The organism is Klugiella xanthotipulae, assembly GCF_006716695.1.
Lineage (GTDB): Bacteria > Actinomycetota > Actinomycetes > Actinomycetales > Microbacteriaceae > Klugiella > Klugiella xanthotipulae.
This window is the reverse complement of sequence record NZ_VFPN01000002.1, coordinates 634,087-749,429: the sequence shown is the minus strand read 5'-3', so window position 1 is coordinate 749,429 and position 115,343 is coordinate 634,087. Positions and strand designations below refer to the sequence as shown.

Annotated in this window: 101 protein-coding genes, 2 tRNA genes, 1 other RNA gene, 3 pseudogenes and 1 other annotated feature (2 of these 108 only partly in view); of the genes and pseudogenes, 68 read left to right on the top strand and 39 right to left on the bottom strand. The window is 65.1% G+C overall.

The genetic code is table 11. From position 1 onward, the window contains the following. Together rplJ and rplL are read left to right on the top strand one after the other, a co-directional pair. Nucleotides 1–199 carry the end of a 50S ribosomal protein L10 gene (rplJ, locus tag FB466_RS09365; RefSeq protein WP_141917837.1) on the top strand. Its footprint begins 317 nt before the window's first position, so the window shows 199 of its 516 coding nt (coding positions 318–516); the start codon falls outside the window, past its left edge; its stop codon occupies nucleotides 197–199. Nucleotides 200–286: 87 nt separating this feature from the next. Continuing rightward, complete coding sequence (gene rplL, locus FB466_RS09360) at nucleotides 287–667, top strand: 50S ribosomal protein L7/L12 (protein WP_141917836.1); 381 nt, start codon at nucleotides 287–289, stop codon at nucleotides 665–667. Nucleotides 668–692: 25 nt separating this feature from the next. On the opposite strand, the gene FB466_RS09355 is transcribed toward rplL, so the two are convergent. Continuing rightward, nucleotides 693–1,772 carry a LacI family DNA-binding transcriptional regulator gene (locus tag FB466_RS09355; protein WP_141917834.1) on the bottom strand — a complete coding sequence of 360 codons (1,080 nt, stop codon included), beginning with the start codon at nucleotides 1,770–1,772 and terminating at the stop codon, nucleotides 693–695. Nucleotides 1,773–2,053: 281 nt separating this feature from the next. On the opposite strand from FB466_RS09355, the gene FB466_RS09350 reads away from it, so the two are divergent. From FB466_RS09350 to FB466_RS09340, 3 genes are all read left to right on the top strand, one after another. Beyond that, nucleotides 2,054–3,445, top strand: coding sequence for an ABC transporter substrate-binding protein (locus tag FB466_RS09350; RefSeq protein WP_141917833.1), 1,392 nt, complete (start codon nucleotides 2,054–2,056; stop codon nucleotides 3,443–3,445). Between the two features lie 204 nt (nucleotides 3,446–3,649). Next, the gene (locus tag FB466_RS09345; protein ID WP_141917993.1) at nucleotides 3,650–4,585 is read left to right on the top strand and encodes a carbohydrate ABC transporter permease; all 936 of its coding nucleotides are present in this window, start codon (nucleotides 3,650–3,652) and stop codon (nucleotides 4,583–4,585) included. Beyond that, nucleotides 4,582–5,586: a carbohydrate ABC transporter permease gene (locus FB466_RS09340; protein WP_141917831.1), complete on the top strand. Its 1,005-nt coding sequence runs from the start codon at nucleotides 4,582–4,584 to the stop codon at nucleotides 5,584–5,586. The genes FB466_RS09345 and FB466_RS09340 overlap by 4 nt, the downstream gene beginning before the upstream one ends. 151 nt (nucleotides 5,587–5,737) lie before the next feature. On the opposite strand, the gene aspS is transcribed toward FB466_RS09340, so the two are convergent. Beyond that, nucleotides 5,738–7,078 carry an aspartate--tRNA(Asn) ligase gene (aspS, locus tag FB466_RS09335; protein ID WP_141917830.1) on the bottom strand — a complete coding sequence of 447 codons (1,341 nt, stop codon included), beginning with the start codon at nucleotides 7,076–7,078 and terminating at the stop codon, nucleotides 5,738–5,740. An 82-nt stretch (nucleotides 7,079–7,160) separates the two neighbouring features. Between aspS and FB466_RS09330 the strand changes: the two genes are divergently transcribed. From FB466_RS09330 to ccsB, 5 genes are all read left to right on the top strand, one after another. Next, complete coding sequence (locus FB466_RS09330; RefSeq protein WP_141917828.1) at nucleotides 7,161–7,802, top strand: histidine phosphatase family protein; 642 nt, start codon at nucleotides 7,161–7,163, stop codon at nucleotides 7,800–7,802. After that, nucleotides 7,799–8,413 carry a TlpA family protein disulfide reductase gene (locus FB466_RS09325; RefSeq protein WP_141917827.1) on the top strand — a complete coding sequence of 205 codons (615 nt, stop codon included), beginning with the start codon at nucleotides 7,799–7,801 and terminating at the stop codon, nucleotides 8,411–8,413. The genes FB466_RS09330 and FB466_RS09325 overlap by 4 nt, the downstream gene beginning before the upstream one ends. 7 nt (nucleotides 8,414–8,420) lie before the next feature. Then, on the top strand, nucleotides 8,421–9,182 hold the full coding sequence (locus FB466_RS09320) for a cytochrome c biogenesis CcdA family protein (protein WP_246054602.1): 762 nt from the start codon (nucleotides 8,421–8,423) through the stop codon (nucleotides 9,180–9,182). Next, nucleotides 9,166–10,794 (top strand): cytochrome c biogenesis protein ResB, encoded by a 1,629-nt coding sequence (gene resB, locus FB466_RS09315; RefSeq protein ID WP_141917825.1) that lies wholly within the window; start codon nucleotides 9,166–9,168, stop codon nucleotides 10,792–10,794. Before FB466_RS09320 ends, resB begins: the two co-directional genes overlap by 17 nt. 93 nt (nucleotides 10,795–10,887) lie before the next feature. Beyond that, on the top strand, nucleotides 10,888–11,892 hold the full coding sequence (ccsB, locus tag FB466_RS09310) for a c-type cytochrome biogenesis protein CcsB (RefSeq protein ID WP_141917987.1): 1,005 nt from the start codon (nucleotides 10,888–10,890) through the stop codon (nucleotides 11,890–11,892). A gap of 165 nt (nucleotides 11,893–12,057) precedes the next feature. Here ccsB and FB466_RS09305 read toward each other — a convergent pair whose 3' ends face one another. After that, nucleotides 12,058–13,050 (bottom strand): o-succinylbenzoate synthase, encoded by a 993-nt coding sequence (locus FB466_RS09305; RefSeq protein ID WP_141917824.1) that lies wholly within the window; start codon nucleotides 13,048–13,050, stop codon nucleotides 12,058–12,060. A gap of 164 nt (nucleotides 13,051–13,214) precedes the next feature. Here FB466_RS09305 and FB466_RS09300 point away from each other — a divergent pair, with 164 nt between their 5' ends. From FB466_RS09300 to FB466_RS09275, 6 genes are all read left to right on the top strand, one after another. After that, entirely contained in the window at nucleotides 13,215–14,315 is a 1,101-nt protein-coding gene (locus FB466_RS09300; RefSeq protein ID WP_141917822.1) for a MerC domain-containing protein, read from the top strand. A 68-nt stretch (nucleotides 14,316–14,383) separates the two neighbouring features. Next, nucleotides 14,384–15,292 carry a 1,4-dihydroxy-2-naphthoyl-CoA synthase gene (locus tag FB466_RS09295; protein ID WP_141917820.1) on the top strand — a complete coding sequence of 303 codons (909 nt, stop codon included), beginning with the start codon at nucleotides 14,384–14,386 and terminating at the stop codon, nucleotides 15,290–15,292. Nucleotides 15,293–15,366: 74 nt separating this feature from the next. Beyond that, nucleotides 15,367–15,693, top strand: a complete 327-nt coding sequence (locus FB466_RS09290; RefSeq protein WP_141917819.1) for a hypothetical protein — start codon at nucleotides 15,367–15,369, stop codon at nucleotides 15,691–15,693. Between the two features lie 365 nt (nucleotides 15,694–16,058). After that, a complete protein-coding gene (locus FB466_RS09285; RefSeq protein ID WP_141917817.1) occupies nucleotides 16,059–16,550 on the top strand; it encodes a hypothetical protein in 492 nt (163 codons plus the stop codon). A 48-nt stretch (nucleotides 16,551–16,598) separates the two neighbouring features. After that, nucleotides 16,599–17,822, top strand: coding sequence for an AMP-binding protein (locus tag FB466_RS09280; protein WP_246054601.1), 1,224 nt, complete (start codon nucleotides 16,599–16,601; stop codon nucleotides 17,820–17,822). 204 nt (nucleotides 17,823–18,026) lie between these two features. Further along, nucleotides 18,027–18,371 (top strand): hypothetical protein, encoded by a 345-nt coding sequence (locus tag FB466_RS09275; RefSeq protein WP_141917816.1) that lies wholly within the window; start codon nucleotides 18,027–18,029, stop codon nucleotides 18,369–18,371. On the opposite strand, the pseudogene FB466_RS13960 reads toward FB466_RS09275, so the two are convergent. Continuing rightward, a pseudogene (locus FB466_RS13960) lies at nucleotides 18,308–18,490 on the bottom strand (IS30 family transposase); the annotation flags it as partial. The gene FB466_RS09275 and the pseudogene FB466_RS13960 sit on opposite strands and share 64 nt — an antisense overlap. A 46-nt stretch (nucleotides 18,491–18,536) precedes the next feature. Here FB466_RS13960 and FB466_RS09265 point away from each other — a divergent pair. Beyond that, nucleotides 18,537–19,801, top strand: a pseudogene (locus FB466_RS09265) (IS3 family transposase). Then, nucleotides 18,822–18,949 (top strand) — a sequence feature (AL1L pseudoknot). (Overlaps the previous pseudogene by 128 nt.) Before the next feature lie 15 nt (nucleotides 19,802–19,816). On the opposite strand, the pseudogene FB466_RS09260 reads toward FB466_RS09265, so the two are convergent. Further along, a pseudogene (locus FB466_RS09260) lies at nucleotides 19,817–20,684 on the bottom strand (IS30 family transposase); the annotation flags it as partial. 296 nt (nucleotides 20,685–20,980) lie between these two features. Between FB466_RS09260 and FB466_RS09250 the strand changes: the two are divergent. The 3 genes from FB466_RS09250 (at nucleotide 20,981) to FB466_RS09240 (ending at nucleotide 24,084) form a co-directional block, all read left to right on the top strand. Then, a complete protein-coding gene (locus FB466_RS09250) occupies nucleotides 20,981–22,066 on the top strand; it encodes a hypothetical protein (protein WP_141917812.1) in 1,086 nt (361 codons plus the stop codon). A gap of 128 nt (nucleotides 22,067–22,194) precedes the next feature. Further along, on the top strand, nucleotides 22,195–23,253 hold the full coding sequence (locus FB466_RS09245) for a 1,4-dihydroxy-2-naphthoate polyprenyltransferase (RefSeq protein WP_246054600.1): 1,059 nt from the start codon (nucleotides 22,195–22,197) through the stop codon (nucleotides 23,251–23,253). 60 nt (nucleotides 23,254–23,313) lie between these two features. After that, nucleotides 23,314–24,084: a TetR/AcrR family transcriptional regulator C-terminal domain-containing protein gene (locus FB466_RS09240; protein WP_141917810.1), complete on the top strand. Its 771-nt coding sequence runs from the start codon at nucleotides 23,314–23,316 to the stop codon at nucleotides 24,082–24,084. A 39-nt stretch (nucleotides 24,085–24,123) separates the two neighbouring features. Here FB466_RS09240 and FB466_RS09235 read toward each other — a convergent pair whose 3' ends face one another. Continuing rightward, nucleotides 24,124–24,483, bottom strand: coding sequence for a DUF4229 domain-containing protein (locus FB466_RS09235; protein ID WP_141917808.1), 360 nt, complete (start codon nucleotides 24,481–24,483; stop codon nucleotides 24,124–24,126). 52 nt (nucleotides 24,484–24,535) lie between these two features. On the opposite strand from FB466_RS09235, the gene FB466_RS09230 reads away from it, so the two are divergent. From FB466_RS09230 to FB466_RS09215, 4 genes are all read left to right on the top strand, one after another. Further along, nucleotides 24,536–25,000, top strand: a complete 465-nt coding sequence (locus FB466_RS09230) for a PLDc N-terminal domain-containing protein (RefSeq protein WP_141917806.1) — start codon at nucleotides 24,536–24,538, stop codon at nucleotides 24,998–25,000. Then, nucleotides 24,993–26,726 carry a 2-succinyl-5-enolpyruvyl-6-hydroxy-3-cyclohexene-1-carboxylic-acid synthase gene (gene menD / locus FB466_RS09225; protein WP_141917804.1) on the top strand — a complete coding sequence of 578 codons (1,734 nt, stop codon included), beginning with the start codon at nucleotides 24,993–24,995 and terminating at the stop codon, nucleotides 26,724–26,726. The genes FB466_RS09230 and menD overlap by 8 nt, the downstream gene beginning before the upstream one ends. A 386-nt stretch (nucleotides 26,727–27,112) precedes the next feature. After that, nucleotides 27,113–29,284 (top strand): leucine-rich repeat domain-containing protein, encoded by a 2,172-nt coding sequence (locus FB466_RS09220; protein ID WP_141917802.1) that lies wholly within the window; start codon nucleotides 27,113–27,115, stop codon nucleotides 29,282–29,284. A gap of 335 nt (nucleotides 29,285–29,619) precedes the next feature. Then, nucleotides 29,620–31,812 (top strand): leucine-rich repeat domain-containing protein, encoded by a 2,193-nt coding sequence (locus FB466_RS09215; protein WP_141917800.1) that lies wholly within the window; start codon nucleotides 29,620–29,622, stop codon nucleotides 31,810–31,812. A 126-nt stretch (nucleotides 31,813–31,938) separates the two neighbouring features. Here the strand turns inward: FB466_RS09215 and FB466_RS09210 are convergent, their stop codons facing one another. Continuing rightward, nucleotides 31,939–33,186 (bottom strand): isochorismate synthase, encoded by a 1,248-nt coding sequence (locus FB466_RS09210; RefSeq protein WP_246054599.1) that lies wholly within the window; start codon nucleotides 33,184–33,186, stop codon nucleotides 31,939–31,941. A gap of 154 nt (nucleotides 33,187–33,340) precedes the next feature. Here FB466_RS09210 and FB466_RS09205 point away from each other — a divergent pair, with 154 nt between their 5' ends. The 3 genes from FB466_RS09205 (at nucleotide 33,341) to FB466_RS09195 (ending at nucleotide 36,579) form a co-directional block, all read left to right on the top strand. Continuing rightward, on the top strand, nucleotides 33,341–34,084 hold the full coding sequence (locus FB466_RS09205; RefSeq protein WP_246054598.1) for a class I SAM-dependent methyltransferase: 744 nt from the start codon (nucleotides 33,341–33,343) through the stop codon (nucleotides 34,082–34,084). Beyond that, nucleotides 34,077–35,138, top strand: coding sequence for a polyprenyl synthetase family protein (locus tag FB466_RS09200; protein WP_141917797.1), 1,062 nt, complete (start codon nucleotides 34,077–34,079; stop codon nucleotides 35,136–35,138). Before FB466_RS09205 ends, FB466_RS09200 begins: the two co-directional genes overlap by 8 nt. A 73-nt stretch (nucleotides 35,139–35,211) precedes the next feature. Beyond that, nucleotides 35,212–36,579, top strand: a complete 1,368-nt coding sequence (locus FB466_RS09195) for an FAD-dependent oxidoreductase (RefSeq protein WP_141917795.1) — start codon at nucleotides 35,212–35,214, stop codon at nucleotides 36,577–36,579. A gap of 7 nt (nucleotides 36,580–36,586) precedes the next feature. Here FB466_RS09195 and FB466_RS09190 read toward each other — a convergent pair whose 3' ends face one another. The 6 genes from FB466_RS09190 to FB466_RS09165 all read right to left on the bottom strand — a co-directional run bounded on the left by FB466_RS09190 (nucleotide 36,587) and on the right by FB466_RS09165 (nucleotide 42,942). Then, nucleotides 36,587–37,777, bottom strand: coding sequence for an acyltransferase family protein (locus FB466_RS09190; RefSeq protein WP_170206094.1), 1,191 nt, complete (start codon nucleotides 37,775–37,777; stop codon nucleotides 36,587–36,589). 153 nt (nucleotides 37,778–37,930) lie between these two features. Further along, entirely contained in the window at nucleotides 37,931–38,956 is a 1,026-nt protein-coding gene (locus FB466_RS09185) for an iron-siderophore ABC transporter substrate-binding protein (RefSeq protein WP_141917791.1), read from the bottom strand. A 77-nt stretch (nucleotides 38,957–39,033) separates the two neighbouring features. Further along, nucleotides 39,034–39,876, bottom strand: a complete 843-nt coding sequence (locus FB466_RS09180) for an ABC transporter ATP-binding protein (RefSeq protein WP_141917790.1) — start codon at nucleotides 39,874–39,876, stop codon at nucleotides 39,034–39,036. Next, nucleotides 39,873–40,901, bottom strand: a complete 1,029-nt coding sequence (locus FB466_RS09175; protein WP_141917788.1) for a FecCD family ABC transporter permease — start codon at nucleotides 40,899–40,901, stop codon at nucleotides 39,873–39,875. The genes FB466_RS09180 and FB466_RS09175 overlap by 4 nt, the downstream gene beginning before the upstream one ends. Beyond that, nucleotides 40,898–41,941: a FecCD family ABC transporter permease gene (locus FB466_RS09170; RefSeq protein ID WP_141917786.1), complete on the bottom strand. Its 1,044-nt coding sequence runs from the start codon at nucleotides 41,939–41,941 to the stop codon at nucleotides 40,898–40,900. Before FB466_RS09170 ends, FB466_RS09175 begins: the two co-directional genes overlap by 4 nt. Continuing rightward, on the bottom strand, nucleotides 41,938–42,942 hold the full coding sequence (locus FB466_RS09165) for a siderophore-interacting protein (RefSeq protein ID WP_141917785.1): 1,005 nt from the start codon (nucleotides 42,940–42,942) through the stop codon (nucleotides 41,938–41,940). Before FB466_RS09165 ends, FB466_RS09170 begins: the two co-directional genes overlap by 4 nt. 598 nt (nucleotides 42,943–43,540) lie before the next feature. Between FB466_RS09165 and nrdH the strand changes: the two genes are divergently transcribed. The 7 genes from nrdH to msuE all read left to right on the top strand — a co-directional run bounded on the left by nrdH (nucleotide 43,541) and on the right by msuE (nucleotide 50,265). After that, nucleotides 43,541–43,774 (top strand): glutaredoxin-like protein NrdH, encoded by a 234-nt coding sequence (gene nrdH, locus FB466_RS09160; protein WP_141917784.1) that lies wholly within the window; start codon nucleotides 43,541–43,543, stop codon nucleotides 43,772–43,774. A 17-nt stretch (nucleotides 43,775–43,791) separates the two neighbouring features. Next, nucleotides 43,792–44,193: a class Ib ribonucleoside-diphosphate reductase assembly flavoprotein NrdI gene (nrdI, locus tag FB466_RS09155; protein WP_141917782.1), complete on the top strand. Its 402-nt coding sequence runs from the start codon at nucleotides 43,792–43,794 to the stop codon at nucleotides 44,191–44,193. 23 nt (nucleotides 44,194–44,216) lie between these two features. Then, nucleotides 44,217–46,322 carry a class 1b ribonucleoside-diphosphate reductase subunit alpha gene (gene nrdE / locus FB466_RS09150; RefSeq protein ID WP_141917976.1) on the top strand — a complete coding sequence of 702 codons (2,106 nt, stop codon included), beginning with the start codon at nucleotides 44,217–44,219 and terminating at the stop codon, nucleotides 46,320–46,322. 68 nt (nucleotides 46,323–46,390) lie between these two features. Next, nucleotides 46,391–47,365, top strand: coding sequence for a class 1b ribonucleoside-diphosphate reductase subunit beta (gene nrdF, locus FB466_RS09145; RefSeq protein WP_141917781.1), 975 nt, complete (start codon nucleotides 46,391–46,393; stop codon nucleotides 47,363–47,365). A gap of 348 nt (nucleotides 47,366–47,713) precedes the next feature. Next, the gene (locus FB466_RS09140) at nucleotides 47,714–48,556 is read left to right on the top strand and encodes a type IV toxin-antitoxin system AbiEi family antitoxin domain-containing protein (protein WP_170206093.1); all 843 of its coding nucleotides are present in this window, start codon (nucleotides 47,714–47,716) and stop codon (nucleotides 48,554–48,556) included. Further along, nucleotides 48,556–49,467 carry a nucleotidyl transferase AbiEii/AbiGii toxin family protein gene (locus tag FB466_RS09135; protein ID WP_141917778.1) on the top strand — a complete coding sequence of 304 codons (912 nt, stop codon included), beginning with the start codon at nucleotides 48,556–48,558 and terminating at the stop codon, nucleotides 49,465–49,467. Before FB466_RS09140 ends, FB466_RS09135 begins: the two co-directional genes overlap by 1 nt. 138 nt (nucleotides 49,468–49,605) lie before the next feature. After that, the gene (msuE, locus tag FB466_RS09130; RefSeq protein ID WP_246054597.1) at nucleotides 49,606–50,265 is read left to right on the top strand and encodes an FMN reductase; all 660 of its coding nucleotides are present in this window, start codon (nucleotides 49,606–49,608) and stop codon (nucleotides 50,263–50,265) included. A gap of 42 nt (nucleotides 50,266–50,307) precedes the next feature. On the opposite strand, the gene FB466_RS09125 is transcribed toward msuE, so the two are convergent. The 6 genes from FB466_RS09125 to FB466_RS09100 all read right to left on the bottom strand — a co-directional run bounded on the left by FB466_RS09125 (nucleotide 50,308) and on the right by FB466_RS09100 (nucleotide 56,118). Further along, nucleotides 50,308–51,645: an aminotransferase class V-fold PLP-dependent enzyme gene (locus tag FB466_RS09125; protein ID WP_141917774.1), complete on the bottom strand. Its 1,338-nt coding sequence runs from the start codon at nucleotides 51,643–51,645 to the stop codon at nucleotides 50,308–50,310. 122 nt (nucleotides 51,646–51,767) lie between these two features. Then, the gene (locus FB466_RS09120) at nucleotides 51,768–52,694 is read right to left on the bottom strand and encodes an ABC transporter permease (RefSeq protein WP_141917773.1); all 927 of its coding nucleotides are present in this window, start codon (nucleotides 52,692–52,694) and stop codon (nucleotides 51,768–51,770) included. Beyond that, nucleotides 52,691–53,251 (bottom strand): ABC transporter ATP-binding protein, encoded by a 561-nt coding sequence (locus FB466_RS09115; protein ID WP_425460904.1) that lies wholly within the window; start codon nucleotides 53,249–53,251, stop codon nucleotides 52,691–52,693. The genes FB466_RS09120 and FB466_RS09115 overlap by 4 nt, the downstream gene beginning before the upstream one ends. Before the next feature lie 139 nt (nucleotides 53,252–53,390). Beyond that, nucleotides 53,391–55,067, bottom strand: a complete 1,677-nt coding sequence (locus FB466_RS09110) for an efflux RND transporter periplasmic adaptor subunit (protein WP_211344794.1) — start codon at nucleotides 55,065–55,067, stop codon at nucleotides 53,391–53,393. Between the two features lie 66 nt (nucleotides 55,068–55,133). Next, nucleotides 55,134–55,430, bottom strand: a complete 297-nt coding sequence (locus FB466_RS09105; RefSeq protein WP_141917771.1) for a hypothetical protein — start codon at nucleotides 55,428–55,430, stop codon at nucleotides 55,134–55,136. Next, nucleotides 55,423–56,118: a hypothetical protein gene (locus FB466_RS09100; protein ID WP_141917770.1), complete on the bottom strand. Its 696-nt coding sequence runs from the start codon at nucleotides 56,116–56,118 to the stop codon at nucleotides 55,423–55,425. The genes FB466_RS09105 and FB466_RS09100 overlap by 8 nt, the downstream gene beginning before the upstream one ends. Before the next feature lie 282 nt (nucleotides 56,119–56,400). Here FB466_RS09100 and FB466_RS09095 point away from each other — a divergent pair, with 282 nt between their 5' ends. From FB466_RS09095 to FB466_RS09065, 7 genes are all read left to right on the top strand, one after another. Next, nucleotides 56,401–57,303 (top strand): DUF1684 domain-containing protein, encoded by a 903-nt coding sequence (locus FB466_RS09095; protein ID WP_141917768.1) that lies wholly within the window; start codon nucleotides 56,401–56,403, stop codon nucleotides 57,301–57,303. After that, on the top strand, nucleotides 57,300–58,499 hold the full coding sequence (locus FB466_RS09090) for an LLM class flavin-dependent oxidoreductase (RefSeq protein ID WP_141917767.1): 1,200 nt from the start codon (nucleotides 57,300–57,302) through the stop codon (nucleotides 58,497–58,499). The genes FB466_RS09095 and FB466_RS09090 overlap by 4 nt, the downstream gene beginning before the upstream one ends. After that, complete coding sequence (locus FB466_RS09085; RefSeq protein ID WP_141917765.1) at nucleotides 58,496–59,896, top strand: NtaA/DmoA family FMN-dependent monooxygenase; 1,401 nt, start codon at nucleotides 58,496–58,498, stop codon at nucleotides 59,894–59,896. The genes FB466_RS09090 and FB466_RS09085 overlap by 4 nt, the downstream gene beginning before the upstream one ends. Before the next feature lie 102 nt (nucleotides 59,897–59,998). Beyond that, entirely contained in the window at nucleotides 59,999–61,249 is a 1,251-nt protein-coding gene (locus tag FB466_RS09080; protein WP_281285168.1) for an FAD-dependent oxidoreductase, read from the top strand. Then, nucleotides 61,246–62,319 carry a GNAT family N-acetyltransferase gene (locus FB466_RS09075; RefSeq protein ID WP_141917764.1) on the top strand — a complete coding sequence of 358 codons (1,074 nt, stop codon included), beginning with the start codon at nucleotides 61,246–61,248 and terminating at the stop codon, nucleotides 62,317–62,319. Before FB466_RS09080 ends, FB466_RS09075 begins: the two co-directional genes overlap by 4 nt. Before the next feature lie 58 nt (nucleotides 62,320–62,377). Then, a complete protein-coding gene (locus FB466_RS09070) occupies nucleotides 62,378–63,697 on the top strand; it encodes a M20/M25/M40 family metallo-hydrolase (protein WP_246054596.1) in 1,320 nt (439 codons plus the stop codon). 9 nt (nucleotides 63,698–63,706) lie between these two features. After that, on the top strand, nucleotides 63,707–64,156 hold the full coding sequence (locus tag FB466_RS09065) for a YdeI/OmpD-associated family protein (RefSeq protein WP_342777454.1): 450 nt from the start codon (nucleotides 63,707–63,709) through the stop codon (nucleotides 64,154–64,156). Between the two features lie 25 nt (nucleotides 64,157–64,181). Here the strand turns inward: FB466_RS09065 and FB466_RS09060 are convergent, their stop codons facing one another. The 4 genes from FB466_RS09060 to FB466_RS09045 all read right to left on the bottom strand — a co-directional run bounded on the left by FB466_RS09060 (nucleotide 64,182) and on the right by FB466_RS09045 (nucleotide 68,306). After that, complete coding sequence (locus FB466_RS09060) at nucleotides 64,182–65,174, bottom strand: ABC transporter substrate-binding protein (RefSeq protein ID WP_246054595.1); 993 nt, start codon at nucleotides 65,172–65,174, stop codon at nucleotides 64,182–64,184. A gap of 56 nt (nucleotides 65,175–65,230) precedes the next feature. After that, entirely contained in the window at nucleotides 65,231–66,250 is a 1,020-nt protein-coding gene (locus tag FB466_RS09055) for an ABC transporter substrate-binding protein (protein WP_141917761.1), read from the bottom strand. A gap of 107 nt (nucleotides 66,251–66,357) precedes the next feature. Beyond that, nucleotides 66,358–67,185, bottom strand: coding sequence for an amino acid ABC transporter ATP-binding protein (locus FB466_RS09050; RefSeq protein ID WP_141917759.1), 828 nt, complete (start codon nucleotides 67,183–67,185; stop codon nucleotides 66,358–66,360). Further along, nucleotides 67,182–68,306 carry an amino acid ABC transporter permease gene (locus tag FB466_RS09045; RefSeq protein WP_141917757.1) on the bottom strand — a complete coding sequence of 375 codons (1,125 nt, stop codon included), beginning with the start codon at nucleotides 68,304–68,306 and terminating at the stop codon, nucleotides 67,182–67,184. The genes FB466_RS09050 and FB466_RS09045 overlap by 4 nt, the downstream gene beginning before the upstream one ends. 184 nt (nucleotides 68,307–68,490) lie before the next feature. Between FB466_RS09045 and FB466_RS09040 the strand changes: the two genes are divergently transcribed. Beyond that, nucleotides 68,491–70,605 carry an FAD/NAD(P)-binding protein gene (locus FB466_RS09040; protein ID WP_141917756.1) on the top strand — a complete coding sequence of 705 codons (2,115 nt, stop codon included), beginning with the start codon at nucleotides 68,491–68,493 and terminating at the stop codon, nucleotides 70,603–70,605. A gap of 46 nt (nucleotides 70,606–70,651) precedes the next feature. Here the strand turns inward: FB466_RS09040 and FB466_RS09035 are convergent, their stop codons facing one another. Then, nucleotides 70,652–71,275 carry a DapH/DapD/GlmU-related protein gene (locus FB466_RS09035; RefSeq protein WP_141917962.1) on the bottom strand — a complete coding sequence of 208 codons (624 nt, stop codon included), beginning with the start codon at nucleotides 71,273–71,275 and terminating at the stop codon, nucleotides 70,652–70,654. A gap of 369 nt (nucleotides 71,276–71,644) precedes the next feature. Between FB466_RS09035 and FB466_RS09030 the strand changes: the two genes are divergently transcribed. Then, nucleotides 71,645–72,889, top strand: a complete 1,245-nt coding sequence (locus tag FB466_RS09030; RefSeq protein WP_246054610.1) for a multidrug effflux MFS transporter — start codon at nucleotides 71,645–71,647, stop codon at nucleotides 72,887–72,889. Nucleotides 72,890–72,903: 14 nt separating this feature from the next. Here the strand turns inward: FB466_RS09030 and FB466_RS09025 are convergent, their stop codons facing one another. Then, nucleotides 72,904–74,022, bottom strand: a complete 1,119-nt coding sequence (locus FB466_RS09025) for a hypothetical protein (RefSeq protein WP_141917752.1) — start codon at nucleotides 74,020–74,022, stop codon at nucleotides 72,904–72,906. Between the two features lie 146 nt (nucleotides 74,023–74,168). Between FB466_RS09025 and FB466_RS09020 the strand changes: the two genes are divergently transcribed. Beyond that, a complete protein-coding gene (locus FB466_RS09020) occupies nucleotides 74,169–74,963 on the top strand; it encodes a hypothetical protein (RefSeq protein ID WP_141917750.1) in 795 nt (264 codons plus the stop codon). Between the two features lie 20 nt (nucleotides 74,964–74,983). Here FB466_RS09020 and FB466_RS09015 read toward each other — a convergent pair whose 3' ends face one another. The 3 genes from FB466_RS09015 to FB466_RS09005 all read right to left on the bottom strand — a co-directional run bounded on the left by FB466_RS09015 (nucleotide 74,984) and on the right by FB466_RS09005 (nucleotide 76,875). Continuing rightward, entirely contained in the window at nucleotides 74,984–75,496 is a 513-nt protein-coding gene (locus tag FB466_RS09015; RefSeq protein ID WP_141917749.1) for a GNAT family N-acetyltransferase, read from the bottom strand. A 174-nt stretch (nucleotides 75,497–75,670) separates the two neighbouring features. Then, nucleotides 75,671–76,309: a lipase gene (locus tag FB466_RS09010; protein ID WP_246054594.1), complete on the bottom strand. Its 639-nt coding sequence runs from the start codon at nucleotides 76,307–76,309 to the stop codon at nucleotides 75,671–75,673. 478 nt (nucleotides 76,310–76,787) lie between these two features. After that, nucleotides 76,788–76,875: transfer RNA gene (locus FB466_RS09005), tRNA-Ser, on the bottom strand. Between the two features lie 179 nt (nucleotides 76,876–77,054). Here FB466_RS09005 and ffs point away from each other — a divergent pair. The 7 genes from ffs to FB466_RS08970 all read left to right on the top strand — a co-directional run bounded on the left by ffs (nucleotide 77,055) and on the right by FB466_RS08970 (nucleotide 86,059). Continuing rightward, nucleotides 77,055–77,151: signal recognition particle sRNA small type (ffs, locus tag FB466_RS09000), an RNA gene on the top strand. An 87-nt stretch (nucleotides 77,152–77,238) separates the two neighbouring features. Continuing rightward, nucleotides 77,239–79,356: a phosphate acetyltransferase gene (gene pta / locus FB466_RS08995; RefSeq protein WP_141917745.1), complete on the top strand. Its 2,118-nt coding sequence runs from the start codon at nucleotides 77,239–77,241 to the stop codon at nucleotides 79,354–79,356. Nucleotides 79,357–79,362: 6 nt separating this feature from the next. Further along, the gene (locus FB466_RS08990; RefSeq protein ID WP_141917744.1) at nucleotides 79,363–80,562 is read left to right on the top strand and encodes an acetate/propionate family kinase; all 1,200 of its coding nucleotides are present in this window, start codon (nucleotides 79,363–79,365) and stop codon (nucleotides 80,560–80,562) included. A gap of 57 nt (nucleotides 80,563–80,619) precedes the next feature. Further along, a complete protein-coding gene (locus FB466_RS08985) occupies nucleotides 80,620–82,899 on the top strand; it encodes a DNA polymerase III subunit gamma and tau (protein ID WP_141917742.1) in 2,280 nt (759 codons plus the stop codon). A 2-nt stretch (nucleotides 82,900–82,901) separates the two neighbouring features. Beyond that, the gene (gene recR / locus FB466_RS08980) at nucleotides 82,902–83,498 is read left to right on the top strand and encodes a recombination mediator RecR (protein ID WP_141917740.1); all 597 of its coding nucleotides are present in this window, start codon (nucleotides 82,902–82,904) and stop codon (nucleotides 83,496–83,498) included. Between the two features lie 136 nt (nucleotides 83,499–83,634). Next, nucleotides 83,635–84,912 (top strand): aspartate kinase, encoded by a 1,278-nt coding sequence (locus tag FB466_RS08975; RefSeq protein ID WP_141917739.1) that lies wholly within the window; start codon nucleotides 83,635–83,637, stop codon nucleotides 84,910–84,912. A gap of 85 nt (nucleotides 84,913–84,997) precedes the next feature. After that, on the top strand, nucleotides 84,998–86,059 hold the full coding sequence (locus FB466_RS08970) for an aspartate-semialdehyde dehydrogenase (RefSeq protein WP_141917737.1): 1,062 nt from the start codon (nucleotides 84,998–85,000) through the stop codon (nucleotides 86,057–86,059). Here FB466_RS08970 and FB466_RS08965 read toward each other — a convergent pair. The 3 genes from FB466_RS08965 to FB466_RS08955 form a co-directional block, all read right to left on the bottom strand. Further along, nucleotides 86,056–86,676 carry a hypothetical protein gene (locus FB466_RS08965; protein WP_141917736.1) on the bottom strand — a complete coding sequence of 207 codons (621 nt, stop codon included), beginning with the start codon at nucleotides 86,674–86,676 and terminating at the stop codon, nucleotides 86,056–86,058. The two genes, FB466_RS08970 and FB466_RS08965, sit on opposite strands and share 4 nt — an antisense overlap. Before the next feature lie 188 nt (nucleotides 86,677–86,864). After that, a complete protein-coding gene (locus tag FB466_RS08960; RefSeq protein ID WP_425460903.1) occupies nucleotides 86,865–87,827 on the bottom strand; it encodes a metallophosphoesterase in 963 nt (320 codons plus the stop codon). Beyond that, nucleotides 87,818–90,400, bottom strand: a complete 2,583-nt coding sequence (locus FB466_RS08955) for a transglycosylase domain-containing protein (RefSeq protein ID WP_141917734.1) — start codon at nucleotides 90,398–90,400, stop codon at nucleotides 87,818–87,820. The genes FB466_RS08960 and FB466_RS08955 overlap by 10 nt, the downstream gene beginning before the upstream one ends. Before the next feature lie 84 nt (nucleotides 90,401–90,484). Between FB466_RS08955 and sp36 the strand changes: the two genes are divergently transcribed. Next, a complete protein-coding gene (gene sp36 / locus FB466_RS08950; protein WP_141917732.1) occupies nucleotides 90,485–90,676 on the top strand; it encodes a Sp36 family protein in 192 nt (63 codons plus the stop codon). Then, entirely contained in the window at nucleotides 90,673–91,158 is a 486-nt protein-coding gene (locus FB466_RS08945; RefSeq protein ID WP_141917731.1) for a RidA family protein, read from the top strand. Before sp36 ends, FB466_RS08945 begins: the two co-directional genes overlap by 4 nt. Nucleotides 91,159–91,223: 65 nt before the next feature. Here the strand turns inward: FB466_RS08945 and acs are convergent, their stop codons facing one another. Next, complete coding sequence (acs, locus tag FB466_RS08940) at nucleotides 91,224–93,200, bottom strand: acetate--CoA ligase (protein ID WP_141917729.1); 1,977 nt, start codon at nucleotides 93,198–93,200, stop codon at nucleotides 91,224–91,226. A 370-nt stretch (nucleotides 93,201–93,570) separates the two neighbouring features. Between acs and FB466_RS08935 the strand changes: the two genes are divergently transcribed. The 10 genes from FB466_RS08935 (at nucleotide 93,571) to FB466_RS08890 (ending at nucleotide 103,624) form a co-directional block, all read left to right on the top strand. Continuing rightward, nucleotides 93,571–94,536, top strand: coding sequence for a TadA family conjugal transfer-associated ATPase (locus FB466_RS08935; RefSeq protein ID WP_141917727.1), 966 nt, complete (start codon nucleotides 93,571–93,573; stop codon nucleotides 94,534–94,536). A gap of 17 nt (nucleotides 94,537–94,553) precedes the next feature. Beyond that, complete coding sequence (locus FB466_RS08930; RefSeq protein WP_170206092.1) at nucleotides 94,554–95,528, top strand: type II secretion system F family protein; 975 nt, start codon at nucleotides 94,554–94,556, stop codon at nucleotides 95,526–95,528. 290 nt (nucleotides 95,529–95,818) lie between these two features. Beyond that, on the top strand, nucleotides 95,819–96,022 hold the full coding sequence (locus FB466_RS08925) for a DUF4244 domain-containing protein (protein ID WP_246054593.1): 204 nt from the start codon (nucleotides 95,819–95,821) through the stop codon (nucleotides 96,020–96,022). Continuing rightward, nucleotides 96,015–96,389, top strand: coding sequence for a TadE family type IV pilus minor pilin (locus tag FB466_RS08920; protein WP_170206091.1), 375 nt, complete (start codon nucleotides 96,015–96,017; stop codon nucleotides 96,387–96,389). The genes FB466_RS08925 and FB466_RS08920 overlap by 8 nt, the downstream gene beginning before the upstream one ends. Nucleotides 96,390–96,483: 94 nt before the next feature. Continuing rightward, a complete protein-coding gene (locus FB466_RS08915; protein WP_246054592.1) occupies nucleotides 96,484–96,879 on the top strand; it encodes an Rv3654c family TadE-like protein in 396 nt (131 codons plus the stop codon). A 144-nt stretch (nucleotides 96,880–97,023) separates the two neighbouring features. After that, nucleotides 97,024–99,954, top strand: a complete 2,931-nt coding sequence (gene topA / locus FB466_RS08910) for a type I DNA topoisomerase (protein WP_141917721.1) — start codon at nucleotides 97,024–97,026, stop codon at nucleotides 99,952–99,954. Continuing rightward, nucleotides 99,951–100,568 (top strand): dTMP kinase, encoded by a 618-nt coding sequence (gene tmk / locus FB466_RS08905; RefSeq protein WP_141917719.1) that lies wholly within the window; start codon nucleotides 99,951–99,953, stop codon nucleotides 100,566–100,568. The genes topA and tmk overlap by 4 nt, the downstream gene beginning before the upstream one ends. Before the next feature lie 128 nt (nucleotides 100,569–100,696). Further along, a complete protein-coding gene (locus FB466_RS08900) occupies nucleotides 100,697–101,854 on the top strand; it encodes a DNA polymerase III subunit delta' (RefSeq protein ID WP_141917718.1) in 1,158 nt (385 codons plus the stop codon). A gap of 9 nt (nucleotides 101,855–101,863) precedes the next feature. Then, the gene (locus FB466_RS08895; protein WP_141917716.1) at nucleotides 101,864–103,396 is read left to right on the top strand and encodes an alpha/beta hydrolase; all 1,533 of its coding nucleotides are present in this window, start codon (nucleotides 101,864–101,866) and stop codon (nucleotides 103,394–103,396) included. A 155-nt stretch (nucleotides 103,397–103,551) separates the two neighbouring features. Next, nucleotides 103,552–103,624: transfer RNA gene (locus FB466_RS08890), tRNA-Thr, on the top strand. A gap of 103 nt (nucleotides 103,625–103,727) precedes the next feature. On the opposite strand, the gene FB466_RS08885 is transcribed toward FB466_RS08890, so the two are convergent. Both FB466_RS08885 and FB466_RS08880 read right to left on the bottom strand, forming a co-directional pair. Next, on the bottom strand, nucleotides 103,728–104,426 hold the full coding sequence (locus FB466_RS08885) for a TetR/AcrR family transcriptional regulator (RefSeq protein ID WP_170206090.1): 699 nt from the start codon (nucleotides 104,424–104,426) through the stop codon (nucleotides 103,728–103,730). 13 nt (nucleotides 104,427–104,439) lie between these two features. Beyond that, entirely contained in the window at nucleotides 104,440–106,092 is a 1,653-nt protein-coding gene (locus FB466_RS08880; RefSeq protein ID WP_141917713.1) for a long-chain-fatty-acid--CoA ligase, read from the bottom strand. Between the two features lie 259 nt (nucleotides 106,093–106,351). Between FB466_RS08880 and FB466_RS08875 the strand changes: the two genes are divergently transcribed. Then, complete coding sequence (locus FB466_RS08875) at nucleotides 106,352–107,611, top strand: acyl-CoA dehydrogenase family protein (protein WP_141917711.1); 1,260 nt, start codon at nucleotides 106,352–106,354, stop codon at nucleotides 107,609–107,611. A gap of 96 nt (nucleotides 107,612–107,707) precedes the next feature. Beyond that, nucleotides 107,708–108,292 carry a DinB family protein gene (locus FB466_RS08870; RefSeq protein WP_141917710.1) on the top strand — a complete coding sequence of 195 codons (585 nt, stop codon included), beginning with the start codon at nucleotides 107,708–107,710 and terminating at the stop codon, nucleotides 108,290–108,292. 162 nt (nucleotides 108,293–108,454) lie between these two features. On the opposite strand, the gene FB466_RS08865 is transcribed toward FB466_RS08870, so the two are convergent. Further along, nucleotides 108,455–108,898, bottom strand: coding sequence for a MarR family winged helix-turn-helix transcriptional regulator (locus FB466_RS08865; protein ID WP_141917708.1), 444 nt, complete (start codon nucleotides 108,896–108,898; stop codon nucleotides 108,455–108,457). After that, complete coding sequence (locus FB466_RS08860) at nucleotides 108,895–109,632, bottom strand: NADPH-dependent F420 reductase (protein WP_141917707.1); 738 nt, start codon at nucleotides 109,630–109,632, stop codon at nucleotides 108,895–108,897. The genes FB466_RS08865 and FB466_RS08860 overlap by 4 nt, the downstream gene beginning before the upstream one ends. A 283-nt stretch (nucleotides 109,633–109,915) precedes the next feature. Between FB466_RS08860 and FB466_RS08855 the strand changes: the two genes are divergently transcribed. Further along, the gene (locus FB466_RS08855; protein WP_141917705.1) at nucleotides 109,916–110,374 is read left to right on the top strand and encodes a WapI family immunity protein; all 459 of its coding nucleotides are present in this window, start codon (nucleotides 109,916–109,918) and stop codon (nucleotides 110,372–110,374) included. On the opposite strand, the gene FB466_RS08850 is transcribed toward FB466_RS08855, so the two are convergent. Then, nucleotides 110,362–110,871 carry a hypothetical protein gene (locus FB466_RS08850; RefSeq protein ID WP_141917703.1) on the bottom strand — a complete coding sequence of 170 codons (510 nt, stop codon included), beginning with the start codon at nucleotides 110,869–110,871 and terminating at the stop codon, nucleotides 110,362–110,364. The genes FB466_RS08855 and FB466_RS08850 overlap by 13 nt on opposite strands. Before the next feature lie 39 nt (nucleotides 110,872–110,910). Beyond that, nucleotides 110,911–112,548 (bottom strand): murein biosynthesis integral membrane protein MurJ, encoded by a 1,638-nt coding sequence (gene murJ / locus FB466_RS08845; protein ID WP_170206089.1) that lies wholly within the window; start codon nucleotides 112,546–112,548, stop codon nucleotides 110,911–110,913. Nucleotides 112,549–112,727: 179 nt separating this feature from the next. Between murJ and FB466_RS08840 the strand changes: the two genes are divergently transcribed. Further along, on the top strand, nucleotides 112,728–113,132 hold the full coding sequence (locus FB466_RS08840; RefSeq protein WP_141917699.1) for a hypothetical protein: 405 nt from the start codon (nucleotides 112,728–112,730) through the stop codon (nucleotides 113,130–113,132). A gap of 278 nt (nucleotides 113,133–113,410) precedes the next feature. After that, nucleotides 113,411–114,091, top strand: coding sequence for a lipase (locus tag FB466_RS08835; RefSeq protein WP_141917697.1), 681 nt, complete (start codon nucleotides 113,411–113,413; stop codon nucleotides 114,089–114,091). A gap of 64 nt (nucleotides 114,092–114,155) precedes the next feature. Here the strand turns inward: FB466_RS08835 and FB466_RS08830 are convergent, their stop codons facing one another. Next, nucleotides 114,156–115,343 carry the 3' portion of an MMPL family transporter gene (locus FB466_RS08830; RefSeq protein ID WP_141917696.1) on the bottom strand. The gene runs 870 nt beyond the window's last position, so the window shows 1,188 of its 2,058 coding nt (coding positions 871–2,058); its start codon lies off the right edge, out of view; it ends in the stop codon at nucleotides 114,156–114,158.

Here is a 115,343-nt window from a genome sequence, read left to right as displayed (position 1 = left end):
CTACTTTGACGGTAAGCCCCTGACCGCCGCTGAGGTAGGCAAGCTCGCCGACCTCGAGAGCCGCGAAGTTCTGCTCGGCAAGCTTGCCGGTGCCTTCAAGGCCTCGCTGTTCGGAGCCGCATATCTGTTCAACGCACCGCTCGCGGGGGCCGCTCGGGCCATCGACGCGCTGCGCGACAAGCAGGAGTCTGCTAACTAGTTTCACCCCGGTGAAAGTGAGTTCGCAGGTCATAACCCAGCTCGTCTCGCATCCGCGGACCGGGCACAAACCACAAGGAGAAAAATCATGGCAAAGCTGTCAACTGAAGAGCTGCTTGAGCAGTTCAAGGGCCTGACCCTCATCGAGCTCTCCGAGTTCGTCAAGGCATTCGAGGAGACCTTCGAGGTTTCCGCCGCTGCCCCCGTCGCCGTCGCCGCTGCCCCCGCTGCTGCCGCAGCCGAGGCCGTCGAAGAGAAGGACTCGTTCGACGTCGTTCTCGAGTCGGCTGGCGACAAGAAGATCCAGGTCATCAAGGCTGTTCGCGAGCTGACCAGCCTGGGCCTGGGCGAGGCTAAGGCACTCGTTGAGGCTGCTCCCACCCCCGTTATCGAGGGTGCCGCCAAGGATGCCGCCGAGGCTGCCAAGGCAAAGCTCGAAGAGGCTGGCGCAACCGTCAAGCTTGCGTAAGTTTTCTGAGCCGTCACGGGCGGTGTCACCTTCGGGTGGCACCGCCCGTGTCCGTTAATCGGGCCTGCCGCGGCACACTATCTTCGCGGCGCGGCGCGGCGGTTGAGGAGCGCACCACGAACTCTGCGGATACCGGGGTGGGGGCCAACGGCTGCCCCTCTCCGGCGATCCTGGCGAGCACATCGCGCACCGCCATCGCCCCCAGTTGCTGCGGGTTCTGCTGCATGGTCGTGAGTCCAAAGGCTTCGCCGTGGTCGTGGCCGTCGATGCCGATGACCGAAACATCCCGGGGCACGTCGAGCCCCAGTTCGCGCGCCGCGAGCAGCACGCCACAGGCAACCTCGTCGCTCTCGGCCATAACCGCGGTGAGCGGATGCTCGGGATGCGCCAGCCGCCGCCGCCCCGCCGCCAGCCCGCTCGCAATCGTCAGCTGAGCGGGCACGTACGACAGAACCTCATCGAGTCCCGCAGCGATCATCGCGTCCCGGTACCCGGCGAAGCGTTCACCGTGCACGAGCGACGATTCCGGGTCGGTATCGTGTGTGTGCCCCGCAGGCCCGCCGAAGAACGAGATTCGCCGGTGCCCCAGCGTCACAAGGTGCTCCGTCGCGGAGCGCGCGGTGCGGTAGTCGTCAAGAACGTAGCTGTCGATGCCGGGGAGGGGGGCGCCGATGCACGCGAGGGGCACCCCCAGCCGACGTACGGCATCCAACTCGCTGCGCCGGGTATCAACGCCCACGAGGAGTACGGCGTCAAACGAGCGCCGCAGCAGGAAATAGTCGAACACCCGCTCGCGGTTGGCGCTGTTGTGGCTCACGTTGTAGACGGTCATATCGTAGCTAGCGGCAAGGAGGGCGCTCTCGACGCTCTGCAACACCTCGGCGAAGAACCAGCGGTTGATGATGGGGATGAGTACGGCGATGCTCTGCGAGCGCCCCGTTGCCAGGCCCGAAGCGTTCGCCGAGGCGATGTAGCCCAGTTCTTCGGCGGCCCGCTGCACCGCCGTCCGGGTGGCCTGGGCCACGTAGCCCTGGCCGCTCAGAGCGCGGGATGTCGTGGCCTTTGACACCCCGGCGCGCTGGGCGACATCCGCGATCGTGACCATGCTCTCCCCCTGTGTGTGGTGCGCGCCTACCCGGGTAGGGCTTCGGTCAGGATATCCGTCGTCGGTTGATGTGTGGAAGCGGTCTCACATTATTGCGGTCGTCTCTCCGAGGTTGCGCGTCCTGAGATCATACAGATGAAAGCCGGAAAAGCAACAAATTTTTCACAGCAGGGCATTGTGTTCAAAGCGTGATAAAAGGACCCTTGCGCCCAGGCTGGGATGTCGCTTAGCGTTTGTGGAACCGGTTCCTGAGGGGGGACTTGTTGCATCATGGGTTTCGAATGTATCGAAGCTCATCGCTCGACGAGGAGAGAACATTGAGTACAACATTCAAGAAGCGAGTGTGGCTGACGCCACTGGCGCTGGTGAGCGTGGCGGGTCTGCTGTTGACGGGCTGTTCTAACAGCTCCAACGATGCGGGTGGGGGAGGCTCGAAGACCGACTGTACGGACTACGAGCAGTACGGCACCTTTGAGGGCGACGAGGTCGAGGTATACGCCACCATCGTTGAGGTGGAGGCCGACCAGCTCGAAGAGAGCTGGGCTGACTTCGAGGAGTGCACCGGAATTACCGTCAACTATGTTGGTGATCAAGGCTTTGAGACGCAGATCAACGTGCGGGTTGAGGGTGGCGACGCCCCCGATCTGGCCGTGTTCCCGCAGCCAGGACTCCTCCAGCGCATCGTGGAGACCGGCAAGGTTGTGCCGGCCCCGAAGAGCGTTGAGGACAACGTTGATGAGGGGTGGTCCGAGAGCTGGAAGACCTACGGCACCGTTGACGGCACCTTCTACGCCTCGCCCCTGATGGCGAGCGTTAAGGGCTGGGTGTGGTACTCGCCCAGTGACTTCACGGATCGCGGCGTTGAGGTGCCCACCACCCTCGCCGAGCTTAACGACCTGACGAAGACCCTGGCCGCCGAGAAGACCGACACCTACCGCCCCTGGTGCGTGGGATTCGGCTCCGATGCCGCCACCGGCTGGCCCGGTACCGACTGGATCGAAGACTACGTTCTGCGCCAGTCTGGCCCCGATGTCTACGACCAGTGGGTTGCGGGTGATGTCAAGTTCAACTCACCCGAGATTAAGAAGGCTTTCGACTCGGTGGGTGACATCATCCTCAACCCCGACAACGTCAACGGCGGTTTTGGCGACGTGAGCACCATCAATACGACCACGTTCCAGGAGGCTGGCCAGCCCATCCTCGATGGTAACTGCTCGCTACACCACCAGGCCTCCTTCTATGAGGCACAGTGGCCCGAGGGCACCACGGTGGCCAAGGATGGCGATGTGTGGGCGTTCCTGCTACCCAGCGAGGAAGCGGATGCCGGCAAGTCGGTCACGGGCGGCGGCGAGTTTGTCGCGGCGTTCAACGACAACAAGGCTACCGCGGCCCTGCAGACCTACATGTCTAGCGCCCTGTGGGCCAACAACCGGGTGAGCCTGGGCGGCGTGATTAGCGCCAACAAGGGTCTCGACCCGGACAACGCCCAGAGCGAGATTGGCAAGGAAGCGGTGCGTATCCTCCAGGACCCCGACACGGTGTTCCGGTTTGACGCCTCCGATCTGATGCCCGCGGCGGTGGGTTCGGCCTCCTTCTGGAAGGGAATGGTCAACTGGGTGAACGGGGAGAGCACGGATAGCGTGCTGACCTCGATTGACAAGACCTGGCCGTAAGTCGGCGCAGGTGAGGGCTTCGGGTCCGGTGGCTGAGCCGCCGGGCCCGAAGCCCTCCTACCTCACTCCCTTCTGAAAGGCCTGGCTCCCATGCTTAGTACGCTGCTGTATTCCGTCGCCGCACCTCTTGCGGCCCATCCTGGCCTGCTGAACACCGCCCGTAAAACCAGTTTCTGGAACGACCTGTGGCAGAAGTTTGGCACCATGTTTGTTGGTATCGCGGCGTTCCTCGCCGTGGTGGGACTCATCCTCTTTCTCGCTGACCGGGCACCCAAAAGGTCTCGGGATGTCTGGCAGCTGATCGCGTTTGTCGCCCCGGGTCTGATCCTGCTCGGCATCGGCCTGATCTACCCCGCCCTTCGCACGGGTTACCAGGCTTTCACGGATGGCAAGGACAACTTTGTCGGTGTGGATAACTTTGTCTGGATTTTCACCTCCGGCGAGATGCTCGTTAGCCTGCTGAACACGCTGATTTGGGTGCTGTGTGTGCCGTTCTTCGCAACCGCGATTGGCCTGACCTACGCCGTCTTCATTGATAAATCGCGCGGTGAGAAGGCGCTCAAGTCGCTCGTGTTCATGCCCATGGCTATCTCCTTTGTGGGGGCTGGCATCATCTGGAGCTTCATGTACGCCTACCGGTCGAAGGGTTTTGCTCAGACCGGGCTCCTCAACCAGATTCTCGTCTGGATTGGGCTGGAGCCCGTGCAGTTCTTGAATACCCCGCCCTGGAACACGTTTTTCTTGATCGTGGTTCTGATTTGGATACAGACCGGGTTTGCGATGGTGGTGCTCTCGGCCTCCATCAAGGCCATTCCCACCGAGCAGGTGGAGGCCGCGCGTCTGGACGGGGCGAGCGGATGGCAGGTGTTCCGAAACGTGACGATCCCGGGGATCCGCGGGTCGCTTGTGGTGGTGATCACCACGATCTCCATCGCGACGCTCAAGGTGTTTGACATTGTCAAGACCATGACGAGCGGTAACAACAAGACGAGCGTGATCGCGCTCGACATGTACGACCAGGCGTTCCGATTTGGCGAGGTGGGCCACGGTGCGGCCCTCGCCCTCATCCTGTTCATCATGGTGTTGCCCGTCGTGATTTACAACGTGCGTGTGATGCGGAAGCAGAGGGAAATCCGATGAGTAATCCAGCAATCGACGTGCTCCCCGACCCCACCGAGGGGCCGGGCCGCCACGGTACCGGAACCCACACCGAGGCAATCCTCACCGGCAGGGGCGGCGGTCGCGGTCGGCGTGGTGGCGTGGGCTCATCCGGTGGCGGCAAGGCCGACCGGGTGAAGCAGAGGCTGACCTCGCCGTGGGCGACCGTTGCGGCCATCATTATTGCGTTCCTGTGGACCGTGCCCACGTTTGGTCTGTTTGTGGCCTCGCTGCGGCCGGCCGCGGATAAGCGTGATGGCTGGTGGACGATTTTCACCCAGTGGCAGCCGACACTCGATAATTACAGCACCGTGCTGGTGGGGTCGAGCACGGCGAACAACAACCTGGCGTCGTACTTCATTAACTCGTTTGTGATCACGATCCCGGGCACACTGTTTCCGCTGCTGCTGGCTCTGATGGCGGCCTACGCGTTTGCGTGGATCCCGTTCCGCGGACGGGGAACGCTTTTTGTGCTGGTTTTTGCGCTACAGATTGTGCCGTTGCAGATGGCACTCATCCCGCTGCTGCAGTTCTTTAACGGCATCGGTATCGGCGGCACGTTCCCCGCGGTGTGGATTGCGCACACGATCTTTGGGCTGCCGCTCGGGATCTTCCTGCTGCACAATTTTGTGGCCCAGATCCCGCCGGAGTTGATCGAGGCTGCCCGGGTGGATGGCGCGAGCCAGACGCAGATTTTCTTCCGCATTATCATCCCGCTGTCGTTGCCTGCGATTGCGAGCATCGCGATTTTCCAGTTCCTCTGGGTGTGGAACGACCTGCTCGTGGCGTTGGTGTTCTCTGGCGGAACCGCGGAGGTCGCACCGTTGACGGCCAAGCTCGCGAATATGGCCGGTAATTTTGGTCGCAATGAGCATCTGCTCCCGGCGGGTGCGTTTGTGTCGATCATTGTGCCGCTGATCGTGTTCTTTGCGCTGCAACGCTACTTTGTCCGCGGCCTACTTGCCGGGTCAACGAAGGGGTAGGGTCCCGATACACAGACCGGAGGCCCGGTGTCGGCGAGTGGGAGCTTCGCCTGCACCGGGCCTCCCCGTGTCGTACGCCTCGGGTGAGTTTTCAGCAGAAAACGAGGTTTAAAACGTCGATCTGTGAGGAAAAGTCACCCTGGGTGGTGGTCTAGGGCAGCAGGCGGGTTGGGCCGCGGAAGAGGTAGGTCACCTCGCGGATCGACTGCTGCTGGAGCATCAGCATCAGCACGCGGGCCAGGCCCATACCGAAGCCGCCGTGTGGGGGGACGCCGTAGCGGAAGAAGTCGAGGTAAAACTCCAGTTCTTCGGGCTCCATACCCTTGTCGCGGGCCTGCTCGATCAGCACGTCGATCCGGTGCTCGCGCTGTGCTCCCGTGGAGATCTCGGTGCCGTTGTAGATCAGGTCGTAGCTGTTGGTGAGCGAGGGATCACCCTCGTGGCGCCTGTGGTAGAACGGGCGAATGCTCGATGCGTAGTCGGTCAGGAAGACAAAGTCGTGTCCGTACTTTTCCTTCACGTAGGCCGAGATCTGGCGCTCGCCTTCCGGGTCCATATCGTCGTCGGCACGCGGGATCACGTAGCCACGGTCGGCCACGATCTGCTTGGCCTCGGCCAGCGGGATGCGCGGGAAGGGCACCGTGGGCACCTCAAGGTCAATGCCGAAGAGCTCAGCGATAGCGGCCCCGTGCTTCTCTTTTACCGCGGTGAACCCGGCGACGAGCAACTCCTCGTGCAGCTTCATGACGTCTTCGTGACTGTCTACCCAGCTGATTTCGGCATCCACCGAGGTGAACTCGGTGGAGTGGCGCGAGGTGAAGGACGGGTCGGCGCGGAAGGCCGGGGCGATCTCGAAGATCTTGCCGAAGCCGGCCGATTGAGCCATCTGCTTAAAGAACTGCGGGCTCTGCGCCAGGTAGGCCTTGGTCTCAAAGTAGTCGAGCTCAAAGAGTTCGGCGCGCGACTCGCTCGCCGAAGCCATGAGCTTGGGGGTGTGCACCTCAATAAAGTCGTTCTCCACCCAGTACGTGCGCAGTGCGTGCTCAAACGTGGTCTGGATGCGGAAGATGAGGTTCTGCTCCGGTCGGCGCAGGTCAAGGAAACGCCAATCCATGCGCTTGTCGAGGCTGGACTCGCTCGTAATGGGAGTCTCGGGGATGGCCTCGGCCGCGACCTCCAGCGATCCGATCTTCACCTCAAGGCCGCCGAGTTTTACCCGCTCATCGTGCTTGAGTTCGCCGGTAATCGAGAGGAACGTGCCGTGGGCCAGACCCGAGATAGTCTCGGTGACGGCGAGTGTGTGAGCGGAACCAGCATTCTCATCGGTGAGTTCACGCACGGCCGGGTTGACCAACTGCACGGCACCGGTCTCATCGCGCAGCACGATGAACTGGACCTTCTTCTGGTCGCGGACGGTTTCCACCCACCCGGCCACCGTAACGGGGCCGTCTTCGCGGGCGGACAGGTTCTTAATCAGGATGCGTTCGGTCACCCGGTAATCCTATCCTCTCCCGCGGAATCACGGCGCGGAGGCGGGGAGAGAATGTTCACGAAAAGGTACCTAGAATGGACGGGTGCCAGAAAAACAGCTTCATCTCGTGCGCCACGGGGAGGTCCACAACCCCGACGGTGTGCTGTACGGTCGCATTCCCGGCTTTCATCTCTCAGACCTCGGCCACCGGATGGCCGCCGCCGCCGCAGAGGATCTCGCCGCACGCGGTCGCACCGTGAGCCAGTTGCTGGCCTCGCCACTGCAACGGGCCCAGGAATCCGCCGCGCCGATTGCCGCGGCACTCAAGGTGCCCATCATCACCGAACCGCGTGTGATCGAGCCCACCAACTCCTTCGAGGGCCTGCCGAACAACGGTAAAGATGCCGCGTTCCGTAAGCCCCGCTACTGGCACCGATTTTGGAACCCGTTCCGGCCCAGTTGGGGGGAGCCGTACCGTTCCGTCGCCCGGCGGATGCGCGCGGCGATGGACGACGCGTATGCCCGCTCCGAGGGAGACACCGTGATCGTTAGCCACCAGTCGCCCATCTGGATGGCGCACCTCGACATTGCCGGTAAGGCCCTGTTTCACGACCCGCGTAGCCGTCGCTGTGAGCTCAGTAGTATCACCTCGTTTGTGAAGCGTGGCGATGAGTGGGTGGAGGTGGGCTACACCACGCCGGCCGCGCCGCTGATGGCCGACGCCGTGGATGTGGGGGCGGTATGAACCGCACCAGCCGCGGCCTGCGCAGCGCCGCCGTTATTGCCGTTATGACCGCGGTCAGCCTCAGCCTCGCCGGTTGTGGTGCGGGGGATTCCCTCGCCCAGCAGTGGAATTCCGGGGGTGACACGGGCTACATCGGTGGTGACGGCACCATCACCGAGATTCCCGAGGCCCAGCGCGGTGAGCCCGTGGTCTTTGCCGGTACCGACGAGAAGGGTGCGGCGGTCTCCTCCGAAGATTTCGCGGGGAGCGTCACGGTGGTGAACTTCTGGTACGCGGGCTGCGCCCCGTGCCGCGTGGAGGCCCCGGATCTGGAGACGGTGCACACCACGTTCGCCGACCAGGGCGTCATTTTTCTGGGCGTCAACACCCGCGATCAGAGTGACCAGGCGGTCCAGTTTGCGGATGAGTTTGGCGTCACCTACCCGTCGATCATGGATACGGCCGATAACCGATCGGTGCAGCGGGCCTTTGCTGGCAGCATCCCGCTCAACGCCGTGCCCACAACCCTCGTGTTGGACACCGAGGGTCGCGTGGCCGTGCGCATCCTGGGCCAGTTGCAGGATGCCTCAATCTTGACGACGCTCGTCTCCGACACCCTGGCCGAGAAGTAATCGCTCGGTGGATATCCAGGAGCTCGTATACAGCGGACAGTTGTGGGCCGTTGCGCCCATCGCGATGCTCGCGGGTCTGCTCTCGTTCGCCTCACCCTGCGTGCTGCCACTCGTGCCCGGATATCTCGCCTACGTGGGTGGCTTCGGCACGGTCGCCGAGGGTGACGAGGATCCGCGTGCCGCCCGCCGTGCCCGCGGCCGTCTGCTACTCGGGGTAGCTTTTTTCGTCCTCGGCTTCACCGTGGTCTTCGTGATGATCATGGTGCTGGCCGGGACGGTGGGCTCGTTCTTGGTGGAGTGGGAGAACCTGATTACGCGGGTCATGGGCGTGATCGTTATCATCATGGGTCTCGTTTTTGTCGGCCAGTTCTCCTGGATGCAGCGCACCATGAAATCCACCTGGCAGCCCCGCACGGGCCTGATCGGTGCGCCCCTGCTCGGGGCCGTCTTCGCCATCGGCTGGACGCCGTGTATGGGCCCAACCCTCACGGTAATTATGGGCCTGAGTGTGCAATCGGGTTCGGCCGCACGCGCCGGGATTCTGGGTATTTTTTACTGCCTCGGCCTCGGTATTCCGTTTCTTCTGGTCGCCCTCGGATTTGGCTGGGTCTCGACATCCACCACATTCCTGCGGCGGCATATTCGCGCGATCAACATCGTTGGTGGCGCATTTCTGGTGGTTATCGGCCTGCTGATGGTCACCGGAATTTGGTCACAGATTATGTTCGCCCTCGCGGCGGTGATGGGAAGTTATGACGCGCCCCTCTGATCACATTGACAGCACCCCCGGTAGCAACGCGTCGCCGGTGGGTCTGGGTTTTGGCGGTTACCTGCGCTGGTTCTGGCGCCAGCTGACGAGTATGCGGGTGGCGATCCTGTTGCTGCTGTTGCTGGCCGTCGCGGCCATCCCGGGCTCGATTCTGCCGCAGCGCGGGGCCGACCCCAACGGTGTGACGCAGTACCAATCGCAGAACCCCGACCTCTTTAAGGTCTTGGACGCCTTCCCCATTCAGGCGTTTGACGTCTACAGTTCCGTCTGGTTTTCCGCGATCTACCTGCTGCTCTTCGTCTCGCTGATCGGCTGCGTGCTGCCGCGCACCAAGCACCACTGGCAGGCGATGCGCTCGCGCCCGCCGCGCACCCCTTCCCGTTTGGGCCGGATGGCCGGTTTCACGGAGACGGAACTGCGCAACGACGAGGCCACGGCGGCGGAGGCCGCGCAGGTTGCCGAGCAGGCGGTGGAGCAGGCCCGCGGCCTCCTGAAACGTCAGCGATACCGCACCGAGGTGTACCGGCAGGGGCAGAGCGTGTCGGTCTCGGCCGAGCGGGGCTATCTGCGCGAAACCGGAAACCTGGTGTTTCACGGCGCGCTTGTTGGCGTCCTGATTACGGTGGGCCTGGGCGGCGGTTTTGGTTACCAGGGTCAACGGACGCTCGTGGAGGGCGAGACCAATGTCAACGCGCTGATCGACTACGACTCCTTCACCCCCGGTCGGTTTTTTGACGATAGCTCCCTTCCGCCGTTCAGCGTTCGTCTCGATACGTTTGACGTCACCTACGTGACCCCGGATGATGGCAAGCCGGCCGCCCTCGGCCAGGCCACCGATTTCACCGCCCACGTCACGGTGTTTGATACCGACGGTACCGAGCGAAAAGAGACCGTTAAGGTTAACCAACCGCTACGCATTAACGGCACCAATATTTACCTGCTGGGCAACGGCTACGCCCCCACCATCACGGTGCGCAACGCGGAGGGGGTGTCGGTGTTCCACGAGTCGGTGCCGTTTTTGCCGCAGGGAGCCGACCTCACCTCGCTCGGTGTGCTAAAAATCCCTTACGGGCTCGGGGAGGAGCAGGTGGGGATGATGGGCTTCTTCTACCCCACCCAGGTGGAGCTCGAATCGGGGGCCTACTCCTCGAACTATCCGGATCTCATCAACCCGCTACTCACCCTCGACGTGTTCACCGGTGATCTTGGCATCAACGACGGCGTGCCCCAGTCGGTGTACTCGCTCAACCAGGACAAGCTCACCAAGTTGACGGGTCGTGGTACCGAGAAGAAGTCGCTGGAGTTGCGCATCGGCGATACCGTTGATCTGCCCAACGGATTGGGTACCGTGACGCTCGACGCGGTTCCTCGTTTTGTCTCGTTTGACCTGCATCAGAACCCGGCTCAGGGTTGGGTGCTGTTCTTCGCGTTGCTGGCCACCACCGGCCTGCTGACCTCGCTGTTTATCCCGCGCCGTCGGGTGTGGGTGAAGGCGACCCCCGTCGAGGGTGGTGTGCGCATCGAGTATGCGGCGCTTGCCCGCGGCGACGACCCGACGCTTGAGGGTGCCGTCGCCGACCTGGTGGCCAAACACCGTGAGTCGCTCGGGTAGGCGGTGGGGGTAACCCTCCCGTTGCCCCGCGTCGCCGCAGAATTCGCGGTAGACTCAACGACTGTGTTGGAGACTTTTGAGCAGTACTCGCAGATGTCGTTATTCTCGGCTCTGCTCGTGTACGCCTTGGCATTCATCTTCTTTGCGGTAGACCTTGCCAATCGGGCCGGTAGCGACGCCGAGCCCGTTGTCGGTGACGGTGGAGTTCGGGTGCGTTCCCGGGCCGAGCGTATCGGCTTCTCGCTGACCGTTCTTGGTTGGCTCTTCCACCTCGCGGCAACCGTGGTGCGCGGTATTGATGCTGGCCGGGTGCCGTGGGCGAATATGTACGAGTTTGCCCTCACCGCCACCCTGGCGATTGTTGCCGTGTTCATCATCATCCAGTTTTTCTACGATATGCGTTTTTTGGGGACGCTCGTCACGGGGCTCACGCTCGTCTTCCTCGGTGTCGCCCGGGTCAACTTTTTTCGGGCCTCCATGCCCCTGCCGCCGGCCCTTGACTCGTATTGGCTCGTGATCCACATCATGGTGGCCGTGGTGGCTGTGGGGTTCCTGACCCTCAGCCTGGGCCTGTCGATCGCGCAGCTGATGCAGGCGCGGCGTGAGCGGATTCTCGGGGCGCAGGGGTTGGCGACGACGGCCGCGGCCTCCGATCTCGGCTCGGGATGGTCGGCCTCCGAGTCAGGCGCTGCTGCTGGCGGCTCCACCGCCACTCTTACTCGGGCCCCGGCTGATGGTTCCGGCACGCCGCCCCGGGCACCGTTTGCTTTCCTGCGGAGCTTCCCCAACGCCGACTCGCTCGAAAATCTGAGCTACCGCATGGTCATCATCGGTTTTGTGTTTTGGACGTTCACGCTCATCGCCGGATCCATCTGGGCTGAGCACGCGTGGGGTCGATACTGGGGCTGGGATACCAAGGAGGTCTGGACCTTCATCATTTGGGTGCTCTATGCCGGGTACATTCACGCCCGTGCGACCCGCGGTTGGCGCGGTTCGCGTTCCGCGTGGCTCTGCATCATCGCCTACTCGACCGTAATTTTTAACTTCACGATTGTGAACCTCTTCTTTAAGGGGTTGCACGCCTACTCTGGCCTGTAGCCGGAGAATGAGTGACGGCCCGCTCTGGACCTCACCGCCGGTGAGGAAGGCTGTTGGGGCGTGTATAATCGAAGTCTTGTCCGTGCTGGCATTAAAAGGGGTAGGGCACATAGACCGCGGCGTGCGGGATGATCCGGGGGGAACATCCCACACGCCGCTTCCCCGTTAACCGGCGGGTCGTTCGGCCAGGACTGTGTAGCAGCGCACGATGCGCTCACGCCACCACAGGGACCGCTCGGGCGTCGCAGCGAAGCGGTCGAGCATCCGCTCGCTGGGGGTCACCCGCGACACGGGGATCTCGCCGCCCACGGGCAGCAGGGGATGCTCGGTCACGTCCCCCGCGAGCAGCGCCGCTGTGCCCAGCCCGGCCGCAAAGTCTTGTGTCGGGAGGCTGGCCGCGAGCAGAGCCCCCATCGACAGTCCCACCGAGGTGTCGAGGGCACTCGACACCACGATAGGCAGCCCCGCTTGCTCGGCGATGCGGAGGGCCGCGCGGATGCCTCCCAGCGGTTGCGCCTTCACCACGAGGATGTCGGCGGCCCTGCGCCGGGCCACGTCGAGTGGGTCGCTCGCCTTGCGCACGCTCTCGTCAGCCGCGATCAGCAGGCCGCTGCCCGCGAGCCGGGCGCGCAACGCCTCCAACCCGGCCACGGTGGCCACGGGCTGTTCGGCGTATTCGAGCCGCAGCGGGGCGAGCCGGGTGAGCGCCGCCTCGGCCTCGGCCACCGACCAGCCACCGTTGGCGTCCACGCGCACATTGCCGTCCTCGCCGAGCGCCCTGCGCACGGCGAGGACGCGCGCGTAGTCGTCATCACGGGTGTGCCCGGCCTCGGCCACCTTCACCTTCACGGTGTGGCAGCCGGGGAAACGCGCCAGCAGCTCGGCAACCCGGTCGGCCGCAATCGCCGGAACGGTTGCGTTCACCGCCACGGTGTCGCGCAGGGGGGCGGGTTGTGGGTGCCAGCCAAAGTTGATCGCGGCGGCCAGCCAGGTGGCGGCCTCGGCATCCGAATACTCGGGGAAGGGCGAGAACTCGCTCCACCCCTCGGGGCCCCGCACGAGGGCCGCCTCGCGGGTGGTGATTCCGCGGAAACGGGTGCGGGTGGGGATGCTCACCACGCGCAGTGCGCGCAGGATGTCGCTCAGCGGGATGTCCATACCTGCCATTCTCCCTCAGGGCGGTTTCTGTGCGGTGCCGGTGACCCCACGCGTCTTCCTGGAGCCGAGTCTCAGTAATGCGTGGCACAATTGAGAGGTTGCTGGCGCGACCAGCCCCCTGAGTTCGTGTATCCGCGCGAGATTTTTGTGAGGAGGACACTTTCGTGTCTTTACCCGATGGTGCCCCGCCCGTCCCCCCGCCCGGCGGTTACCGCGGTGCCACCCGTACCATGTCCTCCTGGCGCAGCGCCGACGAGGCCGCGGCTCGGGAGGCCCGGGACGTCGAGGGCGTCACCGTCACGCCCCGCAAGCGGGAGCGGGTGCGCCCCAACTGGTTGAGCATTGCCGCCCTCTCGGTCTCCGCGCTTTTTGCGGTTGTGCTCGTGTTACTGGCCTTCTTTGGTCAGGGCAGCAGTCAGTTTTACGGCATCAATATGCTGGCCATCCAGATGGTAGTGCTGGGTCTCGCGATTGCGGCGTTTGCTACCAAGCGCGGCCGGGCTCTCGGTGCCGGTGCGCTTGTCCTCGCGCTCCTGGTGAACTCCTTTACGGTGGGCGGTTTCTCGGCGGTCAACGCCGCGGCGACCGGCAACTATGACGAGAAGAAGTCTGCCGACCAGAAATTCTGGGAAGCCTATCCCGGTATTAAGGATGTGGACCCCCAGGTCATCCTGGATCAGCCCAGCCTGGAGGACACCCGGGACAACGTTGACGCCATGATGGCGGAGATCCGTACGGCGCTCACGGATGAGTTTGGTTTTAAGTGGGCCACCCCCGTGCCCGAGTCGCTCACCCCGGCCCGCAACGGCTACGGTGGTGAGGCGATGCTCGTGGATTACAACGCGGAGGAGTGGTACACCACCTCAACCGTCACGAGCATGACCGACAAGAAGCGCGTGATGAGTATCGTTTCGGGTGTTCTGGTGAAGAACGGGATGTGGACACCGAGCGCCATCAATGAGCCGAGCGCGGGTATCGAGGACGACTACCTGACCAAGTTCTTTGGCAGCGCCGACCCGGCAACCCAGGTGGAGTGGTCCTGGTACAGCGCATATCTGGACGGTGAGCCTGGTGATTTCTGGGCTGGTATCATCGACCTCTCGAAAGACACGACGGGAGATTTTGCCGCCAAGCAGGATGCCCTGGTCGCCCAATACGGTACACCACGGGAGGGTATTACGCTTACGTTCAGGGGCAAGGGCCTACTGAGCGATCAGATTCGCGGCTCCTTCATTCAGGCAATGGCCCCGTACGGGGGGGCGTAGATCACCGCGGAGGTTCCCCCGGTGGGGGCCTGCTGCCGGCGGGCTGCACTGGCCGTAGGCTAGGCGTCATGTCTGTCGTATCTGAAATCTTTGACCCCGCACAGTGGGCGGATGCCCCCGGTAGCCAGAATCTTACCGACATCACCTACCACCACGACACGACCGGGCGCATTGCGCGGGTGGCATTCAACCGGCCCGAGGTGCGCAACGCGTTCCGCCCGCACACCGTTGACGAGCTGTACACCGCTCTGGAAGATGCCCGCACCAACCCGCGCATCGGCGTGGTGCTGCTCACCGGTAACGGGCCGAGCCCGAAGGATGGCGGCTGGGCCTTTTGCAGCGGTGGTGACCAACGCATCCGCGGCCGCGACGGTTATAAGTACTCCGATGACCTCACGGCCACGGGTATTGACACGGCCCGCGGCGGTCGCCTGCACATCCTGGAGGTGCAGCGGTTGATCCGGTTTATGCCCAAGGTGGTCATCGCGCTTGTGCCGGGCTGGGCGGCCGGAGGCGGCCACTCGCTCAACGTGGTGTGCGACCTGAGTATCGCGAGCGCGGAGCACGCCAAGTTTAAGCAGACGGATGCCGATGTCGGCTCCTTTGACGCCGGTTACGGCAGTGCCTACTTCGCCCGCCAGATCGGGCAGAAGAATGCCCGCGAGATTTTCTTCCTCGCGCGTGAGTACAGCGCCCAGCGCGCCTACGAGATGGGTGCCGTGAACGCGGTGGTGCCGCACGCCGAACTGGAGAGCACGGGCCTGGAGTGGGCGCGTGAGATCCTGGGCAAATCCCCGACGGCCATCCGGATGTTGAAGTACGCCTTTAACGCGGTGGATGACGGGCTTGTTGGCCAGCAGATTTTTGCGGGGGAGGCCACCCGACTGGCCTACGGCACGGACGAGGCCGTCGAGGGGCGGGACTCGTTCCTGGAGAAGCGAGACCCGGATTGGAGCGCGTTTCCGTACCACTACTAGAGGGGGTGAGGAGCCGGGGAGTCCCGGGTGTTTATCTCCGCTCCGGCTTTACAGTATGGTGATAACGTTTATTTATGTGCGGAGGTCCCCTGTCTCAGGAAATTTCAAGTGAGCCCGACGTTGTCCAGGTTCGCATCCGCAATCTGCGTGAAAACGGCGCGGATCTCGCTGCCCGTCAGAGTTCATTTGGGTGTGTGACGTGTGTGGGCGAAGGCTCAACGTTACCCTTCGACCGGGCATTGAAATCCTTTGCTTCAGTCGCGGAAGAAGTCTTTCGGGTCGCTTCCGAGCGGGGTGTCATCGCCGCCCAAAACGTGGCAGATACGATAAATGATCTGAGTGTGATTGACGAGGAGAACGCCTCAGAGTTGCGTGGTCTCGACCCCGATTTCGCGCTCTAGGTTTCGCCCCAATCTTGCTGTCCCCCTGTTGTGCTGCACTCCCACTGAAAGGAAACCCCTATGGGTCGGTTCGAAGATGAGCTAGCACAGATAGCCATTGCCCCTCGATACGATCTGGGGGAGGCGTGCCGGGTGTCCTCCCGGACACGTGATGCATCGAATCGTGTCTGGGCGAAGGTCGCAGGTGAACCGGGCTGGGCGGGGGTTTCCGCCAACGCTGCTATCGGCCAGTTTCAGTATTTTGCTGGGGTTGATGGGGCTCGCGGAACATCCAGATGCAAGCCGGGAGGAACTCGCGGCAGAGATTCGGGCTGCTGTGAAGAGTGGCGAGCTCCTCGTGATCGGCCCAGACAGGAGCGTTTCTCGTGAACCCGCAGCCTTCACCGTCGAGACGATGGTTCGCGGGACTTCTCCGGATGGTGGGGGCGGCAGGCGCTGTCGTCATCCTGATCAGCGGATGTTCGGTGGCCACCGCAACACCTGCCCCAGAGGACGTGACTCGGGTCACCACTCTCCTGCGGGAATCGGCTGACTCCGCAGCACCTGCCGGTACCCTCTCGCAGGCTACTGACTGGGCCTGGGACGAGGTGTCCTATTTTCCGCCGTACTCGACCGCGGAACGTGTTCGGGCCGAAACCGGATACTCCCACCCGCAGGTCACCGACTCTTTCTTCCTCACGAGGGGGCTTCTCGTTTTTCAACAAGGTGGCGAGACGGTGCGGGCGGTGACCCTCTCTGCCGAGGAATTGTCCGGAGATACCCGCGGCCCTGACACCGTGCCGTATCCAGGGGCGCTCGAGGTGAATGAGCGCGGATGGGTGCAGCTTGCCGATGTCGCACCTCAGGATGGTCGATAGTCGGCAAAGACGGTGATTCCGGGGCAGCCCCGGCGTAGGCTGTTTCCCGTGAGTACCCCGTCGCCCCGCACTCCGCCCGCAGCGTCGGGTATCCCCCTCCACCGCGTCTCCACGGCTGACCCGGCCGTGTTATTCGCCGAACTCCGCGGTGCGCTCGCAGGCATCCACGCTGTCCTGCCATACGCTTCTGGCACGGTCCTGCCGCCGAGCCTGCCCCGAACGGTGCCCGCGGGCACGGCGGTTGTCGTCCACACCTCCGGCTCTACCGGAATCCCCAAGTCTGTCGCGATCAGCGCGGCGGCCCTGCGCGCGAGCGCCACCGCCACCGCGGATGCCCTCGGCGGCCCTGCCCGCTGGGTCACGGCCCTGCCCACCCACCTGATCTCCGGTATCCACACGCTGGTGCGCTCACAGCTCGCCGGTGCCGAGCCGCTGATTCTCCCGCCCGGACCGTTCGACCCAGCCGCGGTCGCCGCTCTGATCCGCACGGCCCCCGATGCTCGGCTCAACGTTTCTCTCGTTCCGGCCCAGTTGCGCGTCATCCTGGACCACGCGGATGCCGTTCCCGCGGACCTTCCCGCCCTCCAGTCGTTCGGTGCCATCCTGGTGGGGGGTCAGGGCGTGCCGCATGTCTGGCGCGAGCGCGCCCACGTGCTGGGCCTGCCGCTGCGTCGCAGCTACGGTTCCACCGAGACGTCCGGTGGTTGTGTTTACGACGGCGTCGGGATTGGCGATACCCGTGTGCGCATCCGTGGCGGCGAGGTGCAGGTTTCTGGCCCCACCCTCGCCGAGGGTTACCTGGGCGACCCGGAGCAGACCGCCCGCCACTTCATCCGCGACGGCGACACCCGCTGGTACCGCACGGGAGATGCCGGTGAATTGATGGGCGGGGTCCTGTCGATTCTGGGTCGTCTCGACAATGTGATCGTGAGTGGTGGGGTCAACGTCTCCCTTGATCGGGTTGAGCAGGTCATCCGTGGGGTGCCCGGGTGCGCGTCGGCGGTTGTCTTGTCGCGACCGAGTGAGCGCTGGGGTACCGTACCCGTGCTCGTTCTTCCTGCTGGGGGGGTGGTGGTTCCCGGCCTCGTTCCCGCGGATGCCGGACGGGCCATGCTCGAAACCGTTCGTGTTGCCGTGGTTGCTGAGCTGGGGCGTGCGGCTGTCCCCGCTGAACTCTGGCGCGTCGATGAGGTTCCTCTTCTTCCGGGCGGTAAACCTGACCGTCAGGCTCTCCGTCGGCTGCTCGGTCTCGGTTCTTCTCATGGGCTTTAGATGAACTCTTTCTTGTGCGGGTGCTCGGTGTCGTTGTGTCGGTTTGCGTTGGGGGTGGGTCTCCTTTAGCGTAAAACATATTGTTGGTCTCGTTAGGGATGATTCGGAGGCCAGCGGATGTGGGGGCATTGTCACGCTGTGACGGCGCCTCGTTCTGTTTCACCGTTGTTTGTTCCCCCTGCACGCAGCGAAAGGGTTCCCTTCATGACAGACACGATCAGTCTTGACCCGGAAGAGGTCGAGGCCACTCTTAACAAGCTTCATATGGCCGCTGATGATCTGAGCGGCACGGGTCTCTCGGTGGCTCGCCCGCCCGAGTTCGGCGAGGTCACCTCGGAAGCCCTTGCGCCGTTTGTATCGAAGCTGAGCTGGGTGGCTGATCTTTTGGCGCATTTTACTCAGTGTGCCCCTGAGTTCATCGCGGTGCGGGCGATAGATGTTCGAGAGACGATGCGTGATTTAGAGGCTCTTGAGGCTGGGTGGTGTCAATTCGTGGTAGCAACAACTGGTTTGGTGAGTAGCTGTTGGAAGATTTCTTTGGGTGTGTAGAACCCGAGCGTTTGTCGGGGTCGGTTGTTTAGCTCGTCAGCGATCGCGTCTAGGTAGGGTTGGTGCGAGGTGATCTCGGTGCCTTTGGGGAGATATTCTCTGATGAGTCCGTTTGAATCGCCCCGGGTTTCGTGGAGGGTCTGAAATTCCGAGAGGATGAGATCTATGCCAGCTTTGAGGAAGTATCCGCAGGAGTTGCGGGAGCGAGCTACGCGGCTCGTGCAGGAGGCGCGAAAGGAAGACCCCGAGCTGTCTGTGAACCAGGCAGTGATCCGGATCGGGCAGCGCGTCGGGGTGAATCCAGACACGTTGCGTGGTTGGGTCAAACAGGCTCAGATCGACGCGGGCGAACGCCTGGGCACGACGACAGACGATGGACAGCGGATCAAGCAGCTCGAGGCGGAAGTGCGTGAGCTGAAGCGGGCGAACGAGATCTTGCTCGCTGCGTCGAGTTTCTTCGCGCGGGAGCTCGACCCGCGACTGCCGTGGTAGTTCAGTTCATCGATGACCATCGTGACCAGCACGGGGCCGAGCCGATCTGCCGCGTGCTCTCCGAGCACGGGGTGAAGATCGCTCCGTCCGGTTACTACGCTTTCAAGAAGCGGCCAGCCTCGGCCAGAGCGGTCTCCGATGCCGAGTTGGTGGTCCAGATCGAGCGGGTGTTCTGGGACGGCAAATTCGGTCGCGGGATCAGCGGCGCGCGCAAAGTTTGGCGGCTGCTACGCCGTGAGGGCATCACTGTCGCCCGTTGCACGGTCGAGTGCCTCATGCGTCAGCAGGGGCTGCGCGGCATTCGCAGGGGCCGGTAGTTCATCATTACCCGTCCCGATGACTCTTCGCCGCGGGCAGAGGATCACGTCAAGCGCGAGTTTCACGCTGATCGGCCGAACGAACTCTGGGTGGTCGACTTTACATATGTGCCGACGTGGTCGGGGATGGCGTTCACCGCGTTCGTCACCGACGTGTTCTCCCGTCGCATCGTCGGCTGGCGGACAATGTCGAAGATGTCGACCGATCTGCCGCTGGACGCGCTCGAGATGGCGCTGTGGGTTCGGGACCAGGCTGGCGAGGACGTCACGGGAGTCATTCAACACTCGGACGCTGGCTCTCAATACACGGCTCTGCGCTACACCGAGCGGCTCGCTGAAGTTGGTGCGATCGCGTCGATCGGAACCGTCGGCGACAGCTACGACAATGCCCTCGCCGAGAGCGTCGTCGGCCTCTACAAGACCGAGTGCGTGAAAATCGACGGCCCGTTCCGCAGCGCCGACGACCTCGAACTCGCTACCTTGTCCTGGGTGCACTGGTTCAACGAGAACCGGCTGCATTCCTCGATCGGATACCTCACACCCATCGAGAAAGAGAACGCGTACTACCGTGAGATGAACTCCCAGCGCCAGCCGGCGCCGGGAGAACTCGCCCTCCACTAAACCCGGGGCGATTCAGTTCGTGTTCTCGTTACTCGGGCGTTCCCAGGGTGACCGGGGATGCGCGAAGTACACGGGGAGTTCGGTCGCGAGTGTGAGTTGCGCGTGGCGGGCCATCTCGGTTCCTTGGTCCCAGGTCAGCGAGCCCCGTAAATGCTTCGGGAGATCACTCACCCGGTCGATGAGGACGTCAGCGACTCCGTCAGCGTTCTTTCCCTCGGGAAGCCCGAGGATGATGACGTATCGGGAGTGACGCTCCACTAACGTGACGGCTGCGGTTGAACCGTGTGCTCCGATAATGAGGTCTCCTTCCCACGCGCCGGGCACCCGCCGGTCAGAAGCCGCCTCGGGCCGGTCATCTATGGATACCATCCCGATAATGCGCCCTCCGGTGCGTTCACCGGGCGGAACCCGCCGCTTCCGCCTCGTCTGTTTCGATCGCAGGAGGATGCCCTCTCTGGCGAGCTCGCCTTTCGGATGAGCATAAATCCAGCGGTAGATCGCTTCGTGAGACACCGTTAGTCCCTCAGCGGTGGGTGAGTTTTCCATGAGTCCCACACAACCGTTCCTGACCTCCACACGCAACCTCCCCGCGATCTGACGCGGCGTCCTGGACGCCCAAAGATCAGCCCGCACCCGGGCCCGTAATGCTGGTACCGCGTCAATACGATGCTGTTGCGGACGGGAACGCCGACGCTGCGCCCGCACATCCGCGCTCACGGGGGCGATACCGGCCGCTTTCCAACGAGTTCCGGGAACGCTCACGCCAAACCACGGACCGGTCACGACCGATCAACTCACCAATCTCACGATCACTCAACCCACGCTTGAGCCCAACCGCGTTCTCTGCCCTGTCCTGAAACGTTAACTGCCGTCGCGGAAACATCAGCAACACCCCTCCCTGTTGCTACCACGCTATGACACCACCGAGAGGTAAGCGCTGTGGGCGTTTTTGAAGATGAATTACGACGAGTCGGGTACGGTCCTCGCTGTGAACTAGCTGAGTTTCGCAGACTGAAGGTTGTAGTTGAATCATCTGGTGAGACCATACGAAAACTTGCTTTTCGACCCGGGTGGGATGGTAAATCGGCCGATTCTGCCGCAGAGGCTTTTTATCAGGACTCTAAGAATTTCCTGAAGAACAACGACGTTATTGGGTCTGTTATGAAGGCGATGATGAGTATGAACAGAGCCATGGATGATGCTGCAAACGCTTACGAGGCGCTTCCTGATGCGGAGATTAGTTCGGCAGCACAGGCAGCTATTATTGCCGGCGGTTCAGCTGTTTTGCCGTTTTTTGGCACAATCGCAAGTGTGGCTGGTCTGGAACTTGCACAGAGGGCAATGTCCCAGGCGCGTGAAGATGCTGCCGAAAAAGCCTTGAAAACGCTTCGATATGCCGCCAGAGGCTACTCAAAAGACCTGGAGGCGAGGGGCGGCGATATCTGGATTCCTCCCGTTGGGGCGAGTTCGCTACCAGATCCGGTGAAGGATGAGCGAGACGATGACACCTGGACGGATGGTTTCGTGACGGATGGTGGTGATTGGGCAGATCAGGTTGTGCCGGGTGATGACGGTGGTGTTGTTGTGCCGGGTGACGGTCGCGGTGGTGTTGAGCCGGTCGTTCCGGTTGAGCCGTATCCGGGTGGGCCGATTTTTCCGGCTCCTCCACGTGGGCCGATTTTTCGGCATCTTCCGGTTGAGCCGGGTGAGCCGTATCCGGTTGTTCCGGCTGTTCCGGTTCCTATTGGTGAAGTTGAGGTACCGATTGGGGTGGGTCATGTTCCGGGTGTGGGTCCGGTTGCGGATGATGGGGGGAGTGGCGTGACCGCTGGTGCTGGTGGTGTTGTGGGTGCTGGGTTGGCGGCGGGTGCTGCGCGGGTCGGTGCTGGAGGTGTGGGTTCTGCGGTGGCCGGTGGTGCGGGTGTGTCGGGTGCAGCCGGTGGTGCTGCCGGTGCTGGTGGTGCCGGTGCTGGTGGTTCTGGCTCGGGTGCGGCGGGTGCGCGTGGTGGTATGGGTGTAATGGGTGGCGGTGGCGGTGGTGCTGGTGCGGGTGCTGGCGGTTCTGAGCGGAAGAAGACGACGCGTGGTTTGATTGCGCCGAGGGTGCCGGAGGAGGAGGGGCCGGTGGCGCGTTCTGCGTTGTTGGGTGTGGGGTCGCGGGATCCGGAGAGTCCGTTGTTTGCGCAGTGGCAGGAGGCGATGCGGAAGGGTCGGGAGGAGGCTGAGGTGGAGGCGCGGAAGAAGCCCCGCGGCCTCTGGGGCTAACACGCACAATGCCCCGTCCCGCCCGTTACGTTTCTGCGTCGGCAGCCTAGAATGAACTCAGCGATTTTGCGCGCGAACGGGTGGAGGTTACCGCCCGCCTCACATCACAACATTTTGGGAGAAACACCGTGGCAGCCAAGGCACAGCGTCTCGACCCGGCACGAGCCATCGAGAAACGGCAGAGAGACGAGCGGGCGGCGAAGCGCGCAGCGGGCGGGGCGGGTAAAAGCCCGGCCGCATCGGGTACCCCCGCGAAGAGATCCTCCGGTGCCGGACGATCCGGTAACCCCGCCAAAAAAGACCGGGTTCGGGTCACTCCGGCCACCTTCGGTGACTGGATGTCTGGCCTGCGTGTCCGCACCCTCCCGCTCGCGATTGCCCCCGTTATCCTGGGTGCTGGGATCGCCCAGATGCTGCGTGAGTTTGACCTCACGCTCAGCATCCTTGCCCTCATCGTTGCCCTCGCGCTACAGGTCGGCGTCAACTTTGCGAACGACTACTCAGACGGCATCCGTGGTACCGACGAGTTTCGCGTCGGCCCGCAACGCCTGACCGCCTCGGGGAAGGCCCGCCCCCGCACGGTGCTGATTGTGGCGCTGTCCTGGTTTGGGGTCGCCGCGGTTGCGGGCCTCGTCATCGTTATTCTCAGCGAGCGCTGGTGGCTGCTCGCCGTTGGCGTGGTTGCCCTGCTGGCCGCCTGGTTCTACACGGGTGGTAAGAAGCCGTACGGATACGCGGGCCTGGGCGAGCTCATGGTCTTTATTTTCTTTGGCCTGGTCGCCACCGTCGGCACGGTTTACATTCAGTCGGATGTCATCCCTCAGGAGGCCTGGCTCGCCGGTGCCGCCATCGGCTTCCTCGCCGTCGCGACCCTGCTTGCCAACAATATCCGGGATATCCCCACCGATCGTTTGGCCGGTAAACACACCCTGTCGGTGCGCATTGGTGACCTGGCCTCGCGCGTTCTGTACTGCATCTTTATGCTGCTGCCGTTTGTGTGTGCGATTGTCTTTGCGCTCTTCTACCCGATTACGGTGTTTGTTTTCTTCGTGTTGCTTGCGGCTCTGCCCGCCTGTGCCATCATGCTGTTGGCGAAGACACCGCAGGAGCTTATCTTGGTGCTCAAGCTCACCACGCTGACGGCGCTGCTCTACGCGATCGCGCAGGGCGCAGCGATCGCCTTCTAACCGGCCGGGACGAAACGGGGTGAAATAAAGTACGGCGTACGAACTAGCTAAGCTAGCCGTATGGCTCGTGAAACTTCGGCAGTCGATCACACCGACCGCACCCTCGTCCTCCTGTGGCGTCATGTTCTCGGCGACCCGCAGGGAACCAGAGGGCCCAAGCAGAAGACCACCGTGGATGCCGTGGTAACCGCGGCGATTGAGCTGGCGGATGCCGACGGCATCGACACCTTCTCCATGCGTCGCGTCGCCGACCGTCTCGGCTTGGGGGCTATGTCCGTCTACACCTACGTGCCCGGTCGCGCCGAGCTGATTGGCCTCATGGTTGATCAGGTTGCCGGTGAGTCGCCCCTCCCGCCACACGAGGGTGACCTGCGTGCCCGCATCACGGCCGTCGCGATGCAGCTCTGGGAGGAATACCGACGCCACCCCTGGCTCCTCCGCGTGGACACGACCCGCTCCTGGCTCGGCCCCCACATCTCCGACCGCTACGAGTGGCAGCTGGCCTCTGTGGATGGCGTTGGCCTGAACGATGTCGAGATGGACCGGGTTGTCACCATGATCACGGGTTTCGTGGCTGGCGCTGCGCGCAGTACCGAGGACGCTGAAACGGTCGATGAGGAGTCTGGGATGGATGACGCGGGGTGGTGGGAGATCAACACCCCCGTGCTTCAGCGCGTGATGGACGGTTCACGCTACCCGATTTCTGGGCGTGTGGGTGCGGCCGCCGGAGACGCCTACGACGAGGAGAGCGACCCGCCCGCCTCGTTTGCGTTTGGCCTGGCGCGCCTCATCGACGGTATTGAGGTCTTCATTCGGGCGCAGGCGGCCTAGGCCTTCTGCCGCGAACGGTAGAGCGGATATGTCGGGCGCTTAGCGCTCGTCTGCCGGGTCCGTCGAAGAGTCGCGCGCGGCGGCCGAACGCAGGGCCGCGGAGCCGACTTCTTCATCGTCAGAGATCGTGATGCGTTCAACGCCCGTGGCGTCCAGGATGTCGTCCTCGGCGATATCGTCTTCGGTGCGATCCCGGTTGCGCCACTCGTAAATGCTTGCCGAGGCATCCTCGCGCACCCGGCGCAGGAAAATAACGGAGAGTGCCGTCGCAATAATCGTGGCCACGATAGCCGCGACCCAGAGCTGGAAGCCCACAACATAGTTGAGTACGAGCAGCGGCACAACAAAAAACGCTAAACGGGCAAACGTGTACAGGACCCAGGTTTTTCGCGAATTCACCGTCCCAGTGTAACTCGCCCCCGCTCACATCCGGGCCGGGTAGCATAGTGGGATGATCCGGCTGTTATTCGTGGGTGCTGTGGTGGGCGTTATTTTTACGCTCTACGCGCTGGTTGATGCCGCAATGTCCGATCCCAAACGTGCCCGGGGTGTGAATAAATCCATCTGGGTGGTGGTGATTGCCGTGCTCCCCGTCGTGGGCGGTATCCTCTGGTTTACGATGGGCCGGGGGCAGATCCACAGCGCTCGTCCGCTGGCCCCGGATGACGACCCCGCTTTTACGCGTACGACCGTCCGGGATGCAGAACTTGACAAGCGCATCCAGGATATCGAGCGAGAGCTCGCCGAGCTTGACTCGGAGGTGTACCCGGGTGATCGTCCGCACGGCGACGCCCCCACCGTCGGCGATGCGCAGGGCACCCCCGACGAGACCGACCGCGGCGATCTTCCCCAGAGTGAGACGGGAACCGACCCCGAGCCGGGTCGCCCCGGGGGGCCGCGCACGTCGAATGACTGAGGCTCCTTCCACCGCAGCCGCTGCCGCGCTCTGCGTCTCCCTGATCGTTGAGGGGGTACAGGATGTTGTCCTGTGCCCCGGATCCCGCTCCCAGGCGCTCGCCCTCGTGGTCGCCGAGATGGAGAGGCGTGGCCTGCTGCGCCTGCACGTGCGAGTGGATGAACGCTCCGCCGGGTTCTGTGCCCTCGGCCTCGCCCGTGAGTCGGATCGCCCCGTTGTTGTCATCACCACGAGTGGCACCGCCGTGGCTAATCTGCACCCGGCCGTGCTGGAGGCGCACCACTCGCTGGTGCCCCTCATCCTGTTGACGGCCGATCGACCGCCAGAGCTGCGCGGCATCCGCAGTAACCAGACCACCGAGCAGGCCCACCTTTTTGGTGCGGCCACGCGTCTGAGCGTTGACGTTCCGGCCCCCACGGGGCTCCCCGGTGAGTGCCTCCGCGCCCAGGAGCTTGCGGCCAGGGCTGTGGCGGTCGCCGCGGGAACGGTCACCCGTAATGCCGGACCGGTCCAGTTGAATCTCGCCTTTACCGAGCCCCTCTCGGGCGATCTGCCCGATCTGGACCCGCTGCTGGCCAGCTTCCGGGAGGACCGCCACCACGCGGCCACGGATCCCGCGCCCGCGGGCGACCCCGCCGATCCGCGCACCGATTCCTGGACTCTCGACTTGCGCGAGGGTGCGGTGGTGGTCGCGGGCACGGGGGCTGGCCCGGACGCCGAGCGATTTGCCCACGCGGCTGGCTTGCCGTTGTTGGCCGAGGTGGCCAGTGGTGCCCACTTCGGCCGCGAACTCATCGTGAACTACCGCGAGTTGCTGACCGACCCCGGGTGCGGCGGGCGGGTGCGGCGAGTAATTGTTTTTGGGCATCCAACCCTGAGCCGCGAGATTCCGGCGCTGATCGTGGGGGCCGACGTGGAGACCACGGTGGTCGCCCCCGTGGGTGCCGAACTCTACAACCCCGGCCACCGGGTGACCCGCTTTACTCGGGCTATTCGGGTTGACGCCCCGGAGCCGGGGGGGGTGCTCGACCGCTCGTGGCTGGGTGGGTGGGTGGTGCGTGACCGGGAGTTGCTCGCCGAGCACACAACCGCCCACGTGTCCGATCTGGCGGCCGCGCGCGAGACCGGTTACCGGGAACGCTCCGACTATGCCAAGGCCGAGGTCGCCGCCCTGCGCGAGCCTGTTACCCGCGGCATGGTGGGCGAGTCGGTGTGGCGCGCCACCTGGCCGCACGATCGCCTGGTGCTGGGGGCTTCCCGCCTGATCCGCGCGCTGGACGGGTTGGCGCCCGGCCGTAACATCCGCGTCTACGCCAACCGGGGCCTGGCCGGTATTGACGGCACTCTCGCCACCGCGATGGGTATTGCCCAGGCCAGCCAGGCGGATGACCAACCCGGCGTTACCCGGGTTCTCCTGGGCGACCTGGCCTTTCTACACGATGTGGGTTCGCTGCTGCTCACGCCCGGTGAGACGCGCCCGCGCATCCAAATCTTCGTGGGTAATGACGGCGGCGGCACGATCTTTGACGACCTGGAGGTGGCCGGTTCGGCGGAGGCGCGACTCTTCGACCGCGTCATGTTCACCCCCCACTCCGCCGCTATCGAGTCTCTCGCGGCGGCCTACGGCTGGGCCTATAGCCGCGCGGCGACCCGTGGTGAACTCGACCGGCTCCTCACGGTTCCGGTGACGGGGCCCAGCATTGTCGAGGTTCCGCTCGCCCGGTAGCGGGGGCAATCACGCCGGGTACACGCTTCCTCCCGCCGCGTTAGCGAAACGTTATCAGGTGGAGAATAAACACGGATTTGTGGGTTTCTTATGTCCCATCTGCATTTTTGATGCTGCCAGCTGCGGAGAATCGGTGCTGGCGTCGTTATTGAGGGTGGGCTGGGTGGTACCCAAAAGACTTAAGCCATACGCTGAGCGGGTGCCATCCGTTTAGCGTGGCCGTCGATATCGTACCGGTTGGGGGTGCGGTGGCTGTCGGTCCTAAAAGTTTCCGCTAAACGGCTCTATCTGGGGAAATAGACCTGTCGCACCCGGCATCTCCGTGTGGAATACGCACGCTCTTATCGAAAAATCAACCGAAAGTTGCGCGTGAAAAACTACTTGCTGTGAGCGTTGCCGCTGCACTGGCGGCTGGCGGACTGGTGACATCCAGCCCGCAGTCGGCCTCGGCCGCCACCGACGACAATGTCGCCGTCTTTACCGATAAGTATCTGGAAACGTGCGTGCGGGATGCCCTGGGCGTTCCGTGGGAGCAGACCGTCAACATCACCGGTCTGGCCCGGATGAAAACTCTCAACTGTGACGGGTTGGCGATTCAGAGCACCGCGGATTTCCACTACTTCACCAACCTGACCTCGCTCAGCCTGAACAAGACGTATGTGACCGATCTGACGGGTCTGGCCGACCTACAGAAGCTCACCACGCTGAGCCTCAATGACACCTACCTGAGCGACCTCACCGGGCTGGAAGAGCTCTCCAACCTCGCCGACCTGAGCATCAACAACGCGAAGGTTTCCGACCTGACCCCACTGTCTGGGCTGCGTAAGCTGGCCGACCTCTCGCTGCGTCACAACCAGATTTCGGATCTGACGCCGCTGGCGACCCCCGGCATTCTGTATCACGTTGACCTCGCCGAGAACCAGATTTCGGATCTGACGCCACTGAAGGATCTGGTGGGAATCTCCTGGCTGTACCTGTGGCGTAACCAGATTTCGGATGTCTCCCCGCTGGCCAACTACATCCAGTTGGAGCGCCTGTGGATGGAGGGGCAGACGGTCACCCTTGACAACGTTGCGGTGGGTGCCGTGCAATCGAGCCCCATCGTCAACTGGGCCGGTACCACGCTGCTGCCCGTCGCGAACGACACGGTTACCCTCGACCCGGCAACCTCGTCGTGGTCCTACACCGCACCCGGGAAAAACTCGCTCTCGTGGCGTGGCCCGATGGGCACCGAGACCCCCGTGGAGACCTACTTCTCGGGCACTGTCTCGCAATCTTCTGGCCGCACCAACCTCATGCTGGGTAACCCCGTGTTGCGGGGGTGCGTAGCTGATCGCCTGGGTCTTGCTGAGGACGCGCCCCTCGTGGAGGCGGATGTCCTGCGGATCACCGTCCTGGACTGCTCCTCGAGGGGTCTTGATTCCCTGGAGGGGATCGACACGCTTGCCAATGTGCGGGTCTTCTACGCCAATAGCAACAACATCAGCGAGGTGACGCCCCTACAGGGGCTTACTCAACTGGTTGATCTCCGCCTTGCGGGCAATAAAATCGCAGACTTGTCGCCGCTGGCCGGTGTCCTTCCGTCCGGTTCGTTCTGGGCTGAGGGCCAGACAATTCGGATGCCGGCAACCAGTGTCGGTGTCGAGCAGAGCCTCGCCCTGGCGAACGCAGACGGGTCCGCTCCGGCGCTCGCCTCGAATACCGCCGTTGTGGCCGAGTCGGGTACTTCCTGGACCCTGGGAACAGTTGGCGAGCACACGCTGACCTGGCGGGCACCGCTCGGTGGCACCCTAACCGGTCAGTTCTTCTCGGGAACGGTCAGTCAGTATGCGGATGAGACGGATTCGGTTCAGGTCTCCATCGCGGATGCTCGCCTTCGTGCGGCGGCCAACTCCGTACTGGGCCAGGCGGCTGATTCGGCGATCTCCGAGAGCCAGGCCCGACTGGTGACCAAGTTGCACCTCGCCAACTTAGGTATTGCCGATCTGCGCGGCGTGGAGGCGTTCACGAATCTCACCACGCTCAACCTGTCCGGTAACTCACTCAGTGATATCTCGCCGCTCTCGGAGCTGACACATCTCCGGGTGCTGCAACTCCAGCAGAACGCTCTGAGCGATATCTCGCCGCTGGCCGGGCTCACCCAGCTGGAGTGGTTGTACCTGTATTCGAACCGGATTGCAGATATCTCGCCGCTCTCGGGGCTGACCTCGATCACCCGTTTGTGGGCGGAGGGACAGGCGGTGACCCTGCCGCGCATCGTGGCCGGGGAGACGCAGACCGGTCCGCTCGTGAACGCCGACGGCAGCGCGATTGCCGTGACCTCTGCCACGGCCGAGGTTGGTGCGACCGGGAGCGAGTGGATTCTGCCCGTGGTCGGTGTGCACACCCTCAGCTGGCGTGTGCTGATTGCCTCGGGCACCCTCCCGGTGGAGCAGTACTTCTCCGGCACCATTGTGCAGGATGCAAGTGCAGCCCGTGAGGTGCCCGTGGTCACCCCTCCGGTGACCGAGCCGACACCCGAGGCAACTGAGCCGACGGACTCCGACACCATTGGGTAGCCTTTCGGTTTCACACCGGGATGAGGGTGGGCTGGTACGCCACTCCACCCTCATCCCGCGGTGCGCCTCTGGTCGCTCCGATCAGTTTAGAGAAACCTTGATGTCGGAAGGTTTCTCCCATACACTTATAAATACCGTTTTATTCGTTTTTAATTGACGCACGGTTCATCTTCCCCATCCCCATCCCACACCCGGTAGGTATCTCACGGTATCCCGGCGCAATCCCCTCGCCTGGGCCGTCGGAGTTCCCTCATGCGCTCCCGATAGCCCTCCACGATTCACCGGTGTTCACCCACCGGGAGACAACCCACCCCAACTATTTAAGAAAGGTAACTGTGAAAAAACTACTCACACTACTGACCGTCTCGGCACTTGCTGCCGGGTCGGTTCTGCTGGCCCAGCCGGCATCGGCGGTAATCGTAACCCCGGTTGCATTTGCCGACGCCAAGCTGGCGTCCTGCGTGACATCGAGCCTCGGCCTGGCTCCAGACGCCATCGTCACGGTGGCGGAGGCGGCGACGATCACGTCGCTGAACTGTGACTCCCAGGGCATCGTGAGCCTGGGCGGAATCGAGAGCCTTACGGGCATCGTCAATCTCTCCCTGGCCAGCAACGCAATTGTTGATGTCACCCCGCTCGCCGGGTTGACGACGCTATCCACGCTGCAGCTGCAGGAGAACAAGATCAGCGATGTTGCGCCCCTCAGCGCGCTGCCCAGGCTGAAGTGGCTCTACCTGTGGACCAACCAGATCGCCGATCTGTCATCCCTGACGAACTCGCTGGAGCGCCTCTGGATTGAGGGCCAGGTTGTCACCCTGCCCGCTATCCAGCCCGGTGTTGTTCAGGCCAACCCCGTGAAGAACTTCCGCGGCCAGATGGTCACCCCGGTTTCGAGCACGGCTGTGGTCAACGCCACCACGAACACCTGGACGTTTAGCGCGTTTGGTGACCAGACGCTTCAGTGGCGTGCGCCGCTGGACGCGACACCCGTGAGTGGATACTTCTCGGGCACGTTGAAGCAGACGGTGGAGGGCACGCCCGTCGTCTTCGCGAGCGACTACCTTCGGAGCTGTGTGAACCGTGCCATCGGTCGCGGTGGGGACCAGCAGGCTCCCGTGAGCGCCGTTCAGGCGGCCAGCGTGACCTCGCTCGACTGCACCAACGCGGGCATCAACAACCTGGGTGGCGCGGAGTCGCTGGTCAACCTGACCTCCTTCTCGCTGGGCCAGAACACCATCTCCGACCTCACGCCGCTGGCCGGTCTGACCAAGCTCACGCAGTTGCAGTTGCAGCAGAACAAGGTGAGCAATCTCACGCCGCTGGCCGGTCTGACCGAGCTGAACTGGCTCTACCTGTGGACCAACCAGGTCACCGACCTCTCGGCCCTGAAGAACCTGTCGCTGGAGCGTCTGTGGATTGAGGGTCAGACCGCTGCCCTGCCGACGCTCGCCGTCGGCGAGGCACAGGCCAACCCCCTGAAGGATGCTGACGGTGTTGCTGTCCAGCCCGCGTCGAGCACCGCAACGATCGATGCCGCCGCGAATACCTGGAGCTTTGACGAGGTGGCCCCCAACAACACACTCACCTGGCGGGCCCCCGTGCGGGCGCTTGAGACGGTAGGCGACTACTTCTCGGGAACCATCAACCAGGCCTCCGAGGGATCGGGCGTTGTGATTGAGGACCAGGCTCTGCGCACCTGCATCAATTCCGTGCTGAAGCAGGACGCCAACGCGGTTATCACCAAGACACAGGCCCGTTCGGTGACCCTTCTTGACTGCTCCGGCGCGGGTGTGACCACCCTCTCTGGGCTGCAAGATTTCACCAAGCTCACCTCGCTGAACCTGGCCAACAACCAGGTGAGCGATCTGTCGCCGCTGAAGAACCTGACCGCGCTGACCGAGCTGAGCCTGGCGCACACGGCGATCACCAGTCTGAGCGATCTGGCCGGTCTGTCACACCTGAAGACCCTGGAAATCCAGCAGAACCAGGTGAGCGACCTGTCGCCGCTGGCCGGCCTGAGCAAGCTCAGCTGGCTCTACGCCTGGACCAACAACATCGCCGATGTGTCACCGCTGAAGAGCCTGACCCTCGACCGGCTCTGGATTGAAGGCCAGACCGTTACTCTCGGCGACCTCGCCGTCGGTGCGGTGCAGAACAACCCGCTGTTCAACCTCGACGGTAAGTTTGTGGTTTCCACATCCAGCACCGCCACTGTTGACGCCGCAACGGGTGGCTGGACCTTCGCTGCTGCCGGTAACAACACGCTCACCTGGCGTGTTGCGCTTAACCCCGGTTCGGCGTTCCTCAGCTACTTCTCCGGTACCGTCGTGCAGACGTCAGTCGATGCTGCGCCCGAGCCCACCGAGGAGCCCACGGTCGAGCCCACGGTCGAGCCCGAGCCCACCGAGGAGCCCACGGTCGAGCCCACGGTCGAGCCCGAACCCACCGAGGAGCCCACCGACCCCGTAGTTCCCACCGAGTCCACCGACTCGACGGATTCTGCGACCTCGGACGAGTCCGCGAAATAGCGTGACCGTGTGTCCGGCCCGCCACCCGGCGTGCCGGACACGCAGCCACACCGCTTAACCTGCGCACCCCCGGTGGCACCTCACCTGCCACCGGGGGTGCGTTGGTTAATTAACGGGGGTGCTCCGTTACCCGAGGGCGTCGATAATGGGGCGAAACTTGATGTCGGTCTCAGCCAGCTCGGCATCCGGGTCGCTGCCCGCGACAATCCCGCAGCCCGCCCACGCGGTCACGGTGTTGTTGGGGGTGATCTGGGCGCAGCGCAGCGCGACCGCCCACTGGCCGTCACCCGTCGCATTGAGCCAACCAACCGCGCCGGCGTAACGCCCGCGGTCGCCGGGCTCACACTCTGCAATCAGGCGGAGGGCATCCGGCGTGGGCGTGCCCGCCACAGCGGCCGTGGGGTGCAGGGCGGCGACCAGGTCGAGCGAGGTGGCCGAACCGCTCAGGGTGGCGCGGACATCCGTGGCCAGGTGCCAGAGGTTGGGCAGCTTAAGGGCGAACGGTTGTTCGCTCCACTCCAGGTCGGAGACAAAGGGGGCGAGGGTCTCGCGGACACTTCGTATCGCAAACTCGTGCTCGCCCAGGTTCTTATCGCTCGTGGCGAGCGCAATCGAGGCGATCTCGTCTCGTTCACCGTCGCTGCCGCGCGAGATAGTGCCGGCGAGGACGCGGGCGTTGGCGACACCGTTCTCGGAGCGGATGAGGGTCTCGGGGCTGGCCCCAAAGAGGCCGTCAACCGCGAAGGTCCAGCAGCTGGGGTAGCCGAGCGAGAGGTCAACCAGGGGGCGGCGGAGGTCGGCCCCCACCGGAACGCGGCCCACGAGGTCGCGCGCGAGCACCACCTTGCTCAGCTCACCGGTCTGGATACGGGCGGTTGCGTCGGCCACAGCCGAACGGAAGGCATCCGGGGACATCTGCCCGGCGCGCAGGCTGAGACGGTACTCGCTGCCGAGTGCGCTGGCCGTGGGGAGGGGATCAAACTCGGTGTCGTCAGCCGTGCGGATGCGGGTGACCCAGGCGGCTCCGTCCGAACGGCCGATGATGGTGCGGGGTACGCGCAGCACGCTCGTGGTGGCGGAGGCGTCCGCAAAGGTGAATGTGCCTAGCGCGATGAGGCCCGTTCCGGTGGCCCGGACCTCGTCGGTCACGTGGGCTGCCGCGGCGATACGGCGCCAGGTCTCCGCGGCATCCCGGAAGCGGGTGGGGCCGGAGAACTCCAGGCGCAGGGCGGTGCCGTTGCCCGCGATGCCGTTGCCCTCGCGCATCCACAGCTGGGGGTCGCTGGGGTCGAGGTGAGAAATGAGGTTGAGGGGGACGCTCAACGCAGTTGTGTGTACCCGCAACTGCGACGTGGGATGTCCGGAAGAAGTCACCAGATAACTGTACTCCGTGACGCAGGGAGGCATTCAGGGTTCATTCAGGGTTCCAGCGGCGCGGCGGCGCGGTGGGGCCCGCTGCCCTGTGTATTCGCCCCGCGCTCAGGCCCGCAGCCGGTCGCGGCCCGGGGCGGGCGCTAACATAGGGAGTGTGATTCGCCCAGACAGTACTAAGGATTCGGGACTGGTATCCCGCATGTTCGATGAGGTGTCCCCTCGGTATGACCTCACCAACGACATCCTCTCTCTCGGTAACTCCCGGCTGTGGCGGGTCACCACCACCCGCGCGGTGCAGCCGCGCAAGGGAATGCGCATCCTCGATATCGCCGCCGGTACGGGCACATCGAGCGCCGCTTTTGCGCGCAGCGGGGCCCAGGTGGTGGCGGCGGATTTCTCGCCCGGGATGCTCGCGGTGGGTCGCCGACGCAACGCGCGCGTGCCCAATATCGAGTTTGTTGAGGCGGATGCCACGCAGCTGCCCTTCGACGACGACAGCTTTGACGCAACCACGATCTCATTTGGTCTGCGCAATGTGGACCGGCCGCAGGTCGCCCTCGCCGAGATGTACCGGGTCACCAAGCCGGGTGGACGCGTGGTGATCTGCGAGTTTTCGCGGCCGCCCCTCGCGATTGTCCGCGAACCCTACTACGCCTACACCAAGCATGTGCTGCCCCGGGTGGCCGGTTTCATCAACGGTGCGGGTGAGGCCTACGACTACCTGAACGATTCCATCCGGGAGTGGCCGGACCAGCTGACGCTCGCGGGCTGGCTGCGCGATGCCGGGTTCAACGCGGTGGAGTACCGCAACCTCACGGGTGGTCTTGTTGCCCTGCACCGGGGGTTTGTGTCGGCTGACGCGCACACAACGTCCGCCGGCGCGAGAGTAGATGAGTAACGTGGATCAGGTGCCAGCACTCGATAGCTCCGACCGGGAGCCCGCGGGAAGCCTTCCCACCCTCTCGGCGGAGGAGCAGGAGCTCTCCGACCGTGTGGACCGGCAGCTCGATACGATCGAGCGGATGCTGAGCGAGGATGTCGCCTTCGCCTCACCCGTCGTGGATGCCATGGCCCGCTACCTGCTGGAGGCTGGCGGCAAGCGGGTGCGGCCCCGGCTCACCCTTCTCACGGCCGAACTGGGTACCGGCCCCAACGACAATGTGCTGGCCGCGGCCCGTGCAATCGAATTGACCCACCTGGCCTCGCTCTACCACGATGACGTGATGGATGAGGCCGATATGCGCCGCGGGGTGGCCGCCGCCCACACGACGTGGTCAAATAGCGTGGCGATTCTTGCCGGCGATCTGCTTTTTGCCCGCGCCAGTAAGATCATCTCGGCTCTAGGCGAGCGCGCCATTCGCCTCCAGGCCGACACCTTTGAGCGGCTGTGCCTCGGTCAGCTGCACGAGACCGTCGGCCCTGTTGACGGTGAGGACCCGATCGAGCACTACCTCCGGGTGCTGGCCGATAAGACCGGCTCGCTCATCTCGACCGCGGCCCAGATGGGTGTGGTGTTTTCGGACGCCCCGAGCGCCTACGAACAGCCGGTTGTGGATTTTGGCGACCGGCTCGGTGTGGCCTTCCAACTGATTGACGATGTCATCGACCTGTTACCCGGCGAGGAGACCGGCAAGGTGGCGGGCACCGACCTACGCGCTGGCGTGGTCACCCTGCCCCTGCTGCTGCTGCGCCAGAGCGCGTCCACCACTCCCGCGGATGCCGACCTGCTAGCCCGTATTGAGGAGGCCGTTCTGCTGGCTGATGAGGGTGACGATGCGGGCGTTGACGACCTGGTGGTCGAGTTGCGTGAGCATCCCGTGACCGCCGAAACTGAGCGGGTGGCTCGGGAGTGGGCTGACGGTGCCGTGTCGGCGCTTGACCCCCTCCCGGACGGCCAGATCCGGGCCTCCCTGGTTCGACTGGCCGACGCGGTTATTAATCGCACCCGCTAGCCCTCGAACCCCGTACATCCCCCGAGATGCACGCCCCGCGTGGGCGGGCCCACACCACGAGTAAAAGGAAAATATGACACAGCTCAGGCTTGCCATTGTTGGAGCCGGACCGGCCGGAATCTACGCTGCCGACCTTCTCGTGAAGGCGGAGCGTCACTTTGACGTGTCGATCGACCTCTTCGATCACCTGCCCGCACCCTACGGGCTTGTACGTTACGGAGTCTCTCCCGACCATCCCCGAATCAAGGGCATCATTAACGCGCTGCGCGAGGTACTTGATGGTGGGGATATCCGCTACTTCGGTAACGTGCGCTACGGCACCGACATCACGCTGGAAGATCTCAAGAAGCACTACAACGCGGTGATCTTCGCGACGGGTGCGATCCGGGATGCCGAGCTGAACATCCCCGGAATTGAGTTGCCCGGTTCGTACGGCGCGGCCGATTTTGTGAGCTGGTTTGATGGTCACCCGGATGTTCCGCGCACCTGGCCGCTCGACGCCGAGTCCATCGCCGTAATCGGTAACGGCAATGTGGCGCTCGATATCGCTCGGATACTCGTCAAGCACGCCGACGATCTGCTGCCCACCGAGGTGCCCGACAATGTGTACGAGGGTCTGAAGACCAACCCCGTGACCGATGTGCACATTTTTGGTCGCCGCGGCCCCGCGCACGTCAAGTTCACGCCGCTGGAGCTGCGCGAACTCGGTGAGGTGCGCGACGTGGACATGATCGTCTACGACGAAGACTTTGAGGTGCACGACCCGGCCGCGGAGGCCGCCATCGCCAGCAACAAGCAGGTGATGGTGATTAACCGTGTGATGAACCAGTGGCGTGACCGCGAGGTGGGTGGAGCCTCCCGCCGCCTGCACCTGCATTTCTACGCCAAGCCGCTCGAGGTGATGGGCACCGACACGGGTAACGGTCCCGTGGTGAGCGCCATTCGCTACGAGCGCACCGCGCCCGATGGCGAGGGCGGTGTGGTAGGCACGGGTGAGGTGCGCGAGATTCCGATTCAGGCGATCTACCGCGCGGTGGGCTACTTCGGCTCGCCGGTGGACGGCATCCCGTTTGACCAGGTGCGTGGCGTCATTCCCAACAACGAGGGTCAGGTGCTGGATGCCGCGGGTGAGGTCATCCCCGGCGTGTACGCGACCGGCTGGATTAAGCGCGGCCCGGTGGGCCTGATTGGCCACACCAAGTCGGACGCGATGGAGACGCTGCAGCACCTCACCCATGATCAGGCCAATTGGTGGACTCCCGCGGACCCGGCCGAGGAGAGTGTCACGGGCCTGCTCGTTGAGCGCGGCGTGGAGTACACCACGGTGGAGGGCTGGCGGCTGCTCGACGAGCACGAGATCGCCCGTGGTGAGGCTGTGGGCCGCCCGCGGATCAAGGTGGTCCCGCGCGACGAGATGACGCGTATCTCCCGCGGGGAGTAGCCACCATCTAGCCCGTCGTTCTCAGCGCCCGCTTGACACGTTGTGAGAGGGCGGTGCTGGGCCGCTCGATTGCGCGGTAGAAGACCTCGGTGGCCAGCAGGCTGAGGGGGATGGCCAGGCCGAGCACCAGCCAGAGGCTGCGGCCGTGTGCCCACGCGCCGACGCCCACCACGAAAGGGAAGTGCACCAGGTAGAGGCTGAAGGAGCGCGAACCTAGCCAGGACATCCACCGGGTGTTGAGGAAATTCGCAAACGGGCGGTAGGCGATTGCGGCCACGACGAGGGCCGCGCAGGCCACGAGCGAGATGACGTGGCCGGTCCAGAGGGGGATGCGCTCGGCCGTGAACCCGCGCACGTACCACTCGGTGCCGAGGGCCAGCACCGTGGCGATGACGAGGGGTAGCTGAACCAGGCGGGGGATACGCGTGGCGAGGTTGCGGAGGGCGTCCTCGCGAGCGGCGAGCAGGCTGCCGAGGAAAAACACGGGAAGCATGGCCAGGGGCAGGCTGTGCGTGACGGTGCCTGCCGTGAACATCCCGAGCGTAAGGAGGGCTGCGAGTATCCACACCACCCGGTGTGTGCAGAGGCGCGCGGCGAGCACGTAGAGCGGTAGCAGCAGGGAGAACAGGATCTCCCACTTCAGCGACCACAGCACGGGCAGCACCTCGGGGGTGCCCGTGACGATCAGGATGTTGTTGAGGGCCGCGGGTGAGAGGTCTTGTCGCAGGTACTGGTTGAGCCAGAACGAGTCGGTGTGTCCATCTACCTGGTGTACCCAGAGTAGGGCGACCCAAAACGCGAGGAGCAGGGCGATCATGCTCGGCAGCAGGAGCCGCAGGAAGCGGGAGCCGTAGTAGGCCCGGTATGTGGGGCGGGGCGTCCGCAGGTAGGGGCGGGTGAGAACGTAGCCCGACAGGATGAAGAACACGAGCACGGGTTGCACCTGCAACCAGACGAGGTGCGCCGGGGTGTAGGCGGTGAGCCACTGGGCGGGGTTGGCCTCGGTGTAGGACCCGATGGTGACGGTCTTGACGGTGGTACCGTAGGCCCAGAAGCAGTGCGAGAGCACCACCACGAGGGCGGCGAGGCCGCGGAGGCCGTCGAGCGAGGTGATGCGGGTGCAGCGGCTGGATGGCTCGGGCGGGGTGCGGGTCGGATGATCGTGCGTTTGGCTCTGAACCTGTGTATTCCGTGCCACGGACATGGGCCTCCCTCGCGGTTTTGCTGTACCTGCCGAGAAACCTATCGTCGTTATGTGATCGTTACCCGAGTATTTGCATCGTAGGGGCTGTGTGTTGCGACCTGCCCGCCCGGCGGGCGGGTGGTGGGGCGGGCAGGCGGATCGGGGGTGCTATTTCAGTCCGGCAACGGCCTTCGCGAGGGTGTCAACGTAGTCGCTGAGACCCCAGGTGAGTGAGAGGGCGGTGGGCGGTGAGACGGAGGCGATGAAGTCCGGCCCGATGATCTGGGCGTAGGCACCGTCTTTCACCTGCTGCATGGTTTGGGCCGGGGCCGAGGCGAAGAATGTGTCGGCCTCCTCCTGGGTGTTGGAGTAGCTGATGAGTAGGTCGCTCGACAGCGCATCCAGTTTCTCGTGGCTGAGCGTGTAGGAGAAGCTGGAGTCGTCCGTGTTGAGCTCGGTGACGCTCGGGGCGGTGGTGAAGCCGAGGGCCTCCGTGAACTCCACGCGCGGGTCGGTGGGGGAGTAGACGTAGAAGGTGCCGGAGAAGTCCCAGACCTGGGCGATGGTTACCCCCTGAAATTCGGGATGCGCGGCGGCCTGCTCGGCGACCTGGGCGTCGATATCCGCCACAACCGTCCGGGCCTCATCGGCCTGGCCGAGGGCTGTTCCCGTTGTGGTGATCACGTCTCGCCACGGGGTGGACCAGGGCTGGTCCGGGTAGGCCACGACGGGGGCGATCAGGCTGAGCAGATCGTACTCGTCCTGGGTGATACCGGAGTAGCTGGCCAGGATTACGTCGGGCTTGGCCGCCGCAATCGCCTCCAGGGGGGCCTCGGTGGCGTCGGGGAGAACCGTGGGCGTGTCGGCACCCAGCTCGTCAATCTTCTCGGCGATCCAGGGCAGCACGCCGTTCGCGTCGGCACCGTAGGCCTGGAAGGGGATGGCGACGGGGATCACGCCGAGGGCGAGGGCGGCGTCCGCACTGGCCCAGCCCCAGGCCACCACGCGCTGGGGCTTCTCGGGGATCACGGTTTCGCCGAAGGCGTGCTCGATGGTGACGGGAAATGAACTCGCCGAGTTCTCCGTCGGTGTGCTGCTGGCCTGCTCGCTGGGACTGGCCGCACAGCCGCTGAGGGCGAGGGCGGCCACGGTGGCAACCGCGAGTAGGGCGCGGGTGAGGGGGCGGTGTGACATGCGGGTCTCCATCAGACGGGGCCGAGACGAGGTCTCGACGGCAAGAGCAACGAGTAAGGATTGCCTTGCCTAATAGACTAGGGGGTGGTGGGGCCCTCACGCAATCTCCCGCGGGGGATGACGAGCGGTGACCCGGTAACCGGGTCGGCGATCACGAGGCAGTCCAGGCCAAAGGCCTCCCGCACGGTATCGGCGGTGATCACCGCCGCGGGTGCGCCCTCGGCGATGATGCGCCCCCCGGCCATCACGATCAGGTGGTCCGCGTAGCGCGCGGCCAGGTTGAGGTCGTGCAATACCATCACAATCGTGCTGCCCTGCGTGCGGTTGAGGGTGTCGAGCAGGTCGAGGATATCGAGCTGATGGGCGAGATCGAGAAAGGTTGTGGGTTCGTCCAGCAGCAGGATGCTCGGGTCCTGTGCCAGCGCGAGCGCGATCCACACGCGCTGCCGCTGCCCGCCCGAGAGTTCCCCCACCGAGCGGTCGGCCAGCGTTGCGGTCTCCGTCGCACTGAGGGCCTCGGCCACCACCCGGTCATCCTCCGCCGACCAGCGTCGCATCCAGCCCTGGTGTGGATAGCGTCCGCGGCCCACCAGGTCGCTCACGGTGATGCCCTCGGGGGCCTCCGGATGCTGGGGCAGCAGGCCCACCACCCGGGCCAGCTCCCGGCCCGGGATCGCGGCGATATCGCGGTCGTCCAGCATCACGCGCCCCGCACGCGGCTTGAGCAGCCGGGCGAGCGTCTTCAGCAGCGTGGACTTGCCGCACGCATTGGCCCCCACAATGACGGTCACACGGCCCTCGGGAATCTCAACCGACAGGTCGGGGATGACGGGTGCCGCGTCGTACCCCACACGCACCCCCTCGGCGCGCAGCACGGGGGCGGGGGTCGTGCGCTCGGATCGGACGGCGGGAGTACTCATGCCTTGGCTCCTGTGGACGAGGTGGCCAGCAGCCACAGTAGATAGGGAGCGCCAACAGCCCCCGTGACGATGCCCACCGGGACGTGTGCGGTGGGGATGATGTTCTGGGCGATCAGGTTGGCGACGAGCATCAACACGGCACCCACCCCCGCGCTCGCCGCGAGGGAGAGCGCCCCCGTGCCCACCACCCGGCGGGCGATTGGTGCCGAGCACAGCGCCACAAACGGGACGGGCCCCACCGCGGCGGTGGCCACGGCGGCCAGGGCCACGGCGACAACGAGCACCAGCGTGCGGGTGCCGGTCACGCGCACGCCGAGCCCCGTGGCGCTGAGGTGGCCGAGCTGGAGTACGCGCAGGCGCGGGGTGAGCAGCAGAATGAGGGGGAGGAGCACGGCCAATCCGAGCGCGAGTACGAGGATGTCGCGCCAGCGGGCGGTGCCGATACTGCCCACGACCCAGACCAGGGCGGCCTGCGCATCCCGAGCCTGTGCCCGAGTGAGCAGGAAGCCGATGACGCCCGTGCACATGAACGCAATTCCCACCCCCGTGAGCACAAAGCGGTAACCCGTGCCGTTCTGGTCGCGGGAGAGCAGCAGAATGAGGCCCGCAATAACGACCGCTCCGATGAAGGCGCTCACCGAGACGAGCACCCCCGTGAGGCCCAGGATGAGCGTGGTGTAGACCGCGGCCACGCTCGCCCCGCCCGTGATGCCCATGATGTCGGGGCTCGCGAGCGGGTTGCCCAGGAGGGTCTGGAAGAGTGCACCCGAGAGGGCGAGGCAGGCTCCGGCGAGCACGGCCAGCGTGAGACCGGGGAGCCGCAATTGAAGGATGACAAACTCGCTGCCGGTGTCGCCCCGCCCGATCAGGGTGTTCAGCACCTCGGCGGGGTTCAGGCCGTAGTCGCCCAGGCTGAGGGTGAGCGCCGCCAGGGCGAGCACCGCGGCTGTCAGGATACCGACAACGCGGAGTTCGCGCGAGCCCCGGCGGTGGCGGGCGGCGCGAATGAGGTGGGCGGAGGTCATAGGGAGGTCAGCCTCCTCCGCTGGAGGAGCGCAATCATCACGGGCGCACCGAGGAACGCGACGACGAGACCGGCCTCGATCTCGCCGGGGCGGGCGATCACGCGGCCCAGGATATCCGCGGCCAGCAGCAGCACGGGGCCGAGCGGCAGGGAGTAGGCAATCAGCCAACGGTGATCGGGGCCACTGAGCGGACGGATGATGTGCGGCACCACGAGCCCCACAAACACGATGGGCCCGGCCAGGGCGGTCGCCGACCCGCACAGTAGAACAACCGCCGTGGCCACGAGCACGCGCGTGAGGGTCACGTTTTGGCCAAGCCCGCGCGCAATGTCGTCGCCCAGGCTGAGCGTGTTGAGCATCCGGCCCGTGGTGAGCGCGAGCAGGATACCCGCCAGAATAAACGGTAGGAGCGTGGCGGCCGTCGTGAGGTCGCGTCCGCTCAGCGAGCCGACGGACCAGAAACGATACGAGTCGAAGGTGCCCAGGTCGGTCAGGAGCACGAGCATGATGAGTGAGGTGAGGCCGGCCGTGAGCGCCGCACCGGCCAGCGCCAGGGTGAGCGGGGTTGCCCCGCCGCGGCCGAGCGAACCCACCGCGTAGACAACCACGGCGGCGAGCGCGGCCCCCGTGAAAGCGAACCACACAAACCCTGCCGGTTGGGTGATGCCGAACACGCTGATTGCAATCAGCACACACAGCGAGGCACCGGCGTTAATGCCGAGCAGACCCGGGTCGGCGAGTGGGTTGCGGGTGAGACCCTGCATGAGCGTGCCCGCGACCGCGAGTGCCGCCCCGGCGAGCACCCCGATGAGGGTGCGCGGCAGGCGCAGGTCGAGCACCACCGTGTGATCTGTTGTGGTGGGGTGGGGGTGTAGGAGCGCGTCGAGGACCGTGCCGAAGGGGATGTCCCGCGCGCCGAGCGCGAGGCTCAGCAGCACCGCGACCGCGAGTGCGGCGTAGGCGGCGATCAGCCACAGCCAGCGGGGGGCGGGCCGGTGGCGGGTAGCCGTTGCGGCGGTCGCCGGGGCGGTGGTGCTCATCCCTGCTTCTCTGCCTGGCCTCGCCGCCAATATCCCATGAAGGCCACGCGCCCGCGGTCAACGCCGCGCTCGGTGACCAGTTGGCGGCGCAGTTTTTTGACCACGGCAGATTCGCCCGCGATCCAGGCGTAGAAGTTGCCGCCTGCCGGGGCGGGGGAGTCCCAGAGCGTCTCAATATCCACGTTAATATCGTCGAGCCGCTGGCGGCGCGGCGCGGCCGCTTCGGCGATCAGTTCGGGGTGCGCGTCGAGCCAGCGGGTGACGGCCGCGTCGAGGAGGTCGCCGTGCGGCGGGATATCACCAGCCGGGTTCTCCTGGCCCGCTCGGGCCAGCCAGCTAACGGTGATACCGGGGCGGTAGTCGGTGGCCAGGGCCGCGGCATCCGCCTCGTGGGGGACCTCAATCATCGCGTGCGCCTCGCGGCCAGGTGGCAGCGACTCGAGGATGCTCAGGATGGCCGGTGCCGCCGTCTCGTCCCCCACGAGGAGGAGCTGCCGGGCGTTCCCCGGCTTCCAGTCGATGCCGGTGCGCGAGTGGAGGCTGCGGGCATCCGGCCCCGCGACCGTCAGCCGATTACCGGGGGCTGCCGTAGTGAGCCAGCGTGCGGCGGGGGCGTCGGCGGGAGTCTCGTCGGCGGGATGCCGGACAAAGTCCACGTCCAGTTCGCGCTCGTCGGGGCGGATCGCCCGCACGGTGTAGGTGCGGAAGGGGCTCTGCCGCTCGGGTGGCAGGGCGCGCCAGCGGCCGTACCAATCGCCCGCGGGCCGGGTCTCTGAGGTGTCCTCGCCGAGGTCGCTGATCGACCCGTCGGGGAGGGGAAAGAAGATTTTGATGCGCTGGTCGAGCCCGTCACGACCAAAGGTGGCCAGCCCCGGGTCGGTCAGGGTTACCCGGACAAAGTGGGGGCTCAGCTCGGTGACGCGGGCTACCGTCACCGGGAAGGGGCGGTAGGCCGGGCGGTCGTCGCGCTCCACGCGGAGCGGAGCGGGAGAGGTGAGCATAACCTAAGTATTCCACGAGTGAGGGGTGGGTTCCACCGGGTTTGTGTGCAGTGTGTACTCGCCGTGCCCCGCAATTCCTCCCACCGTGCCCGGTAATTTTTCCCGAAAATACGGTGTGCACGGGGGATATCCGTGTGCCACTCGCGCGCATTCGGCCACTGTTGCGCGTCTGGTTGGGGGTGTTGGCGGCGGCTCGCCGGACGCTCAATACGGCTATCTACTACATGTAGTGGTAGTGCCCTCGCGGCACCACGAAGGGTGGTGGTGGCGACACGCCGGGTCATCAAACAGGTTGCAAATTCTTCTTCCCGGGGGAGCCTGTGGATAGTTCTGAAAACTGCGTTGATTTGATGCCGTTTTGACAGGTCGCGACCTGTTCATAACTGGTGGATAACTCGTGGATAACAGGTGGAAAACTACAGAGATGTAACTACATCATCTAGTGGTCGTTCCCTTTGCTGGAACCTATATGTAGTATTGAAGGACGATGTCGGTGGTACGGCATATCGTAGAATCTGAGAGAGATTCGGTTCCAACGGGGGGCGGGATTATCCTCGGTATTTTGGCTTACTCTCAACACACTTTTTAAGGGGTCATCATGGCGATTACTGTTTATACCAAGCCGTCGTGCGTGCAGTGCACCGCGACGTACCGTGCCCTCGATAGCAAGGGCATCGACTACGAAATCCTCGATCTCTCCGTGGACGAGAAGGCGCTTGAAACGGTCAAGGAGCTGGGCTATCTACAGGCTCCCGTTGTTGTCGCCGATGATGAGCACTGGTCCGGCTTCCGCCCGGACAAGATCGACGAACTCGCCGGTCGCCTCGTGTAGTGCGCGGTTGATGAACCGTGAGCAACCTGGTCTACTTTTCGAGTGTCTCGGGTAACACTCGCCGGTTTGTCGGCAAGCTCGGCGTAGCGGCCGATCGCATCCCCCTGTACCCGCGGGACGAGCCTCTGCAGATGGTGGAACCCTACGTACTGATCGTCCCCACCTACGGTGGCGGCCCCTCCAAGGCTGCCGTGCCGAAGCAGGTCATCCGTTTTCTGAACGATGTGGGGAACCGCGCCCTGATCCGGGGGGTGATTGGCGCGGGTAACACCAACTTTGGTGAGGCCTACTGTTTGGCTGGAGACATCATCAGCAGAAAATGCGCGGTACCCCACATGTACCGCTTCGAAGTTTTTGGAACACCGGACGACGTAGAGATCGTTCACAATGGATTGGAACAATTTTGGATGCAACAGTAATCGATGCCCCGCAGAGCGGGCAGATGGATTACCACTCGCTCAACGCGATGCTCAACCTCTACGGCCCGAATGGGGAGATCCAGTTCGAGAAAGATCGTGAGGCCGCGCGCCAATTTTTCCTCCAGCATGTCAACCAGAACACCGTCTTCTTTCACTCGCTGGCCGAGAAGCTGGAGTACCTGATCGAGAACGAGTACTACGAGAAGGCCGTGCTTGACCAGTACTCCTTCGAGTTCATCTCGTCGCTGTACGACCGGGCCTACGCAAAGAAGTTCCGCTTCCCCACCTTCCTGGGTGCGTTTAAGTTCTACACCTCGTACACCCTCAAGACGTTTGACGGTAAGCGCTACCTGGAGCGTTACGAGGATCGCGTTGTCATGGTTGGCCTGGCGCTCGCCCAGGGCGACGAGAAGCTGGCCACCAACCTCGTTGACGAGATCATCTCCGGGCGTTTCCAGCCCGCGACGCCCACCTTCCTGAACTCAGGAAAGAAACAGCGCGGCGAACTCGTTTCCTGTTTCTTGCTGCGCATCGAAGACAATATGGAGTCGATAGGTCGCTCGATCAACTCCGCGCTCCAGCTGTCTAAACGTGGCGGTGGGGTGGCGTTTGCCCTCACCAACATCCGTGAGGCTGGGGCCCCGATCAAGAAGATTGAGAACCAGTCGAGCGGGATCATCCCGATCATGAAGCTGCTTGAAGACAGCTTCAGCTACGCCAACCAGTTGGGTGCCCGTCAGGGTGCCGGTGCCGTATACCTGAGTGCGCACCACCCTGACATCATGCGCTTCCTGGATACCAAGCGCGAGAACGCCGACGAGAAGATCCGCATTAAGACGCTCTCGCTGGGTGTTGTGGTGCCCGATATCGCTTTTGAGCTGGCCAAGAACGATGAAGATATGTACCTCTTCTCGCCCTACGATGTGGAGCGAGTCTACGGGCTACCGTTCTCGGACATCTCGGTTACCGAGAAGTACCGGGAGATGGTGGATGATGCGCGCATCCACAAGACCAAAATCAACGCGCGGGAGTTCTTTCAGACGCTCGCCGAGATCCAGTTCGAGTCGGGCTATCCGTACATCATGTACGAAGACACCGTGAACCGAGCCAACCCCATCAAGGGGCGGGTGAACATGTCCAATCTCTGCTCGGAGATCCTCCAGGTGAACACGCCCACCACGTACACGGCCGACCTCGGCTACGACGTGATCGGCAAAGACATCTCGTGCAACCTGGGCTCGATGAATATCGCGGCCGCAATGGATGGCGACAACCTGGGCCAGACGGTCGAGACGGCCATTCGTGGCCTGACCGCCGTGAGTAATATGAGCCACATCAGTTCGGTGCCGTCAATCGAGAACGGTAACGATATGTCACACGCGATTGGCCTCGGTCAGATGAATCTGCACGGCTATCTGGCCCGCGAGCGAATCTTCTACGGCTCCGATGAGGGCATCGATTTCACGAATATCTACTTCTACACGGTGGTGTACCACGCCCTGCGCGCCTCCAACCTCATCGCGATTGAGCGCGGCGAGACGTTCGTGGGCTTTGAGGATTCCACCTACGCCTCGGGTGAGTACTTCGATAAGTACACGGATCAGCAGTGGGTGCCGGCCACCGCCCGCGTGGCGGAGCTGTTTGAGACGAGTGGTGTGCACATCCCCACCCAGGAGGATTGGAGCGCGCTGAAGGCGAGCATCCAGGAGCACGGAATCTACAACCAGAACCTGCAGGCTGTGCCGCCCACGGGGTCGATCTCCTACATCAACTACTCCACCTCCTCGATTCACCCGGTGGCGTCGAAGATTGAGATCCGTAAGGAGGGCAAGATTGGCCGGGTCTACTACCCCGCGCCGTTCATGACCAACGACAACCTGGAGTACTACCAGGATGCCTACGAGATTGGGGCTGAGAAGGTCATCGACACCTATGCGGCGGCCACCCAGCACGTCGACCAGGGCCTCTCGCTCACGCTGTTCTTCAAGGACACCGCCACCACGCGCGACATCAACAAGGCGCAGATCTACGCGTGGCGCAAGGGTATCAAGACCATCTACTACATCCGCCTGCGCCAGTTGGCGCTGGAGGGCACCGAGGTTGAGGGCTGCGTGAGCTGCATGCTGTAGCGTGCGGCCGCATCCCCCGGTTTTGAGTAGATACGACGCTGAGTAGAGACGACACAAAGGACACGAGCATGACAGAGAAGCTGAAGCTGATTGACCACGTTGAGGCAATCAACTGGAACCGCATCCAGGACGATAAAGACGTTGAGGTGTGGAACCGCCTGGTCAACAACTTCTGGCTGCCCGAGAAGGTGCCGCTCTCCAACGACGTGCAGTCGTGGGCCACGCTCACCCCCGATGAACAGCAGCTCACGATGCGCGTGTTCACCGGGTTGACCCTGCTCGATACCATCCAGGGCACGGTGGGTGCGGTCTCGCTGATCCCGGATGCGCTCACCCCGCACGAGGAGGCCGTGTACACCAACATCGCTTTCATGGAGTCGGTGCACGCGAAGAGCTACTCGTCGATCTTCTCGACGCTGTGCTCCACGCGTGAGATTGACGACGCGTTCCGCTGGTCGGTGGAGAACCAGAACCTGCAGAAGAAGGCCAAGATCATCATGGAGTACTACCGTGGTGACGACCCGCTCAAGCGCAAGGTCGCCTCGACCCTGTTGGAGTCCTTCCTCTTCTACTCGGGGTTCTACCTGCCGATGTACTGGTCGAGCCACGCCAAGCTCACCAACACGGCCGACCTGATCCGCCTCATCATCCGGGATGAAGCCGTGCACGGCTACTACATCGGCTACAAGTTTCAGCGCGGGTTGGAGCGGGTCTCCGAGGCCAAGCGCGAAGAGCTCAAGGACTACACGTTCAGCCTGCTCTACGAGCTCTACGAGAACGAGGTGCTGTACACGCAGGACCTCTACGACTCCGTGGGTCTCACCGAGGATGTTAAGAAGTTCCTGCACTACAACGCCAACAAGGCCCTGATGAACCTGGGCTACGAGGCGCTCTTCCCCAAGTCCACCACGGATGTGAACCCGGCCATCCTGTCGGCGCTCTCGCCCAACGCAGACGAGAACCACGACTTCTTCTCGGGGTCGGGATCCTCCTACGTGATCGGTAAGGCCGTCGTTACCGAGGATGAGGACTGGGACTTCTAGGGCTACTATTCCCGCTTATTGAAGGCCATTTCCTCATGCATATGCATGAGGAAATGGCCTTCAATCGTCAATGATGCTCAAACCTGGTATGAATCGCCAGGGTAATCGGTTTGGCCCGGGTTTTGTTCCGATCTTTATACAAGGATGTGATGTCTCAGGACATCGGTGACAGTCCTGGGCGCGTGTTCTTCTGCGGACTCGGCGGCCTGCCATTACTGACAGAGGTTGTGCCTGGTGTGGGTCTCGACGTGCATTAGCGCTTCACTTCCGAGTAGCGTGTTTTGGGCGCGAATCCTTGTGGTGGATATAATGCTTGGATTGTTTCCTATATTTGTATACAATACAAGTATGAAACTGATTGGCGCACTTCGAGAGATCGCTGACGTCACCGCCTCGCAGTGGGGAATGGTGACCGCGGCGCAAGCCAACATGCTCGGGGTTACCCGCCTCGCGTTGTCTCGCCTGGCGGAGGCGGGGCATCTGGAGCGGCTCGCGCATGGTGTGTATCGGGATGCCGGTGCTCCGAGTGATGAGTTTGAAGATCTTCGTGCTGCTTGGCTCAGTACCGAGCCTCAGCTTCTGGCTGAAGAGCGGCTGGGTGATCTGGTGGATGGGGTCGTGGTGGCGAGCGCTTCGGCGGCGCTGCTTCACGGTGTCGGAGATCTGTGGGCAAACCGTCATGAGTTCGTGGCTGCTCAGCGTCGTCAAACTCAGCGCTCTGAGATTCGCTACCGGCAGCGCCTCCTTGAAGACCGCGACGTCACCCTGGTTGAGGGGCTTCCGGTGATGACGTTGGAGCGTACCCTGGCTGATCTTCTTGACGACCTGGGGGAGCTGAGCCTTGTCGCTGATGCGCTGGGTTCGGCGGTAAAGAAGCGGTCGCTGGACCGTGATCGTCTGCGAGAACTGTTCAGTCCGCTTGCCGGGCGAAACGGCTTCAAGCGCGGCGACGGTAATGCCGTGTTGGAGTATCTCCTTGAGGCCGCAGGGCTCGATCTGGACTCTATCGCACGCCGGATCTCAGCCGACCCGACGCTCAGCTCGCGAATCCTCGCCAACTACCTGCAACATGCTGTGCCAGAGGATGTTGCGCGGGGGCTCCTGGAAGCGATGCGGCCCCACCTCGCTGCGCTTCCTGCTGCGACAACTTCACGGGGTACAGCGCGCGCAAGCCAGGAGTCTGAAGATTGATGCCTTCACCCGAGCCATACTCAACCGCCCGCGGTGTCGAGGCAGCGATCAAGGACGCCGCGAAGAAGGCAGCCACAGCTGACCCTTCGCTCGACACGCACAAACGCATTCAACTGGAGTACTTCAACCGCTTCCTGAGCCGCATCTTCTCCGAGGGTGAAGACTCAGAGTGGGTACTGAAAGGCGGCGCAAGTATCCTTGCACGGATCCCGTCAACGCGTTCTACCCGAGACCTTGACCTCTACCGTCGGGGATTCACGCTCGACCAGGCATTGGAGGACCTTAAGCAGTTGGCAGCAGTAGACCTCGGCGATCATTTTCGATTCGAGTACGCCAGTCACGAAGCATCCATCGCAGCGGATGCTCAGCCGTATACCGATGGGTATCGAGTCGTCTTCAACATCTTCATAGGAGTGGCCACGAAGGGCTCGGTGCAGATCGACCTCGCCGTCGGCACGGGTATGACTGATGAGGTCCAGACATCCCTCCCGGTGACGGCGCTCGACCTTCCACGGCTCATCAACAATCGGTACCGCCTATATCCGGTCGTGGATCAGATCGCAGACAAGGTCTGCGCAACGATGGCTGACTACGATGGCCGCCCCTCCAGCCGTGAGAAAGATCTCGTTGACATCGTTGTCTTCGCCGTCACGCAGGATATCGACGGGGCTGCGTTGAGTCTCGCGATCGAAACTGAACGTCATTGCCGCGGGATGGAACCCTTCGAACGGTTCGTTGTTCCAGCAACGTGGGGAACCGGCTACATGAGGCAGAGCAAGCCCGTGCCACATTGCGCTGACTACTCCACGGTGGAGCTGGCTGCAGAAGTGGCATCTCGGCTGATCGATCCCGCGCTCGTAGGTGAGGTCCACGGAAAGATCTGGTCGGCGGGCCTGCGGCGGTGGCACTGACTGCGTGGCAGAACCCACCGTTGGCACGCAGAGGGCACGACCCCGCTGCATCCCCACAGATTGCGGAGTGTGACCGCCCGGCTGTCTAATCGACGGCGCACTGCCTACGCTCGTTTTATAACGAAAGTGAGGATGCCCGTGAGTGATACAGCTCTCAACGTCGTTGCCGTCTCGGGCAGCCTGAATGACCCGTCGAAGACCACCGTTTTGGTGCGTGAGATCAGCCGACGGCTGGGGGAGCATCTTCCCATCACGGAGCACCTGATCCGGGTGAACGAGTTGGGGCCCTCGCTCGCCGGTGCCCTCACCCGCGACGAGGTGTCGGCCGAGGTGGAGGCCGAGCTGCGCCGGATCGAGACGGCCGACGTGCTGATCGTGGGCAGTCCCGTCTACCGGGCATCCTTCACCGGGCTCTTCAAGCACCTCTTCGACTTTGTGGACCAGTACGCCCTCGCCGACACGCCCGTCTTCCTCGCGGCGACGGGCGGTAGCGAGCGGCACGCGCTCATCATCGAGCACCAGTTTCGGCCGCTATTCTCGTTCTTTCAGGCGCTCACACTGCCGCTGGGCGTCTACGCGCACAACTCCGACTTCACCCACTACGAGTTGACCAGCCAGTTGCTCGCTGCCCGCATCGAGAAGGCCATCACGCACGGCCTGCCACTGATCCGGTCGAGTGCGGTGGAAAAGCGGCGGGTGCTCGGCGGTGTGGGGGTGGACGGTGTGGCGACAGATACCGCAACCATCAACATCCCGCAGCCGGTTGACCCGACAACCCCGGTACGGCTCTACTCGTAGCGCCCCCGTTCGCCCCCACCGAGTGTGGCGGGGGCGAACGCTTTAGCCCGCGCAGCCCAGGTACTCGCGGTCCTCGTTGGGGAGTTGGGCCCAGTCGGGGCGGGGGCGGGGGTCGGCCACGAGGGACCAGACGCCGTCAGCCTCGGTGTAGCTGCCGCGGGGGCCGTGCTCCAGGTACGCGGTGATGGCCTCGAGGAGTGCCGTGACATCCTCCATGGTGGAGCCCACGCCGAAGCTTGCGCGCAGGGCCGGACCCTGCTGTTGCAGGCGTTCCAGCAGCGGGTGGGCACAGAACTTTCCGTCGCGCACGCCGATGCCGTACTCGGCGGCGAGCACGAGTGCCAGGTGGCGGGAGTCAACCCCGTCGAGGACAAAGCTCACCACGCCAACGGGCGCCTCGGAGTCTGGAAAAATGTGGTGGATGCGCGCCTGCGGAATCCGCAGCAGCCCCGCCACGAGCGCCCCGCGCAGTTGGGCCTCGTGCGCGTACCAATCGCGCGTGTTGAGCTGGGCCAACTCGTCAACCGCACGGGCCAGCGCGAGCACACCGAGCACATTGGGTGAACCGCCCTCGTGCCGGGACGGGCCGGTGCGCCACACCTCGCTCGCGGTGCCCACCGTGGTGACCGCGCCGCCGCCGCGCAGGTAAGGCGCGGCTCGGTCCAGCCAGTCGCGGCGACCCACGAGCACCCCAGCCCCGAAGGGGGCGTAGGTTTTGTGACCCGAGAATGCCAGGTAGTCGATGCCCTGCTCGCGCATGTTCACCCGGCGGTGGGGGACCAGCTGGGCGCCGTCAACCGCGAGGCGCGTGCCCCGCCGGTGGGCAATATCCGCGATGCGCCGCAGCGGCAGGGTCTCCCCCGTGACGTTGCTGGCCCCGGTCACCGCGACGAGGGCGGCGGGGGCGCGGTCAAGTTCTGCGGCCAGGAGCCCCAGGGTCTCCTCGATCGTGTTTCCGGCGGGCAGCACGCGGCGGCCGTGCTCCTGCCAGGGCAGCAGATTGGCGTGGTGCTCGATGTCCAGGACAACCGTGTCGCCGGGGACCGCCGAGGCGAGCAGGTTGAGCGAGTCGGTCGTGTTGCGGGTGAAGATGACGGGGTTACCGGGGCGGGCGCCGACAAAGCGGGCCACGGTATCCCGAGCATTCTCGTAGGCGGTCGTGCTGATATCCGAGGCGTAACCCGCCCCGCGGTGCACGCTCGCGTAGAGGCCCAGTGCCTCGCCCACATGCGCGGCGACGCTCGACAGTGCCGGTGAACTCGCCGCGTAGTCGAGGTTGACGTAGCGCGTGGTAGACCCGTCGAGCAGGGGCACCATGAGCTCGGCGCCGGTCACGGGGAGCAGTGGCTGCGTGGGGCGGTGCTGGGTGATCGTGGTCATGATGCTCGTCTCTGCGGTCAATCGGTTCGCCGTGAAGCGGCGCGCTAGACACCCAGAGTATGCCGCCTGCCCGGTCGCTGCGCGGCGGGCCGTAGCAATTCGTCATTGACGGGGAGGGCTGGTTACACGCCCCCGCGCAGCGCCGTGATGGGTTCAATCCGGGACGCCTTGATCGCCGGGTAGGTGCCCGAGACGAGCCCCACCACCCCGCCGAGTGCGGCCCCACCGATAGCCACCCAGATATCGAGTACGGGCGTCCACTCCTGCGCGAGCGAGATACCCACGACGGTGAACACCCCCACCGCGGCCCCGATCAAACCGCCGAGCAGGCCCGTGGCCACGGATTCGAGGACAAACTGCCCGGCGATCTGTCGGCCCGTGGCACCGAGTGCCCGGCGCAGGCCGATCTCGCCCACGCGCTCCATCACCGACAACAGCGTGACGTTGGCGATGCCGAGCCCACCCGCGAGAAGTGCGATGGCCCCCAACACGAGGAAGATCACGTTGATGTCGGCCTGCACGTTTTTTTGCACCGCGGAGGCGGCTGCGGGTGCGCCAACCTCAAAGTTCTCGGGGGCGTTGGGGTCGAGGGCGATGGGGGCCTGGTGGCCCACGACCTCGCCGGCCCCCACGTTGATGCGGATCTGTAACTCCTCGGGCCGGGTCAGGGCGAAGTCGGCCCGGGCCGTGCCCAGGGGCATGACGACCGAATCCAGCAGGTCCGTGCGCCGCTTCACCGTGTCGATAATGCCGATCACGGTGTAGCTCTCCTCCCCGATGAAAATGGAGGGCTGGGTATCCACCCGGTTGATGCCGAGGCTCTCCGCCGCCGCGGTCTGGGCGAGCCCGACCGTGACGACAAGTGACGTGATACCGAGAACCGTGCCGAGGAGCGTCAGCACGAGCCGCGAGGGTCGGGCCCCCACGCCGTGCACGGCCTCGTTGATGAGGTCGCGCGTGCTAAAGCTGTTGCGCGGCACGGTCGTCGTGCGCCGACGCTTCGGCAAAATGCGCGGGATGCGCGGAAAACGTGCACGGAGCCGTCTCATCGTTCCTCCACGAGCGTGCCATCGGTGATCCGTACCTGGTGCTCGGCCCGCCGGGCCACCGCATCGTCGTGGGTGATCACCACGAGGGTGAGTCCCTCGCCGTGCAACTCGTCGAAGAGGTCCATCACCTCGCCGGAGTTGGTGACGTCGAGGTTGCCCGTGGGCTCGTCGGCCAGCAGCAGCCGAGGGGAGGTGACAACCGCGCGGGCCACGGCCACGCGCTGCCGTTCGCCGCCGGAGAGCGTCCCCGGTACAAAGTCGAGGCGGTGCGAGAGGTTGACCCGGTCGAGGGCTGCACGGGCCTGGCGTTCGCGTTCGCCGCGGGGCATCCCACTGTACATGGTGGCCAGGATGACGTTGTCGAGCACCGTCCGGGCCGGCAACAGGTGGAATGACTGGAACACAAAACCGATGCTGCTGCCGCGCAGATGCGCGCGCTCATCCTCGGTGAGTGAAGCCGTGTCGATACCGTCGAGCAGGTAGTCGCCGCCGCTGGGCCGGTCAAGCAGGCCCAGCAGGTTGAGCCTGGTGGACTTGCCCGAGCCCGAGGGCCCCACTAGTGAGAGGTAGTCGCCAACGCCAACGTGCAGGTCTGCCGATTGCAGCGCCTGGACGGGGGCGGGCCGGGAAAGTAGCGGGAAACGTTGCGAAACTCCGCAACGGGCGGCGGGGGAAGCAGTGCGGCATCGGGCACGGTCACCGACCCACCACAACCTGCGCGCCCTCGGTGAGTAACGAGGAGCGTCCCTCGGCGGTGATCTCCACGAAGCCCTCGGCGGCGAGCCCGGTTGTGACCGCGACGAGTTCGGTCTCTTCTTTCTGTGCATCCGTCACGATCTCTACCCGGCTCTCACCGCCCGCGCCCGCGGTGAGAGCGGCGAGCGGTACGGCAAGCACATCTCCCTTCGTGGAGGACACCGGGATGGTGATCTTGACGTTGCTGTCGGTGAGCGCTGAGCGCTGTTCGTCGGTCAGGGAGCCGGGGTTGAGCTGTACCTCATAGCGGGTGGCACCGGAGGTGGTGGTTTCGCCGTTCTCATCCTTGGTGGCCTGCTTCTTTCCCACGGAGAGTACCTCGGCGCTGATGGTGTCGCCGCCGGGGGCGGCGAACTCGGCTTTCATCCCGGCGGAGATGAGCTGGGCATCCGCCTCGGAGACGTTGGCGGAAATCTGCATGGTCGCTCCCGAGACGCTCATCGCGGCCCCGGAGAGGAGGCCGCCGCGCTTAACCGCGACATTGTCTACCCGGCGCGGCAGATTATTGAGGTACAGCACTTCGCTCGCGGGGAGCGAGGTGAGGGCACCGTTGCGGGCGGAGCTGAGGGCCTGCTCGGCCCCCGCCACCTGAGACTGTGCGCTTGTGACGGCTGACTGCTCGGCTCTCGTGTCTTTCGGGGCGTAGATCTCCTCGCGGCGCGCCTCAGCGAGCGTGAGGGCATCCTGCGCGTCGGAGACGGCGCGCGAGTTGCCCGAGGAGCGGGCCTCGTGCAGATCGCGCTGGGCGGAGCGGACCAGGTTGTCCTGCTCGATCCGCTCGGATCCGGTCGGACCTTTCTGCGCGCTTGTCAGCGCAGCGTTGGCCTGGGCGAGGGCATCGCGGGCGCTCGCGAGGCCCTCCTCCGCACTCGTGACGGGGTCGCCGCCCTCGGCTGATGCGTCGCTTGACGGCGGAGCGTAGCCCACGCGCTGGTACAGCGCCTTCACGCCCGCCGCGGTGCTGGCGTCGAAGACATCCGACTCCAGGTTGCCGGCCCCGATACCGAGGGCGTTGAGGGCCTGCTTGAGTTGGAGCACATCCGGGCCGGAGAGGCCAACCGACAGCGAACGGTACACGGGTAACTCGCCGGGAAGGACAATCACCGGTCGGCCCACCACCTCAAGGGCGACCGAGCCAGCCTCAAGAATGGCACCGGGCTCGGGCACCTGCCCGGTGACAACGGGTGAGCCGCCCAGCTCGCCGGTCTCCAGGGTGACCTCCACGGAGTCGGCATACGTGACATCGCCGCGCGTGGTGACCGAGTTGGCGATCACCCGGCTCTCCACGGGTACCGTGATGAGGCCCGGAATGGGCGGCTTGGCGTCCGCGGCTGCCTGGCCCGGTGAGATGATGAACCGGCTCAGGACAACACCCGCGACGAGGCACACGGTGGCGACGGCCGCAATCGTCCAGATGAGGCGGTGTCCGCTGAGGCCCGCACCCGCGGCGCGGGTGCGCTTGGCCGGGCGCGTTGACTCCGTGCTCTCCTCCGTGCCCTCGTCGGTGGTGCTGAGGAGCTCGGTGACGGCATCCGTGGTGGTGAGTACCTCGGTGGTGGCCTCCTCCGGTGTGGGACGTGGAGTGCGGGAAAATCGCTTGCGGGGAACGTCGCTCATGAGGTCTTTCCAGGGTCTGTCGTCGGAATGCCCGCGGGTACTACGGGTGCGGGGTGAGGGGGACGGTTAGGAATCGACACCGTATTTGGCGACCAGAGCATCGAGAATGTCCTTGTTCTTATCAACAAACTTCTGCTCGACATCAAACTGGGCCTGGAGGAGTGTCTCCTCGTACGAGGTCTTCGCCGCGCACCGGGCATCGGCGACGGCCGTATCGATCTCCAGCTTCTTAGCCTCCTCGGTCTGCTCCTCGGTGGGGCCGTTCGATTCCGGGTTCTCCTCCCAGAAGGCACTGTTGGCATCCTGGATGGACTGTTGAGCGTCGTCCCTAACTTTAAATCCGCTGAACCCGGCGTCAGCCATGCACTCCGACCACTCGGCGGCAACCTTCTTGGCGGAATACTCCTTGGCAAACTTCTCGTAGAGAGTTCATCTCTTCGATGAGGGTCTTAAATTCGGGATCCTCTGCCGGGTCTCCCTTCTTGGAGTCGTAGATTTCGTGGCTGGCCTGGCCTGAGCAGCCGTTTTCTTCCCAGTTGTACTCCATCGCGACTCCCCCGCCATCGTCGATGGGGTCGCCGTTCTCGTCGAGAGTTTCCTCGGTGTAGGTCTGGTCGCCGTACAGGGTGGAGTAGTACGCGGTTGACTCGCTCTCGGAGAGTGACTGAACGTACTCCGAGTTGGGGTCCTCGGTGTTGTCCATCTCTTCTGCGGGAATCACCTCGGTGTTAATGCCGTAGCCGTACGTGGCGGCCCACTTCTCGGTGCCCTGGCCCTCGTAGGCCTCCGAGTAGTCGGTGGTGGTGCTGTAATCAACCGGGGTGTACTCGAACCCGGCCTCGGACATGCACTCGGCGATGAGCTCTTCCTGCTGCTTCGTTTTCTCCACCCACTCTTTCTCGTCGTAGGCACCATACAGCGCGTTGCTGATCGACATCAGGGGGCTTTTCTCGGGGTCGAGCGGTTCGGCGGGGGTGTCGCTTGCGCATCCAGACAGAAACAGAAGGGCGGCGGTGGCAATGGACGCGCTGGATATCAGGGGGTGTCGCATGGGGGGGTGAACCTCTCTCGGCGCAGCACAGCACCCCGGGGCACCACTGCTCCATTGTGTTGAGGGCGGTCAACTGTGCTGTGAACCGCCGGTGAACAACGTTGCTGATCAATCTATTGCACAACCCATGGATATGTGGTCCCTGTTTCTCCATTCACACGGGTTTCGGAGAATGCGCGTGTCAAATAGGTTTTTATCGCGTGTATTACGGCATGTTTCGTGAATTAACGCGAAGTTTCCGGGGCCGTGGCCGATGTCGGAGGTTCCCTCTAGCATCCATACATGACCGACATAATCGCACCGTCCACCCCGGGTTCCTTCGCGAGTGACTGGGCCGCATGGCATGAGCAGCACGAGGCACAGCGCGCCAGCGAGCACGGCTTCCTGGCCGTGTCTGACCTCGTGTGGCTGGGGCCGGATCCCGTGCGGGTCGCCGGTATCCCCGGCCGCTGGGCCGTCACGGGCGGCACCGGTAGCGCGGATGGTGCCGTGACGGGTGCGGGTGATGCTGCTGAGCGGGTGACCGTCACCGTCGATCCCGCTGAGGATCACAGGCCCAGCGCTGAGCCGCTTCCCGATCTGTCTCGCAACGGCGTGGCCGTGCGCGGCACGCTCACGCTGGACCCACTCGCCGAGGGCACGGGAGTGAACCTCCGTGCGGGGGATATCGTGGTCGAGGTGGCCAGGCGGGGTGGTCGCTACATTGTGCGCCCGCGTCACCCGCGCAATCCGCTGCGGGTGAACTACACGGGAACCCCCACGTTTGAGCCCAGCGCCGCGTGGCGGGTGGCCGGTCGGTACGTGCCGTTCGCCCGGCCCCGCCCCACAACCGTGGGTTCGGTGGCCCCCGGTCTGGAGCACGTCTACGCGGCCCCGGGGCAGATTGAGTTCGAGGTCGCGGGTCAACCGCTGAGCCTGACCGCGTTCAACGGTGCGTCTCCCGGCTCGCTTTTTGTTCTCTTTACCGACGCCACGAGCGGTGTGAGCACCTACGCCGCCAATCGCTCGCTCGCCCTCGATCCGCCCGACGCGGAGGGCAGCGTGCTCCTCGATTTCAACCGTGCCACCAACCTGCCGTGTGCCTACACCGATAACGCCACGTGCCCGCTCCCACCCGCTGAAAACCGTTTGCCCGTCGCCGTTGAGGCTGGCGAGCAGACCCCGAAGGAAAGACGTGTCGCATGAGTGAATCCACCCGCCCGCCGTTTGTGATCGGCGTTGAACTCGACGGAACCGGGGCCCATCCGGCCGCGTGGCGGGATGCCGCCATCTCGCCGCGCGAGTCACTCTCGCCGCGGTACCTGGCCCGTGTGGCTGCCGAGGCCGACCGCGCCGGCTTCTCCTTCCTCACCCTGGAGGATGCCCCCGTGACCCCCGAGACGGCAGCCCCGGATGCTCCGGCGGGCTCCCAGCTGAGCCCCCGGCCCGGCGTCACCGCCCGCCTCGACGCCCTCCAGCGGGCAGCCTATGTGGCCCCGTTGACGGGCTCGATTGGTCTTGTGCCGTTTGCCGATGCCGTCTATGTGGAGCCCTTCCATCTGGCCGCCCAGCTGGCCAGTCTCGACATCGCCTCGGCGGGTCGGGCTGGCTGGGTGGTGCTGGCGGAGGAGTTCCCCGGTGCGGCGGAGGCCGTCAGCTGGCTGCCCGCCGCGGGAGACGACCTACCACGGGAGGCCACCGATACTGCCGCTGTTTCCCGCTTGATCTGGGATTCCTGGCAAGATGACGCCGTTATTCGCAGCGTAGAGACGGGTCACTACATCGACCCCGAGCGGCTGCACTATGTGCGCTACCGGGGTGAACGGTTTTCGGTGACCGGGCCGGGCATCACGCCGCGACCCACACAGGGCCATCCCGTGGTCTTCGGCCGAGCCGACCGGGTGGCCGCGCGCCAGTTGGAAGTGGCTTTCGTGTCGGCCGCGCATCCCACCATCGTGGCCGAGCGCGCCCTCGAACTCACCGGCCAGGTGCCGCGGGTGGTTGCCGAACTGGAGGTGGTCCTGGATGCGCGGGGTGAGCGCGCCGCCGCCCGCCTGGCCCGCCTCGATGCCCACACCCCTGCCCACACCCCTGACCACACCGGGGGGGTATCCGCTCGCGGTCGCTTCGTGGGTACCGCCGCGGGACTCGTGGAGCATCTGACGGAGTATGCCGACGTGGTGCACGGCGTGCGTCTACTGCCCGCCGTGACCGACGTAGACTTGCCCGAAATTGCCCGTGCCGTGCTGCCCGAGTTGCGCCGCCGCGGGCTCTTCCGCTCGCCCGTCGCAGGCGACACCCTGCGCGACACCCTGGGCCTCGACCGGCCCTCCAACACTTTTGAGGCGGCCCGCGCGGCGGAGCCCGCATCCCACCCCGAGCGAGAGGCCGCAATCCGATGAGCATCGCAACATCCACCCACCCCACTGTTGACGCGGAGGCGGCACAGACCCGCGGCCAGATTCACTTGGGCGTGTTCTTTCAGGGGGTCAACTTCTCGACCGTCTGGAACGCCGCCGAGAGCGGGTCTCAGACCGAGTTTGAGTCGTTCCGCCGCCTGATCCAAACCGCCGAGCGCGGCCTGTTTAGCGCGTTCTTTCTGGGGGAGGGGCTGCGCCTGCGCGAGCATTTGGGGGCCATCCACGCACTCGACGTGGTGGGGCGGCCGGATGCCGGTATCCAGTTGGCCGCGCTCGCCGCCGTCACGCATCGCATCGGTCTTGTGGCCACGCAGAACACCACGTTTCACGAGCCGACGGCGCTCGCGCACCGGCTGGGCACCCTCGATCTGCTGAGCGAGGGCCGGGCCGCGTGGAACATCGTGACAACCGACAACGCGTGGACGGGCGAAAACTTCCGTCGCGGTGGCTACCTCGACCATGCCGACCGCTACACCCACGCCGAGTACGTCGTGAACACGGTGAAGGCGCTGTGGGACTCCTACCCTGCTGACGCCCCCGCCGACTCACCGGATGCCGCCGCCTGGTCGGCCCCCGGCACGGCCGAGTCCGTGGTGACCGCCGACCGCTACACCTCGGTTGCCGCGGTCTCGCGCGTGCCACGCAGCGCCCAGGAACATCCCGTGCTCTTCCAGGCCGGGGATTCGCCCGAGGGGCGTGACTTTGCGGCCCGCAACGCCGACGTGATCTTCTCGACGCACTCGGCGTTTGAGGCGGCGACCGACTTCGCCGCCGATATCCGCCACCGCACCGAGGCCGCGGGTCGCCCCGCCGATGACCTCAAAATTTTCCCCGGCCAGGAGTTCATCCTGGCCGACACGGAGGCCGAGGCCCGCGATAAGGCGCGCTGGGTGCGGGAGAGCCAGGTGACGCCGCAGACGGCACTCGCCTTCCTGGAACAGACGTGGGGGCGGAGCCTGGGGGAGTTCGATCCCGAGGGGCCGCTGCCCGATATCCCGTCGGTGGCCGAGCAGACGAGTGAGACCCGCGGCACGGGTTTTCACGGTCATCGCGCGGCCGAGCAGATCGCGTCGTGGCGTGCGCTGAGTGAGGAGAAGGGGCTGAGTATCCGTCAGCTGGTCATCCACCTCACCTCGGGGCGCGGCTTCGTTGGCAGCTACTCGGGGGTGGCCGATGAGCTCCTGCGCTACGCGGAGGCCGGGGTCGTTGATGGGTTCAACGTGACCCCATACTTGGTGCCCTCAGGACTAGACGATATTGTAAATGGGTTGATTCCCGAGCTGCAGGAGCGCGGGATCTACCCCACCGAGTATCGCGGCGAGACCCTCAGGGAGCACCTGGGGCTGCGCCGCCCACTCACCCGGCGACACCTGGCGTGATGGAGCGTGGTGCCGCTCCGTCACCCTGACGCGTTGGCATCACATGCGCGTTGGGGCCATCACGGCGTCACCGCGCGTCACCACACAGTTCAGGAGCACCCATTGACCACGCACGAGCCCGCCGCACAGCGCTCCGAAGTCTTCTCGCCGGGGACGGCCGAGCAGGTTGACACGATCGTGATCGGCGGTGGTGCGATGGGGTCGGCCGCCGCCTGGCAGCTCGCCACTCGCGGCACCGAGGTGCTGCTGCTTGACCGGTTTGGCCCCGAGCATCAGGAGGGGGCCTCGCACGGTGCCTCCCGCAACCTCAACCTGAGCTACGCCGAACCGCGCTACCTGCGGCTCCTGCAGCGCGCACTCCCGCTGTGGCGCGAGCTGGAACGGGAGACGGGGGCCCACCTCTTCGACGAGGTGGGTGTGATTACGCACGGTGGGCATCCCGGGCTGCCGCGGGTGCGTGAGGCCCTGCACGCGCACGGATTTGCCGCCGAGATTCTGCCCGCCGTCGAGGCTCGGAGTCGCTGGTGGGGGATGCGCTTCGAGGGAGACGTGCTGCTCACCCCGCAGGGTGGTCGTCTCAACGCCGACGCCGCCGGGGTCGCGATGCACGCGGCGGCGACCGCCCGCGGGGCAGAGGTGCGCTACCACACCAGGGTGACGGACATCCAGATACGCGAGGATGACCGCGTGGTCGTCACCTGTGACGACGGCCACCGGATCGTTGCCACCCGCGCCGTGGTCGCCGCCGGTGCGTGGACGCAGAAGCTCGTCGGTCACCTGCTACCGCTGCCCGCGCTGCGCGTGAGCCAGGAACAGCCCGCACACTTCCTCCTGGTGGAGGACAGCCGTGAGGCGGAGGCCTCGGCCCGCTGGCCCGGATTCAACCACCTCCCCCATCCCGAGGATGACTGGTGGTATTCGCCAATCTACGGCATGTACACCCCCGGCCAGGGTGTCAAGGCGGGCTGGCACGGCGTGGGTACGGAGGTCGATCCGGATCACCGTGACTACCGGGCCGAGCCCGTGCAACTCGCGGCCCTGCAACGCTACGTCCGCGAATGGTTGCCCGGTGCGGATGCCGACCGGATGGCCGCGGTTAGCTGCACCTACACGACCACCCCCGATGAGAACTTCATCCTCGACCGGGTGGGCCCGCTCACCATTGCCGCAGGGTTCTCCGGCCACGGCTACAAGTTTGTGCCCGCGATTGGTGAGATGGTCGCCGATCTGGCGCTCGGCACCCGCGCGGCCGACCCCTTCTTCAGCCTGGGCCGTGAGATGGTGCCCGCCGAGCGGGGTGCGTCGGTCTGGAGGGTTGAACCGGCGACGAGTGCTACGGTGGGCGGCGCATGAACCACGATGTGAATCTCGCCCCGGCGAGAGGGGACGCCAGCCTGACCGTTCGGGAGGCGCTGCCGGAGGAGTATCCCCGGGTCGCCGAGTTGGTCGTTGCCGCGTTCGCCGCGGGACCTTACGGGCACCTCCCGGTGTCGCCGGAGCGACGGGATCTTATGGCCAACACTGCGGCGCGCGCCGCCGAGGGCAGCGTGCTCGTTGCGGTGGTTGCCGCGGGTGAAGACCCCTCCGGAACCCTCGTGGGTACGGTCACCCTGGTGCGCTCTGGCGCGCGTTCGGCCCGCCTGGCCACCCCCGACGAGGTGGAGCTGCGCCTGCTGGCCGTTGACGTGGCGTGGCAGGGACGTGGCGTGGCCGACATCCTGCTGGAGGCATCCCTCGACCTTGCCCGGGCCGCCGGGGCTGCACGGCTGGTTCTCGACACCGGCTCACAGAATTACGCCGCCCAGCGCAGCTACTACCGCCACGGGTTTAGCCGAAACACTGCCAGGGATGCCGCGCTCGTGTCGGTCGAAAAACCCGAGATCACCGCGTGGGTCTTTGAGCGGCCGCTCACCGATCTGCCCCCGGTCACGGTTCGGATGGCGCGGCCCGTCGAGTACGCGGCAATAGCCGACCTGTCGGCTGCCGCCTACACGGGCGACTACGAGGTGTCACCCGGCTACCTCGACAGCATCCGCGATGTGGCCCCGCGCGCCCGGGAGCACGAGGTGTGGGTGGCGGTTGATACCGAAACGGGCGAACTGCTGGGCACGGTCGCAACCCCCCGGGCGGGTGGGGCGATCTCGGAGCTGGCGCTGCCCGGCGAGATCGACTTTCGTCTGCTGGCGGTTGCCCCCGCCGCGCGCGGCCGCGGGGTGGGTGAACTGCTCACCCGGTTTGTGCTCGCCCTGGGGCGCGAGCGTGGGTGCACGCGTGCCGTGATGAACAGCGGTGTCGAGATGGTGGGCGCCCACCGGCTCTACGCCAAGCTGGGCTTCGCCCGCATCCCGGAGCGCGAGACCTCGTTTGTCGGGGACCACGGGCGCATCGTGCACCTGCTGGCCTTCGCCTACGATCTGGGCTGAGGCCGGGCCACCCAGCCCCGGAAACGGTCGCTTCGCGACTTTCCCCTACGATGTGACGGTGACCACTTCGCTCCACGACGACACCGTTGACCTGCTCCGCTCGCTCATCCGCACGGAGTGCGTTAACGACGGAACACCCGACTCCGGCCAGGAAATCCAGGCCGTACGAGTGCTGGAACGCTACCTGGGCGGGGTGGGTATTGAGTATGGGGTGTACGAGTCACACCCGGGGCGGGCCTCTCTCGTGGCGCGCCTCCACGGAACCGACCCCGACGCGCCCTCCCTCGCGCTCGTGGGCCACCTTGATGTGGTACCCGTCGAACCGGCCGGCTGGGCACACGACCCGTTCGCCGCGGACGTCATCGACGGCGAGGTGTGGGGGCGTGGGGCGGTGGACATGCTGTACCTGACGGCATCCTTCGCCACCGTCTTTCGCGAGGCGGCGCGCAGCGGCGTGCCCCTGCGCGGCGACCTGGTTTTTGTGGCGGTTGCCGATGAGGAGGGCGGGAGCCGGTACGGCCTTGACTGGCTGCTCAGGAACGTTCCGGAGGTTGTGGCCGCCGACTACGTCCTCACCGAGGCTGGCGGGATGCGTATCGGCGAGAAGGTTGTCGTGGCGGTCGCCGAGAAGGGCTCGGCCGGTCGGCGCGTCACCCTCAGGGGCACCCCGGGGCACGCCTCGGCCCCCCACGGCACGCGCAACGCGGCGGTGCTGATCGCCGAGGCCGTGCGACGCCTAAACGATTTTCCCTCCCCCGTGACCCTGGGCGGCCAGTGGCCCGCGTTTGTCGAAGCCTACGCGGGCGGCTCCCCCCTCGCCGAGCGCTTGGGTGACCCCGAGCGGGTGGACGCAGCCCTGACCGAGCTGGGTGCGCTCGCCGGTTACGGTCATGCCGTGACCCGTACGACGTATGCGCCCACCGTACTGCGCTCGGGCACCGCCCACAACGTCATCCCGGGTCTCGGCAGCATCGACCTCGATGTGCGCACCCTGCCCGGTGTGACCGATGACGAGGTGGATGCCCACCTGCGCGCCGCCCTCGGCGACCTGGCCGAGGACGCCGAGATTACCCGGTTGCACGGCTGGCTACCGAGCGCCTCCCCCACCGACTCGCCGCTCTACACGGTGCTGGGGGAGGCCCTGGGTGAGACTCTCGGCCGCGAGGTGGTTCCCATTGTTGCCGCCGGTGGCTCGGATGCGCGCCTGTACCGGTACCGGGGGGCCGTGGCCTACGGGTTTGGCGTGCTGAGTGATGCGTGGAGCTACGAGCGGTATCGTTCCGTCATCCACTCGCACAACGAGCGCATCGACCTCGAATCGGTGCGGCTCACGGTTGATACCCTCACGAGGGTGGTGCACGGCTTTCTGGGCGAGTAGCGTTACCGCATGGTGACGTTTCACACGACTCTGATATCGGGCGGCGGTAACACCTCCGGCATCCACGTTCCCGAGGATATCGTCCTCGGCCTGGGCCGCGGGCGGCGCGTCCCCGTCCTGGTTACCCTCAACGGTGACTACACGTTTCGCAACACGATTGCGTTCATGGGCGGACAATTTCTGGTGGGTGTGAGCGCCGCGCATCGGGCCGCGACGGGCCTTGCGGTGGGCGATCCGGTTGAGGTGACGCTTGAGGTGGATGATGCGCCTCGCGTGGTCGAGGTGCCCCCCGAACTGGCGGAGGCGCTCGCGGCCGATCCGGTCGCGGCTCAGGCCTGGGCCGCGCTCTCCTACTCCCATCAGCGCCAGCACGCGGAGCCCATCGCGGCGGCGAAGGCCGCCGACACCCGGGCCCGGCGGGTGCAGAAGACGCTCGCGATACTGCGCGGCGAGGGGTAGCTGGTGCCGCTGGGCGCGTGGTCCCTTACGTCGTCGGTTTGGGGAGCCCGGCCGGGTTCACCTGCGACTCGCTCAGGACCTCGTCGGCCAGGTCCCAGCGGTCCATCGCTGTGGCGAGCGTTCCGTCGGCGATCAGCTGCGCCAGTACCGTGTGCACGGGCTCGATCAGGCCGTTTCCCCGTGCGGTGACGGCCCCGACGTCCGAGATGGCGGGCCATCCGGCCTCGACCGTGCCCACAACCCGTGTGCTGCCTGCCGTCTTCTCGCGGTACACGCCCTGGGGGTTGGGGCCGAGGAGCGCGTCAACGCGGCCCGAGGTGAGCGCCAGGATGCCGGAGGCCTCGTCGTCGAAGTACACACACTCCACCGGCTTCAGACCGGCCGCCAGATTCGTCTCGTTCCACGCCTGGAGAATCTTCTCCTGGTTGGTTCCCGAACCCACGATGATGCGTAGTCCCGCAACATCCTTCGCCGTCGTGATGGAGTCGATGGGTGAGTCATTGGCGACCGTGAAGGCGTGCAGCCCGCGGCGGTAGGTGGCGAAGTCGAAGAGCTCCTTGCGCTCCTCTGTCACCCCCACATTGGAGGTCACCAGGTCGTATTTGCCCGATTGCACCCCGAGCGGCCAGTCGGCCCAGTTGACCGTGACAAGTTTCAGGTCGAGGTCGAGCCCGTCGGCGATCAGTTGGGCGATATCCGTCTCACTCCCCACCAGGGTGGAATCGTCGTCCGCTATGAAGGCGAGCGGCGGCGAGAACGGTGCGACGGCGACCGTGAGGGTGCCCGGGGTGATCGGGGTGAAGCCGCTCGCGGCCAACTGGTCAACGGCTGCGGGGATTGCGTCGCTGCGCACCCGGTCCTGGTCGGCGGTGAGGTTGTACTCCGCCGCCGGGGGTGTGGTCGCGGGGGCGTCGGCACCGCGACTGCCCGCGGAGACGGCGGCAAAGATGCCCCCGCCCACGAGGGTAAACGCGGCCACTCCGGCCACTACTACTGCGATTTTCTTTTTGTTAGCCACGGGGGGTCTACTCTCTATGCGGTGTGCTGGGAATGGGCGAGTTCAGGCGGCCCGCGTTATTCGCGGGGGAGGCCCGCGGGGTTGACCTCGGAGGTGCTGATTGCTTCGGCCTGGAGTCCCCAGCGGTCGAGGATGGCCGTGTACTGGCCGTTCTCGATGGCCGAGTTGAGCACGATATTGACGGCCTCAATCAGGCCGTTACCCTTCGCCGTTCCCGCCGCGATTTGGGCCGTGTCGGGATAGCCGCCGTTTTTGAGGCCCACGAGCTTGGTCCTGCCGTCAACGGCCGCCTTGTACGCGGCGGTCGCGTTGGGGCCAAAGGTGGCGTCCACGCGGCCGGACTGCACCGCGAGGGTCGCGGCGGCGTCATCCTCGTAGTACTGCAGGTCCACGGGGTCGAGCCCCGCGGACACATTCTCCTCGTTCCAGGCGAGCAGAATCTTCTCCTGGTTGGTGCCGGAGCCGACCACGATGCTGAGCCCGGCAACATCCTTCGCCTCCTTAATCGAGGTGATGTCGCTGTCGCTGCGCACGTAGAAGCCGAGGATATCGTCGCGGTAGGTTGCGAAGTCAAACAGGTCTTTGCGCTCCTCGGTCACGGTCACATTGGAGGTGATCAGGTCGTACTTGCCCGATTGCAGGCCGAGCGGCCAGTCGGCCCAGGCCGCGGCCTCCGGTTTATAGTCGAGGCCCAGGCCGTCGGCGATGAGCTGGCCGAAGTCGGCCTCGCTGCCCAGCAGGGTCGAGTTGTCATCCTCGGCGTAGAAGCCGAGCGGGGCCACGTACGGGCTGTGTACCACCGTGAGCACGCCGGGCGTTGCGGGCGTGAATCCGCTCGCCTTCAGCGCGGCAACGGCCTCGGGCACGGGCTCGATTGTGGGTCGCCCCTCCACGTTTGTGCTGGTCAGGTCAAACTTAATCAGGCCGGAGGTGTCGCCGACCGCGTTCGCCGCTGCGGGCCCGGTGTCGGTCTTTCCGCCGCCACCCAGGGCAAACGACGCCACAACGCCGCCGACCACAATAACGGCGACAGCGCCGCCGACGATAACGCCGAGTTTCTTCGAATTGATTGCCACGGGATGCCTCTCTATGGTGGGTATACCGATGTCCGGATATGGTCGATCGGTGTGGTGTGGCGGGATGGGCAAACATCCCGCCACACCGTTTTCTGCGCGGCTGCCCGCTAGGCGAGCACCTTGCGCAGAAATTCCTGGGTGCGGGGGTGGCTGGGGGTGCCAAGAACCTGCCCGGGTGTGCCCTGTTCGAGTACGTGCCCCTTGTCGAGAAATACCACCCGGTTGGCGACCTCGCGGGCGAAGCCGATCTCGTGGGTCACGATGATCAGCGTGGTGCCCACCCGGGCGAGGTCCCGGATCACGTCGAGTACCTCACCGACAAGTTCGGGGTCGAGAGCCGAGGTGGGCTCGTCGAAGAGGAGCACCTTCGGCTTCAACGCGAGCGCCCGAGCGATTGCCACCCGCTGCTGTTGCCCGCCCGAGAGCTGCCGCGGGTAGTGTCCCGCCTTGTCGGCAAGCCCCACCCGTGAGAGCAGCGTCTTCGCCTGCTCGATAGCCTCGGCCCGGGTGGCGCGTTTGAGGGCAACGGGGGCCTCGATGATGTTCTCGATGGCCGTGAGGTGTGGGAAGAGGTTGAAGTTTTGGAACACCATCCCAATCTGTGTGCGCCGACGCAGCACCTCCCGCTCGTGCAGCTCGTAGAGCCGGTCGCCGCGCCGCTCGTAGCCGATGTAGGTGCCGTCAATGGTGACGGTGCCGCGGTCTACGCTCTCCAGGTGGTTGATCGTGCGCAGCAGCGTGGACTTGCCCGAGCCGGAGGGTCCGAGCAGGGCAACCACCTCACCGGGCTGTACCGTGAGCGTCACGTTGTGCAGCACCTCAATCCCCCCATACGACTTACTCACCCCCGAGACCTCCACGAGACCGGTTGTGGCTGCCGGGGCAGCGCCGAGGAAAACGCCGCCGTCAAAGGAGGGGGTCAGTGTGTTGCTCATCGGGTTCCTCCTGCGGTGTGGGTGGTGGATGCGGTGGTCGCCCCGGCCCCGGCGTCCGGCTCGGGGTCATCGAGTCGGGCCCACTGCGTTGTTACCCAGCGGGTGAACCGTTGCCGGGGGGTGGGCGGCAGCACTCGCACCGAGCCGCGCGCGTAGTACCGCTCAATGTAGAACTGGGCGATGCTCAGTACCGTCGTGATGATCGCGTACCAGACCACGGCGACCAGCAGCAGCGGAATCACCAGTTGGTTGCGGTTGTATACCACCTGCACGGTGTAGAACAGTTCCGGTAGCGCCACCACAAACACCACCGAGGTGCCCTTCACCAGCCCGATCACCTCGTTGAAGGCGTTGGGTACGATGGCCCGGGCCGCCTGGGGCAGAATAATGCGGAAGAATCGCACGCGTTTGGGGAGGCCGAGGGCCGCCGCCGCCTCCAACTGTCCCTGGTCCACCGAGACGATACCGGCCCGGATGATCTCCGCCGAGTACGCCGCCTGGTGCAGCGAAAGTCCCAGCACGGCCGCGGCAAAGGAGGAGATCAGCTGTACGGTATCAAACTCGGCGATCCAGAAGTCGGTGGAGAAGGGCCAGCCGAGGCCGAGCTTCGGGTAGAGGTAGCCCAGGTTGTACCAGACGACCAATTGCACCACGAGCGGCACCGAGCGGAAGAACCAGATGAAGCCCCATGAGAGCGAGTTGAGGAGGGCCGAGGCGGAGAGCCGGGCCACCGCGAGCAGCCCGCCCAGGAGGAAACCGATGGCCCCCGAGATCACGGTGAGCCACAGGGTGAGCTGCAACCCCTTGAGCACGGCGGGCGAGAAGAAGTACTCGGCAAACACGTCCCACTGGTAGCGATCTGTCGTGGCGACGGACCAGGCAAACTGGGCCGCCAGGAAGATCGCGACCGCGCTGAACCCCCAGCGCCACCAGTGCCGCGTGTGCACCACCCGGAGCGGGTGGGTGTTGCCGGGTGGTGGCTGGTTGGCGGCGGCTTCGGGATGAGCGACCCCGTGGGGGTCCGTGGTGGGCTCCGCGGTGGTGGGCTCCGCGGCGCGGCTCGTCGCGGCGGGGTGCGGACTCGCCGCGCCGCCGCCTGCGGTGTTGAGGGTGTCGGTCATCTGCGTTCTCCCTGGGATCGAATTCTGGGTGGCCGGGATCGTTTCTGCATTGGTGTCCGAGAGTAGGGTCGCGCGCCGACAAGAACAAGGGCGCGCTTTTACACTTCGTCGCACGGCGTCATGTGGCGTCACACTGACCGCAGGCAGGACGGATTTTCGTCCCGTTTCAGGCAGAATCGCTCTCATGGCAGTCACCCGTATTCGCGAGAGTCATGAGGCCCAGTCCCGCCCGGTGAGTGATGCCACCGGGTCCCCGCCCGCGGACGCCGTGCTGTCGCCGGGGGAGGTGCCCGCCCCCACACTGGTCTGTGTGGGGGCGGGGCCGCGCGCGCTGGGGGTCCTGGAACGACTCGCGGCCACCCTGCGCACCGAGCCGGTCCCGGAGGCCCCGCTCCGCATCCACCTGGTTGACCCGTTCCCCCCGGGGGCCGGTCGCATTTGGCGACGCGACCAGTCGCCCCTGCTCAAGCTCAACTCGATGGCGGGTGAGGTCACGGTCTTTACCGACGACACCTCGACCGTCGCCGGGCCCATCGTGCCGGGCCCCTCCCTCCTGGAGTGGGCCGAGCTGGTGCGTTCCGGCGGACTGCCCGACGTGGTCATTGACGACGAGGGGGTGCGCACCGAGATCGCTGGCCTGGTCTTCCAGAGCTTCCCCACCCGCCGCCTGAACAGCTACTACCTGGAGTGGTTCGCGCACCGTGTGGAGTCCGATCTCGCCGACTACGCGAGTGTGGCCTGGCACCGGTCCACTGCAACCTCGGTGCAGGATGATTGTCTCGGTGATCCCGCCCGCCCGGAGGTCGGCGCGCCTCCTGGCACCGCGGTCTCTCAGCGCGTCACCCTGGCCGATGGCACCGTGCTCGCCGCCGATGTGGTACTCATTGCCCTCGGCCACAACGGCCGAGACGCTACACCCGAGCAGAGCGCCCGGCTCGACTTTGCCCGCCGCAACAACCTCCTCTACGTGCCGCCAGCCTTCACCGCGGATGCCGACCTCACGGATATCCGCCCCGGTGAGCCCGTCATCGTGCGCGGTTTCGGCCTCGCCGCCATCGACCTGATCGTGCTACTCGCGGAGGGCCGCGGTGGCCGCTTCGAGCGCGCCGCCGACGGCCAACTCACCTACCACCCGTCCGGCCGTGAGCCGCGTGTGCACGTGGGCTCGCGTCGCGGTGTGCCCTACCGCTCCAAGATCAGCAGCACCCTGTGCGGTGATGCGCCGGAGCCGCGCTTCTTCACGCGGGAGGTTGTTCGCGGGTGTGTGGAGGCCGGGCATCCGGTGGATTTTCGGCGTGACATCTGGCCGCTGATCGCGCGTGACCTGCACTGGGGGTACTACCGGGAGCTGTTTACCGGGCACCCCGAGCGCGTATCGCGGCCCTGGGCGGAGGTGGCCGAGGGGTTGGCCGAGTGCCTGGCCGCCACGGACTCGGCGGGCGGCCCGGACGGTGCTACCCCGGGCTCCGGAGGCGAGTACGCGGCGGTTGCCGAGTGGGCCGCCGCGGTCGTGCCCGATCCCGCCGACCGGTTCGATCTCGCCGACTTTGATCGGCCCCTTGGGGTCGCCGTGCAGGCCACCAGGGTTGCCCTCCAGGACGCCGTGGCCGCGCACATTTCTGCCGATCTGAGCGCCCGCACCCGGCCCGAGGGCAGCGCAACGCTGGGTCTGTTCCAGGCGGCGCTCGGCGCGTATCTGCTCGTGGCGGAGATCCCGGAGGATCGTTGGACGGCCCGGTCCCGCGTGATCGACGTGCCCGTCTGGTGGCAGAGCTTCTTCAGCTATGTGGCGAGCGGCCCGCCCGGCCACCGGTTGGAGGAGGTCGTGGCGCTCGCCCGCGCGGGTATCCTGAACTTTCTCGGCCCCCGCGTGTGGTTGCGAGAAGAACCGGCCCGCGCGGGCTACCCGGCCGGTTTTGCGGCGGGCAGCCCCGCTGTTGACCACACCGTCCGGGCCCGCGTACTGGTGGATGCCTGGCTGCCAGAATCCCGGGCCGCCCTCAGTGACAGCCCGGCCCTCCGCCACCTCGTGACGAGCGGCGGGGGAGTGGAGCTTGCCGCGGCCGATGCGGACTTTTCGGGCAGCACGGGCCGCGTACTCGTGAGCTCTGCGGATTCGCGCGTGGTCACGGTCTCCGGCGAGCCGCATCCGGCGCGCTTCGCGGTGGGACCCTTCACCACCGCGATCAACGCCGGGGCGTTTTCGCGGCCGCGGATCAACGCGCTGCCGTTTCGCGAGAATGACCGGGTGGCACTCGGGGTGCTGGCAGCGCTGCGTGCGGCCGCGCGGGTTGGCTGAGCGAGCCGGGCGTGGGGCGCGGGTAGTCGCTGAGCAGGAGCGACGGCTACGGTCGCGGGGGTTGGCCGCCCGGCACCAGATCAGTCTCGTCACGATCACCGTCCACCGGGATGGTGCGCACGATGCGCGCGGGGGATCCCACAGCGATCGTGCGGGCTGGGACGTCCCTGGTGACGATAGATCCGGCTCCCACGACGGCGTCATCGCCGATGGTGACCCCGGGGAGAACGGTGACATTGGCCCCGAGCCAGACGTTGCGGCCGATGATGACCGGTGAGGGGATCAGGTCGCTGCGGCGGGTCGGTTCGATACCGTGTTGCAGGGTGGCGATCACGGCATTGTGGCCGATGAGGCAGTCGTCGCCGATGGTGATGCCGCCCTGGTCTTGGAAGCGGCACCCGGAGTTGATGAAGACGCGTTTACCGAGCGAAATGTTTCTACCGAAGTCGGAGGTGAATGGGGGGAAGAGTGTCACCGAGTCGTCGATGGGTCTGCCTGTCAGGTGCCCAAGGAGCTCTCGGACACGCTGTGGCTCGTGATAGCCGGTGTTGAGCTCGCCCGTGACGCGCAGTGCCTGCTGGCTGGTTTCGAGCATGACCGAGTGTGCGGCTGAGCCGCCGGTGATGGTCTCGCCCGCAGTGAGCGCGGCGAGGAGGTCTGTGAGTGTCATGGTCGTCCCTTCGTGGGCGAGGTGTTGGAGGCGTTCTGCGGCGGGCGAGATCCGTGCTCGACGCGACATCAGGAACTCGCGCACCTCGGCTCGGTTATCCATGCAAGCCATCTTAGAGTTATGAACGCGGTCGAGGAATGCACGACGGGTGCACCCGTCACGAGGGCCCCCACGCAGCGAGTATCCCCGGTTGACTGGGCAGGTGCTGACCCGCTCGTACCTGCCCGCGGCGGCGCTTGCTGTCGTCATCCCCCCGCGGGGAATAGGTGGTCGGATGGCGGCGTTGTCCCTCCGGTGAGTATCACGATAAACCCCACCCCGCCCGAGACGGATTCGATTCCCGTCGTTGTCGCCACCCCGGCCCCGGTGCTGCCTCCGGCCCCGGCCCCTGCCGCTCCCCGATACCGCGGCGACGGGTTGAGCCGCGGCCGCCGCCTCGTGTACGTGCTGGTGCTGGGTGCACTCACCGCCCTCGGTCCGTTGACGATTGACCTGTACCTGCCCGCCTTTCCCACGCTGGAGGGACACTTCGGTGTGCCCGAGTCGGTCATCCAGCTCACCCTCACAGGTACCACCATTGGCTTTGCGATCGGTCAGCTCGTGATGGGTCCCTGGAGCGACCGGGTGGGCCGCCGCCTGCCGCTGCTGCTCGCGACCACCGTGCACATTCTTGCCTCGGTGGGTGCCGCCCTCTCCGACGACATCACCGTGCTCGCCGCGTTCCGCGTGTTGCAGGGTATGGGGGCTGCCGCCGGATCGGTTGTGGCGATGGCGATGGTGCGCGATCTCTTCGGGGGTAAGCCGCTTGTGCGCATGCTCTCACGGCTGGCCCTGGTCAACGGGCTCGCGCCCATCCTGGCCCCCGTGATGGGCTCGCAGCTTCTGCGCGTGATGGATTGGCGCGGCATCTTTGTGGTGCTCGCGATCTATGCGGTGGTGGTGCTTGCCGCGGTGATGCTGTGGATCGTCGAGACCCTCCCCGTTGAGCACCGCCACACGGGTGACCGCAGCGTGTGGAGTCGTTATCGCTCCGTACTGAGGGATCGGGTTTTTGTGGGCGTCGCTCTCATCGGTGGCCTCACCTTCGCCGGGCTGTTCTCGTATCTGTCGGCCTCCCCGTTCCTCTTCCAGCAGGTCTTTGGCCTCAACCCGCAGGAGTACGGCCTGCTCTTCGCCGTGAACTCGGTCGGTGTGGTGATCGGGGTACAGACCTCATCGCTGCTCATGCGCTGCTACGGTGCCCAGTGGATTTTGGCGAGCATCACCGTCGTGCAGGTGCTCTCGGCCGTGGCCATGATTGTGCTCGCCAGCGTCAACGGCAGTCTTCTCGCGGTGCTCGTCCCGCTGTTCATCTACATCATGTCGTGTGGGTTCAGTTTTCCCGCGGTGCAGGTGCTCGCGCTCGCGTCGCACGGACGGGAGGCGGGCACCGCCGCGAGTCTCCTGGGGGCCACCAACTTTGGTCTCGCCGGCCTGATCTCCCCGGTTGTCGGGATACTCGGCATCGGTTCCGCCGCCCCCATGGCGGTCGTGATGCTCGCTGCCGCTGGCCTGGCGATTGTGATCCTCTGGCTGGTGGTCCGCCCGCGCACGGTGCCGGGGCTGGCCGATTAGTGCCGGATCGCCGCCTACTTCTTCTGCCAGGTAACGCCCTCATCCGCGTAGGAGTCGTAGGTATCGAAGTCGTCGAAGGTGATACCGGTGGGCGCGTTACCCCCCGGGGCTGAGGCCGCCACGAAGCAGAGCGTGGCGGCGTCGCCCTGCTCAAACGTGCGGGGGAGGCTGGATTCGCCGCAGGCCACGTCATCGTTGTAGGTATAGACCTGGGTGACCCCATTGCCCTGGGCATCGACCGGGTTGAAATTACCGTACCCGTATCCCACATCATCGCCCTCAACGTTTTTGAGTTCGACCGTAATGTAATAGATATCCATGCCGAGGAGTTGCGGTTCGTCGGCCGTGACGAGCTTCGCCTGATCCGCGGGGGCCCGCTCAACCCGTGTCATGGCGACTTCCAGGGCCGCCACCCCGTCGGTGAGACCGCTCGAGAAGGGCAACGTGGCTTTCTCGCCCATCGCCAGGGAGGTTCCGGGCGGGGTCAGTGTGGCGTTGAGATCTGAGGTATCGGCACCGAGGCCGTCCTCGGTGGTCTCGTCCGGGTCGGCGGTGTTGTCGTCATAGGATGCGGTCGCCGTGGGTTGGGGGCCAGTATCCGCGGCATTGAGCGTGGAGCGCACTGCAAAAAAGATCGCAACGATGCCGCCGATGACGATCAGGATGGCCGCAGCACTGATGGCTAACCAGGCCCAGACCGGGAAAGACTTTTTGCCTCTGGGCTGACCGGGGCTTCCGGGCTGACCGGGGCCGCCCGGGTAGCCCGGGCCGGACCCTTGCTCTCCGGGATACCCCTGCTGTCCGGGGTACCCCTGCTGTCCGGGATACTCGGGTGAGGCCGGGTATCCCGTGGCCGGTGGGACGCCGGGGGCACCGGGCCCACTCGGGGCACCATAGGGCATGCCCGGTGGGACGGCTGCGCCGAACGGCTCGGCGGGTGCAGCCGGTGGTGTGGGTGGTGCCGGCGGTGCACCAAACTCGGTCGCGATGTCGTGCGCGGTGGGCGGTGCACCATAGAGCTGCGCGCTGGTCGGTTCTGCCGGTGGCACCCCAAACGGATTTCCCGGGTCGGCGGGGGTGGGCGGTACAGGGGTACCGGACGGTTCGCCGGGGGTCGGGGGGATCTGCGTCATGGTGTCTCTCTCTGTGTGATCGGGGTAGCGATGCGGCTTTCCTGCGCCGAACACCACGATTTTAGCGGTGAAAGGGTGCCGGGGAAGAATCACGCGGGTATTCTGGTGAGTCGAGCATCACTCACATCTGTTTGCGGAGGGCAATTGTGCACGGCATTATCTCTAACGCCTACGAGTTGGCCCAGGTTGCCGCCGAGCAGGCCGGCGTGCGCGTTCATCTCGCGCAGCCCCACGACTACTCACCGATTGTTCAGCTTTTCTGCCGCACCTGGGGCGAGCGTCGAGTTCCGGATGCGGCGCTCGTGCAGGCCATCGGCTACGCCGGAAACACCGTGATCGTCGCCGAGCGGGAAGACGGCAGTACGGTGGGCGGCGTCCTGGGGTTCCTGGGCTGGGACGAGGGGCTGCACGCCCACTCCTACATGGCAGCCGTGGCGGAGGAGGTGGTGTCGCTGGGGATTGGCCGGGCCATGAAGCTTTTTCAGCGCGCCGTCTGCATGGACCAGGGCATCGCGGAAATTCGCTGGACCTACGATCCTCTCGTGCAACGAAACGCCCACCTCAATCTGGTGCGCCTGGGTGCCGAGGTTGCCCGGTTTTTACCGAACTTTTACGGGGTCTTAAACGACGAGATTAGCGGCGACGATGTCACCGACTGTTTTGAGGTGCGGTGGCGTCTCAACTCGCAGCGGGTGCGCCGGGCGCTCGCCGGAAATCCGCCCGCCGAACCGGTCGGGTCGGTCGGGCTGGAACTGGTCCGCGATTTTGAGACCCTGCGCCGGGAAAGCCCGACGGAGGCCGCCCGCCTGCGGGCCGAATCCCAGGGGGTTTTTGTGGCCGCGTTTGCCGCCGGTCTGCGCCCCTTCCTCGACGCGGCGGGGAACTACGTTTTTGTCCATCCCGAGGACAGCATCGAGCCGCCGCCCTCCGTGGGGGTATAGCCGTGTCGAGGTAGCTCCGCTCAGGTGCGACTCCTCAGCGACTTCCGAAACGCGTGCAGCCCCACCTCGGTTGGGGGGTCGTTAAGGTCATAGAGCGGCTCGTAGCCCAGTCGCAGGTAGAGGTGTTGCGCCTCGGGCTGGAGCGGTCCCGTGGTGAGGTAGAGGTGACGATATCCCGCACGCGTGGCCTCCGCCTCCAGTTCGCGCACGACCCGCTGGGCAAGTCCCTGCTGGCGGTGGGCATGGTGCGTCCAAATGCGTTTGAGTTCCGCCGTATCCGTCGAGTGGCGCATATAGCCGCCACCTGCCACCGGCTCACCGCTACGCAGGATGAGCAGGAACGCCCCCTCGGGGCGTTCGAACGCGCTGTGTGGGTAGCGGTTTAGCTCCACCGAGGCCGGTTCGTCGAGCATATCGCCGTAGCGGGTGTCGTATTCCTCTTCCAGCTCGGCAAAGAGTGGCCGGGTGAGTGGGTCATCCGAGGAGACATACACGCACTCGTCAACGGCTGAACCGATGGTCTCGATAGACATCTGACAACTTTCTCTGCGGGGTTAACGCTCACAGAATATATCCATCCCGGGCATCCAGACACCATCGCGTACCCGCGGCGACACCGTTCGTCATCTGACCCCGCGCATAGACACAAAAGAACCCCCGCGGAATGCGGAGGCTCGGGATGTCCAGCCGGGTATTCCCGACCGGTCTTAGAAACGCCAGCCCACCGCTTCGAAGTCACTGGGCGGTTGCGGTTTCCAGTTTTTCTGGGCCTGGACGCGACCGGATCCGGCCGGGTTATTGGATTCGATGATGTTGAGCGTGCCGTCGTCGTTGACCCCGACGACCAGGACGGTGTGAACTCCCGTCGCCCACACGGCTGGGGCCGAGCTGTACTGATACTGGATGACATCGCCGGGGGCGAGTTGGTCGAGGGGTACCTTGGCGGCTCCCACGTAGTTGGCCACGGGGCTGCCGGACCCGGTCCAGTTTCCCCCTCCGGCAAGAATCCAACGCTTAGCGCTGATAATGCATTCGCCGGGCATTCCCCATCCGGTCTGGCGCGAGGAGCCGATTTCGGAGATTGCCTGGTCAATTGTGGCTTGGACGTCGAAGTTGTGGCCCGCCGACGAGATGCCGTTGGCGGAGAGCCCGTCAACAATGACGTTAAACGTCTCCAAATCAACGGAGATATCCGAGTTTGTGGTGGTGCTGGAGACGTCGAGGGCCTGGGTGACGGAGGCTGCTGCTGCGGCATCGTCGAGCGAAAAAAAGTCTGAACCAGACGATACAGCGGCGGTGGCAGGACTGGCAGTGAGAGCAAAGGTGACGGCTGTCACAACAGCCACGATGGCACTCTTTCCGCTAGCTTTCACTCTGTATATCCTCAATAAGTTGTAACGATTTAATAAAAAAGACTCAGGGTGCATCGTGCCCCCGGGTCGCCTTTATTACTATGTACTATTCGTTTGAAAATTGCCAATGAGAACACAGGTTTTTCCCGGAATTACGCGGAAAACCCGTGAGAATTCATTGGAAACTGTACCGTTTGTGCCAGTGCAGTGCCGCTGTGGTTGACGGCAACTACGCTATGACCGGGGTACTGTACCCGCACACTCCGTTGCGTATCCCACGACGGAGTGTGATGGTACGTGCATCTCTCAGGAAGCACCCCCAGTATGCACCAGTCCCCGATGGTGTGCGTGCCACCGCACGCTGAATTAACCTCCCGCTTCACCCGCGGCGGAGGCAGCCCGGGTCCGGCCGCGGATACACATGCAAAACCCCGCAGGAAGTGGTGTCAATCCCTGCGGGGCGGGTGAAGCATGGCGGAGGATAGGGGATTCGAACCCCTGAGGGCTTGCACCCAACACGCTTTCCAAGCGTGCGCCATAGGCCACTAGGCGAATCCTCCAGCAGCTGAGGTGCGCGAACACACAACAACCTCATGAATCCTACCCGGTTCTGCCTCAGGATCCCAACCGAGTGGTCGCCGGTAGTCAAAAATCTTGATATCTCAGAGGAGAGGTCGTCACTGTGCGGATGGCTCGTGTGCAGGACTGTGTCGTCTCGGCCAACATCCGCTAGACTGTGTGAGGCTCCTCGCGTGGCGCCATCCAGGCCAACTCCCCCAGGACGGAAACGTAGCAAGGGTAACCGGGCTCTGGCGGGTGCGTGAGGAGTCTTTTTAATATACGAGGCGGTGTGTGGGGCACGTCTGCGGCACCGTCTCACCTGGTGCGCGACACAAATTGCGCTAATACATAGGCTGGACACCGTGGCACGAAGCATCTACATCACCTCCGCCGAGGGGCACACCGGAAAATCAACGGTCGCGCTGGGGGTTCTCAGCACGCTCGTGCGTTCTACCCCCCGAGTGGCCGTCTTCCGGCCCATCGCCCGCTCGACCTCCGAGCGCGACTACGTGCTCGATATGATCAGTTCGCACGCCACAGCCGGGCTCCCCTATGACGATTGCGTCGGGGTTACCTACGACGAGGTCCATGCCGACCCGGATGAGGCGCTCGCCCGCATCGTCGAGCGGTTCAAATCCGTGGAGGCCCGCAGCGACGCCGTTGTCGTGATCGGCTCCGACTACACCGATGTGGGCAGCCCCACCGAGCTCTCCTATAACGCGCGCATCGCAGCCAACCTCGGCACCCCCGTCCTGCTCGTGCTGGGTGGACGCAAGGGCCAGGACAATAACGAGATGCTCGGCCAGTCCGAGCCGCGTAGCGCCGCCGAGATGAATTTCGTGGCCGAGATTGCGGCGAGTGAACTGCGGCACGAGCACGCCATGCTGCTCGCCGTGACGGTCAACCGCGCCGACCCCGACAGCCTGGGCGATATCCATCTCGCCGTTGAGCGGGCCCTCCACCCGCTGCACACCGTCCCCGTCTGGACCATCCCGGAGGATCGGCTCTTGGTGGCACCCAGCGTGGCCAGCGTCATGACGGCGGTCGAGGGCCGCCTTATTCGCGGCGATGCCGAGTTGCTGGGCCGGGAAGCCCTCAACATCGTGGTCGCGGGAATGTCGATGGAGAATGTGCTGCCGAGGCTCCTGGAGGGGTCAATTATCGTGACCCCGGGCGACCGTCCCGAGGTGTTACTCGCCGTGATCATGGCCAACGCCTCCGCAACGTTCCCCACTCTCTCGGGGGTCATCCTGAACGGTGGGTTTGAGCTGTCCGAGAGTGTCACCAGCCTGCTTGACGGCGTGGATTCGCCGCTGCCCGTCATCCTGACCAGCCTGGGCACCTACGACACAGCCCTGCGCATCACCAATACGCGTGGTCGCCTCGCCGCCGATTCACCCGGCAAGTTCGACAACGCGCTCGCCCTTTTTGAACAGCATGTAGACACCCGGGTTCTAGTGGATGCCCTCCAGGTGCACGCCTCCTCGGTTGTCACCCCGATTATGTTTGCGTATGGCATTTTTGAGCGCGCTCGTATCGCCAATAAGCACATCGTGCTGCCCGAGGGGTCTGACGACCGGATTCTGCGGGCCGCGAGCACCCTGATCAAGCGGGCCGTTGTGCGCCTCACGATCCTTGGCAACCCGGAGGAGGTGCGCCGCCGCGCCGCCGCGCTCGGCCTCGACATCGAGGGGGCCGAGGTGATCGACCCGACCACCTCCGAGCTCCTGCCCGAGTTTGCCCGCGAATACACCCTGCTGCGGGCCCACAAGGGGATGACCGTGGAGAAGGCCCTCGATATCCTGACCGATGTCTCCTACTTCGGCACCATGATGGTGCATCTGGGTCTCGCCGACGGCATGGTGTCAGGGGCCGCGCACACCACGGCGCACACCATCCGGCCCAGCTTCGAGATCATCAAGACGGAGCCCGAGGTGTCGATCGTGTCGAGCGTTTTTCTGATGGCTCTCGCTGATCGTGTGCTCGTCTACGGCGACTGCGCCGTCAACCCCGACCCCACGGCCGACCAACTGGCCGATATCGCCATCTCCTCCGCAGCAACCGCCGCGCAGTTCGGGATCGAACCGCGCGTGGCCATGCTCTCCTACTCCACCGGCGAGTCTGGTTCGGGGGCCGACGTTGAGAAGGTGCGCGAGGCCACCCGCATCGTGCGTGAGCGTCGCCCCGATCTGCTCGTCGAGGGTCCCATCCAGTACGACGCTGCCGCGGATGCTGCCGTCGCCGCCGCTAAAATGCCCGGTTCTCCGGTGGCTGGCCGTGCGACCGTGTTCATCTTCCCCGACCTCAACACGGGAAACAACACCTATAAGGCGGTGCAGCGCTCGGCCAACGCCGTGGCGGTGGGGCCGGTGCTTCAGGGTTTGCGCAAGCCGGTCAACGACCTCTCGCGCGGGGCCCTTGTGCAGGACATCCTTAACACGGTCGCGATCACCGCGATTCAGGCAGATAGCGGAGAGTAGGCCCCCATGAATTGTGTTCTCGTCGTGAACAGTGGATCCTCATCCTTTAAATACCAGCTGATCGAGATGAGCACCGAGCGTCGCGTGGCCTCTGGGCTTGTGGAGCGGATCGGCGAACCGATGGGTCGGGCGGTGCATCAGACCGACGAGGGAACGTCGGAGCTGGCGCACCCGATCCCCGATCACACCGCCGGCTTTGCGCTGATGATGGCGGCCTTTGCGGCGGCCGACAGCGACCTGAGCGAGATGCCGATTGTGGCTGTGGGTCACCGTGTGGTGCACGGCGGCAAGCGCTTCTTCGCGCCGACCGTGATTGATGACGACGTAGCCTGGAATATTGCCGACCTCGCCGACCTCGCCCCGCTGCACAACCCGGCCAACCACCAGGGCATCGTGGCTGCCCGCCTCGCGTTTCCCTCGGTACCGCAGGTGGCCGTCTTCGACACTGCCTTCCACCAGACCATGCCTGCCGAGGCATACACCTACGCGATTGATCGCGAGTTGGCCGAGAAACACCGCGTGCGTAAGTACGGCTTCCACGGCACATCGCACAAGTTTGTCTCGGAAGAGGCCGCCCGCTTCGTGGGCCGCCCCAATGCAGAACTCAAGCAGATCGTGTTGCACCTGGGGAATGGTGCCTCCGCCTGTGCAATTGTCGGCGGCGTCTCGCAGGACACCTCAATGGGGATGACTCCGCTGCAGGGTCTCGTGATGGGTACCCGGTCCGGGGATGTTGACCCCTCTGCCCTCTTCCACCTCGCCCGCCACGCCCACCTGAGCATCGACGAGCTCGACACCCTACTCAACCGAGGCAGCGGCATGTTGGGCCTTGCGGGCACGGGTGATATGCGAGATGTGCATCGGCTCGCCGACGCGGGTGAGGCCCACGCCGTCCTCGCGCTTGACGTGTATGTGCGTCGCATTCGGCACTACCTGGGTGCCTACCTGGTTCACCTGGGTGGGGCCGATGTGATCACTTTTACGGCGGGCATTGGCGAGAACGGCCCCGAGATCCGGCAGGAGGTCTTGGCTGGCTTGGAGTGGCTGGGCATCCGTCTGGATCGTGAGCGCAACGCCTTGCCCAACACCGGCCCGCGTCGGATCTCGACGGACGACTCGCCCATCGCGGTTCTCGTGGTGCCAACAGACGAGGAGCTGGAGATCGCCAGGCAGACCGTCGAGACCATCACCGGGGTCGCCGAGTAGGAGCGCTAGCCGGGCATTCGGGTACCTGCTGAGGCCCGCTCAGAGTACAATTGCCGGGTGGCTACCGCACTGTATCGCCGTTATCGGCCAGAGAATTTTGCCGAAATGATCGGTCAATCGCAGGTGACGGCGCCGCTGATGACCGCGCTGCGCACCAACCGGGTCAACCACGCCTATCTGTTCAGCGGTCCGCGCGGCTGTGGCAAGACCACCTCGGCCCGCATTCTTGCGCGTTGTCTCAACTGTGCCGAGGGCCCCACCGATACCCCGTGCGGGGTGTGCCCGAGCTGTGTGGAGCTGAGCCGCCAGGGTGGCGGGTCGCTGGATGTTGTCGAGATTGACGCTGCCAGCCACGGTGGCGTGGACGATGCCCGCGACATCCGAGAGCGGGCCGTGTTTGCCCCGGCCCGCGACCGCTACAAGATTTTTATCATCGACGAGGCCCACATGGTCACGGCGGGCGGGTTCAACGCCCTGCTGAAGATCGTGGAGGAGCCGCCGGAGCATGTGAAGTTCATCTTCGCCACGACCGAGCCCGAGAAAGTGATCGGCACGATCCGCTCGCGCACCCACCACTACCCCTTCCGTCTGATCCCTCCGGGGGAACTGCTCGACTACGTACAGACCCTGTGCGAGAGCGAGGGGGTGACGACCGAGCCGGGCGTGTTGTCTCTCGCCGTGCGCGCGGGCGGTGGCTCAGCCCGAGACACGCTTTCTCTTGTGGACCAGCTGATCGCCGGTTCCGAGGGTACCGTGGTGGAGTACGAGCGCGCGGTGGGCCTGCTGGGTTTTACGCATACGGGTCTGCTTGACGATGTGATCGAGGCCCTCGGCGGACATGACGGCTCGGCGGCGTTTGCCGCGGTTGACCGGGTGGTGCAGACGGGTCAGGACCCGCGTCGCTTTGTGGAGGACCTGCTGGAGCGTCTGCGCGATCTGATCGTGGTGTCGGCCACCGGCCCTGCCGGTGCCGCAGCCGTCTTGCGTGGTGTACCCGAAGACGAGTTGCAGCGGATGAGTGACCAGGCCGCCGTGTTTGGTCCCGCCGAACTGTCCCGTACCGCCGATGTGGTCAATAAGACCCTCAACGATATGACCGGGGCCACCTCCCCGCGCCTGCACCTGGAGTTTATGGTCGCCCGCGCCCTCGTGCCGAGTATTACCGACGCCGAACGCGGCGCGCTCACCCGGCTGGAGCGGCTGGAACGCCGCATTGGGGTAACGGATGCCGGGGGAGCCTCCGCTGCTCCCCCCGCGGGGAGACCCGCCGCGGAGAGTGCTGCGGTAGCGTCCCGGGCCGAGCCGGTGCGAACCGAGCCGGTGCGAGAGGCATCGGTCACACCCGAGAGGCAGCCGTCGCCCCCGGCCGTCGCCGAGCCGTCCGCTTCGGCGGAGGCGACCCCCGCTGAGACTGTTGCTTCCGCAGAGGCCCAGCCCACCCGCCCGGCGTCACCCGAGAGCGGTCCTCTTGGCACGGTCTCTCTCGACCAGATGAAAAACTCGTGGCAGGAAATCCTCGACGTGCTGATGACGGCTGATCGACGCTCCTGGATGGCCGCGTACACTGCAACGGTGCGCAGCCTGGAGGGCGATATCCTCACCCTGTCCTTTCCGAGCGCCAACGATGTGGCGAGTTTCCGCGGGGGCAGCACCGGTGCGTCAAGCGTGAGCGAGCAACTACGCGGTGCGATCCAAACCGTCCTCGGCCTGCGGGTACGTTTTGTTGCCCGGGTGGATGGACCGGGTACCGCTGCTGTCTCCGCTCCGCCCACCGCGCAGCCGCCTGCCGAGGAACCGACTGCCGCAGAGCCGCCTGCCGCAGAGCCGCCTGCCACAGAGCCGCCGGTTACCGAGACCCCCACCGCCCGCACCAGTGCCTCGGCGAGTCTGGCCACCACCACCGTGGCCGCCCCCGCCCGCCCCGCTGCCCCTGTGACCGAGTGGCACACCGTTGCCATCCCCGGTGGCGCGGCGACTCCGGTCTCCCCGCCGGCCCCCCCGAGCGAATCCGTCACCCCGTCGCAGGCGGTCACACCGCCGCCCGCCGGGATGGAGTTTCCGCCGCGCCTCGGCCGTGAGGTGCCCGCCGCTCCGGCCGACCCCGAGCCCGAGGCTGTCGCCGAGGATGAGGTTCCCCCGCCGGATGACGAGTGGGCCCCGCCGCCGCCCGAGGAGACCCCGGCTCCGCGTCCGGTATCGACCCCGGCCGCGTCCGGTCCCTCCTTCGGCGGTGACGCCCCGGCCACCAGCACGCGCTACGGCGAGTCCGTGGTGCGCGAGGTATTGGGGGCCACGTTCCTCGAAGAGCGCGCGTATCCCGAGGGTAAGGGGTACTAACCGTGTACGAGGGCATCATCCAGGATCTGATTGACGAGTTCGGCCGTCTGCCCGGCATTGGCCCCAAATCGGCCCAGCGCATCACCTTCCACATCGTGCAATCGCAGAGCGCCGATGTCACCCGCCTCGCCGAACTCCTCGCCACGGTGCGCGAGCGGGTGCGTTTCTGCACCCAGTGCGGCAACGTTTCCGAGCAGGAGCTGTGCTCTATCTGCCGGGATGCCCGCCGGGATGCCGGTCTCATCTGTGTCGTCGAGGAGCCCAAAGACGTTGTCGCCATTGAGCGCACGCGGCAGTTCCGGGGGCTGTACCATGTTCTGGGTGGGGCCATCAGCCCCATCGACGGTGTCGGACCGGACGATCTCAACATTACCCAGTTGATGCGTCGCCTCGCCGACACGGAGGTGCGCGAGGTCATCCTCGCCACCGATCCCAACCTGGAGGGGGAGGCCACCGCCACCTACCTCACGCGGTTGCTGAAGACGCTGGAGGTGCCCGTCTCACGGCTCGCCTCGGGTCTGCCCGTGGGAGGCGATCTCGAATTTGCCGACGAGATTACCCTCGGCCGGGCCTTCGAGGGCCGTCTCACGGTCAGCTAGGCTGGCGCAACGCCTGCCCGCCGTACCGTTTCCGCAGAGAAACGGTACGGCGACACATATGCGCACCCCGCCTGCGGGGTGTCGTAAGATAAGTTTTCGGGCGTCTTCCCCCTGTTATTGAGCCGGAGAGGGTCACATGGCATTAATTGTGCAGAAGTTTGGCGGGTCATCCGTGTCGGATGCCGAGAGCATCAAGCGCGTCGCCAAGCGAATCGTGGACACCCGCCGCGCTGGAAACGACGTGGTGGTCGCCGTATCCGCCATGGGAGACACCACCGACGATCTGCTTGACCTCGCTAACGCGGTTTCGCCGATCCCCGCCCCGCGGGAGCTCGATATGCTGCTGACCGCGGGCGAACGCATTTCTATGGCGCTTCTGGCCATGGCGATTAAGGGGATGGGCCACGAGGCCCTGTCCTTCACAGGCAGCCAGGCCGGCATGATTACGGATGCCACGCACGGTGCCGCCCGCATCGTTGATGTCACACCCAAGCGGGTTCGCGCCGCCCTCGACCAGGGGGCCGTGGCCATTGTCGCCGGGTTCCAAGGGTTTAATCGCCACACGGGCGACATCACCACGCTGGGCCGTGGTGGTTCTGATACCACCGCCGTCGCGCTGGCCGCCGCGCTGCGCGCCGATGTGTGCGAAATCTATACGGATGTTGACGGTATCTTCACCTCCGACCCTCGTGTCGTGCCCCAGGCCAAGAAAATTGACTTCATTACCAACGAAGAAATGCTAGAACTGGCCGCCTCCGGTGCCAAAGTCTTGTATATTCGCGCAGTGGAATATGCCCGCCGTCACGGGGTCAAGCTGCACGTCCGCTCCTCGTTCAACAGCAACGAGGGCACCATCGTTTACAACCCCGAAGACGGCATCCCGAACGGAGGCAACGTGGAAGAGCCCATCATCACCGGTATTGCAACGGACACCGGCGAGGCGAAGGTGACGGTTGTTGGCGTCCCCGACATCCCGGGTAAGGCCGCCGAGATTTTTGAGATCGTCGCCAAGACAAATGCCAACATCGACATGATCGTGCAGAACGTGTCGGAGGCGGCTACGGGGCGTACCGACATCTCGTTCACGCTGCCCAGCGGCGACGGCGCGCGCGTCATCGGCGCGCTGGAAGCGGAACGCGCATCCGTGGAGTTTCTGAGTCTGCAATACGACGACCAGATCGGCAAGCTCGCGGTGGTGGGGGCCGGGATGCGCACCAACGCGGGCGTCTCTGCCAAAATCTTCCGCTCCCTCTTTGAAGCCGGGATCAACATCGAGATGATCTCGACGAGCGAGATTCGTATCTCGGTGGTCACCCGGGCCGATAGCCTCAATGAGGCTGCACGGGTGCTGCACACCGCGTTTGGCCTCGACGGCGACGAGGTTGCCGTGGTGCACGCGGGCACGGGGCGCTAGGCACCGCATTTTCCGGGGGTGCCGCCGCGCATCCCGACTTTTGCAACGTTACCCGCCCGAGGGGCGGAGAGATTCGAGGATACCCATGACTAACTCAGCCGTACCCGCCCTGCCCACCGTCGCAATCGTGGGGGCCACCGGCCAGGTGGGTGCCGTGATGCTGCGCCTGTTGGAGGAGCGCAACTTCCCCGTCGGTACCCTGCGACTGTTTGCCACGGCCCGCTCGGCCGGTACAACCCTCGCCTTCCGCGGTGCGGAGGTCACGGTGGAGGATGTCGCCACGGCCGACCCCGCCGGTGTGCACATCGCCCTGTTCTCGGCCGGGGCCACGGGTTCGCGTGCTCACGCCCCGCGCTTCGCGGAGGCTGGCGCGATTGTGATCGACAATTCGAGTGCCTGGCGGATGGACCCGCAGGTGCCGCTGATCGTGAGTGAGGTCAACCCGCACGCGATTGCCGAGGCGGTCACGGGCATCATCGCCAACCCCAACTGCACCACGATGGCGGCCATGCCCGCGCTCAAGGTGCTGCATCAGGATGCCGAGCTTGTCCGGCTCGTCATCACCACCTTCCAGGCGGTGTCCGGCTCGGGTCTTGCTGGTGCGGAGGAACTCGCCGGTCAGGTGCGCGCGGCGGTGGAGCAGGGAGACCTGACCCGCCTGGTGCACGATGGTCGGGCCGTCACCTTCCCCGCTCCCGCGACGTATGTGAAGCCCATCGCGTTTGACGTGGTGCCCCTCGCCGGGTCGATTGTTGATGATGGTTTGGGTGAGACCGACGAGGAGAAGAAGCTGCGCAACGAGAGCCGTCGCATCCTGGAGATCCCGGATCTGCGCGTCTCGGGCACCTGTGTGCGTGTTCCCGTGTTCACCGGCCACTCGCTGTCAATCAACGCGGAGTTTGCCCGCCCGCTCAGCCCCGAGCGCGCCATCGAACTGCTCGCTTCCGCCCCCGGCGTCCTGCTGAGCGATGTTCCCACGCCGCTCGATGCGGCCGGTGGCGACCCCACAATCGTGGGTCGCATCCGGGAGGATCAGTCCACGGCGGATGGCAACGGCCTGTGCCTGTTCGTGTCGAGCGATAACCTGCGCAAGGGCGCAGCGCTCAATGCGGTGCAGATCGCCGAGCTCGTGGTCGCGCGCGGCTAGGGAGTCAGGAGCCGCAGAAAGAAGCACAGCGCCAGCAGGAGCCCCGCCACGAAGTGCACCGAGAGTGCCCACTTGGCGGCCAGCTTGGCCGTGCGAATGGCGGTGTAGCGGCCCTGCTTTCCCTCGATACAGACGGCGACGCCCACGAGGGCGGTCAGCGGCGGGGCGAGCATCGTGAGGGGTAACAGGAACGCCGAAATCGTGAGCCCGCTTGAGGGGATGCCGGTGCCGCCCTGTCCGCCCGCTGGGGTGGCGCTGGCTGTGGCGCTCGCGGCTGAGAGCAGCGACTCGGTGGCAAGCAGCGCCACCAGATTGGCGGCGCAGAACATCACGGCCAACAGTGTAAAGGCGATGATAACCCCGCGCCGGGACAGCCGGAACGGCCAGGACTTGCGGGAGAGGTAGCCGCCGACCGTCGCGAGGATCACCGAGACGAGGGCGAGGAGCAGGATACGGATGGCCTCACTCGTGCCGGTGGGCGTCAGCCAGTGCCCGTTGCCCTCGGAGGCCACCGCGAAGAGGAGCGGTGTTTGCAGGATGAGCACCATGGCCCAGGCGGAGAACAGTCCCAGCGTCACGAGGGCGGCGGGCACCCACCCGTGGAGAAGCTTTCGCACGATACGGCACCCGTCCTCAGAGTACGGGGGCGTCGGCGTGGCTGTGGCGAGCATCTGACGGTAGCGGTCCGCCCCATCAAGCGCCGCCGTCAATTTCAGACAGGATCAAGTATACGGTGACCTGATTATTATTTGGGGGTTTTGGGCATGCCAATTTTGGGATGTCCTGCCGGTTGATGGTCTGGAGGCTACAGAACTGCGGGTACCAGCGTGATGAGCGTGGCTTCGGGTCGGCAGGCGAAGCGCACGGGGGCGTAGATGGAGTGCCCGAGCCCGGCGCTCACGTTCAGGAAGGCGGCGCGCCGATTGTGTTGCCAGGTGGAGAGACCCTTGGCCTGGTCGCGCGGCAGGTCGCAGTTGGTGGTGAGCGCTCCATATCCCGGGATGCACACCTGACCGCCGTGGGTGTGACCGGCGATGAGCGCGGTGGCCCCCGCATCCACCAGGGTGTTGAGGGCGCTCCGGTAGGGCGCGTGGACGAGCCCGAGGGTGGTCACGGGGCCCGCGGCGGGTTCCGCGCGCACCTCTGCAAGCTGTGCCGCCATCTGGTCGGCTCGGTCGTAGCCGATATGTGGGTCGTTGAGGCCGACGCATTCCAGGATGCTGTCGGCCACCGTGAGGCGGGCGGCCGAGTTGTTCAGGTTGAGCCAGCCCAGGTCATCCATAAAAAAGTGGGTGAGCGCCTCGTTGTCAAGGTTGGGGGTCCGGGTGGACTTCTGGCTGGGCTCTCGGAGGTAGCGCAGTGGGTTCTTCAGCATGGGTCCGTAGTAGTCGTTGGACCCGTGGACAAACACGCCGGGAATCCCCGCAAACGGTTCGAGTGCGTGTCGGAGTGCGAAGAGAGCCTGCTCGTGCCCGGCGTTGTCGCCGCTGTTGATAACGAGGTCGGGGGCGAGGGCCGCGAGCGAACGCACCCAGCGTTGCTTACGCGACTGCCACGGGGCCAGGTGCAGGTCGGAGAGCTGTAGCATCCGCAGGGGCCCCTGCCCGGCTGGCAGCACGGGCATGGTGACGTGTCGCAGCGTGAAGAGCTGCCGCTCAATCAGCGTTCCCCAGACAGCGGCGGCCACCCCCGCGGCCACGACGCCGCGGGCGGCGGTGGCGAGGGGGTGGTGGCGACGCGGTGCCGCACGTTCCGGCACTAGGAACACTTAATAATGATCGTGACCGAGTTGGTCTCTTTGGCGGCGGTGCCCGCGGCGGGGCTGGTCCCCGTGACCGTTCGATCGTTGCGGTTGGCTGGGACCTTGTCGCTCGTGTTGTCGCACTGCGCCTGCACGGTGGCAAAGCCGTTGGTGCGCAGCGTTTGCACGGCGTCTTTGTAGGTGCCGGAGACCGCCGGGATATTTTTCATGCTGCCGTTACTTCGGAAGATGGTCACGGCTGAGCCGTCCGAGAGGGCGGAACCCGCGGCCGGATCGGTGCGGGCCACCATACCGGCGGGCTGCTCTGAGTCGTCCTCACCGCCGTCCGCGACGGTGAAGCCGAGGTTGGTGAGCAGGGCCTGGGCCTTATCAAACTCCAGGCCGGTCGTGTCGGGCACGGCCGTGGTTTTGACGTTGAGCGCCTTCGAGTCGGCCGTGGCAAATTGTTCGCCGCCAAACTTGACGTCGGCTACATCCATAATGGCGCGGAACATCCTGTTTTTGGAGGTTTCGAGTCCGGGATAGCGGCGGGTATCCACCTTGCCCGTGGCGTTACCCACCCAGATGGCGGTTGTGGCCTTACTGCTGCCGCCAATCACCCAGTTGTCCCAGTAGTTGTTGGTGGTACCGGTCTTGGCAAAGTGTGGGATGCCGTAGCTGCTGAGTGCCGCCGATCTAGCGAGACCGTTCGTCACGGAGTACTGGAGCGCATAGGCCACCCCGGCGGCCACGCGCGGCTCGATACCCTGTCGGCAGCTCCCCTTGGTGAAGGGAACCTCCTTGCCGGCCGAGTTGGTGATGCTGTCGATTGCGTTGGGTTCGCAGACCTTGCCGTCGGAGCCAAACGCCGAGTAGGCCAGCGCCATCGTGAGCGGGGCGATCTCATCGGTACCGCCGTAGACCGAGCTGAGATTGTTCACGAGCTTGTTGGTGCCCGCGTTGTTGTAGGCAGCGCGGTGCACGCCGAGGTCGGTCGCCATCTTGGTGATGTCACACAGGTCCATCTTCTTGGCCATCGAAACAAACCCACCGTTAATAGACTGTGCGGTGGCCTCAAGAACGGTTTTTACCCCTTTGGCCCTGGTGGCGTTATCGAACTTAAACGAGCCGTAGTCGGCGACGCCCCCGGGTTTACAGCTGGCCTTAAACTGTGCCTGGTTGACGGCACCGGGGGTGGTATCCACACTGTCTCGCACGGAGTGGCCCGTGCGGATCCACTCGGCGAGGGTAAACGCCTTATAGGTTGATCCCACCTGGAAACCGGAGGAGCCGCCATAGTCTACGTCGGTGTTGTAGTTCACCGCCGTATAGGCACCCGGATTGGCGTTGAGCACCTCTGGATCGTCGTTATAGGGCTTATTTTGGGTCATCGCGAGGATGCGCCCCGTGCCGTTCTCCACCGTAATGGCCGCGGACCCCACGTCAATGCCCTCCATCTGGGCGGCGACATTTGCCGCCATGGCGGTCTGGGCGGCACCCTGGACATCCAGGTCGATGCTCGTGTAGATATTGAGCCCGCCGCGGCGGAACTTAAACCAGCGTTCTTCGGGAGTGTTGCCAAAGCTCTCGTCGTGGCGGATGGCCCTGCTCACGTAGTCGCAGAAGAACGCGAGGGGACCAGCTACGCTACAACCGCTCTGTTTGACGTGGATGTCGGGCACAACCTCCGTGGCGATTGCCTCGTCATACTCGGCCTGGGTGATCTTCGTGTGCTTGAGCATATCGCCCAGGATCATGTCGCGGCGGCCCTTATTGGCCGGAATATTCTCGGCCTTGTCAATCTGTAGCTTGGCGGGGTTATTGACCGTGGCGATCAGGCTCGCGGCCTGAGGCAGCGTGAGATCCTTGGCGCTCACGTTGAAGTAGTACGAGGCTGCCGCCTCAATACCGTAGATGGTGCGGCCGAAGAGGGCAATATTCAGGTAGCCCTGCAGGATCTGGTCTTTGCTGTACTTCTTCTCGACCTCCACCGCAAGCTTCATTTCTTTGAGCTTGCGGTCGGGGGTCTGGCTTGTCGCCTCGTCGTAGGCCGCGTCGCGCTCCTCTTTGTTGAGCTTAGCTTCGGCCTCCTGTACCAGGACGTTCTTAACGTACTGCATGGTGATGGTGGAGGCACCACTCGTCTGAGCTGAGCTAAACGTGTTGGTGAGCATGGCTCGGCTCATCGAGATCATATCCACGCCGCCGTGCTCGTAGAAGCGCGGATCTTCGGTCGCGATTGCGGCATCCTTGGCGTACTGGGAGATTTCGTCCCAGCCAACCTCCACGCGGTCCTGCACATAGAACGTGGCAATCCGCACGTTTTCATCGCCCTGCTTGGCGTAGAGATTTGATGGCTGGGCCAGGTCTTCAATCTTCAGGATCTCGGGTAGGTTATCGAAGACGCTGATGGCCGTGTCGGTTGCGCTGCTGGTGACGGCAACAACCGGGAGCACACTGGCGCTCACGAGCACGCCGGCGACGGCGCTCATAGCGACAACGCCCAGGACGCCACCCACGGCACTGTTAAAGGTGCGGGGAGTGACGGGGCGCGCGCCGCCCTTTTGGGCGCGCTTGGAGGAAGAACCTAAACCAGTCATATCAATTACGATAGGTGACAAATCTGAAAAACAACCCATGAGCGGCGCGCTGAACCGCGCGTTGACGTCGCGAGGAGTATATAAATGTCCGAAAATCTAGGCGCGCATCCGCCGTTACCGCCCCACTGGGAGTATTTTGTGACGCCCCTTCTGTTACACAGTGAGGCGCAGATTCTCAACAACTGGGGGTCTGAGGGCTGGGAACTGGTGCAGGTCGTGGCCGGTCCCGCCGGCGGTAATGTGGGGTACTTCAAGCGCCAGGCGGTGTCGGTATGAGCACCTACGAGCAGCGACTGAGCGAGCTGGGCATCACCCTGCCCGAGATCGCGGCCCCCGTGGCCGCCTATGTGCCAGCCCTGCGGGTGGGAGATTTCGTCTATACCTCCGGGCAGCTCCCGTTTGTGTCGGGGGCGCTCCCGGCCACCGGTAAGGTGGGCGACGGTCATGGGCTGGTGCCGGCATCCGATGCCCAGGAATACGCGCGACTGTGTGCCCTCAACGGCCTCGCCGCGGCGAAGGGTGTTCTCGGTAGCCTGGAGGCGATTGAGCGGGTGGTCAAGGTCACCGGGTTTGTGGCCTCCGACCCGTCGTTTACGGGCCAGCCCGGTGTCATCAACGGTGCCTCGAATGTGCTGGGTGAGATCTTCGGGGAGGTCGGCGTGCACGCCCGCTCGGCCGTCGGCGTGGCCGTGCTGCCACTCGATGCCCCCGTTGAGGTGGAGTTTGTGTTTGCCGTGAAGCCGGGTGCCTCACGATGAGCCGCCAGGTGCGGTGAAGCCCAGCAGAATCTTCTGCCGGGCCTCACCGCACCTCCTCGTGCCGGTTAGCGCACTTTTTGTGAGATGGACTGCATTACCATGGTGTCGGCGAGCGTGGTGGTGTCGCCCACCTCTCGCCCCTCCGCCACGTCTTGCAAGAGGCGGCGGATGATTTTACCTGAGCGGGTTTTCGGCAGCTCGTTCACGACGAAGATCTGCCGCGGCCGGGCGATGGCACCGATCTGCGCCCCCACGTGGGCCTTGAGGATAACGGCGGCCTGGTCGGCATCCGTCATCACCGTTTGGTGGCTTTTCAGGATCACAAAGGCCACGACAGCCTGGCCGGTGGTCTCATCGGCCGCCCCCACCACGGCCGCCTCGGCGACCGAGTGGTGCGAGACGAGAGAGGACTCGATCTCGGTGGTGGAGAGGCGGTGCCCGGAGACGTTCATCACGTCATCCACCCGACCCATGAGCCAGATGTCACCGTCTTCATCGCGGCGTGCACCGTCGCCAGCGAAGTACTTATCGCCGAACTTATCCCAGTAGGTTTCCTGAAAGCGCTCCGGGTCGCCCCAGATGCCGCGCAGCATACTCGGCCACGGCTGGGTGATCGCGAGCAAGCCACCGCTGCCGTTCGGCACGGGGCGGGCCTCGTCATCCACCACATCAATGCTGATACCGGGGATGGGAACCTGCGCGCTCCCCGGCTTGGTTGCCGTGATGCCGGGCAGTGGCGACACCATAATGGCCCCCGTCTCGGTCTGCCACCAGGTATCGACGATGGGGGCCGATCCGGCACCGATCACCTCGCGGTACCAGAGCCAGGCTTCGGGGTTGATCGCCTCGCCCACCGAGCCCAGCAGGCGGATGCTCGAGAGATCGTTCTGCTGCGTGACCTCGCGGCCCACCTTCATGAACGAGCGGATGGCGGTGGGGGCCGTGTAGAAGGTCGTCACGCCGTAGCGTTCAATGATCTCCCACCAGCGGCCCCAGGTGGGTGTCTCGGGTGTGCCCTCGTACATCACCTGGGTCGCACCGTTGGCGAGCGGGCCGTAGACCACGTAGCTGTGGCCGGTAATCCAGCCCACATCGGCGGTGCTCCAGTAGACATCCGTTTCGGGGCGCAGGTCGAAGACCGCACGGTGTGTGAAGCTCGTCTGGGTGAGGTAACCGCCCGAGGTGTGCAGGATGCCCTTGGGCTTGCCCGTCGTGCCGGAGGTGTAGAGGATAAACAGCGGGTTTTCGGCAGGGAAGGGGCGAGCCGTGTGCTCGGCATCCATCTCTACGATCTCCTCGTGCCACCACAGGTCACGGCCCTCCTCCCAGCGCACATCGTTTTCGGTGCGGCGGACCACGAGCACGTGTTCCACGGTGAGCTCGGTGCCCGGGTTGAGGTCAAGGGCGTCATCTACGGCGGGCTTGAGCGGTGAGACGCGGCCTTTGCGCCATCCGCCGTCTGCCGTGATGACCAGTTTTGCTGCGGCGTCGTCAAGGCGAGCGCGAAGGCTCTCGGCGCTGAAACCGCCAAAGACCACCGAGTGCACGGCACCGATGCGGGCCACGGCGAGCATTGCGATAACAGCCTCGGGGATCATGGGGAGGTAAATAGCCACCCGGTCGCCCTGCTGGATGCCCAGGCTGATCAGGAGATTGGCTGCCTTTTTGACCTCGGACAGGAGCTCGGTGTAGGTGATCGTACGGCGGTCGCCGGGTTCACCCTCCCAGTAGAGAGCGACCCGGTCGCCGTTGCCCGCCACAATGTGCCGGTCCAGGCAGTTGTAGGCGACGTTGAGTTCGCCATCCTCGAACCAGGTAGCGAAGGGCGGGTTCGTCCAGTCGAGCGTCTTCGTGAAGGGGGTGTGCCAGTGCAGCGTGCGTGCCTGCTCGGCCCAGAACTCCTGGGGGTCGGCGTTGGCCTGCTGGTAGATCTCGGGGCCGTATTGGGCGGCTTGGGTAAATGCTGCGGGGGGTGGGAAGCTCTCCACCTCGGTTTGCAGGCTTTCAATGACACCGTGGGTGTTGTTTTTAGAGGACACCATTATCCAATCTGTGCAGGAGCGTTCGTGCGATCCTTGTAGCGTAACAAAGATTTTCTTTCCCGCCCCACCCAGGGAAAATACATGAAACAAACACAAAATTTTGTGATGAATTTGTGATCTTCGGCGTTACACTATTTTCCACCATCCTGATCTGAAGGATGGCGGAGACGGCGCTTTTCTGAAGGATTTCCCCAAAATCCGACGCCGTCGAGGGGGCACCGAACCCCTAACCGGTGCCCTCTCTCCCCCCACCCACTAACGTGTGGTGCCACGGTGAGATGCTCCTCCACAGGGGGCTGTATCGGTGAGTCGTCCACAGGAGCGGCGTCGTCCCGGGCCGGGGAGGCGAGCAGCCGTACGCTCGCTCACCATGAGTAGTCATTCCGAAGTCCACCTGCCCTACCCCCTCCGTGCGGCGCTCGGCCCGCTGGCCCCCCTCCTCGCCGACCCCACCGTGACGGATGTCTTTGTCAACGGGTCCCACGGTGTCTGGGTAGACCGCGGCCGCGGTGCCGTGCGGGAGGAGAGCCTCTCGCTCACCTCTGACGGGGTACGTACGCTCGCCGTACAGCTGATCTCCCGCGGCGGGCGACATATTGACGACACCACGCCGTGTGTGGATGTCCGCCTGGCATGGGGAATCCGGGTGCACGCGGTTCTGCCGCCCATTGCGCGGGCGGGGCCGCTCCTGTCTATTCGGGTACCGCGGGTGAGGGCACTGGGTCTCGACGATCTCGGGCAGGCGATGTTTACGACCACCGAGCGGGCGGCGCTCGTGGCTGCCGTCGCGCGGCGGCGAAACATCCTCATCGTGGGCTCAGGGGGGAGTGGCAAAACCACTCTTCTCGCCGCGCTGCTGGCGACAGTACCGCACACCGAGCGGATCGTGACGGTGGAGGATGTTGCCGAACTCAACATTCGGCATCCACACTGCGTGTCGCTGGAGGCGAGGCAGAAGAACCTCGACGGGGCCGGGGGAGTCGAGCTGGACCAGCTCGTGCGGGAGGCGCTGCGGATGCGGCCCGACCGGATTGTGGTGGGTGAATGTCGCGGCCCAGAACTGCGCGAACTTCTGGGCGCGCTCAACACGGGGCACGATGGTGGGGCCGGTACCCTACACGCCAACTCGCTCGACGATGTGCCCGCACGACTGGAGGCTCTGGGGGCGGTAGCCGGTTTTACCCCCGAGGCGCTCGCTCGGCAGGCGGTGAGTGCCATCCACCTCGTGGTGCAGTTGGAGCGGGCGGGCGGAGTGCGGCGCGTGGCGAGCCTCGGCCGACTATGCCTGACCGGGGCCGGAACGCTGGGCGTTGTGGCCGGGGCGGGTTCGGCATGAGGGTGCCACGGAGGCCCGTGGTTCCTTGGCTGCGGGGTACTCGGGGTGCTCGCCCTGCTCGGGTCGATCCCGGTTCGGAGGTGGCCACCGTGGTGCGGCGGGTAGCCGTGATGGTCGCGGCCGGTCTGGGGGTGGAGCGGGTGTGGGATCACCTCTCGGAGACCGGGGACTACAGCGCCGCAACCCGCGCTCTGCTGCGAGCCTGTCACCGTGCGGGGCGTGACGGGCGCGATGTGCCCGGTGCCGTCCGGGACCAGGTGGGGCCCGGATCGGGCGGACACGATCCGGCCTCCGCCTCCTGGCTCGGCCTCGCGGCGACGCTCGCGGTGGCCGAACGGGCCGGGGCTCCCCTCGCCCATTGCCTACACCGGCTCGCCGAGAGCTACGAGGCTAACGCTCAGGGCAGGCGGGCGATGACCGTTTCTCTGTCGGGGTCACGGGCCACTGCGCGGCTTATGATGTGGCTGCCCGCCGTGAGTATCGGGTTGAGCAGCGTGCTCGGGTTCAATACCATTGCGGTGCTCGTGGGTACGCTGCCTGGGCTGGTGTGTGCCGCTCTCGGTGCGACCCTCACGGTGCTCGGTGCCCTGTGGAGTAACCGGATGATCACGAGGGCCAGCCGGGGCACCGCAACGCCCGGTATCTGTCTTGACCTCACGGCACTTGCCGTGTCGGGCGGGGGGTCGCTTCGTGATGCTCGGCGTCTCGTTGCCGACACCGTGGAGCGCTTTGGTTTGGAGGAGGGCGCTGAGCCGGTGATTGCGCAGCGCTCTTTAGCACTGGCTGACCGGGCCGGTGTTCCTGCCGCGGACCTTCTCAGTGCCGATGCCGACCTGGTGCGAGCGGAGCACACGGCAGAGGCCGGGCGCCGTGCCGCCAGCCTGGGGGTGGCCCTCATGGTTCCGCTCGCGGTGTGTACCCTGCCCGCTTTTATGCTGCTGGGCGTGGTGCCGATGATGCTGTCGATTCTCTCAACGGTGTGGGTCTGGTGAGTGGCGTGTGTGCACGGGTGGAGCTGCGCATCCGGTGCCGGTGGATGTTCTCCACAGACCCGCTTCAGCCCCGGTTTTCCCCATATTTTCACTGGTCGTCGTCGCGGGCGCTCTCCGTGACCAGACTTGAATCATGCTCCCGCCCGATCATGACCGTGCGAAACCGCACAGAAAGTTGAGAGAGTCTCATGACTGTCCTTGCCCTCACCAGCGTTCCCCGCCCGACTCGCCCGACCCTCCTGACTCGGCCGCCGAGGCGACCCAGGTCGGCGCGATGCGGGGTTGCGCCTGTGCCACCTACTCCGTGGCGAGCCCGCGTTCGCCGCATCCGTCGTATTCTCAGCGAGGAGACGGGCGCGGCGACGGCCGAGTACGCCGTTGTCATTATGGCGGCCGTGGGGTTTGCCGGGCTTCTTGTGGTCATCCTCAAGGGCGACGCCGTGCGCGGCATGCTCACCGATCTGGTCCAGAGCGCGCTTGCGGCCGGTGGGTAGGCCACCGGCTCGCAGGTGTCGGCTCGCCTGGCTCGGACGCGAGGAGCGGGGCAGCGCAACCGTGGAGTTTGCGCTCGTTCTGCCAGCGATCATCGCCGTGTTGGGGATCTGCCTGGCCGCGCTGGGGGTGATGATCAGCCAGTTGCGGGTCACGGATGCCGCGGCCGACATCGCGCGGATGCTCGCGCGAGATGAGGGCGGCGGCGCGGTACACGCCCGACTCGCCCAGGCGGGCAGCGGAACCACGCTGACCCGCAGCGACGAGGGAGAGTTTGTGTGTGTAACCCTCGGACGGACGATGAGCCTGGGCCCGCTGCATCTGCCCGCGGTGACCGCAACCGCCCGGTCCTGCGCTTTGGCCGGGTGAGTCGGCGTTCCCGGCGACGTGCGGGTTTCACACGTCGCCGGGAACGCCCCGTGTGAAAGCGGACGTTAATAACGAGTGAGAAATGAGGAAGCGGATGGAACGTATGCGCCGTGACTACCGTTACCGCGAAGGTCGCCGCCTGCAGCGGCTACGCGACGAGGCGGGTGGGGCCTCCCTGGCTGCCGTTGGCGTGGTATTGGGCCTGCTCCTTATTATGGGGTCGGTGTTGGCCGGGTACCGTATCCTCGCGGTTCAGGAGCGGGTTGCCGGGGCCGCAGACGCCGCAGCGTTGGCCGGAGCCGATACGGCATTCGGGTTTGTTTCCGGGGTGCCGTGTGAACGGGCGGAGCAGTCGGCCCGGTTGAACCGTGTCACAATGGATCACTGTACGGTCGAGGGTTACGAGGTGCGAGTCACCGCGTCCCAGAGCGTTCTGGGCATCGTTGTCCGGTCCGCCGCCCGTGCAGGTCCGTCACCGGGTACGTTATAAATAGTGAGCACGTTCACACTCATTATGTGTATGGTGTCGGCAGGGGATGAGCGCATTCACCACGGATGCGTCGCCCCGTTCGGGGTCGCAGTGCGTCACCGTGAGTATCGTCCTGCAGCCAACAACGTTAAGTAAAGGAGTCGCGTGCCCGGCACGAAGAAGCTGGTGATTGTCGAGTCACCAACCAAGGCGAAAACCATCGGTGCATATCTTGGCGAAGACTACGAGGTGATTGCCTCTGTGGGTCACATTCGCGACCTGGCTGAACCATCTGAGCTGCCTGCCGAACTCAAAAAGGGTCCGTTTGGCAAGTTTGCCGTAGATGTGGAGAACGACTTCAACCCCTACTACGTGGTGGCTGAGAACAAGAAAAAAACGGTCACCGATCTCAAGCGTGCGCTCAAAACCGCGGACGAGGTCTGGCTTGCAACTGATGAGGACCGCGAGGGGGAGGCTATCGCCTGGCATCTGCTTGAGGTGTTAAAGCCCAAGGTTCCTGTACGCCGAATGGTGTTCCACGAGATCACCCAGGAAGCCATCGAGTTTGCGAAGAACAACACTCGCGACATTGACGTCGCCCTCGTGGATGCCCAGGAAACCCGACGCATCCTTGATCGTTTGTACGGATACGACCTGTCACCTGTGCTTTGGCGCAAGGTGGCACCCAAACTGTCGGCGGGCCGCGTGCAATCCGCCGCCACCCGTCTCGTGGTAGACCGGGAGCGTGAGCGCCTCGCGTTTGTCTCGGCGAGCTACTGGGATTTGACCGGCATCTTCGGGACGGCGCTCTCCGGCCCGGACACGGGTGAGACTTTTTCCGCCCGCCTGGCCCGCGTGGATGGCCACTCCGTTGCCACGGGTCGCGACTATGACGATCTGGGCCAGCTGACCGAGAAGGCTCGCAAGGCCGGGGTTGTGTCGTTGACCGAGGCTGATGCGCAGTCGCTCGTCACCGCACTGCGGGCCTCCGGGGTTCCTATTCGAGTGACCTCGTTGGAGACCAAGCCGCACACCCGCCGCCCCGCCGCGCCGTTTACCACCTCAACGCTCCAGCAGGAGGCCTCGCGCAAGCTGCGCTTCACCTCGCGCCAGACCATGTCAGCCGCCCAGACACTGTATGAGCGCGGTTTCATTACCTATATGCGAACCGACTCGCCCTCGCTATCCGGCCAGGCCATTAACGCGGCCCGCACACAGGCCGCCGCGCTGTACGGTGCCGAAACGGTTCCGTCATCGCCGCGCATATATAAGGGGAAGACCAAGGGTGCCCAGGAGGCGCACGAGGCCATCCGCCCCGCCGGAGACAGCTTCCGCACGCCGCAGCAGGCGGCCGCGGAGCTGACGGGCAGCGAGCTCAAGCTCTACGAACTCATCTGGAAGCGCACCGTTGCCTCGCAGATGGCGGATGCCAAGGGTTCGACGGCCACCGTGACTCTCAGCGCCGGACCGACCGGGGACGACAGGGTTGCCGAGTTTACGGCGAGCGGTACCGTCATCACGTTCCGTGGCTTCCTGCTCGCGTATGAGGAGGGCGTCGATGAGAAGCGCCACACGGCCGCGGCCGGTTCCGACGAGAAGCTGCCCAATCTCACCGAGGGCCAGAATCTCGCGCTCGCCGACATCGAGGCTAAAGGCCACGAGACGCTGCCGCGCCCGCGCTACACCGAGGCCAGCCTGACCAAGAAGCTGGAGGAGCTGGGCATCGGTCGCCCGTCCACGTATACCGCCATCATCTCGACCATCATGGATCGTGGCTACGTCAGTAAGCGTGGCGAGGCCCTCGTGCCGAGCTGGATTGCCTTCTCGGTGGTTCGTCTGCTGGAGGAGCACTTCACCGAGCTGGTGGAGTACGATTTTACGGCCTCCATGGAGGATGATCTCGACCGCATCGCGGCCGGTACCGAGGACCGTAATGCCTGGCTCAAGGGTTTCTACTTTGGTACCGACAACCACCCGGGACTGCGCAGCATCGTGGATAATCTGGGGGAGATCGACGCCCGCGCGATCAACTCGATTGTTATTACGGACCAGATTACGCTGCGCATCGGCAAGTACGGGCCCTATCTGGAGGTGCCCGACCCGGCCGGTGCGGTCGCCGAGGATGGCAGCGTGACGCCCCGTCGTATCAACCTGCCCGAGGGGATGGCCCCCGACGAGCTCACCGCAGAAAAGGCCCAGGCCCTCGTTGACGCACCTCCGGTCGTGGACCGCGTCGTGGGTGTCAACCCGGAGAACGGTAAACACATTCTGGCAAAGGACGGCCGCTTTGGTCCGTATGTGACCGAGGTAGAGCCGGAGGCTGAGGAATCCCCGGCCAAGAAGAGTAAGACGGCACCCAAGCCGCGCACGGCCTCCATCTTCAAGTCGATGGACCTAGCCACAATTGACCTCGACACCGCCCTGCTGCTACTCAATCTGCCCCGTGTGGTGGGGACCGACCCGGAGAGCAGTGCGGAGATCACTGCGCAGAACGGTCGCTATGGCGCCTATCTCAAGAAGGGTACAGATACGCGTTCGTTGCCGAGTGAGGATGCCATTCTCACCATCGACCTGGCCGGTGCTGTTGAGCTCTTTGCGCAGCCAAAGTACGGCGCACGAACCGCATCGAGTGCACTCAAGGAGTTCGCCGCCGACCCGGAGAGCGGCAAGCCGATCAAGGTGAAGGATGGCCGGTTTGGTCCTTACGTGACGGATGGGGTGACCAACGCCACGATCCCCAAGGGCGAATCGGTAGACGAGATTACGTTTGAGCGCGCGGTGGAACTGCTCGCGATCAAGCGTGCGAAGGGGCCGGTCAAGAAGAGGGTGCCCGCAAAGAAGGCACCCGCAAAGAAGGCACCGGTGAAGAAAACACCGGTGAAGAAAGCACCCGCTGCCACGACAACAGCGGCGAAGAAAACCCCCGCGAAAACCGCGACGACGAAAACCGCGACGACGAAGACCGCCGCCGCTAAAACGACCGCCGCGAAGACCACGACCGCTAAAACCGCTGCGGCTAAAGCCACGACCGCTAAAGCCACCGCGACTAAAACAGTGGCGGCTCGGAAGACCGCTGCGGAAGAGTCCGCCGAGTGACCGGTGCTTTCATCACGCTGGAGGGGGGCGATGGCAGCGGCAAGTCCACGCAATCAGCCCTCCTGAGCGAGTGGCTGACCAATCGCGGAGACACCGTTCTCTTTACGCGTGAACCCGGGGGAACCGAGCTGGGGGTCGAGATCCGCCGCCTGGTACTGCACGCAGGCCACGTGGCACCACGCGCAGAGGCCCTGCTCTATGCTGCCGATCGCGCGCACCACGTTGAGACGGTGGTGCGGCCGGCGCTCGAACGGGGAACCATCGTCATCCAGGATCGTTTTGTGGATTCCTCGGTTGCCTACCAGGGGGCCGGTCGGGTGCTCGACCCGCAGGAGATCGCGAGTCTGAGCGCGTGGGCCACGGGCGGTCTGCGCCCCAGCCTCACGATTCTGCTCGACCTCGACCCCCGGGTCGGTCGCGAGCGAATGAACATCGGTCGCGGCAGCTACGACCGGCTCGAATCGGAGCAACTCGACTTCCACGACCGGGTGCGTGCTGCGTATCTCGGCCTTGCCGAGGCTGAGCCGGAGCGGTTCCTGGTGCTGGACGCCGCCCGCCCGCCCGAGGAGCTGGCTCACCGTATCCGGGAGCGCCTCGCGGGCATACTGCCGTAAAGCAGTCCGCGTATCGGCCGCCGCTTTCTCACCGATGTGCGGGTCTATAGCCCCACGTCACCTCGTGACTAACGTCCGATCATCAGTCCTCGTCAACTCCCGGCGGTGATGCCCGGTAGCCTATGCATGTGAGTGTATGGCAGGGCCTGGTGGGCCAAGATGAGGCGATCCGCGTGATGCAGAACGCCGCCCGGGCGACCGCAAGCGGTGTGGCCGATGCGGAGGGCTCCGCGAGCGATATGACGCACGCGTGGCTCATCACAGGCCCGGCGGGTTCGGGCCGGTCCAATCTGGCGTTTGCGTTTGCCACCGCGCTGCTCAGCACGGGACCCGACACGCTCGACGCGACGATTGCCCAGGTGCGCGGACGCACCCACCCTGATCTGGGCGTGCTCACCAGCCAGAAGGTCATCATCAGTATCGACGATGTGCGCTCCCTCGTGACCTCCTCCCACTTTTCGCCCTCCATCGGCCGCTACCGTGTGATGATTATCGAGGATGCTGACCGTATGCCGGAGCGCACATCCAACGTTCTCCTCAAAGCCCTGGAGGAGCCGCCGGAGCGCACCGTGTGGATCCTGTGTGCCCCCAGTGAGGCGGATGTTATCCCCACCATTCGATCCCGGGTGCGCTCTATCCGGCTCCGGATGCCCTCCGTGCAGGAGGTGGCTTCGCTACTGCGTGCAGAACACGGAGTTGATGAGGTTGTGGCTGAACGCAGTGCCCGCCTGGCGCAGAGTCACATCGGGATGGCGCGCCGCCTGGCGACAAGCCCGGAGGCGCTGGCCCGTCGGCAGGAGACGCTCGACCTGGTGTTCGGCATTCGCGGCGTTGCCCATGCGATGCAGGCTGCGCGCCGCCTCAACGACATTGCGCTTGAAGATTCCGCCGCCATCACCACGGAGCGTGACGAGCGGGATCGGGCCGAGACGCTACGTAACCTCGGTGTGGCCCCCGGGGCGGCCATCCCACCGGCCCTCCGGTCACACGTGAAACAGATGGAGGACGACCAGAAGCGCCGGGCCACTCGCAGCGTGCGCGACGGGGTTGATCGTATTCTTACCGATCTTATGTCGGCCTACCGGGATGTGCTCATGGTGCAGCTGGGGGCCAGCCACGAGATCATCAACCACGAGTTTCGGGTGGAACTGGCCGAGGCCGCCGACCGCCTCACCGCCGATGAAACCCTCACATTTATCGACTCCATTACCGTTGCGCAGCAGCGCATTTCAAGCAATGTCACACCGTTGTTGGCGCTTGAGGCTCTGCTCTGCACGCTCATTTGAAAGGAACCCGTGCCCCCCACGACACCACAACGCACCGCTGCGGCTACCGCAGTGGGACTCATTGCCCTTCTGCTTGTCGGGTGTGTCCCGATCGGTGGAAACGCCAGTGAATCCAAACCAGCCCCCGTCGATGGGGTGCCCGACGAACTGCACGATCTCTACCAGCAGACCCTCACCTGGACCGATTGTGAGGGGGAGATGCAGTGTGCCACTGCCCAGGCCCCGCTCAATTGGGATGATCCGGCGGGCGAGCGCATTGACCTGGCGCTCGTGCGGCAACCCGCCACGGGTGGCTCACCCCGTGGCTCGCTCTTTGTGAATCCGGGCGGCCCAGGGGCGTCCGGTTACGACTTTGTTGCCGACAGCATCGACTACGCCGTGGGTAAGCCGCTGCAGGAAGAATTCGACGTGATCGGGTTTGACCCTCGCGGGGTGCAGCACTCCACCCCGGTGACGTGCCTCAGCCCCAAAAAAATGGACGAATACCTCTTCGGCGTGGCCCAGAATAAGACGGGCACGGACGCCTGGATTCAGGAAATTCGTGACTCCGCACAGGATTTTGGTGCGGCCTGTGCCGAGTCCACCGGGGACCTGCTGGGCGCGGTGGACACCCTGAGCGCGGCCAGAGACCTCGATATGCTGCGTGCCCTCGTGGGCGACACCAGGCTCAACTACCTGGGCTTCTCGTATGGCACTTTCCTGGGCGCACACTACGCCGAACTGTTCCCGGAGCGTGTGGGTCGCCTGGTGCTCGACGGCGCAATCGACCCGAGCGTCTCGGTTGACGAGGTTGTGCTCGACCAGACGGTCGGGTTCGAGAAAGCGATGAGAGCGTACGTCACCAACTGCCTGACATCGAGCGAGTGCCCGCTCTCGGGAACCGTCGATGAGGCCATGGCGAGTGTGGCGAGCCTGCTGGACGCAGTGGATGCGCGCCCGATGGAGGCGGTGGACGGGCGGATGCTAACCTCCTCCACCCTCCTCACGGCCATTATCTACCCGCTCTACAGCCAGGATTCCTGGACCTACCTGAGTCAGATGCTGAAGATCACCCTGGCGGGTGACCCCTCGCTGGCTTTTACTCTCGCGGATCTGTACTACGGTCGCGCCGAGGACGGCACCTACGACGATAACTCGTTTGAGGCGTTCTACGCGATCAACTGTTTGGACTACGAGTACGTTGATGACGTTGAGCTCATGCGCGCCGAGGCGGCCACACTCGCGGAGGCCGCGCCCACATTTGGTCGGTTCCAAGGGTATGGAAGTATCGGTTGCGCCGAGTGGCCCCACGACTCCGTGACGCCGCGGGAGGAGATCCACGCGACCGGGGCCGACCCCATTCTGGTGGTGGGCACAACGGGTGACCCGGCCACGCCGTACCAGTGGGCCGTCTCCCTCGCCGACCAGCTTGATGAGGGTGTGCTCGTGAGCTACACGGGCGAGGGCCACACCGCCTATGGCTCCTCCAACGAGTGCGTATCGGATGCGGTGGAGGACTACTTTATTGACGGAAAGGTCCCCGCAACCGACCCTCGCTGTTAGCCGGTTTTCCGACGCTCCACGAGCCTTTTGGTCCCATATGCGGGCCGATAATGCGGATGTCTCACCCCGTCTTAACGCCGGTGAGGCATCCGTGCGCACGCGACGCAAAAAGTTACGCTATGCTATTTCATTGTGCGTTGTTCTGCAGGGCACTGGCCGCTTTAGCTCAGTCGGCAGAGCGTTTCACTCGTAATGAAAAGGTCGTGGGTTCGATTCCCACAAGCGGCTCTCTCTCGAAGCCCCCGGCATGCCGGGGGCTTCGTTCGTGAGCCCGGCTGCTGATGCCCGCCCCTTCCCCCATCTCGGGTGGTGTCGGTCTGTGCCGGGGCCGCTACTCCAGCGTCTCGCGGAGGTGCTGGAACAGGTCCTCCGGATGCATATCCCGGTCAAATACGGCGATCAGCGCCCGCGCCGAGCTGGGTGCGGCATTCGTCCGACCATCCGCCCCGACACCCGTGGGGGCGAGCATCGGGCGGAAGACCTCCGTAAGCTCTCGCAGCTGTGTGCGAAGTGCGTCAGCGGCTGCGAGTGACTCGTCGCGCAGCCACGCGCGCAGCACCCGGTTGTGCACGGCGACGACGCTCGCGGCCAGGGCCGTTGCCGCCCACTCACGCTCGGGTGGGAGCGGTAGTGCCGCCCGAAGGTACGAGACAAAAGCGCGCTCGTAGCGATGCGAGGTAACGAGTTCCCGGTCGCGCAGGACGGGGTTCGAGTGCAGCAGACTGTTGCGCAGCAGAGACGCTTCCCGTCGGCCTACGTGGTACGTGAGCACCGCCACCGCTCCCGCCGCGACGGCGCTCAACGGGTCGCTCCCTGCCACCTCAAGCTGGGTGTCTAGCCGGTCCAGCAGGTAGGTGTGGTCGGCAAAGACGATGTCCTCCTTCGACCCGAAGCGGCGGAAGAACGTGCTGCGGCTGATGCCGAGCGCCCCGGCCAGGTCGTCAACCGAGGTGGCGTCGTAGCCGCGCTCGCCGAGCATCCCGATGGCGTCTGCTGTCACCTCGGGCAGGGTCTGGGCGGCGTGGGGCATGACAGAGAATCTACTACTCGGGCACCCCGGTTTCGGCCGCGCCGCGCTGCACATAGCGGTCGGTCAGGTCGCGCTTGAGGATCTTGCCGCTTGAGCTGAGTGGCAGCGCGGCCACAAACTCCACGACCCGGGGGTACTTGTACGCGGCGATGAGTTCGCGCGCGTAGGCCACAAGCTCCTCCTCGCTCACCGGGCTGCCCTCGGCGCGCACAATCGCGGCTGCGACCTCCTGACCGTGCACTTCGTCGGGGATGCCAAATACGGCAACCGATACCACGTCCGGATGTCCGCTGAGCGCCTCCTCCACCTCGCGCGGGTAGATGTTGTAGCCGTTGCGGAGGATCATGTCTTTCTTGCGGTCGAGGATGTGCAGGTATCCGTCCTCGTCTTTCGTGCCCAGATCGCCCGTGCGAAACCAACCGTCAACGATGGCGGTGGCCGTGGCCTCCGGCCGGTTCAGGTAGCCCTTTGTGAGGTTGTGGCCGCGGATGATGAGCTCGCCCAGTTCACCGCGGGGGAGCAGCTCGATGGAGTCCTCCACCTCGGAGCGGGCAATCTCGACGTCAACCCCCCAGATGGGGGTGCCGATGGAGCCAGCTCGCGGCGTGGCCCCCACATGGTTGAATGTGGCCACGGGTGAGCTCTCGGTGAGGCCGTAGCCCTCGTAGATGGTGCTGCCAAAGACCTCCCGAAACCGCTCGATCACGGCGACCGGGATGGCCGCCCCGCCGGAGACGGCGTAGCGCAGCGGGGGCCGTTCCGGGTTCTTCTTGGCCGCCTCCAGCAGGGCGATGTACATGGTGGGTACGCCGAAGAATAGGTCCACGCGTCGCTCGTTGAGCACCCGTAGCGCGGTCTCCCCGTCAAACTTGGGCAGCAGCACGAGGGTGGCCCCGGCTCGCAGTCCGCAGTTGAGTACGCAGGTCTGGCCAAATGTGTGGAACAGCGGCAGCGCCCCCAGAACGGTGTCGGTTGAGCGCATATCGAAGGTGCTCATCAGCAGCGTATTGACCTGCTCGATGAGCGAAAAGTGGCTGCCCTCCGCCCCCTTGGGCTGGCCGGTGGTACCACTCGTGTAGAGGATGGTGGCCGTGTCGCCCGGGTGTGTGGATACGTAGGTGTCGAGGGGGGAGGCCGCGGCCGCCTCATCCTCCAACCGGGGGTTGCTGGCGGTGTCGCCCGCTTCGAGTACCGAGAGCACGGGCACGCCCGCCTGCCGGGCCCCCGGTGCGCCGTGGGTGAGCAGCGGGGCCGCGATCACGATCAGGATGCTCGCGCTGTCGCGTAGCGCAAACTCGATCTCGTCGGCGCGCAGCAGCGCGTGAATGGGCACCACCACCGCCCCGAGTGCGAGTGTGGCGTAGTAGACGCGGGCAAAGTCGGCGACGTTGGGGATGAGGACGGCCACGCGGCTACCCGGTCCGATACCGCGGGCACGCAGAGCCCCGGCGTAGGCACGGGTCTGGTCCCAGAGCTCACGGTAGCTGACGGTCTCCTCGCCCACGATCAGCGCGGCTTTGTCACCGTAGGTCCGGGCGGATTCTGCGAGGATCGCGGCGACCGAGAGGGTGGCGTACCCGCGTTCAGGGGGTGTCGCCTGTGTGCGTGTTGTTGGGGGAGATGCGGGTTGTGTGGTGGGATCCGTGGGATGGGTGACGGGCAGCATACGCTCAACTCCTTTGTTGGGGGTGCGACCGGCGCGAATGGCGCTCGATGTCGTCTGCAGGAACTCAGTTTCGTCTCAGGGGTACACGATGTCAAGGACTTACCCGCGAATATGCGGTACTCAATTTCTTGACATGGAACTCAGTCTCATGAGAGTCTGCGGGGAGGGCATCCGCTCGTCGCCGTGGCCATCCGACGTGGTTCCTGGTCGCCCCAGTTACGTTGCCACCCCCCCCAGTCCCTACCCAAGGAGTTCACCGATGAGCACGACCACACCGTCCGAGACCGTCCGTAACTCGGTGCCCGTCATCGTCTCCGGGGTGGGCACCGAGGAGCCCGAGTACCAGCTGACCGAGCCCCTCGACCCCGACCTGGCCGGAGTCTTCCGCAACCTCCCCGCCGATGACCGTGCATACCGTGACCGCGCGCGCAGCTTTGTGCAGGACGAGGTGCTGCCCGTGATCGACGGCCACTGGGATCGTGCCGAGTACCCCCTCACCCTGGCCCGGCGCATCGGACAGCTTGATCTCATGCGCGACGGCATCAGTGTCGACGGTTTTGCCCCGATGAGCCCGCTCGCCGCGGGGCTCGTGCAGGCCGAGATTAGCCGTGGTGACGGTTCAATTGGCACCATTATCGGGGTGCAGGGCGCGCTCGCCCTGCGCAGTATTGCCCTGCTGGGCTCGGCGGAGCAGAAGGCCGAGTGGCTGGCCCCGCTCGCCCGCGGCGAGAAGCTGGGGGCGTTTGCGCTGACCGAGCCGACCCACGGCTCCGACTCGGTCAGCCTGGAGACGCGGGCGGCATCCGTGAGCGGCGGCTACGCTATCACGGGCCACAAGAAGTGGATCGGCAACGGCTCGGTGGGGGATGTTGCGGTCACGTGGGCCCGCGGCGATGACAACCGGGTGCACGGCTACCTCGTGCCCCAGGACGCGCCCGGATACACGGCGACCACGATCACGGGTAAGGGTTCGCTGCGCGCCATCTGGCAGGCGCACATCGAGTACAACGGTGTGCGTGTACCCGAGTCGGCCCTGCTGCCGGGGGCCCAGAGTTTTCAGGACACCTCCCGGGTGCTCCAGGCCACCCGGCTTGGCGTGGCCTGGGCATCGCTCGGTCATGCAACCGCGTGTTACGAGACGGCGGTGCACTACACGAGCCAGCGCATCCAGTTTGGTCGGCCCCTCGCCGCCTCGCAGATTGTGCAGGAGCGCCTGGCCCGGATGCTCAGCGAACTCACCGGCCTGCAAACCCTGCTCATGCAGCTGACCGGCCTCGACGCGGCGGGAGAGCTGGGTGGTACACAGGCCGCGATGGGTAAGTACACGGCCACGCGGGCCGCTCGCTCCATCGCGGCGAACGCGCGTGACCTGCTGGGTGGTAACGGCATCCTGCTCGAAAACCGGGTGATTCGGCATTTTGCCGACGTGGAGTCGCTGCATACCTACGAGGGCACCGAGACGGTGCAGGCGCTGCTGCTGGGGCGTGAGATCACCGGGATTTCGGCGTTCACGGGGTAGGGGATAGTGCTCTGCGGTCTCACCGGCTGAGTCCTCAACGCGGCGATACCTGCACCGGCTCTAGCCCCCGCGGTCGTTCCCGCGGATAATCGGAGGATGGATCACAAAAACACCCTGCACCGCTCGCTGCGGGCCCAGCGCGCCAGCCTGCTTGCCAAGCTGGAGGGTTTGGACGAGTACAGCATCCGGCGGCCGATGACCGCAACGGGTACCAACCTGCTGGGCCTCGTGAAACACGTGGCGAGCGTGCAGCTGGGGTACTTTGCCGAGGTCTTCAACCGACCGCACGGCCGTGAGCTTCCCTGGCACGCCGAGGGGGCCGAGGCTGATGCCGATATGTGGGCCACCCCCGAGGAGTCTCGTCAGAGCATCATCGACCTGCACCACCTCTCGGCCGCGCACAGCGATGAGACCATTCGGATGCTGCCGCTTGACGCCGTTGGCGAGGTGCCCTGGTGGTCGGCCGAGCGCCGACGCGTCACCCTGCAGCAGATTCTGGTGCATGTGGCGGTCGAAACGGCCCGGCACTCCGGCCACGCGGATATCCTACGCGAGATGCTCGACGGGGCTGTGGGGAACGGCCCTGCCGACCCCAACATCCCGCAGCGCACGGTGCAGCAGCGCGCCGCGTTCTTCGACCGCCTGGAGGCCGCCGCCCGGCAATCCGCTGAGCAAAAATAGGCACCCCGCCCATCATTCCCCTCGCTCTCTCCTCCCGGAGCGATTCCGGGTGAGTTTTGGCTAAAAGGTAGCCAAATAAACGTCGATCTGTGAGGAAAAGTCACCCGTGGGGTGATGGTCGGGAGGGTGAGGCGGGACCGGTGGTGAGTGGTCGGTGGTGAGTTAGTCGGTGGCGAGTCGGTCGAGAACGAGGGTCGCGATTTGGTTGATGGCGGCGAGTTGCTCGGTGTTGAGGACCTCGCCAAAGTAGCGGGAGACGGCGGCCTCGTGGCAGCTCCGGGCGGCGGTGATGGTCTCGATGCCTGCGGCGGTGAGCACGATGATGGTGGAGCGTCCATCGGTTGTGCAAGTCTCGCGGGTCACGAGGCCGCGTTCCGTCATGCGGCGCAGCTGGTGCGAGAGGCGACTTTTTTCCCAGTCGAGTGCGCAGCGCAGGTCGATCGAGCGGAGGGTTTTGTCCGGCTCGGCATCGAGGGTAAAGAGAACCTCGAAATCGGGCTCGGAGAGGCCCGTTGAGCGGGCAAGCTCACGGTAGATCCGACCCGCAAGCTGGGTGCGCATCCGCTGGAAGGCACCCCAGGCGTGGGTAACATCCGCAGAACTCATGCGGTCAGTGTATAGGAGCGGTCTGCCGTGGTGTCGCCCGCAGTCGGGAGCGCAGCGACCTCGGTGGCAACCTCGGTGGCGACCCGCGCGTCCTCGAGTGCCGAGGCGAGTTCGGGTGCGGTGAAGCTGCCCGCGAAGATGGGCGTGCCGGGTGCAAATGCCTGGCCAGCGCGCAGGGGCCCGGCGGATACGGGGTCGTAGCCGAGGGCGTCCAGAAACTCGGCCACACGTTCGCTGGCTTCGGCGTTATCGCTCGCGTGGGCGAGCGCGCGCCGCGCGGGGGATCCGGCCGGTCGGCCGTCCTCTTCCAGTTCGTGGTAGCCGATGTGGTTGAGGGTTTTTACCAGCCGTGAGCGATCCAGGAACTCCTGAACGATCTCGCTTGTGGAGCGCGGGTCCTCGTCGTACTCGGTGAGGGGGCCGTCAACGGGGCCCCAGTGGTTCATCGCGTCAATGACGATCTTTCCGGCCAGCGCCTCGCGCGGCAGGGTGCGGAACTTGTGCAACGGGATAGCGGCGACCACCAGGTCGGCTGAGGCTGCGGCCTCCTCAGCAGTGACGGCGCGTGCGCCCGGTGCCACGACATCCACAATCAGCTGGATGTCCTCGGCTGGGCCGGATGCCGAGAGGAGCACCGGATAGCCCGCGGCCAGCGCCTGTCGGGCCACGGCTGTCCCCACGCGTCCGGCACCCAGGATGCCGATGGTGGTGTGTGCGGGGGTGCGGGCGGTCATGGTGTGCCTTTCGTGTGACGGAAGGGGGTGTGGGCGTGATGTCGAAACATCCTGCGGTTCCACGTGGAACTATCAATTTTTAGTTGACGCGTCAACAATCTCACACAATGGGTGACGTGTCAACCTGAATGGCTGCGGGTGGCTCCGGGTGGCAGGGTCGAACGGTGCGCAGGTGAATGTGCGGGGGAAAACCCTACGTTGAACTGGTGGGTTAGCACCCGAATCCCGCGGGTTTGCGCGCGTTGTCAGTATCCGCCCATGTCCGCTCGCTCATAATGGGCCTATGGGTCAGGGACAAAAATTTCCAGAGGTTCGGTTGGGGGATCGTGGCGGAAGCCAGGTGACCGTGGGCGTAAACGGTCGGACCTCTCCCCCCGGTACCGACCCGGCCGTCACTTTCCTCCGCGCCACCGTGGAGATTCAGGTGGGGAGTATTCGGGGGTGCCTCAACACGGTCGTCTCCGCCGATGGGTTGGCCCTGTTTCGCACGGCCCTCGCCGAGATCGACAGGGCCCTCTCCGGTGCGGCCGAACTGAACTCCCTCGACGGGGACTTTTATCTGCGCGTGGTGGGTCAGCCGCACGGTGCTCTGCACGTGGAGGGTCAAGCGAGCGAATCGCCCGGCTCTGACACCCGTCTCTATTTCACTCTCGACGGGATGGGCCTCTCTGATCTCACCGCGATCATTGACTCGCTCGATGAGTGTAGCCGAGAGTTTCCCCTCCTCGGTCAGCCCGCGTAGCTTCGCCGCCAGGTGCTCAACAGCAGCGCACCCCCCGCTGCGAGCAGCGCGCCTAATGTTGCCCACATCAGAAGACTCTCGGCATCGTTGCTGAACTCGTTCACCAACTCGGGGGGAGTCCTGCGGGTGCCGATGTTCTGGCGGGTGGCGCCCTTCTCCCGCAGCGGTCCGTAGGTGGGCCGCTCACTCGACCTCTCTGTTGTGGACGATAGGCGGTTGAGAGCGCTTCGGCCCGCGGTGAACGTGCGTTCGGCGGGCACCACCGGGAGGGCGGAGGGTGTGGTTGCCGTGACATGAGACGTTGTGCGGGCCGCGAACATCGTGAACCGGTGCGGCTTTGTGGTGGTCGTGATCGCGACGGTCTGTTGTACGTCAGTGTGGGCACGCGCGGCAAAGGCGGGCGTGGCTGCCGTACCCAGCAGAATGGTTGTGGCGGCGAGAATCCCGCCCAACCGGGTGCCCCGTCTCAGTCGTTGGGTGTTCCCCCATAAATTCATACACTAACTGTACGGTCGCAGGCCCCCCGGGGTAAAGGGTTAGGCGCGCAGCCGTTTCAGTACCGGTTCCGCCATGGTGCGCAACTCCGGCAGCCGGAGCAGCCAGAGGATCGTGAGGTAGAGGGTAGACATCACCAGCCCAACCACCACCATCGTGACCACCGAACCCTGGGTGGTGGCACCAAACCCGACCTCCGCGTTGGCCCCCATTCCGGTCGTCAGGAGCCAACCCACCAGGCTCGCCCCGGCCCCGGCCCCCAGACAGGCGAGAAGAGTGCGGGATACGCGTCGCCCGTCGAGTCCCACGCCCAGCTTCTTGCCCAGCCAGTACAGCGCAAACGGAGCCGTGAGCATCATGGCGATCCCCTGCGCGAGGGCGAGGGCAAACGCCAGGTAGTGGCTGGGGACGGTGAGCCCCGCGATCACGGAGAAGACCGATTGAAGGGCGTACTGCCCCGTAAAGAAGATGAGCGGCGCGCGTGCGTTGCCCAGTGCGTAGAACGTGCGCTGGGCGACAAAGATGAGCGTGTAGAAGATGAGCCAGGCCATCTGGCCCACGATCACGAGCGCGAGCGCACCGGCCTGTTCTCGATTCTCGGCAAAAAGCCGGGCGAGCGGCATTGAGAGCACCATCACCCCGCACATCGCCAAGACGAGGGGAAGGGCGACGGTGCGCACGATCTCCGAAAAGTCGCGCTGCACTGCTGGAAGGTCGGCCGAGATGGCGTGCTGGCTCATCGTCGTAAAGTGCGCCGTGGTAATTGACACCGTGATGATCGAGTGGGGGAGAACAAAGACGAGCCAGGACAGCTTGAGTACATTGACCGAGGCATCCCCGATATCCGCCCCCAGCATCACGTTGGTGGTGATGATGAACGCGATCTGACCGGCGATCATGATGCCGAGCACGCCCGTGGAGGCACGCCCCGCCGAGCGCAGACCCACGCCCCGCCAGTTGAAGTCGAACTTAAAGGAGAGCCCCGCGCGCCGCCAGAACAGGGTGAGCACGAGCGCCTGGCCAAGCACTCCGAGGGTGGCGCTGCCCGCGAGTACGGCGACCTGGGCTGGGCCCCACATACCCGCCTCCATGGTGCCGGATGGGTCGGCCCCAAACAGGGCCATGAAGACAAACATGCCGCCGATGGCGACCACGTTGTTGATGATGGGTGCCCAGGTGAACGGGCCAAACATCTTGCGAGCATTGAGCACCTCGCCCAGCACGGTGTAGAGGCCGTAGAAGAAAATCTGCGGCATACACCAGAGCCCGAACGCGATGGCGAGGGTAATGATGGGTGTGCCGATATAGCTCACGCCGTAGATCGCGACCACGAGTGGGACGGCGGCTGTGAGAATAACGGTGGCTCCGCCGAGCATGACGATGGCGAGGGTGACGAGCTTGTTGATGTAGGAGAGGCCGCCGTCGGGCGCGCGCGCCGCGCGCACGATCTGGGGGACGAGTACGGCGTTGAGCACGCCGCCCGCGATCAGGATGTAGATGTTGTTGGGGAGCGAGTTGGCCACCGTAAACGCGTCGGCACCGAGCCCCACCGTGCCGATTGTGCGGGCCAGGATGATGGCGCTGAGAAAACCGGTTACCCGCGAGATGACGGTGCCCGAGGCGAGCCACAGGGTTGCGCGCCCGTGGTTGTCGATGCGGGCGTCTGGGGCTGAACTCACGTGGTGTCGCTTTCGCTTGGTGGAGGGGCTGGACGGGGCGGCTTCCATCGGGATGCCGCACACCCCCTCGTGTGAACCCCGCCATTGAGCGTACCAAGTGAAGGCGGCGCAGGGTTCGAGTATGGTTTTCGGAGGATACTGCCAGCCGCTCCCCGCGCGGGCAAACTAGGGTTGAACGCGTGTCTACCACCACAAGTTCTGCCCGCGGAGGCCGTGCGGCCGTACCCCCTCGGCGGTTGCTCGTGCGCACCCTGCCCGGGCTGACCGTGTTGCTGGCGCTCGTGGTGGGGATGCTGGGTGCCCATATCCTCCCGGCAGCGGCGACTGGTGCGAACGCGGCGACCGGTGCGAGTATCTCGGACGATGCCGACGGTGCCGACGGTGGGCATCCCTGCGCCAACGCGGGGGAACCTACCACCGTGGTGTGCGCACCCCCGACCACCAAACCCGCGCTGATTCGGGTGCTCGCCGAACCATCCGCCGTGACACTCGTTACGCGGAGCGTAGACCCGGTTCTTCCACCCGAGCTCGGCATCCCGGCGCAGGCTCGCTCCCCGCAGGAGCTTTCGATCAGTCGGACATAGGGCGGTGTTCCGCGTGGTCACGCGCATCCGGGAGGACCCCTATCCTTCCCGGCTGCGTGTGGCCCCTCCTGGCGAGTGCGCGGAACCCCGCCCGCGCGGTGCCCACAGTGCACCGCGCGATGATCCCCTACCGAGCCTGCCCGCCCCGACGCGGATGCGTCCCGACGCGGCAGGACCCGAGAGAAAGCTATTCGAGTGATGATAACAATCAGGGCCGTGTTCCGACCCATTCCTCCGGCGGCTCCCGCCGCCTTCCACCGCGGTGAGGGGGGCACACTGTGACGGTTTCCCGCAGGAACCAGACGCTTGGCGCAGTCTCCCTCCTCGCATTCTCGCTCGCGGCAACTCCGCTCTACGCTTCGGGGGCCTGGGCCGAAGACGGCGGTGAAGGCCGGGCAGCGGCCGCCTCCATGAGTGCTGTCGTCTCGGGGATCGGGGTGGCCTCGGTTCGTCAGACCCTTGCGGTGCCCGGTGCTCCCGGGGCTGAGAAGCTCGACCTGGAGGGTTTCACGATTGCCGTTGGTGGCATCACCTCGACTCCGGTTGGTCACAACTTCACCGTGGAGAAAACGATTGCCGCCGCCTACGCCGAGGTGGGCCTCGTCATGCGTACCGGATGGAGTATGCCGGGCGAGTGTATCGCCGGAGCTAAGCGGTGGATTCTGGCCGGCGGCGGAGCCTGGACCGGCTCCGGTGACCCTGTGGCCAACTATGAGGGGGCCACCCGGGTGGCGATGGCTGATGCTGCCCCCGGCGATATTATCCAGTACACCTACGTGAACGCGCCCACGATCTGGGCGACGGGTGTGCACACCGTCCTGATCACGGGGGTGAACGGTGATGGCACCTACCGCATCGTGGAGCAGAATAACCCGGCAGGTTCCGGTCTGGTCAGTGCTAACGATAAGTGGACCCCTCAGGCCCGCTCCGGGCTTGAGCCTGTGGCCTGGCGCTTCTAGGTTTCGGCGGTTAACGGGGGCGGGGTGGATGCTGGCTCTCAGCATCCACCCCGCCCCGTTTCGGCTACTCTGCGACGGTGTCACCGGGGTGAATCCGGCGTGGCCACCAGAACTTATCTCCCGCGATGAACGCGAGGGCCGGTACGATGACGGTGCGCACGAGCAGGGTGTCGAGCAGCACGCCGATGCAGACGATGATGCCGATCTGGGTGAGCGTAATGAGCGGCAGTACGCCGAGCACCGCAAACACCGCGGCGAGCAGGATACCGGCGCTGGTGATCACGCCGCCCGTCGCGGCGAGGGCACGGATCATACCGGCGCGTGTGCCGTGCGCGTTGGCCTCCTCCCGCGCCCGCGTGACGAGGAAGATGTTGTAGTCCACCCCGAGCGCCACGAGGAAGAGGAAACTGAACAGGATGACGTTGGTGTCGATCGCGGGAAAATCGAAGACCGACTGGAACAACAGCCAGCTGGCCCCGAGGCTCGCAAAGAACGACGCAACCACCGTGAGCAGCAGTAGTACGGGGGCCACCAGTGCGCGCAGCAGCACCACGAGTACCACAAAGACAAGAGCGAGGATGAGCGGGATCACCAGGTCCTGATCGTGTGTTTGCGCGGCGTTGACATCGAGGGTTTGCGCGTCGAGCCCCCCCACGAGAGCCTCGGCTCCCGAGACCTGGTGCACGGCTGTGCGGAGCGCCGCGACGGTGTCGAGGGCCTCGGCGGTTTCGGCCTCGGCGTCGAGCACCACCGTGATCGCGGTGATGCTGCCGGCGCTTTCGCCGGCGGTGGCGGAGGCGACCCCGTCTACCTGCGTGGCGGCCGCGATCGTCTCGTCAACCTTCGCCGTCTTGGTGATGACGGTGGCGGGGGAGCCGCTGCCGCCCGGGAACGCGTCGGCAATAATGTTCTGCCCGACCACGGCCTCCGGCACTGAGGTGAACTGCTCCGACTGTGAGAGGCCGGTCTGGATGTTCGGCACGCCCAGCATCAGCCCGCCCAGGACGGCGACGCCCACGATGGCAACCACGATTGGTCGGCGGGAGACGCCCGTGCCGAGGCGGAACCACACGCCGCGGTGCATGGTTCCCTCGGAGCCGAAGCGCGGTACGTAGGGCCAGAAGAGACCGCGGCCGAAAAGGACGAGAGCGGCGGGCAGCACCAGCAGGGCGAAGAGCATCGCGACGACGACACCCGTGGCGCAGGCGATGCCGAGCGCGCGGTTGCCGGTGAGTTCCGCGAAGAGCAGGGT

Bases quoted from the DNA above. Each gene is read 5' to 3' on its own strand.
- rplL (WP_141917836.1), top strand. From the start codon at position 287: ATGGCAAAGCTGTCAACTGAAGAGCTGCTTGAGCAGTTCAAGGGCCTG.
- FB466_RS09355 (WP_141917834.1), bottom strand. From the start codon at position 1,772: ATGGTCACGATCGCGGATGTCGCCCAGCGCGCCGGGGTGTCAAAGGCC.
- FB466_RS09350 (WP_141917833.1), top strand. From the start codon at position 2,054: ATGTATCGAAGCTCATCGCTCGACGAGGAGAGAACATTGAGTACAACA.
- FB466_RS09345 (WP_141917993.1), top strand. From the start codon at position 3,650: ATGTTTGTTGGTATCGCGGCGTTCCTCGCCGTGGTGGGACTCATCCTC.
- FB466_RS09340 (WP_141917831.1), top strand. From the start codon at position 4,582: ATGAGTAATCCAGCAATCGACGTGCTCCCCGACCCCACCGAGGGGCCG.
- FB466_RS09325 (WP_141917827.1), top strand. From the start codon at position 7,799: ATGAACCGCACCAGCCGCGGCCTGCGCAGCGCCGCCGTTATTGCCGTT.
- resB (WP_141917825.1), top strand. From the start codon at position 9,166: ATGACGCGCCCCTCTGATCACATTGACAGCACCCCCGGTAGCAACGCG.
- ccsB (WP_141917987.1), top strand. From the start codon at position 10,888: ATGTCGTTATTCTCGGCTCTGCTCGTGTACGCCTTGGCATTCATCTTC.
- FB466_RS09305 (WP_141917824.1), bottom strand. From the start codon at position 13,050: ATGGACATCCCGCTGAGCGACATCCTGCGCGCACTGCGCGTGGTGAGC.
- FB466_RS09295 (WP_141917820.1), top strand. From the start codon at position 14,384: ATGTCTGTCGTATCTGAAATCTTTGACCCCGCACAGTGGGCGGATGCC.
- FB466_RS09290 (WP_141917819.1), top strand. From the start codon at position 15,367: ATGTGCGGAGGTCCCCTGTCTCAGGAAATTTCAAGTGAGCCCGACGTT.
- FB466_RS09275 (WP_141917816.1), top strand. From the start codon at position 18,027: ATGACAGACACGATCAGTCTTGACCCGGAAGAGGTCGAGGCCACTCTT.
- FB466_RS09250 (WP_141917812.1), top strand. From the start codon at position 20,981: ATGAACAGAGCCATGGATGATGCTGCAAACGCTTACGAGGCGCTTCCT.
- FB466_RS09240 (WP_141917810.1), top strand. From the start codon at position 23,314: ATGGCTCGTGAAACTTCGGCAGTCGATCACACCGACCGCACCCTCGTC.
- FB466_RS09230 (WP_141917806.1), top strand. From the start codon at position 24,536: ATGATCCGGCTGTTATTCGTGGGTGCTGTGGTGGGCGTTATTTTTACG.
- menD (WP_141917804.1), top strand. From the start codon at position 24,993: ATGACTGAGGCTCCTTCCACCGCAGCCGCTGCCGCGCTCTGCGTCTCC.
- FB466_RS09200 (WP_141917797.1), top strand. From the start codon at position 34,077: ATGAGTAACGTGGATCAGGTGCCAGCACTCGATAGCTCCGACCGGGAG.
- FB466_RS09195 (WP_141917795.1), top strand. From the start codon at position 35,212: ATGACACAGCTCAGGCTTGCCATTGTTGGAGCCGGACCGGCCGGAATC.
- FB466_RS09185 (WP_141917791.1), bottom strand. From the start codon at position 38,956: ATGTCACACCGCCCCCTCACCCGCGCCCTACTCGCGGTTGCCACCGTG.
- FB466_RS09180 (WP_141917790.1), bottom strand. From the start codon at position 39,876: ATGAGTACTCCCGCCGTCCGATCCGAGCGCACGACCCCCGCCCCCGTG.
- FB466_RS09175 (WP_141917788.1), bottom strand. From the start codon at position 40,901: ATGACCTCCGCCCACCTCATTCGCGCCGCCCGCCACCGCCGGGGCTCG.
- FB466_RS09170 (WP_141917786.1), bottom strand. From the start codon at position 41,941: ATGAGCACCACCGCCCCGGCGACCGCCGCAACGGCTACCCGCCACCGG.
- FB466_RS09165 (WP_141917785.1), bottom strand. From the start codon at position 42,942: ATGCTCACCTCTCCCGCTCCGCTCCGCGTGGAGCGCGACGACCGCCCG.
- nrdH (WP_141917784.1), top strand. From the start codon at position 43,541: ATGGCGATTACTGTTTATACCAAGCCGTCGTGCGTGCAGTGCACCGCG.
- nrdE (WP_141917976.1), top strand. From the start codon at position 44,217: ATGGATTACCACTCGCTCAACGCGATGCTCAACCTCTACGGCCCGAAT.
- nrdF (WP_141917781.1), top strand. From the start codon at position 46,391: ATGACAGAGAAGCTGAAGCTGATTGACCACGTTGAGGCAATCAACTGG.
- FB466_RS09140 (WP_170206093.1), top strand. From the start codon at position 47,714: ATGAAACTGATTGGCGCACTTCGAGAGATCGCTGACGTCACCGCCTCG.
- FB466_RS09135 (WP_141917778.1), top strand. From the start codon at position 48,556: ATGCCTTCACCCGAGCCATACTCAACCGCCCGCGGTGTCGAGGCAGCG.
- FB466_RS09125 (WP_141917774.1), bottom strand. From the start codon at position 51,645: ATGACCACGATCACCCAGCACCGCCCCACGCAGCCACTGCTCCCCGTG.
- FB466_RS09120 (WP_141917773.1), bottom strand. From the start codon at position 52,694: ATGAGACGGCTCCGTGCACGTTTTCCGCGCATCCCGCGCATTTTGCCG.
- FB466_RS09110 (WP_211344794.1), bottom strand. From the start codon at position 55,067: ATGAGCGACGTTCCCCGCAAGCGATTTTCCCGCACTCCACGTCCCACA.
- FB466_RS09105 (WP_141917771.1), bottom strand. From the start codon at position 55,430: ATGGCTGACGCCGGGTTCAGCGGATTTAAAGTTAGGGACGACGCTCAA.
- FB466_RS09100 (WP_141917770.1), bottom strand. From the start codon at position 56,118: ATGCGACACCCCCTGATATCCAGCGCGTCCATTGCCACCGCCGCCCTT.
- FB466_RS09095 (WP_141917768.1), top strand. From the start codon at position 56,401: ATGACCGACATAATCGCACCGTCCACCCCGGGTTCCTTCGCGAGTGAC.
- FB466_RS09090 (WP_141917767.1), top strand. From the start codon at position 57,300: ATGAGTGAATCCACCCGCCCGCCGTTTGTGATCGGCGTTGAACTCGAC.
- FB466_RS09085 (WP_141917765.1), top strand. From the start codon at position 58,496: ATGAGCATCGCAACATCCACCCACCCCACTGTTGACGCGGAGGCGGCA.
- FB466_RS09075 (WP_141917764.1), top strand. From the start codon at position 61,246: ATGAACCACGATGTGAATCTCGCCCCGGCGAGAGGGGACGCCAGCCTG.
- FB466_RS09065 (WP_342777454.1), top strand. From the start codon at position 63,707: ATGGTGACGTTTCACACGACTCTGATATCGGGCGGCGGTAACACCTCC.
- FB466_RS09050 (WP_141917759.1), bottom strand. From the start codon at position 67,185: ATGAGCAACACACTGACCCCCTCCTTTGACGGCGGCGTTTTCCTCGGC.
- FB466_RS09045 (WP_141917757.1), bottom strand. From the start codon at position 68,306: ATGACCGACACCCTCAACACCGCAGGCGGCGGCGCGGCGAGTCCGCAC.
- FB466_RS09040 (WP_141917756.1), top strand. From the start codon at position 68,491: ATGGCAGTCACCCGTATTCGCGAGAGTCATGAGGCCCAGTCCCGCCCG.
- FB466_RS09035 (WP_141917962.1), bottom strand. From the start codon at position 71,275: ATGACACTCACAGACCTCCTCGCCGCGCTCACTGCGGGCGAGACCATC.
- FB466_RS09025 (WP_141917752.1), bottom strand. From the start codon at position 74,022: ATGACGCAGATCCCCCCGACCCCCGGCGAACCGTCCGGTACCCCTGTA.
- FB466_RS09015 (WP_141917749.1), bottom strand. From the start codon at position 75,496: ATGTCTATCGAGACCATCGGTTCAGCCGTTGACGAGTGCGTGTATGTC.
- FB466_RS08990 (WP_141917744.1), top strand. From the start codon at position 79,363: ATGAATTGTGTTCTCGTCGTGAACAGTGGATCCTCATCCTTTAAATAC.
- FB466_RS08975 (WP_141917739.1), top strand. From the start codon at position 83,635: ATGGCATTAATTGTGCAGAAGTTTGGCGGGTCATCCGTGTCGGATGCC.
- FB466_RS08970 (WP_141917737.1), top strand. From the start codon at position 84,998: ATGACTAACTCAGCCGTACCCGCCCTGCCCACCGTCGCAATCGTGGGG.
- FB466_RS08955 (WP_141917734.1), bottom strand. From the start codon at position 90,400: ATGACTGGTTTAGGTTCTTCCTCCAAGCGCGCCCAAAAGGGCGGCGCG.
- sp36 (WP_141917732.1), top strand. From the start codon at position 90,485: ATGTCCGAAAATCTAGGCGCGCATCCGCCGTTACCGCCCCACTGGGAG.
- FB466_RS08945 (WP_141917731.1), top strand. From the start codon at position 90,673: ATGAGCACCTACGAGCAGCGACTGAGCGAGCTGGGCATCACCCTGCCC.
- acs (WP_141917729.1), bottom strand. From the start codon at position 93,200: ATGGTGTCCTCTAAAAACAACACCCACGGTGTCATTGAAAGCCTGCAA.
- FB466_RS08935 (WP_141917727.1), top strand. From the start codon at position 93,571: ATGAGTAGTCATTCCGAAGTCCACCTGCCCTACCCCCTCCGTGCGGCG.
- FB466_RS08915 (WP_246054592.1), top strand. From the start codon at position 96,484: ATGGAACGTATGCGCCGTGACTACCGTTACCGCGAAGGTCGCCGCCTG.
- FB466_RS08885 (WP_170206090.1), bottom strand. From the start codon at position 104,426: ATGCCCCACGCCGCCCAGACCCTGCCCGAGGTGACAGCAGACGCCATC.
- FB466_RS08880 (WP_141917713.1), bottom strand. From the start codon at position 106,092: ATGCTGCCCGTCACCCATCCCACGGATCCCACCACACAACCCGCATCT.
- FB466_RS08875 (WP_141917711.1), top strand. From the start codon at position 106,352: ATGAGCACGACCACACCGTCCGAGACCGTCCGTAACTCGGTGCCCGTC.
- FB466_RS08870 (WP_141917710.1), top strand. From the start codon at position 107,708: ATGGATCACAAAAACACCCTGCACCGCTCGCTGCGGGCCCAGCGCGCC.
- FB466_RS08865 (WP_141917708.1), bottom strand. From the start codon at position 108,898: ATGAGTTCTGCGGATGTTACCCACGCCTGGGGTGCCTTCCAGCGGATG.
- FB466_RS08860 (WP_141917707.1), bottom strand. From the start codon at position 109,632: ATGACCGCCCGCACCCCCGCACACACCACCATCGGCATCCTGGGTGCC.
- FB466_RS08855 (WP_141917705.1), top strand. From the start codon at position 109,916: ATGGGTCAGGGACAAAAATTTCCAGAGGTTCGGTTGGGGGATCGTGGC.
- FB466_RS08850 (WP_141917703.1), bottom strand. From the start codon at position 110,871: ATGAATTTATGGGGGAACACCCAACGACTGAGACGGGGCACCCGGTTG.